Annotated in this window: 114 protein-coding genes, 4 tRNA genes, 2 pseudogenes and 1 riboswitch (1 of these 121 running past the window's edge); of the genes and pseudogenes, 29 read left to right on the top strand and 91 right to left on the bottom strand. The window is 69.4% G+C overall.

Annotated elements, in window-relative coordinates; genetic code table 11:
• The 29 genes and pseudogenes from MB828_RS02760 to rpsJ all read right to left on the bottom strand — a co-directional run.
• Positions 1-441: pseudogene (locus MB828_RS02760) on the bottom strand (DNA-directed RNA polymerase subunit alpha); the annotation flags it as partial.
• 143 nt (positions 442-584) lie between these two features.
• Complete coding sequence (rpsK, locus tag MB828_RS02765; RefSeq protein WP_003956432.1) at positions 585-989, bottom strand: 30S ribosomal protein S11; 405 nt, start codon at positions 987-989, stop codon at positions 585-587.
• 70 nt (positions 990-1,059) lie between these two features.
• The gene (gene rpsM / locus MB828_RS02770; RefSeq protein WP_020941684.1) at positions 1,060-1,440 is read right to left on the bottom strand and encodes a 30S ribosomal protein S13; all 381 of its coding nucleotides are present in this window, start codon (positions 1,438-1,440) and stop codon (positions 1,060-1,062) included.
• Between the two features lie 188 nt (positions 1,441-1,628).
• Positions 1,629-1,742, bottom strand: coding sequence for a 50S ribosomal protein L36 (gene rpmJ / locus MB828_RS02775; RefSeq protein ID WP_003998809.1), 114 nt, complete (start codon positions 1,740-1,742; stop codon positions 1,629-1,631).
• 58 nt (positions 1,743-1,800) lie between these two features.
• The gene (gene infA, locus MB828_RS02780) at positions 1,801-2,022 is read right to left on the bottom strand and encodes a translation initiation factor IF-1 (protein ID WP_003948620.1); all 222 of its coding nucleotides are present in this window, start codon (positions 2,020-2,022) and stop codon (positions 1,801-1,803) included.
• Between the two features lie 262 nt (positions 2,023-2,284).
• Complete coding sequence (gene map / locus MB828_RS02785; RefSeq protein WP_301646790.1) at positions 2,285-3,121, bottom strand: type I methionyl aminopeptidase; 837 nt, start codon at positions 3,119-3,121, stop codon at positions 2,285-2,287.
• A gap of 105 nt (positions 3,122-3,226) precedes the next feature.
• Positions 3,227-3,895 carry an adenylate kinase gene (locus tag MB828_RS02790; RefSeq protein ID WP_301646791.1) on the bottom strand — a complete coding sequence of 223 codons (669 nt, stop codon included), beginning with the start codon at positions 3,893-3,895 and terminating at the stop codon, positions 3,227-3,229.
• A complete protein-coding gene (secY, locus tag MB828_RS02795) occupies positions 3,895-5,208 on the bottom strand; it encodes a preprotein translocase subunit SecY (protein WP_132890194.1) in 1,314 nt (437 codons plus the stop codon). Before secY ends, MB828_RS02790 begins: the two co-directional genes overlap by 1 nt.
• 188 nt (positions 5,209-5,396) lie before the next feature.
• Positions 5,397-5,852 carry a 50S ribosomal protein L15 gene (rplO, locus tag MB828_RS02800; protein WP_030233862.1) on the bottom strand — a complete coding sequence of 152 codons (456 nt, stop codon included), beginning with the start codon at positions 5,850-5,852 and terminating at the stop codon, positions 5,397-5,399.
• 2 nt (positions 5,853-5,854) lie between these two features.
• Complete coding sequence (gene rpmD / locus MB828_RS02805) at positions 5,855-6,037, bottom strand: 50S ribosomal protein L30 (protein ID WP_003974250.1); 183 nt, start codon at positions 6,035-6,037, stop codon at positions 5,855-5,857.
• Between the two features lie 2 nt (positions 6,038-6,039).
• Complete coding sequence (gene rpsE, locus MB828_RS02810; RefSeq protein ID WP_004984517.1) at positions 6,040-6,645, bottom strand: 30S ribosomal protein S5; 606 nt, start codon at positions 6,643-6,645, stop codon at positions 6,040-6,042.
• A gap of 36 nt (positions 6,646-6,681) precedes the next feature.
• Positions 6,682-7,065 (bottom strand): 50S ribosomal protein L18, encoded by a 384-nt coding sequence (gene rplR, locus MB828_RS02815; protein WP_053661883.1) that lies wholly within the window; start codon positions 7,063-7,065, stop codon positions 6,682-6,684.
• A gap of 3 nt (positions 7,066-7,068) precedes the next feature.
• Positions 7,069-7,608: a 50S ribosomal protein L6 gene (gene rplF, locus MB828_RS02820; RefSeq protein WP_046732374.1), complete on the bottom strand. Its 540-nt coding sequence runs from the start codon at positions 7,606-7,608 to the stop codon at positions 7,069-7,071.
• Positions 7,609-7,632: 24 nt separating this feature from the next.
• The gene (rpsH, locus tag MB828_RS02825) at positions 7,633-8,031 is read right to left on the bottom strand and encodes a 30S ribosomal protein S8 (RefSeq protein WP_030420829.1); all 399 of its coding nucleotides are present in this window, start codon (positions 8,029-8,031) and stop codon (positions 7,633-7,635) included.
• Between the two features lie 214 nt (positions 8,032-8,245).
• Complete coding sequence (locus MB828_RS02830) at positions 8,246-8,431, bottom strand: type Z 30S ribosomal protein S14 (protein ID WP_003948630.1); 186 nt, start codon at positions 8,429-8,431, stop codon at positions 8,246-8,248.
• A 5-nt stretch (positions 8,432-8,436) separates the two neighbouring features.
• A complete protein-coding gene (rplE, locus tag MB828_RS02835) occupies positions 8,437-8,994 on the bottom strand; it encodes a 50S ribosomal protein L5 (RefSeq protein ID WP_020135807.1) in 558 nt (185 codons plus the stop codon).
• Positions 8,994-9,317 (bottom strand): 50S ribosomal protein L24, encoded by a 324-nt coding sequence (rplX, locus tag MB828_RS02840; protein ID WP_003992365.1) that lies wholly within the window; start codon positions 9,315-9,317, stop codon positions 8,994-8,996. The genes rplE and rplX overlap by 1 nt, the downstream gene beginning before the upstream one ends.
• 2 nt (positions 9,318-9,319) lie before the next feature.
• Positions 9,320-9,688 carry a 50S ribosomal protein L14 gene (gene rplN / locus MB828_RS02845; protein WP_003998823.1) on the bottom strand — a complete coding sequence of 123 codons (369 nt, stop codon included), beginning with the start codon at positions 9,686-9,688 and terminating at the stop codon, positions 9,320-9,322.
• Between the two features lie 102 nt (positions 9,689-9,790).
• Entirely contained in the window at positions 9,791-10,078 is a 288-nt protein-coding gene (gene rpsQ / locus MB828_RS02850) for a 30S ribosomal protein S17 (RefSeq protein ID WP_046732373.1), read from the bottom strand.
• Positions 10,078-10,302, bottom strand: coding sequence for a 50S ribosomal protein L29 (gene rpmC, locus MB828_RS02855; protein WP_018564811.1), 225 nt, complete (start codon positions 10,300-10,302; stop codon positions 10,078-10,080). The genes rpsQ and rpmC overlap by 1 nt, the downstream gene beginning before the upstream one ends.
• Positions 10,302-10,721 carry a 50S ribosomal protein L16 gene (rplP, locus tag MB828_RS02860; protein WP_046732372.1) on the bottom strand — a complete coding sequence of 140 codons (420 nt, stop codon included), beginning with the start codon at positions 10,719-10,721 and terminating at the stop codon, positions 10,302-10,304. The genes rpmC and rplP overlap by 1 nt, the downstream gene beginning before the upstream one ends.
• Before the next feature lie 5 nt (positions 10,722-10,726).
• On the bottom strand, positions 10,727-11,554 hold the full coding sequence (rpsC, locus tag MB828_RS02865) for a 30S ribosomal protein S3 (protein WP_046732371.1): 828 nt from the start codon (positions 11,552-11,554) through the stop codon (positions 10,727-10,729).
• The gene (gene rplV, locus MB828_RS02870) at positions 11,554-11,901 is read right to left on the bottom strand and encodes a 50S ribosomal protein L22 (RefSeq protein WP_003974262.1); all 348 of its coding nucleotides are present in this window, start codon (positions 11,899-11,901) and stop codon (positions 11,554-11,556) included. Before rplV ends, rpsC begins: the two co-directional genes overlap by 1 nt.
• Before the next feature lie 44 nt (positions 11,902-11,945).
• Positions 11,946-12,227: a 30S ribosomal protein S19 gene (gene rpsS, locus MB828_RS02875; protein WP_003992359.1), complete on the bottom strand. Its 282-nt coding sequence runs from the start codon at positions 12,225-12,227 to the stop codon at positions 11,946-11,948.
• A 12-nt stretch (positions 12,228-12,239) separates the two neighbouring features.
• A complete protein-coding gene (rplB, locus tag MB828_RS02880; RefSeq protein ID WP_041665436.1) occupies positions 12,240-13,076 on the bottom strand; it encodes a 50S ribosomal protein L2 in 837 nt (278 codons plus the stop codon).
• Positions 13,077-13,114: 38 nt separating this feature from the next.
• Positions 13,115-13,534 carry a 50S ribosomal protein L23 gene (gene rplW / locus MB828_RS02885; protein WP_133027397.1) on the bottom strand — a complete coding sequence of 140 codons (420 nt, stop codon included), beginning with the start codon at positions 13,532-13,534 and terminating at the stop codon, positions 13,115-13,117.
• Positions 13,534-14,190 carry a 50S ribosomal protein L4 gene (rplD, locus tag MB828_RS02890; protein WP_046732369.1) on the bottom strand — a complete coding sequence of 219 codons (657 nt, stop codon included), beginning with the start codon at positions 14,188-14,190 and terminating at the stop codon, positions 13,534-13,536. The genes rplW and rplD overlap by 1 nt, the downstream gene beginning before the upstream one ends.
• An 8-nt stretch (positions 14,191-14,198) precedes the next feature.
• Positions 14,199-14,843, bottom strand: coding sequence for a 50S ribosomal protein L3 (gene rplC / locus MB828_RS02895; protein WP_046732368.1), 645 nt, complete (start codon positions 14,841-14,843; stop codon positions 14,199-14,201).
• 17 nt (positions 14,844-14,860) lie between these two features.
• Positions 14,861-15,169 carry a 30S ribosomal protein S10 gene (gene rpsJ, locus MB828_RS02900; RefSeq protein WP_003948644.1) on the bottom strand — a complete coding sequence of 103 codons (309 nt, stop codon included), beginning with the start codon at positions 15,167-15,169 and terminating at the stop codon, positions 14,861-14,863.
• A gap of 545 nt (positions 15,170-15,714) precedes the next feature.
• Here rpsJ and MB828_RS02905 point away from each other — a divergent pair.
• Both MB828_RS02905 and MB828_RS02910 read left to right on the top strand, forming a co-directional pair.
• A complete protein-coding gene (locus tag MB828_RS02905; protein WP_301646792.1) occupies positions 15,715-17,367 on the top strand; it encodes an RNA ligase family protein in 1,653 nt (550 codons plus the stop codon).
• Between the two features lie 3 nt (positions 17,368-17,370).
• A complete protein-coding gene (locus MB828_RS02910) occupies positions 17,371-20,280 on the top strand; it encodes a poly(A) polymerase (protein WP_301646793.1) in 2,910 nt (969 codons plus the stop codon).
• A 23-nt stretch (positions 20,281-20,303) separates the two neighbouring features.
• Here MB828_RS02910 and MB828_RS02915 read toward each other — a convergent pair whose 3' ends face one another.
• The 7 genes from MB828_RS02915 to MB828_RS02945 form a co-directional block, all read right to left on the bottom strand.
• Positions 20,304-20,951, bottom strand: a complete 648-nt coding sequence (locus MB828_RS02915) for a hypothetical protein (RefSeq protein ID WP_301646794.1) — start codon at positions 20,949-20,951, stop codon at positions 20,304-20,306.
• A gap of 136 nt (positions 20,952-21,087) precedes the next feature.
• Positions 21,088-21,258, bottom strand: a complete 171-nt coding sequence (locus MB828_RS02920) for a hypothetical protein (RefSeq protein ID WP_301646795.1) — start codon at positions 21,256-21,258, stop codon at positions 21,088-21,090.
• Between the two features lie 487 nt (positions 21,259-21,745).
• Positions 21,746-22,291 carry an SMI1/KNR4 family protein gene (locus MB828_RS02925; RefSeq protein WP_301646796.1) on the bottom strand — a complete coding sequence of 182 codons (546 nt, stop codon included), beginning with the start codon at positions 22,289-22,291 and terminating at the stop codon, positions 21,746-21,748.
• Positions 22,288-26,904 (bottom strand): RHS repeat-associated core domain-containing protein, encoded by a 4,617-nt coding sequence (locus tag MB828_RS02930; protein ID WP_301646797.1) that lies wholly within the window; start codon positions 26,902-26,904, stop codon positions 22,288-22,290. Before MB828_RS02930 ends, MB828_RS02925 begins: the two co-directional genes overlap by 4 nt.
• A gap of 98 nt (positions 26,905-27,002) precedes the next feature.
• Complete coding sequence (locus MB828_RS02935) at positions 27,003-27,215, bottom strand: bacteriocin immunity protein (protein WP_301646798.1); 213 nt, start codon at positions 27,213-27,215, stop codon at positions 27,003-27,005.
• 30 nt (positions 27,216-27,245) lie between these two features.
• Complete coding sequence (locus MB828_RS02940; protein ID WP_301646799.1) at positions 27,246-27,704, bottom strand: hypothetical protein; 459 nt, start codon at positions 27,702-27,704, stop codon at positions 27,246-27,248.
• 12 nt (positions 27,705-27,716) lie between these two features.
• Entirely contained in the window at positions 27,717-28,364 is a 648-nt protein-coding gene (locus tag MB828_RS02945) for a hypothetical protein (protein ID WP_301646800.1), read from the bottom strand.
• A gap of 78 nt (positions 28,365-28,442) precedes the next feature.
• On the opposite strand from MB828_RS02945, the gene MB828_RS02950 reads away from it, so the two are divergent.
• Positions 28,443-28,793: a hypothetical protein gene (locus MB828_RS02950; RefSeq protein WP_301646801.1), complete on the top strand. Its 351-nt coding sequence runs from the start codon at positions 28,443-28,445 to the stop codon at positions 28,791-28,793.
• A gap of 126 nt (positions 28,794-28,919) precedes the next feature.
• Here the strand turns inward: MB828_RS02950 and MB828_RS02955 are convergent.
• Positions 28,920-29,060 (bottom strand): annotated as a pseudogene (locus MB828_RS02955) (Scr1 family TA system antitoxin-like transcriptional regulator); the annotation flags it as partial.
• Between MB828_RS02955 and MB828_RS02960 the strand changes: the two are divergent.
• On the top strand, positions 28,992-29,180 hold the full coding sequence (locus MB828_RS02960; protein ID WP_301646802.1) for a hypothetical protein: 189 nt from the start codon (positions 28,992-28,994) through the stop codon (positions 29,178-29,180). The pseudogene MB828_RS02955 and the gene MB828_RS02960 overlap by 69 nt on opposite strands.
• Positions 29,181-29,197: 17 nt before the next feature.
• On the opposite strand, the gene MB828_RS02965 is transcribed toward MB828_RS02960, so the two are convergent.
• Positions 29,198-29,710, bottom strand: coding sequence for a GNAT family N-acetyltransferase (locus tag MB828_RS02965; protein ID WP_301646803.1), 513 nt, complete (start codon positions 29,708-29,710; stop codon positions 29,198-29,200).
• A gap of 145 nt (positions 29,711-29,855) precedes the next feature.
• Between MB828_RS02965 and MB828_RS02970 the strand changes: the two genes are divergently transcribed.
• Positions 29,856-31,265 (top strand): S41 family peptidase, encoded by a 1,410-nt coding sequence (locus MB828_RS02970; RefSeq protein WP_301646804.1) that lies wholly within the window; start codon positions 29,856-29,858, stop codon positions 31,263-31,265.
• Here MB828_RS02970 and MB828_RS02975 read toward each other — a convergent pair.
• The 15 genes from MB828_RS02975 to MB828_RS03045 all read right to left on the bottom strand — a co-directional run bounded on the left by MB828_RS02975 (position 31,262) and on the right by MB828_RS03045 (position 52,830).
• Complete coding sequence (locus tag MB828_RS02975) at positions 31,262-34,297, bottom strand: glycosyl hydrolase 115 family protein (RefSeq protein WP_301646805.1); 3,036 nt, start codon at positions 34,295-34,297, stop codon at positions 31,262-31,264. The genes MB828_RS02970 and MB828_RS02975 overlap by 4 nt on opposite strands.
• A 180-nt stretch (positions 34,298-34,477) precedes the next feature.
• A complete protein-coding gene (gene tuf, locus MB828_RS02980; protein WP_133027411.1) occupies positions 34,478-35,671 on the bottom strand; it encodes an elongation factor Tu in 1,194 nt (397 codons plus the stop codon).
• 169 nt (positions 35,672-35,840) lie between these two features.
• The gene (gene fusA / locus MB828_RS02985; RefSeq protein ID WP_046731107.1) at positions 35,841-37,967 is read right to left on the bottom strand and encodes an elongation factor G; all 2,127 of its coding nucleotides are present in this window, start codon (positions 37,965-37,967) and stop codon (positions 35,841-35,843) included.
• 39 nt (positions 37,968-38,006) lie between these two features.
• Positions 38,007-38,477 carry a 30S ribosomal protein S7 gene (gene rpsG, locus MB828_RS02990; RefSeq protein ID WP_003992340.1) on the bottom strand — a complete coding sequence of 157 codons (471 nt, stop codon included), beginning with the start codon at positions 38,475-38,477 and terminating at the stop codon, positions 38,007-38,009.
• Positions 38,478-38,479: 2 nt separating this feature from the next.
• Positions 38,480-38,851 carry a 30S ribosomal protein S12 gene (rpsL, locus tag MB828_RS02995; RefSeq protein ID WP_003948652.1) on the bottom strand — a complete coding sequence of 124 codons (372 nt, stop codon included), beginning with the start codon at positions 38,849-38,851 and terminating at the stop codon, positions 38,480-38,482.
• Between the two features lie 447 nt (positions 38,852-39,298).
• The gene (locus tag MB828_RS03000; protein WP_133027412.1) at positions 39,299-43,198 is read right to left on the bottom strand and encodes a DNA-directed RNA polymerase subunit beta'; all 3,900 of its coding nucleotides are present in this window, start codon (positions 43,196-43,198) and stop codon (positions 39,299-39,301) included.
• Between the two features lie 96 nt (positions 43,199-43,294).
• Positions 43,295-46,780: a DNA-directed RNA polymerase subunit beta gene (rpoB, locus tag MB828_RS03005; RefSeq protein ID WP_133027413.1), complete on the bottom strand. Its 3,486-nt coding sequence runs from the start codon at positions 46,778-46,780 to the stop codon at positions 43,295-43,297.
• 555 nt (positions 46,781-47,335) lie between these two features.
• Positions 47,336-47,719 carry a 50S ribosomal protein L7/L12 gene (gene rplL / locus MB828_RS03010; RefSeq protein WP_107483391.1) on the bottom strand — a complete coding sequence of 128 codons (384 nt, stop codon included), beginning with the start codon at positions 47,717-47,719 and terminating at the stop codon, positions 47,336-47,338.
• A gap of 145 nt (positions 47,720-47,864) precedes the next feature.
• Positions 47,865-48,395: a 50S ribosomal protein L10 gene (rplJ, locus tag MB828_RS03015; RefSeq protein ID WP_046731104.1), complete on the bottom strand. Its 531-nt coding sequence runs from the start codon at positions 48,393-48,395 to the stop codon at positions 47,865-47,867.
• 322 nt (positions 48,396-48,717) lie between these two features.
• A complete protein-coding gene (locus MB828_RS03020) occupies positions 48,718-49,587 on the bottom strand; it encodes a hypothetical protein (protein ID WP_301646806.1) in 870 nt (289 codons plus the stop codon).
• Between the two features lie 401 nt (positions 49,588-49,988).
• Positions 49,989-50,714: a 50S ribosomal protein L1 gene (gene rplA, locus MB828_RS03025; RefSeq protein ID WP_046731102.1), complete on the bottom strand. Its 726-nt coding sequence runs from the start codon at positions 50,712-50,714 to the stop codon at positions 49,989-49,991.
• Between the two features lie 81 nt (positions 50,715-50,795).
• Complete coding sequence (gene rplK / locus MB828_RS03030; protein ID WP_055515278.1) at positions 50,796-51,230, bottom strand: 50S ribosomal protein L11; 435 nt, start codon at positions 51,228-51,230, stop codon at positions 50,796-50,798.
• Between the two features lie 177 nt (positions 51,231-51,407).
• On the bottom strand, positions 51,408-52,286 hold the full coding sequence (nusG, locus tag MB828_RS03035) for a transcription termination/antitermination protein NusG (protein ID WP_301646807.1): 879 nt from the start codon (positions 52,284-52,286) through the stop codon (positions 51,408-51,410).
• A gap of 80 nt (positions 52,287-52,366) precedes the next feature.
• Complete coding sequence (gene secE, locus MB828_RS03040) at positions 52,367-52,651, bottom strand: preprotein translocase subunit SecE (RefSeq protein WP_046731100.1); 285 nt, start codon at positions 52,649-52,651, stop codon at positions 52,367-52,369.
• 106 nt (positions 52,652-52,757) lie between these two features.
• Positions 52,758-52,830: transfer RNA gene (locus tag MB828_RS03045), tRNA-Trp, on the bottom strand.
• Positions 52,831-53,089: 259 nt separating this feature from the next.
• Here MB828_RS03045 and MB828_RS03050 point away from each other — a divergent pair.
• Complete coding sequence (locus MB828_RS03050) at positions 53,090-54,316, top strand: pyridoxal phosphate-dependent aminotransferase (RefSeq protein WP_301646808.1); 1,227 nt, start codon at positions 53,090-53,092, stop codon at positions 54,314-54,316.
• Between the two features lie 179 nt (positions 54,317-54,495).
• Positions 54,496-55,536, top strand: a complete 1,041-nt coding sequence (locus MB828_RS03055) for an adenosine deaminase (protein ID WP_301646809.1) — start codon at positions 54,496-54,498, stop codon at positions 55,534-55,536.
• Here the strand turns inward: MB828_RS03055 and MB828_RS03060 are convergent, their stop codons facing one another.
• Both MB828_RS03060 and MB828_RS03065 read right to left on the bottom strand, forming a co-directional pair.
• Entirely contained in the window at positions 55,537-56,202 is a 666-nt protein-coding gene (locus MB828_RS03060) for a hypothetical protein (protein ID WP_301646810.1), read from the bottom strand.
• 18 nt (positions 56,203-56,220) lie between these two features.
• A complete protein-coding gene (locus MB828_RS03065) occupies positions 56,221-56,844 on the bottom strand; it encodes a TetR/AcrR family transcriptional regulator (protein ID WP_133027419.1) in 624 nt (207 codons plus the stop codon).
• 151 nt (positions 56,845-56,995) lie between these two features.
• Here MB828_RS03065 and MB828_RS03070 point away from each other — a divergent pair, with 151 nt between their 5' ends.
• Positions 56,996-57,625 (top strand): NAD(P)-dependent oxidoreductase, encoded by a 630-nt coding sequence (locus MB828_RS03070; protein ID WP_301646811.1) that lies wholly within the window; start codon positions 56,996-56,998, stop codon positions 57,623-57,625.
• 31 nt (positions 57,626-57,656) lie between these two features.
• Here the strand turns inward: MB828_RS03070 and MB828_RS03075 are convergent, their stop codons facing one another.
• The 8 genes from MB828_RS03075 to MB828_RS03110 all read right to left on the bottom strand — a co-directional run bounded on the left by MB828_RS03075 (position 57,657) and on the right by MB828_RS03110 (position 62,765).
• Positions 57,657-58,724 (bottom strand): UDP-N-acetylmuramate dehydrogenase, encoded by a 1,068-nt coding sequence (locus tag MB828_RS03075; protein WP_301646812.1) that lies wholly within the window; start codon positions 58,722-58,724, stop codon positions 57,657-57,659.
• A 101-nt stretch (positions 58,725-58,825) separates the two neighbouring features.
• Positions 58,826-60,286 carry an MFS transporter gene (locus MB828_RS03080; protein WP_301646813.1) on the bottom strand — a complete coding sequence of 487 codons (1,461 nt, stop codon included), beginning with the start codon at positions 60,284-60,286 and terminating at the stop codon, positions 58,826-58,828.
• Between the two features lie 96 nt (positions 60,287-60,382).
• Positions 60,383-60,964, bottom strand: a complete 582-nt coding sequence (locus tag MB828_RS03085; RefSeq protein WP_133027423.1) for a TetR/AcrR family transcriptional regulator — start codon at positions 60,962-60,964, stop codon at positions 60,383-60,385.
• A 338-nt stretch (positions 60,965-61,302) separates the two neighbouring features.
• Entirely contained in the window at positions 61,303-61,731 is a 429-nt protein-coding gene (locus MB828_RS03090; protein ID WP_046731092.1) for a MaoC family dehydratase, read from the bottom strand.
• A 7-nt stretch (positions 61,732-61,738) separates the two neighbouring features.
• Positions 61,739-62,203, bottom strand: a complete 465-nt coding sequence (locus MB828_RS03095; RefSeq protein ID WP_133027424.1) for a MaoC family dehydratase N-terminal domain-containing protein — start codon at positions 62,201-62,203, stop codon at positions 61,739-61,741.
• Positions 62,204-62,320: 117 nt separating this feature from the next.
• On the bottom strand, positions 62,321-62,485 hold the full coding sequence (rpmG, locus tag MB828_RS03100; protein WP_003948671.1) for a 50S ribosomal protein L33: 165 nt from the start codon (positions 62,483-62,485) through the stop codon (positions 62,321-62,323).
• A 90-nt stretch (positions 62,486-62,575) separates the two neighbouring features.
• A tRNA-Met gene (locus tag MB828_RS03105) sits at positions 62,576-62,648 on the bottom strand.
• A 44-nt stretch (positions 62,649-62,692) separates the two neighbouring features.
• Positions 62,693-62,765: transfer RNA gene (locus MB828_RS03110), tRNA-Thr, on the bottom strand.
• 279 nt (positions 62,766-63,044) lie between these two features.
• On the opposite strand from MB828_RS03110, the gene MB828_RS03115 reads away from it, so the two are divergent.
• Positions 63,045-64,331 carry an amidohydrolase family protein gene (locus MB828_RS03115; RefSeq protein ID WP_301646814.1) on the top strand — a complete coding sequence of 429 codons (1,287 nt, stop codon included), beginning with the start codon at positions 63,045-63,047 and terminating at the stop codon, positions 64,329-64,331.
• A gap of 285 nt (positions 64,332-64,616) precedes the next feature.
• Positions 64,617-65,273: an SDR family oxidoreductase gene (locus MB828_RS03120; protein WP_301646815.1), complete on the top strand. Its 657-nt coding sequence runs from the start codon at positions 64,617-64,619 to the stop codon at positions 65,271-65,273.
• Positions 65,274-65,321: 48 nt separating this feature from the next.
• Here the strand turns inward: MB828_RS03120 and MB828_RS03125 are convergent, their stop codons facing one another.
• Positions 65,322-65,534: a hypothetical protein gene (locus tag MB828_RS03125; RefSeq protein ID WP_301646816.1), complete on the bottom strand. Its 213-nt coding sequence runs from the start codon at positions 65,532-65,534 to the stop codon at positions 65,322-65,324.
• Between the two features lie 695 nt (positions 65,535-66,229).
• Between MB828_RS03125 and MB828_RS03130 the strand changes: the two genes are divergently transcribed.
• Positions 66,230-67,006, top strand: a complete 777-nt coding sequence (locus MB828_RS03130; protein WP_301646817.1) for an AfsR/SARP family transcriptional regulator — start codon at positions 66,230-66,232, stop codon at positions 67,004-67,006.
• A gap of 131 nt (positions 67,007-67,137) precedes the next feature.
• Here MB828_RS03130 and MB828_RS03135 read toward each other — a convergent pair whose 3' ends face one another.
• The 4 genes from MB828_RS03135 to MB828_RS03150 form a co-directional block, all read right to left on the bottom strand.
• Entirely contained in the window at positions 67,138-68,160 is a 1,023-nt protein-coding gene (locus tag MB828_RS03135) for a hypothetical protein (RefSeq protein WP_301646818.1), read from the bottom strand.
• Positions 68,161-68,502: 342 nt separating this feature from the next.
• On the bottom strand, positions 68,503-69,036 hold the full coding sequence (locus tag MB828_RS03140) for a hypothetical protein (RefSeq protein WP_301646819.1): 534 nt from the start codon (positions 69,034-69,036) through the stop codon (positions 68,503-68,505).
• Positions 69,037-69,420: 384 nt separating this feature from the next.
• Positions 69,421-69,624, bottom strand: a complete 204-nt coding sequence (locus tag MB828_RS03145) for a transposase (protein WP_301646820.1) — start codon at positions 69,622-69,624, stop codon at positions 69,421-69,423.
• Positions 69,625-70,373: 749 nt separating this feature from the next.
• A tRNA-Tyr gene (locus tag MB828_RS03150) sits at positions 70,374-70,455 on the bottom strand.
• 223 nt (positions 70,456-70,678) lie between these two features.
• Here MB828_RS03150 and MB828_RS03155 point away from each other — a divergent pair.
• Positions 70,679-71,167: a YajQ family cyclic di-GMP-binding protein gene (locus MB828_RS03155; protein ID WP_046734180.1), complete on the top strand. Its 489-nt coding sequence runs from the start codon at positions 70,679-70,681 to the stop codon at positions 71,165-71,167.
• Between the two features lie 79 nt (positions 71,168-71,246).
• On the opposite strand, the gene MB828_RS03160 is transcribed toward MB828_RS03155, so the two are convergent.
• Positions 71,247-71,513, bottom strand: a complete 267-nt coding sequence (locus tag MB828_RS03160; protein ID WP_046734181.1) for a GlsB/YeaQ/YmgE family stress response membrane protein — start codon at positions 71,511-71,513, stop codon at positions 71,247-71,249.
• Between the two features lie 188 nt (positions 71,514-71,701).
• Between MB828_RS03160 and MB828_RS03165 the strand changes: the two genes are divergently transcribed.
• A complete protein-coding gene (locus MB828_RS03165; RefSeq protein WP_301646821.1) occupies positions 71,702-72,946 on the top strand; it encodes an APC family permease in 1,245 nt (414 codons plus the stop codon).
• Positions 72,947-73,024: 78 nt separating this feature from the next.
• On the opposite strand, the gene MB828_RS03170 is transcribed toward MB828_RS03165, so the two are convergent.
• The 13 genes from MB828_RS03170 to MB828_RS03230 all read right to left on the bottom strand — a co-directional run bounded on the left by MB828_RS03170 (position 73,025) and on the right by MB828_RS03230 (position 85,576).
• A complete protein-coding gene (locus MB828_RS03170) occupies positions 73,025-73,591 on the bottom strand; it encodes an SMI1/KNR4 family protein (RefSeq protein ID WP_301646822.1) in 567 nt (188 codons plus the stop codon).
• A gap of 111 nt (positions 73,592-73,702) precedes the next feature.
• Positions 73,703-74,095 (bottom strand): YccF domain-containing protein, encoded by a 393-nt coding sequence (locus MB828_RS03175; protein WP_301646823.1) that lies wholly within the window; start codon positions 74,093-74,095, stop codon positions 73,703-73,705.
• Entirely contained in the window at positions 74,092-74,955 is an 864-nt protein-coding gene (gene htpX / locus MB828_RS03180; protein ID WP_133027436.1) for a zinc metalloprotease HtpX, read from the bottom strand. The genes MB828_RS03175 and htpX overlap by 4 nt, the downstream gene beginning before the upstream one ends.
• A 225-nt stretch (positions 74,956-75,180) precedes the next feature.
• Entirely contained in the window at positions 75,181-76,704 is a 1,524-nt protein-coding gene (locus MB828_RS03185) for an NADH-quinone oxidoreductase subunit N (protein WP_301646824.1), read from the bottom strand.
• On the bottom strand, positions 76,701-78,275 hold the full coding sequence (locus tag MB828_RS03190) for a complex I subunit 4 family protein (RefSeq protein WP_301646825.1): 1,575 nt from the start codon (positions 78,273-78,275) through the stop codon (positions 76,701-76,703). Before MB828_RS03190 ends, MB828_RS03185 begins: the two co-directional genes overlap by 4 nt.
• A 6-nt stretch (positions 78,276-78,281) precedes the next feature.
• Positions 78,282-80,276: an NADH-quinone oxidoreductase subunit 5 family protein gene (locus tag MB828_RS03195; protein ID WP_301646826.1), complete on the bottom strand. Its 1,995-nt coding sequence runs from the start codon at positions 80,274-80,276 to the stop codon at positions 78,282-78,284.
• Positions 80,273-80,659 carry an NADH-quinone oxidoreductase subunit NuoK gene (gene nuoK / locus MB828_RS03200; protein WP_301646827.1) on the bottom strand — a complete coding sequence of 129 codons (387 nt, stop codon included), beginning with the start codon at positions 80,657-80,659 and terminating at the stop codon, positions 80,273-80,275. Before nuoK ends, MB828_RS03195 begins: the two co-directional genes overlap by 4 nt.
• A complete protein-coding gene (locus tag MB828_RS03205) occupies positions 80,659-81,291 on the bottom strand; it encodes an NADH-quinone oxidoreductase subunit J family protein (RefSeq protein WP_301646943.1) in 633 nt (210 codons plus the stop codon). The genes nuoK and MB828_RS03205 overlap by 1 nt, the downstream gene beginning before the upstream one ends.
• Positions 81,292-81,296: 5 nt before the next feature.
• On the bottom strand, positions 81,297-81,869 hold the full coding sequence (locus MB828_RS03210; RefSeq protein WP_301646828.1) for a NuoI/complex I 23 kDa subunit family protein: 573 nt from the start codon (positions 81,867-81,869) through the stop codon (positions 81,297-81,299).
• Positions 81,869-82,837, bottom strand: coding sequence for a complex I subunit 1/NuoH family protein (locus MB828_RS03215; RefSeq protein ID WP_301646829.1), 969 nt, complete (start codon positions 82,835-82,837; stop codon positions 81,869-81,871). The genes MB828_RS03210 and MB828_RS03215 overlap by 1 nt, the downstream gene beginning before the upstream one ends.
• Positions 82,834-84,504 carry an NADH-quinone oxidoreductase subunit C gene (locus MB828_RS03220; RefSeq protein ID WP_301646830.1) on the bottom strand — a complete coding sequence of 557 codons (1,671 nt, stop codon included), beginning with the start codon at positions 84,502-84,504 and terminating at the stop codon, positions 82,834-82,836. The genes MB828_RS03215 and MB828_RS03220 overlap by 4 nt, the downstream gene beginning before the upstream one ends.
• Positions 84,501-85,175 (bottom strand): NADH-quinone oxidoreductase subunit B, encoded by a 675-nt coding sequence (locus tag MB828_RS03225; RefSeq protein WP_301646831.1) that lies wholly within the window; start codon positions 85,173-85,175, stop codon positions 84,501-84,503. Before MB828_RS03225 ends, MB828_RS03220 begins: the two co-directional genes overlap by 4 nt.
• Positions 85,166-85,576, bottom strand: coding sequence for an NADH-quinone oxidoreductase subunit A (locus tag MB828_RS03230; RefSeq protein WP_046726411.1), 411 nt, complete (start codon positions 85,574-85,576; stop codon positions 85,166-85,168). The genes MB828_RS03225 and MB828_RS03230 overlap by 10 nt, the downstream gene beginning before the upstream one ends.
• 251 nt (positions 85,577-85,827) lie before the next feature.
• Between MB828_RS03230 and MB828_RS03235 the strand changes: the two genes are divergently transcribed.
• From MB828_RS03235 to MB828_RS03255, 5 genes are all read left to right on the top strand, one after another.
• On the top strand, positions 85,828-87,018 hold the full coding sequence (locus MB828_RS03235) for a sensor histidine kinase (RefSeq protein ID WP_301646832.1): 1,191 nt from the start codon (positions 85,828-85,830) through the stop codon (positions 87,016-87,018).
• Positions 87,019-87,171: 153 nt separating this feature from the next.
• Entirely contained in the window at positions 87,172-88,581 is a 1,410-nt protein-coding gene (locus MB828_RS03240; protein ID WP_301646944.1) for a sensor histidine kinase, read from the top strand.
• Positions 88,582-88,708: 127 nt separating this feature from the next.
• Positions 88,709-89,416: a LuxR C-terminal-related transcriptional regulator gene (locus MB828_RS03245; RefSeq protein ID WP_343236144.1), complete on the top strand. Its 708-nt coding sequence runs from the start codon at positions 88,709-88,711 to the stop codon at positions 89,414-89,416.
• Between the two features lie 199 nt (positions 89,417-89,615).
• Positions 89,616-91,556 (top strand): 2-oxoacid:acceptor oxidoreductase subunit alpha, encoded by a 1,941-nt coding sequence (locus MB828_RS03250; RefSeq protein ID WP_301646833.1) that lies wholly within the window; start codon positions 89,616-89,618, stop codon positions 91,554-91,556.
• Positions 91,549-92,619, top strand: a complete 1,071-nt coding sequence (locus MB828_RS03255) for a 2-oxoacid:ferredoxin oxidoreductase subunit beta (protein WP_301646834.1) — start codon at positions 91,549-91,551, stop codon at positions 92,617-92,619. The genes MB828_RS03250 and MB828_RS03255 overlap by 8 nt, the downstream gene beginning before the upstream one ends.
• A 142-nt stretch (positions 92,620-92,761) precedes the next feature.
• Here the strand turns inward: MB828_RS03255 and MB828_RS03260 are convergent, their stop codons facing one another.
• Positions 92,762-93,160, bottom strand: a complete 399-nt coding sequence (locus MB828_RS03260; RefSeq protein WP_301646835.1) for a winged helix-turn-helix transcriptional regulator — start codon at positions 93,158-93,160, stop codon at positions 92,762-92,764.
• A gap of 92 nt (positions 93,161-93,252) precedes the next feature.
• Here MB828_RS03260 and MB828_RS03265 point away from each other — a divergent pair, with 92 nt between their 5' ends.
• From MB828_RS03265 to MB828_RS03275, 3 genes are all read left to right on the top strand, one after another.
• Positions 93,253-94,107 carry an SDR family oxidoreductase gene (locus tag MB828_RS03265; RefSeq protein WP_301646836.1) on the top strand — a complete coding sequence of 285 codons (855 nt, stop codon included), beginning with the start codon at positions 93,253-93,255 and terminating at the stop codon, positions 94,105-94,107.
• A 224-nt stretch (positions 94,108-94,331) separates the two neighbouring features.
• Positions 94,332-95,237, top strand: coding sequence for an EamA family transporter RarD (gene rarD / locus MB828_RS03270; protein ID WP_133027612.1), 906 nt, complete (start codon positions 94,332-94,334; stop codon positions 95,235-95,237).
• 31 nt (positions 95,238-95,268) lie between these two features.
• Positions 95,269-95,733 (top strand): VOC family protein, encoded by a 465-nt coding sequence (locus tag MB828_RS03275; RefSeq protein ID WP_046726418.1) that lies wholly within the window; start codon positions 95,269-95,271, stop codon positions 95,731-95,733.
• A 181-nt stretch (positions 95,734-95,914) separates the two neighbouring features.
• Here the strand turns inward: MB828_RS03275 and MB828_RS03280 are convergent, their stop codons facing one another.
• The gene (locus tag MB828_RS03280) at positions 95,915-97,108 is read right to left on the bottom strand and encodes a tetratricopeptide repeat protein (protein ID WP_301646837.1); all 1,194 of its coding nucleotides are present in this window, start codon (positions 97,106-97,108) and stop codon (positions 95,915-95,917) included.
• Between the two features lie 284 nt (positions 97,109-97,392).
• On the opposite strand from MB828_RS03280, the gene MB828_RS03285 reads away from it, so the two are divergent.
• Positions 97,393-97,980 carry a flavodoxin family protein gene (locus MB828_RS03285; RefSeq protein WP_301646838.1) on the top strand — a complete coding sequence of 196 codons (588 nt, stop codon included), beginning with the start codon at positions 97,393-97,395 and terminating at the stop codon, positions 97,978-97,980.
• Positions 97,981-98,024: 44 nt separating this feature from the next.
• Here the strand turns inward: MB828_RS03285 and MB828_RS03290 are convergent, their stop codons facing one another.
• The 5 genes from MB828_RS03290 to MB828_RS03310 form a co-directional block, all read right to left on the bottom strand.
• Positions 98,025-98,927 (bottom strand): ABC transporter permease, encoded by a 903-nt coding sequence (locus MB828_RS03290; RefSeq protein WP_301646839.1) that lies wholly within the window; start codon positions 98,925-98,927, stop codon positions 98,025-98,027.
• The gene (locus MB828_RS03295; RefSeq protein ID WP_301646840.1) at positions 98,914-100,002 is read right to left on the bottom strand and encodes an ABC transporter ATP-binding protein; all 1,089 of its coding nucleotides are present in this window, start codon (positions 100,000-100,002) and stop codon (positions 98,914-98,916) included. Before MB828_RS03295 ends, MB828_RS03290 begins: the two co-directional genes overlap by 14 nt.
• A 64-nt stretch (positions 100,003-100,066) precedes the next feature.
• Positions 100,067-101,317 carry a LolA family protein gene (locus MB828_RS03300; protein WP_301646841.1) on the bottom strand — a complete coding sequence of 417 codons (1,251 nt, stop codon included), beginning with the start codon at positions 101,315-101,317 and terminating at the stop codon, positions 100,067-100,069.
• Positions 101,318-101,665: 348 nt separating this feature from the next.
• Positions 101,666-102,598 (bottom strand): CHRD domain-containing protein, encoded by a 933-nt coding sequence (locus tag MB828_RS03305; RefSeq protein WP_301646842.1) that lies wholly within the window; start codon positions 102,596-102,598, stop codon positions 101,666-101,668.
• Positions 102,599-102,750: 152 nt separating this feature from the next.
• Complete coding sequence (locus MB828_RS03310; protein ID WP_301646843.1) at positions 102,751-103,761, bottom strand: polyprenyl synthetase family protein; 1,011 nt, start codon at positions 103,759-103,761, stop codon at positions 102,751-102,753.
• Between the two features lie 988 nt (positions 103,762-104,749).
• Positions 104,750-104,948, top strand: a riboswitch (cyclic di-AMP (ydaO/yuaA leader).
• Positions 104,949-104,951: 3 nt separating this feature from the next.
• Between MB828_RS03310 and MB828_RS03315 the strand changes: the two genes are divergently transcribed.
• On the top strand, positions 104,952-105,434 hold the full coding sequence (locus MB828_RS03315; protein WP_046726425.1) for a transglycosylase SLT domain-containing protein: 483 nt from the start codon (positions 104,952-104,954) through the stop codon (positions 105,432-105,434).
• Positions 105,435-105,447: 13 nt separating this feature from the next.
• On the opposite strand, the gene MB828_RS03320 is transcribed toward MB828_RS03315, so the two are convergent.
• Entirely contained in the window at positions 105,448-106,254 is an 807-nt protein-coding gene (locus MB828_RS03320) for an HAD family hydrolase (protein ID WP_301646844.1), read from the bottom strand.
• A 203-nt stretch (positions 106,255-106,457) separates the two neighbouring features.
• Between MB828_RS03320 and MB828_RS03325 the strand changes: the two genes are divergently transcribed.
• Together MB828_RS03325 and MB828_RS03330 are read left to right on the top strand one after the other, a co-directional pair.
• The gene (locus MB828_RS03325) at positions 106,458-106,640 is read left to right on the top strand and encodes a hypothetical protein (RefSeq protein WP_301646845.1); all 183 of its coding nucleotides are present in this window, start codon (positions 106,458-106,460) and stop codon (positions 106,638-106,640) included.
• Positions 106,641-106,658: 18 nt separating this feature from the next.
• The gene (locus tag MB828_RS03330; RefSeq protein ID WP_301646846.1) at positions 106,659-106,808 is read left to right on the top strand and encodes a hypothetical protein; all 150 of its coding nucleotides are present in this window, start codon (positions 106,659-106,661) and stop codon (positions 106,806-106,808) included.
• A 135-nt stretch (positions 106,809-106,943) separates the two neighbouring features.
• Here the strand turns inward: MB828_RS03330 and MB828_RS03335 are convergent, their stop codons facing one another.
• Positions 106,944-108,188 carry an ATP-grasp domain-containing protein gene (locus MB828_RS03335; RefSeq protein ID WP_301646946.1) on the bottom strand — a complete coding sequence of 415 codons (1,245 nt, stop codon included), beginning with the start codon at positions 108,186-108,188 and terminating at the stop codon, positions 106,944-106,946.
• A 275-nt stretch (positions 108,189-108,463) separates the two neighbouring features.
• Here MB828_RS03335 and fahA point away from each other — a divergent pair, with 275 nt between their 5' ends.
• The 4 genes from fahA to MB828_RS03355 form a co-directional block, all read left to right on the top strand.
• Positions 108,464-109,675 (top strand): fumarylacetoacetase, encoded by a 1,212-nt coding sequence (gene fahA / locus MB828_RS03340; protein WP_301646947.1) that lies wholly within the window; start codon positions 108,464-108,466, stop codon positions 109,673-109,675.
• A 369-nt stretch (positions 109,676-110,044) separates the two neighbouring features.
• A complete protein-coding gene (locus tag MB828_RS03345; RefSeq protein ID WP_133027458.1) occupies positions 110,045-110,983 on the top strand; it encodes a M56 family metallopeptidase in 939 nt (312 codons plus the stop codon).
• 204 nt (positions 110,984-111,187) lie between these two features.
• The gene (locus tag MB828_RS03350; RefSeq protein WP_301646847.1) at positions 111,188-111,979 is read left to right on the top strand and encodes a GntR family transcriptional regulator; all 792 of its coding nucleotides are present in this window, start codon (positions 111,188-111,190) and stop codon (positions 111,977-111,979) included.
• 31 nt (positions 111,980-112,010) lie between these two features.
• Positions 112,011-112,217, top strand: the 5' portion of a protein-coding gene (locus MB828_RS03355) for a 4Fe-4S dicluster domain-containing protein (protein ID WP_010986276.1). It continues 21 nt past the right edge of the window; the window shows 207 of its 228 coding nt (coding positions 1-207); it begins with the start codon at positions 112,011-112,013; its stop codon lies beyond the right edge, outside the window.

Raw genomic sequence — 112,217 nt, forward strand, 5'->3', positions numbered from 1 at the left:
CTCCAGCTTGCCCTTGCCGTTCAGCGTGGCCAGGACCAGATCGGGGTTCTTGCCGTTCAGCGTGGCCAGGACCAGATCGGGGTTGTGCACCTCGACACCCGCCGGCGGCGCGATGTCGGCGGCGGTGACCAGACCCGGCCCCTGCTTGCGCAGGTACATCACGACCGGCTCGTCGTGCTCCGAGGAGACGACCAGCTGCTTGATGTTCAGGATCAGGTCGGTGACGTCGTCCTTGACGCCCGGCACGGTCGTGAACTCGTGCAGGACACCGTCGATCCGGATCGACGTGACAGCCGCCCCGGGAATCGAGGACAGCAGGGTACGGCGCAGGGAGTTGCCGAGGGTGTAGCCGAAGCCCGGCTCCAGCGGCTCGATCACGAACCGGGACCGGAACTCGTCGACGACCTCTTCGGTCAACGAGGGACGCTGAGCGATCAGCATGTGTGGATCAGATCCTTCTTTCGTGGACGCCCGCTATTTGACGCCCGACGGAGGCCGCACCCGTGAGAGTGCGGGTACTGCAAGGGTACGGGCGGTACGCCCCTTACGGAGCCGTACCGCCCGGGCGACCCTGCGAAGCGACGTCAGACGCGGCGGCGCTTCGGCGGACGGCAGCCGTTGTGCGGGGTCGGGGTGACGTCCTGGATGGAGCCGACCTCGAGGCCCGTGGCCTGCAGGGAACGGATCGCGGTCTCACGACCGGAACCCGGGCCCTTCACGAACACGTCGACCTTGCGCATGCCGTGCTCCTGAGCGCGGCGGGCAGCCGACTCGGCGGCCATCTGCGCGGCGAACGGCGTGGACTTCCGGGAGCCCTTGAAGCCGACGTGGCCGGCGGAGGCCCAGGAGATCACGTTGCCGGACGGGTCCGTGATGGAGACGATCGTGTTGTTGAACGTGCTCTTGATGTGCGCGTGGCCGTGAGCGACGTTCTTCTTTTCCTTGCGGCGCACCTTCTTGGCAGCGCCCTGACGACCCTTGGGGGGCATCTACAAACTCCTACGGGGAGGTGGTCGGTCCTACAGCGAAGACCGCTGATGAAGCGTTGTCCGCTGAGGACTACTTCTTGCCCGGCTTCTTCTTGCCGGCGATGGCGCGACGCGGGCCCTTGCGGGTGCGGGCGTTGGTGCTGGTGCGCTGACCGCGGACGGGCAGCCCACGGCGGTGACGCAGACCCTGGTAGCAGCCGATCTCGACCTTGCGGCGGATGTCGGCCTGGATCTCGCGACGGAGGTCACCCTCGGTCTTGATGTTGTTGTCGACGTACTCGCGGATGGCGACCAGCTGCTCTTCGGTCAGGTCGCGAACGCGGGTGTTGGGGTCGATGCCGGTCTCGGCCAGCGTCAGCTGGGAGAGTGTCCGGCCGATGCCGAACACGTAGGTGAGGGCGACCTCCACGCGCTTTTCGCGCGGGATGTCAACACCGGAAACGCGTGCCATTCAATGGCTCCTGGTGATCTTCGGAGGTCTTCCGCAGAACCGGCTCCCAGCCGCCGTACCAGGTACGAACTGGGTCCCCGGCCTCCGAGCCGGGGGTGTCAGACACCTTCGGTGCCTGGATTCTGCGTATGAACAAATTCAGCTTGCGTCGCGCGAATCTCTGCGGGTGCAGAGGGATCGGTCGTGCGTCAGCCCTGGCGCTGCTTGTGGCGCGGGTTCTCGCAGATGACCATGACCCGACCGTGACGGCGGATCACCCTGCACTTGTCGCAGATCTTCTTGACGCTCGGCTTGACCTTCATGGTGAGGTTCTCCGGGTCAGTGCCATCACCCCGCAAGGATCCGGGGTGCGGGCAAGATCTACTTGTAGCGGTAGACGATCCGGCCACGCGTCAGGTCGTACGGAGACAGCTCCACCACGACCCGGTCGTCAGGGAGGATGCGGATGTAGTGCATACGCATCTTGCCGCTGATGTGTGCCAGGACCTGGTGGCCGTTCTGGAGCTCGACCTTGAACATGGCGTTCGGAAGAGACTCGACGACAGTGCCCTCGATCTCGATGGCACCTTGCTTCTTGGCCACGCTTCGCCCTTCGAATCGACTACCTTGATCGACTCTCGCACTGTCCCTTACGGGCGCATGCGGACATGCGGGTGCACGAGAGCCGACGAGGCAGTCTACGTCAGCGCACCCGGAAAGACGAATCGAGAAATCCTGCCCAGGGGAGCAGATCATTAAGCGCCGGAATGTGAAGCGCCCCGTCAGGGGCGCGGGGAACTGCGCGACAAGCCATGACGCGCCCGCAGCCGCGAAACCGCAGATCGCGGCTGCCCAATAGGCGAACTCAGCCCAACGGATCCGGAGCGGCAACGATGCCGTGCTCCGCCAGCTTCGCCTTGCCGCCGTCGGGAGACGTGAGCACCAACGGCCCCTCTTCGGTCAGCGCAACACTGTGCTCCCAGTGCGACGACCACGTACCGTCCGTGGTGATCACGGTCCAGTCGTCCGACAGGACCTCCGTCCGCGGCGTCCCCAGCGACACCATCGGCTCGATGGCCAGGCAGAACCCGGGCACCAGCTTCGGCCCCTTGCCGCGCCGCCGGTCGACGTAGTTCAGCAGGTGCGGGTCCATGTGCATCTCGGTGCCGATGCCGTGGCCGCCGTAGTCCTCGATGATCCCGTACTTGCCGCCGCCCGGCTTCGGCTGCCGGCGGATGTACGTCTCGATGGCCCGGGACACGTCCACCAGGCGGTTGCCCTGCTTCATCGCCGCGATGCCGGCCCACATCGACTCCTCGGTCACCCGGGAGAGCTCGATCAGCTCCGGAGCGTGGCCGGATCCCACGAACGCCGTGTACGCGGCGTCGCCGTGCCAGCCGTCGACGATCGCGCCGCAGTCGATGGAGATGATGTCGCCGTCCTTGAGAACGACGTCCTCCGAAGGGATGCCGTGGACGACCACGTCGTTGACGGACGTGCAGATGGTGGCGGGGAAACCGCCGTACCCGAGGAAGTTCGACTTCGCGCCGTGCTCGGCGAGGACCTTGCGGGCCACCTCGTCCAGGTCCCGGGTGCTGGCGCCGGGGACCGCCGCCTCGCGGGTGGCCGCGTGGATGGCGGCGACGACCAGGCCCGCCGCCCGCATCTTGGCGATCTGCTCGGGGCTCTTGATCTGCACCATGGGTGGCCTGCGCTCTCCGTCACTCACGTCAACGTCAACCGAATACGTACACAACAGTACGGCCGCGGCACCCGAGGGGGCACCGCGGCCGGAACCGCCGTGGAACTACTTCTTCTCGTCGTCCTCGTCACGCTTGAGCGCGTGCAGCGCCCGCGTCGTGACCTCGTCCACCGGCCCCAGCGAGGAGATGGTGCGGACCAGCCCCTGCGCCTTGTAGTAGTCGATGATGGGCTCGGTCTGCGTGTGGTAGACCTCCAGCCGCGTGCGGACGGTGTCCTCGGAGTCGTCGTCGCGCTGGTAGAGCTCGCCGCCGCAGACGTCACACACGCCCTCGACCTTCGGCGGGGTGTACGTGACGTGGAAGACGTGGGACGAGTCGTTGCGGCAGATGCGGCGGCCCGCGATCCGCTTGACGACCTCGTCCTCCGAGACCTCCAGGTCCAGTACCGCGTCGAGCTTGATGCCCTCGTTCTTCAGCAGCTCGTCGAGCGCCTCGGCCTGCGACACGTTGCGCGGGAACCCGTCCAGCAGGAAACCGGGCTGGGCGTCCGGCTGCTCCATGCGGTCCTTGGCCATCGCGATGGTGACCTCGTCGGGGACGAGGTTGCCGGCGTCCATGTAGGACTTCGCGAGTTTCCCGAGCTCCGTCTGCTGGCTGATGTTGGCGCGGAACAGGTCGCCCGTGGAGATGTGCGGGATGTTCAGCTCCTTGGCAAGGCGAACGGCTTGCGTTCCCTTACCGGCGCCAGGCGGCCCGACGAGGACGATTCGCATCAGCGGAGGAACCCTTCGTAATTGCGCTGCTGGAGCTGGCTCTCGATCTGCTTCACCGTCTCGAGACCCACACCCACGATGATCAGGATGCTGGTGCCACCGAACGGGAAGTTCTGGCTTGCCCCAAAGCCAACCAACGCCATCGTCGGTACGAGAGCGATCAGGCCCAGATACAGCGAACCCGGCCAGGTGATCCGGTTGAGCACGTACGACAGGTACTCAGCGGTCGGTCGGCCAGCCCGGATGCCCGGGATGAAGCCACCATACTTCTTCATGTTGTCGGCTACTTCCTCGGGGTTGAAGGAGATAGCGACATAGAAGAACGCGAAGAAAACGATGAGCAAGAAGTACAGGGTGATGTAAATCGGGTGGTCACCCTTGGTCAGGTTCGTGGAGATCCACTGCTTCCAGCCCGAATTGCCACCGGCGAACTGCGCCACGAGAGCGGGAATGTACAGCAGCGACGAGGCGAAGATGACCGGGATCACACCGGCCTGGTTCACCTTGAGCGGGATGTACGTCGAGGTACCGCCGTAGGAGCGGCGGCCGATCATACGCTTCGCGTACTGGACCGGGATCCGGCGCTGGGCCTGCTCGACGAAGACCACCAGGGCGACCATGACCAGGCCGACCGCGATCACCGTGCCGAACTCGATCCAGCCGCCGGCCAGGGTGCCCTGCTTCTTGATGGCCCACAGCGCGGACGGGAAGGTGGCGGCGATCGAGATGAACATCAGGATCGACATGCCGTTGCCGATACCGCGGTCGGTGATCAGCTCGCCGAGCCACATGACGACGGCCGTACCGGCGGTCATGCAGATGACCATCGTGATGGTGGTGAAGATCGCCTGGTCCGGAACGATGCTGGAGGCGACCGTGCAGCCGTTGAAGAGGGCGCCGCTGCGGGCGGTGGCGACGAGGCCGGTGCCCTGCAGGATGGCGAGGGCCACCGTCAGGTAACGGGTGTACTGGGTGATCTTCGCCGTACCGGCCTGGCCCTCCTTCTTCAGGGCTTCCAGGCGCGGAATGACCACCGTCAGCAGCTGAAGGATGATGCTGGCCGTGATGTACGGCATGATGCCGAGCGCGAAGATCGTGATCTGGAGCAGCGCGCCGCCGCTGAACATGTTGACGAGACCGAACAGGCCCTGGTTGCCGGAGGCCTCGTTCACACACGTCTGGACGGCTTTGTAGTTGACGCCGGGGATCGGGATGTGGGTGCCGACCCGGTAGACCACGATGATGGCCAGCGTGAAGAGCAGCTTCTTGCGCAGGTCGGGCGTCCTGAACGCCCGGGCGAACGCGGTGAGCACGGTGCCTCCTGCGACCCCCGCGCAACTGCGTCAAGGGTGACGGTCTTGAGGTTCGACGAATGGGAAAAAGAACAGTGCTGGCCACCTTACCGGCCGCACTGCCCCCCTAGGAACGACCAACCGGGGATACCCCATTGTGAGGTATCCCCGGTCGGGTGTTGCTTACGTCATCGAGACGTCCGAAAAGCTCAGACGAGCTCGGTGACGGTGCCGCCGGCGGCGGTGATCTTCTCCTTGGCGGAGCCGGAGACGGCGTCGACCGTCACCTGCAGCGCCACGGAGACCTCACCCTGGCCGAGGACCTTGACGAGCGCGTTCTTGCGAACGGCACCCTTGGCCACCAGACCCTCGACGGTGACCTCGCCACCCTCGGGGTAGAGCGCGGCCAGCTTGTCGAGGTTCACGACCTGGTACTCGGTCTTGAACGGGTTCTTGAAGCCCTTCAGCTTCGGGAGACGCATGTGGAGGGGCATCTGGCCACCCTCGAAGCGCTCCGGAACCTGGTAACGGGCCTTCGTACCCTTGGTACCACGACCGGCCGTCTTACCCTTCGACGCCTCACCACGACCGACACGGGTCTTGGCGGTCTTGGCGCCCGGGGCGGGACGGAGGTTGTGGATCTTGAGCGGGTTCTGCTCCGCCATGATCAGTCGACCTCCTCGACCGTCACGAGGTGGCGGACGGTGTGCACCATGCCGCGGAACTCGGGGCGGTCCTCCTTGACGACCTGCGTGTTGATGCCCTTGAGACCAAGGGAACGCAGGGTGTCACGGTGGTTCTGCTTGCTGCCGATGTAGGACTTGACCTGCGTGATCTTGAGCTGCGCCATGATCACACACCCGCCCCGGCACGCGCACGGAGCAGAGCCGCGGGGGCGACGTCCTCGAGCGGCAGACCACGGCGGGCCGCGATCTCCTCGGGACGCTGCAGACCCTTCAGGGCCTCCACGGTCGCGTGCACGATGTTGATCGCGTTGTCGGAGCCGAGCGACTTCGACAGCACGTCGTGGATACCGGCGCACTCGAGCACGGCGCGCACCGGACCACCGGCGATAACACCGGTACCGGGGGACGCGGGCTTGAGCAGCACGACGCCGGCAGCCTTCTCACCCTGGATCGGGTGCGGGATGGTGCCCTGGATACGGGGGACCTTGAAGAAGTGCTTCTTGGCCTCCTCAACGCCCTTGGCGATGGCGGCCGGCACCTCCTTGGCCTTGCCGTAACCGACACCCACGGTGCCGTCACCGTCGCCCACCACGACCAGCGCGGTGAAGCTGAAGCGACGACCACCCTTCACAACCTTGGCGACGCGGTTGATCGCGACAACGCGCTCAACGTACGCGGTCTTCTCGGCGGCAGCAGCGCCGCCGTCACGGCCCTTCCGGTCCCGCCGCTCGCCGCCACCGGCACCGCCACCGCGGCGCTGGGGTCCAGCCATTGGATTACCTCTCTCTTTCCGCTAGCTACAAGCGGCTCAGAACTTGAGCCCGGCCTCGCGGGCGGCGTCCGCCAGAGCCGCGATGCGGCCGGCGTACTGGTTACCACCACGGTCGAACACCACGGCCTCGACACCGGCGGCCTTGGCACGCTCGGCGACCAGGGCGCCGACCTGCTTGGCCTGCGCGGACTTGTCGCCCTCGCCACCGCGGACCGACGCGTCCAGGGTGGACGCGGAAGCCAGGGTGTGGCCCTTCAGGTCGTCGATCACCTGCGCCACGATGTGGCGGTTGGAGCGGGTCACGACCAGACGGGGACGCTCCGCCGTACCGGAAAGGTTCTTGCGGATCCGGATGTGACGGCGCTTGATCGCGGCGCGCTTGTAGGCGTCGCCCTTGAGGATCTTCTGCCCGTATGCCATGGCTTACTTACCCGCCTTTCCGACCTTGCGGCGGATGACTTCGCCCTCGTACTTGACGCCCTTGGCCTTGTACGGGTCGGGCTTGCGCAGCTTGCGGATGTTGGCCGCGACCTCGCCGACCTTCTGCTTGTCGATGCCCTCGACCGAGAAACGGGTCGGAGCCTCGACCTTGAAGGTGATGCCCTCGGGGGCCTCGACCAGGATCGGGTGGCTGTAACCGAGCGCGAACTCGAGGTTCGAACCCTTGGCGGTCACGCGGTAACCGACACCGCTGATCTCGAGCTTCTTCACGTAACCCTGGGTCACGCCGGTGATCATGTTCGCCACCAGCGTGCGGGACAGGCCGTGCAGGGCCTTGCTCTGACGCTCGTCGTTGGGGCGGGTCACCGCGAGAGTGCCGTCCTCGCCCTTGGCGATGTCGATCGGTGCCACGACGGTGTGGGTCAGCTCGCCCTTGGGGCCCTTGACCTTCACCGTGCGGCCGTCGATGGTGACGTCCACGCCGGCGGGAACCGCGATGGGGAGCTTGCCGATACGCGACATAGCTGTTTCCTCCGTTCCCTTCTGCTACCAGACGTAGGCGAGGACTTCCCCACCCACGCCCTTCTTGCCGGCCTGCTTGTCGGTGAGGAGACCGTGCGACGTGGAGATGATCGCCACGCCCAGGCCGCCGAGCACCTTCGGCAGGTTGGTGGACTTCGCGTACACCCGGAGACCGGGCTTGGAGATGCGCTTGATGCCCGCGATGGAGCGCTCACGGTTGGGACCGAACTTCAGGTCCAGGACGAGGTTCTTGCCGACCTCGGCGTCCTCGACCTTCCAGCCCGTGATGAAGCCCTCCTGCTGGAGGATCTCCGCGATGTGAGACTTGATCTTGGACGCCGGCATCGTCACGGAGTCGTGGTATGCCGAGTTCGCGTTCCGCAGACGCGTAAGCATGTCTGCGATCGGATCAGTCATGGTCATGAATTGGCCTTCGGCCTCTCTCGCCGGGGTTTCCAGGTGCCCATCCCTCTCCTCGATCCGAGACGAGGCGGGTGCGGTGCGGTGGACCTACGGCGTAGTAAGTCGTAAAGGCGACCGTCAGGCGCCCAACCCTCCAAGCCTAAGCCATGAAGGGGCGGGCGCCTGACACGCCCATTGCTTACCGAGAGCTTCGGGAATCCCTGGAAAGCAGGGACTACCAGGAGCTCTTGGTCACGCCCGGCAGCTCGCCACGGTGAGCCATCTCACGAAGGCACACGCGGCAGAGGCCGAACTTGCGGTACACGGAGTGCGGACGGCCGCAGCGCTGGCAGCGCGTGTAGCCACGCACACCGAACTTGGGCTTGCGAGCAGCCTTGGCAATCAGAGCCTTCTTCGCCATCTCGCTCACGCCTCCTTGAACGGGAAGCCGAGGTGACGAAGGAGCGCGCGGCCCTCAGCGTCGTTGGTCGCCGTGGTCACCACGGTGATGTCCATACCCCGGGTACGGTCGATCTTGTCCTGGTCGATCTCGTGGAACATGACCTGCTCCGTGAGACCGAAGGTGTAGTTGCCACGGCCGTCGAACTGCTTGGGGGACAGACCACGGAAGTCGCGGATGCGCGGGAGCGCGAGCGACAGGGTGCGGTCCAGGAACTCCCACATGCGGTCGCCACGGAGCGTGACGTGGGCACCGATCGGCTGGCCCTCACGCAGCTTGAACTGCGCGATGGACTTGCGGGCCTTGGTGACGGCCGGCTTCTGCCCGGTGATGGTGGTCAGGTCGCGGATCGCGCCCTCGATCAGCTTCGAGTCACGGGCGGCGTCGCCGACACCCATGTTGACCACGATCTTGACGAGGCCGGGGATCTGCATGACGTTCTCGTACTTGAACTCGTCACGCAGCTTGCCCGCGATCTCCTCGCGGTACTTCGTCTTCAGACGCGGAGTGGTGGTGGTAGCCATCAGATGTCCTCACCCGTCCGCTTGGCAACGCGGATCTTGTTGCCTTCGTCGTCGAAGCGGTAACCGACACGCGTGACGACCTTGTTGCCGTCCTTCTCAACGACCAGCTGGACGTTGGAGACGTGGATCGGCGCCTCGGTCGTGACGATGCCGCCGGCCTGCGAACCGCGAGCGGTGGGGCCGGCCTTGGTGTGCTTCTTGACCCGGTTGACACCCTCGACCAGGACGCGGTCCTCGCGGGGGAAGGCCGCGATGACCTTGCCCTGCTTGCCCTTGTCCTTACCGGTGATGACCTGGACCAGGTCGCCCTTCTTGATCTTCATGCTTACAGCACCTCCGGCGCGAGCGAGATGATCTTCATGAACTTCTTCTCGCGCAGCTCACGGCCGACCGGGCCGAAGATACGGGTGCCGCGAGGGTCGCCGTCGTTCTTCAGAATGACGGCGGCGTTCTCGTCGAAGCGGATGTACGAGCCGTCCGGACGGCGGCGCTCCTTGACGGTGCGAACGATGACCGCCTTGACGACGTCACCCTTCTTCACGTTGCCACCGGGGATCGCGTCCTTGACGGTGGCGACGATGACGTCACCGATGCCCGCGTAGCGGCGACCGGAGCCACCGAGCACACGGATGCAAAGGATCTCCTTCGCACCAGTGTTGTCGGCGACGCGCAGTCGCGACTCCTGCTGGATCACGTCTATCTCCTGTTTGTCTGCCGGTTCCCGGGGCGGGCGAGTGAGTGCTCACCCGCCCCGAGCCTGGCGGAACTGTCCTGCGAGGAATGCCCCGCAGGAGACTTACTTGGCCTTCTCGAGGATCTCGACGACGCGCCAGCGCTTCGTCGCGGACAGCGGCCGGGTCTCCATGAGGAGGACACGGTCGCCGACGCCCGCGGCGTTCTGCTCGTCGTGCGCCTTGAGCTTGTTCGTACGGCGGATGACCTTGCCGTACAGCGCGTGCTTGACGCGGTCCTCGACGGCGACGACGACGGTCTTGTCCATCTTGTCGCTGACGACGAGACCCTCACGGGTCTTGCGGAAGCTGCCGCGCGTCTCGGTGTTCTCAGTCACGTTGCTCTCGCTCATCAGGCGTTCTCCACCGTTTCGATGCCCAGCTCACGCTCGCGCATCAGGGTGTAGATCCGCGCGATGTCCTTGCGGACCGCCTTCAGACGGCCGTGGTTCTCGAGCTGACCCGTCGCCGCCTGGAAGCGGAGGTTGAACAGCTCTTCCTTGGCCTCGCGGAGCTTGCCCAGAAGCTCCTCGTTGCCCAGCTCGCGCAGCTCGGACGCCTTGGTACCGGCCGACATCACGCTTCACCTGCCTCGCGCTTGACGATCCGGCACTTCATCGGCAGCTTGTGAGCCGCACGAGTGAGGGCCTCACGCGCAATCTTCTCGTTGGGGTACGACAGCTCGAACATCACGCGTCCGGGCTTGACGTTGGCGATCCACCACTCCGGCGAACCCTTACCGGAACCCATGCGGGTCTCGGCGGGCTTCTTGGTGAGGGGACGGTCCGGGTAGATGTTGATCCAGACCTTGCCACCACGCTTGATGTGACGCGTCATGGCGATACGAGCGGCCTCGATCTGACGGTTGGTCACGTACGCCGGGGTGAGCGCCTGGATGCCGTACTCGCCGAACGCAACCTGGGTACCGCCCTTGGCAGCGCCGTCGCGCTTCGGGTGGTGCTGCTTGCGGTGCTTGACCCTACGGGGGATCAGCATGTCGGTCAGGCCTCCGTTCCGGTGCTCTCAGCCGGAGCGGCGGCGGGGGCCTCGGCCTTGGGGGCCTCGGCGCCGGCAGCCTGCTGCGGCTTACGACCGCGCCGCTCGCCACCGCGGCCACCACGGGCCGGGCGGTCGGCAGCGCCGCCACCACGGGCCGGGCGGTTGCCGGCACGGGCTGCGGCGTTCTCGGCGCGGACCTCGGCGATGTTCTTGACGTCGCCCTTGTAGATCCAGACCTTCACACCGATGCGGCCGAAGGTCGTCTTGGCCTCGAAGAAGCCGTAGTCCACGTTCGCGCGGAGCGTGTGCAGGGGCACGCGGCCCTCGCGGTAGAACTCCGAGCGGGACATCTCGGCGCCGCCGAGGCGGCCACCGCACTGGATCTTGATGCCCTTGGCGCCGGCCTTCATGGCGGACTGCATGCTCTTGCGCATGGCCCGACGGAAGGAGACGCGGGAGGAGAGCTGCTCGGCGACGGCCTGGGCCACGAGCTGAGCGTCCGTCTCGGGGTTCTTGACCTCGAGGATGTTCAGCTGGACCTGCTTGCCCGTGAGCTTCTCGAGGTCGCCGCGGATGCGGTCGGCCTCGGCGCCACGGCGGCCGATGACGATGCCCGGACGAGCGGTGTGGATGTCCACACGCACGCGGTCACGGGTGCGCTCGATCTCCACCTTCGAGATGCCGGCGCGCTCCATGCCGGACGTCATCATCCGACGGATGGCGACGTCTTCCTTGACGTAGTCCTTGTACAGCTTGTCGGCGTACCACCGGGACTTGAAGTCCGTGGTGACACCGAGCCGGAACCCATGCGGGTTAACCTTCTGGCCCATTACCGGGTTCCTTCCTTGCTGCTGACGACCACGGTGATGTGGCTGGTCCGCTTGCGGATCCGGTAGGCACGGCCCTGGGCGCGCGGCCGGAACCGCTTCAGGGTCGGGCCCTCGTCGACGTACGCCTCGGAGATGAAGAGGCTGTCGGCGTCGGTGTGGTCGTAGTTGTGCGCGGCGTTGGCGATGGCGCTGTCGAGCACCTTGCCGACCGGCACGGAGGCTGCCTGCGGAGCGAATCGCAGAACAGCCTGAGCCTCCGTGGCATCCATGCCACGGATAAGGTCCACCACGCGGCGGGCCTTCATGGGCGTAACGCGGATGTACCGCGCCTGGGCCCTGGCTTCCATGGTTGTCCCTCTCAGTTACTTACGTGTCTGAATGCGATCCGCTACTAGCGGCGCTTCGACTTCCGGTCGTCCTTGACGTGGCCCCGGAAGGTGCGGGTCGGCGAGAACTCGCCGAGCTTGTGGCCGACCATCGACTCGGTGACGAACACCGGGATGTGGGTCTTGCCGTTGTGCACCGCCAGGGTGTGACCCAGCATGGCCGGGACGATCATCGAGCGGCGGGACCAGGTCTTGATGACGTTCTTGGTGCCGGCTTCGTTCTGGGCGTCCACCTTCTTGATCAGGTGGTCGTCGACGAAGGGCCCCTTCTTCAAGCTACGCGGCATCTCAACCCGTCCTTAGCGCTTCTTGTTCGTCTTGCGGCGGCGGACGATGTACTTGTTCGACGCCTTCTTGGGCGAACGAGTACGGCCTTCCTTCTTGCCCCACGGGGACACAGGGTGGCGACCACCGGAGGTCCGGCCCTCACCACCACCGTGCGGGTGGTCGACCGGGTTCATCACGACACCACGGACGGTCGGGCGGACGCCCAGCCACCGCTTACGGCCGGCCTTGCCCCAGTTGATGTTCGACTGCTCGGCGTTGCCGACCTCACCGACGGTGGCGCGGCAGCGCGCGTCCACCATGCGGATCTCGCCGGACGGCATACGGAGGGTCGCCATGGCGCCCTCACGGGCGAGCAGCTGCACCGAGGCACCCGCGGAGCGGGCGAACTTGGCGCCACCACCGGGACGGAGCTCGATCGCGTGGATCGTGGTACCGACCGGGATGTTGCGGAGGGCCAGGTTGTTGCCCGGCTTGATGTCGGCCCCGGGACCGTTCTCCACGGTGTCGCCCTGCTGCAGGTTGCGCGGGGCGAGGATGTAGCGCTTCTCGCCGTCGGCGTAGTGCAGCAGCGCGATGCGCGCGGTGCGGTTGGGGTCGTACTCGATGTGCGCGACCTTCGCCGGCACGCCGTCCTTGTCGTGACGACGGAAGTCGATCACTCGGTAGGCGCGCTTGTGTCCGCCACCCTGGTGGCGAACGGTCACACGACCGGCGTTGTTACGGCCGCCCTTGCTGTGCAGGGGGCGGACCAGCGACTTCTCCGGCGTGGACCGCGTGACCTCGACGAAGTCGGCGACGCTGGCGCCACGACGGCCCGGCGTAGTCGGCTTGTACTTGCGGATTCCCATTTCTCAGTCCTCGTCCGATATCGGACGATCCGACCCGCTTACGCGGTCGGACCGCCGAAGATGTCGATACGGTCGCCCTCGGCGAGGGTCACGATCGCGCGCTTCGAGCCCGCGCGCTGACCGAACCCGGTCTTGGTGCGCTTGCGCTTGCCCTGGCGGTTGAGGGTGTTGACCCCGGTGACCTTGACCGAGAAGACCGCCTGGACGGCCTGCTTGATCTGGGTCTTGTTGGCGTTCGGGTCGACGATGAACGTGTACTTGTTCTCGTCGAGGAGCGCGTAGCTCTTCTCCGAGACGACCGGCTTGAGCAGCACGTCACGGGGGTCCGTGTACGACTTGCTCAGCGGGGTCTCGACGGTGTTCTTGCCCTCGGTGGCGTGGCGCTTCGCCTTGGCGACGCGCGCGGCCTTGGCGGCCTTGGCGGCCTTCGAGGCGATAGAGGGGTGACGGATGGCCATCAGACCTCAGTCCCTTCGGTGTCGTTGGCCTTCGGGCCGGCGACGAAGGACTCGAGAGCGGCCTGGGTGAAGACCACGTCGTCCGAGACGATCACGTCGTACGTGTTCAGCTGGCCCGGCTCCAGGATGTGGACCTGGGGCAGGTTGCGGGCGGAGAGCCACGCGGCCTCGTCGGCGCGCTCGACGACCAGGAGCAGGTTCTTGCGCTCCGAGATCTTGCCGAACAGCGTCCGAGCGGCCTTGGTGCTGGGGTTCTCGCCCTCGATCACGCCGGTGACGACGTGGATGCGGTTGTGGCGGGCCCGGTCGGTGAGGGCGTGACGCAGCGCGGCAGCCTTCATCTTCTTCGGGGTCCGCTGCGAGTAGTCACGCGGCACGGGACCGTGCACGACGCCACCGCCGGCGAACTGCGGCGCGCGGGTCGAGCCCTGACGGGCGCGGCCGGTGCCCTTCTGGCGGTACGGCTTCTTGCCACCACCGCGGACTTCGCCACGGGTCTTGGTCTTGTGCGTGCCCTGACGGGCAGCCGCGTTCTGCGCGACGACGACCTGGTGGATCAGCGGGATGCTGACCTTCTCCACGCCGAAGATCTCCGCGGGGAGCTCGACGCTACCGGTCTTCTCGCCGGCAGGCGAAAGGATGTCAACAGTGCTCATCGGTTACCTCAGGCCCCCTTGGCCGCGGTGCGGACCAGGACGAGGCCGCCGTTCGGACCGGGAACCGCGCCCTTGATGAGCAGCAGACCCTTCTCCGCGTCAACGGCGTGGACGGTCAGGTTCTGGGTGGTGACACGCTCGTTGCCCATGCGACCCGCCATGCGGAGGCCCTTGAACACGCGGCCCGGGGTGGCGCAGCCACCGATGGAACCGGGCGAGCGGTGCTTGCGCTGGGTGCCGTGGCCGGCGCCGAGGCCCTTGAAGTTGTGACGCTTCATGACACCGGCGAAGCCCTTGCCCTTGCTCTTGCCGGTGACGTCGACCTTCACGCCGGCCTCGAAGACCTCGGCGGTGACTTCCTGACCGAGCGTGTACTCGGCGGCGTCGGCCGTCCGGATCTCGACGAGGTGGCGACGGGGGGTGACGTCGGCCTTCGCGAAGTGGCCCTTGAGGGGCTTGTTCACCTTGCGCGGGTCGATCTCGCCGAAGGCGATCTGGACCGACTCGTAGCCGTCGACGTCGTTGGTACGGACCTGGGTGACGACGTTGGGGCCGGCCTTGACGACGGTGACCGGAACAACACGGTTGTTCTCGTCCCACACCTGCGTCATGCCGAGCTTCTCGCCCAGGATGCCCTTGATCTGCTTAGCCATTCTCAGATCACCGGCCCTCAGAGCTTGATCTCGATGTCGACACCGGCCGGGAGGTCGAGTCGCATCAGAGAGTCAACGGTCTTGGGCGTCGGGTCGAGGATGTCGATCAGGCGCTTGTGCGTGCGCATCTCGAAGTGCTCGCGCGAGTCCTTGTACTTGTGCGGCGACTTGATGACGCAGTACACGTTCTTCTCAGTGGGCAGCGGCACCGGGCCCGCGACCGACGCACCAGTGCGGGTCACCGTCTCGACGATCTTCTTCGCCGAGGAGTCGATGACCTCGTGGTCGTAGGCCTTGAGCCGGATGCGGATCTTCTGTCCCGCCATGGCTACTCAGTAGTCCTGTCTCTGTTAAACGCTCTGGAACCCGGCGGTTCCGTGCTGCCTTCTCCTCCGACCCACGCGGTCGGGCGTGTCGCGCTCCCGCTGACACAGATGTCCCTTGTTCGAACATCCCTGCGGGGAATGCACACGGCCCTTCCGGAACCGCAAGCCGGGGGTGAAGACCCACCGGGTGCCTGGCCGGTGCCGCACCACACTTCCCGAAAGATTCCCGTACGTCCGCCCCAGTGCTGCCGTGGTGGCAGTTAGGACGACGAGTACTGTGGGACTCGCTTCCGGTCCTCCCGGCGGGAGGCGCGCAGCATCAACACTCGACCGAGCAACCCCGCTAGTCTGCCATACGGGGCGGGGGGCTGGCCAATCGGGCCGGGGAGCATACCCCCGGAGTGACGCAGGTCAAACCAGGACCCTCCCCAGCGGCGTTCCCGACGGCCCCGGCCGGTCCCGGCCGGCTCCGTAATCCGCTCGCCCGCCGCAACCCCCACCCCTACGCTGAGCAGGCACGACGGCTGTCACGGGGGACGTTCACCATGCGTACGCACTATCCACGGACCCGGCATCTGCCCTGGTCGCCCGGCGCCACCGCCGACGACCTCCGGGTCACCGACCTGTCCGGGCTGCGCGGCCGCAAGGTCGTCGTGACCGAGAAGCTCGACGGCGAGAACACCACTCTTTACGCCGACGGCCTGCACGCCCGTTCGCTGGACTCGGCCCATCATCCCTCCCGCACCTGGGTCAAGGCGCTCCAGGCTCGGATCGGCCACGCGATCCCGGCGGGGTGGCGGGTGTGCGGGGAGAACATGTTCGCCCGGCACTCGATCGCGTACGACGATCTGGAGAGCTACTTCTACGGGTTCTCGGTGTGGGACGGACAGGGCCGCTGCCTGGACTGGGACCGGACGGTGGTCTTCCTGCGCGGACTCGGCGTTCCCGTTCCCCGGGTGCTGTGGCGAGGCGTGTTCGACGAGCGGGCGCTGCGCGCGCTGCGCCTGGATCCCGGGCGGCAGGAGGGGTACGTCGTCCGGGTCGCGGACGGGTTCGGCGCGCAGGAGTTCGGGGAGCGCGTGGCCAAGTGGGTGCGGGCGGGACACGTGCGGACGGACACGCACTGGATGCACGCGGCCGTCGTCGAGAACGAGCTCGGGGCCGGGGCGGCCCTGTGGGCGGTGCGGTCGGGAGCGGCCGTCGACGCGCGGGCGCTGGCGGAGTCCGTGGGGCTGCCCGGCGAGGGGGACGCGCGGGCCGTCGACCGCTTCGATCCGGCGGGGCGGTCCGGGGACGACCTGCTGACCGGCGTCCTGGCCGCGCTGCTGCACGGAGTCCGGCGGGGGCGGCTGGCGGCGCGGCTCGCCACGGTGGCGGGCATACCGCTCGCCCGCCGGGTCGCCGACCTCGTGGGGCTGCACCCGGCACTGCACCGGCCGTATCCGGACGAGGACAGGCGGGCCGGTCTGGTGCGCCTGTCGTACGCCGCCGACCTGGGTCTGCTGCACGCGGTGGCGCGGGCCACCGCGGACACGGACGAGGCGCGGGAGCAGGTGGAGTGGTCGGCGCTGCACGCCGAGGACGTGCGGAGCCTCGGGCTGCGGGAGGCCTTCGCCGGGCTGCCGGCCGACACGGCCGCGCGGTGCCGGGCCGAGGCCCGGGAGGCTCACGCGCTGGGCCGGATCAACAGTGCCGACGAGGCCGTCGCCGCGACCTGGCGCCTGCGCTCCGGCACGTTCCCGAAGCTGATCCAGACGGTCGGCCCGGCCGGCAGCGGCAAGAGCACCTTCGCACGGGGACTCCCCGGCGTGGACGCGTACGTCTCCCTGGACGACCTGCGCGAGGCGCGCGGCTCACGCGCCGACCAGCGGGCCAACGGCGAGGTCCTCCGCGAGGGGCTCGGCCGGCTGGACCGGGCCCTGGCCGGCGGCGGGACCGCGGTGTGGGACGCCACGTCCCTCACCCAGCAGCAGCGCTCGCTGGTGCACGGGATCGCCCACCGCCGCGACGCCCTGACCACGCATGCCGTGCTGCTGGTCGACGAGGACGAGCTGGTGCGGCGCAACGCCCGCCGCGAGCACCCGGTGCCGCCCGACGTGCTCACCGGCCAGCTGCGCCGCTTCGCCCCGCCGTATCCCGGCGACGCCCATCGCACCTGGTACATCGGGGCGAGCGGAACCGTCGAGGAAGAGGTCTGAGGCGTGCGTACGAGCGAGGAGATCTACCACCGGGTGCGCTGGGACGCGCGTTTCGACCCTGCGCGCTTCGTGCTCGGCGTCCGCCGACGCGGCGCCGCGCCCAAACGGGTCCCGCTGCCCGTGTTCGTGCCCGGGGGTGAGATCCCCTGGCACCGGGTGCTGTTCATCGAGGCCGACGGCGAGGTGGTGTGGGACCGGGCCACGGGGGTGGACCGGATCGACGCGACGGAGGCGGGACGGGTGCGGGAGGCCCGGCTGCTCCGGGCACCGTTCTTCACGGCCCGCACGCCGTACGCATGGGACGGCGAGGACTGGTCGCCCGCGCCCTCACGGCGCGGGGACGCGTCCGGGGGTGTGCGGGCGTCCGGGGGTGTGCGGGCGTCCGGGGGTGTGCGGGCGTCCGGGGGTGTGCGGGCGTCCGGGGGTGTGCGGGTACTGACCTGGAACACCCTGTGGGACCGGTACGACGCCGACCGCATCGACAGTGCCCGGCGCAGGCCTCTGCTGTCGCGGGCCCTGCGCGACGCGGACGTGGACGTGATCGCGTTGCAGGAGGTCGAGGCGGAACTCCTCGCCCTGCTGCTGGGCGAGGAGTGGGTACGGGCGGGCTGGACGCTGGGCACGGACCCGCGAGGACGGGACGTCGACGCATGCGGTCTGCTGCTCCTGAGCCGGCTGCCCGTCATCGAGGCCGCGCACCACGAACTGGGCCCGCACAAGGCGGTGACCGCCCTCGTCGTGGACGCGGGCTCAAGGCCGGTCGTCATCGCGGCGACCCATCTGAGCAGCGACCACTCGGAGAACGGCGCCGGCCGGCGCACGGCGGAACTCACCCGCGTCGCCGAGGGCCTGGCGGCCGTGGACGCCGATCTGCTCCTGATGGGCGACTTCAACGACGGCGGCTCCACACCGCAGCTGACGCTGGGCCTGCGGGACGCGTGGAGCGAGGTGCACGGCGCCGACGACACCACCCCGACCTTCGACCCGGGCGGCAATCCGCTGGCCGCGATCTCGTCGCTGACGGGCCGGGCCTCACGGCTGGACCGGGTGCTGCTGCGCGGTGAGGGGCTGCGGGCACGGCGCGCCGACCTGTGCGGTGACGTGCCGTCGGCGGAGGGGACGTACATCTCCGATCACTACGGGGTCCTCGCCGAGCTCACGGTGGGCACCTTGGAGGCGGACGCCCCGCAGTCCCTCGCCGAAGGACCGACGCCCCGCACGGCGCTGGCGTGGCTGCCGCCCGAGGAGCTGTGGGCCCCGCTCCAGGAGATCCGCCGGGACCACGACCCGCAGGTCCGCCGCTGGCCCCCGCATGTGAACCTGCTCTTCGGATTCGTGCCGGAACACGCCTTCGAGCGGGCGGCGGCGGTGCTCGCGACGGCCGCCACCGCCCCCTTCGACGCCCGGCTGGAGGGGGTGCAGTGGTTCGGCCACCGGGACGACGCGACCGTCTGGCTCGACCCCGCGGCCGCGGGTGAGGAGCCCTGGACCGACCTGTACCGCACGCTCCTGCGCCACTTCCCGCGCTGCGGCGGCCGCCACCCGGGGTTCACGCCTCACCTCAGCCTGGGCCGCACCACCGACCCGAACGTCCTGGCCGACGCCTGCGCGGGCCGGCTCGCCCCGATGCCGGTCAGGGTCGGCGAGCTGGCCCTGCTCTCGCGGCGCGGAGACGAGCCCATGCGGGCGCGGGCCACGGTGACGCTGGGAACGGGCGAGGTGCGCTGGACGGAGGAGCCCGCGCCGGTCGAGGCGCAGGACCTGGCGCGGGCGGAGGCGCGGGACCTGGCGCGGGTGGAGGCGCGGGACCTGGCTCGGGATCTGGCGCGGGTCGCCGAGGAGACCACCCACCGCATCGAGAACGCGTTCCCCGACGGTGTCGTCCACGTCGTCGGCTCCCGGCGGACGGGCTGCGCGCTGCCCGGTGCGGACCTCGACCTGGTGGCGGTACTGCCCGGCACGATCGAACTGCCCGTCGTACGGACACGGTTGACCGCTGCTCTCCCCGAGGCGACGGACGTCCGCGAGGTGGTCGGAGCCCGCGTACCCGGTCTGCGGCTGCGGATCGACGGGCTGGACGTGGACCTGGTCGTGGTCACCACGGGTTCGACGGACCCCGCGGAGGCGGTGGCGCGCCGGACCGAGCTGGGCGAGGAGGCCGCGATCGCGCTCAGCTCGGTCAGCGACGCCGACGCGGTGCTGGCCTCGGTGGGCGGGCACAGGGCTGCCTTCGCCCGGCTGGCGACGCAGGTCAAGGCGTGGGCGAGGGCCCGGGGTCTGGACTCGGCACCGTTCGGAGGCCTGCCGGGCCTGGCCTGGTCCGTCCTGGCCGCCCGCACCACGGCCGAGGCCGGCGACCTCGCGCCCGGTGATCTCCTACGGCACTTCTTCGCGACGTGGGCGGCCTGGGACTGGCGGGAGCCGGTGGGCAGGACAGCCGACCGTACTCAGCCCCTCCTCCCCCTCACCGTCACGACACCTTCCGCCCCCATTCGCCCCTGCACCGACCAGGTGACGGCGGGCATGCGTGACCTGGTGGCCCAAGAACTCTTCCGCGCCTGGGAGTTGCTGGAGGAAACCACGGACCCCTACTCCCGGGCCGAACTCCTCGCCCCACCCCCGCTCCACCGCCGCCACGCGGCCTGGGCGGTCCTGACGGTGGGCCCGGACGCGGACGAGGGCCGGGTGCGGGGCAGAATGCGGGCCCTCGTCACCGACCTCTCGACACTGACCCCCGACTGCCACGCCTGGCCCCGCCCCTTCACCACGGCCCCGGTCCGCTACGCCATCGGCCTGGGCGCCGCCCCACCGACCGCCGCCCACCTCACGGCCCTCGCGGAACGCCGACTGCGCGGCCTGCCCGGAGTCACCCTGACGCGGGCCGAGGGAGGCGAGGTACCGACCCTGCGCTGACGCCCCGCGTGGCATCGTGCCGGTCAGCGCAGACTCTCCTCCACCAGGGGCAGAAGCTCGTCGAGCCCCAGCTCCCGGCTCTCGGACGCGTCCGGGAGCACCCATGTGCCGTTGTGGTCCCACTGCAGGCGCCGTACGTCACCGGCGTGGTTCTCGTACTCCACGAACCCGCCGGGAGCGTTCCTCAGTTCCGGGATCTCGGCCAGCAGGACCTCGGGCCTGGCCAGGGCCCGCCCCGGGTTGTTGCTGCCTCCCCCGGTACGCGGGTTGTCGAAGCGCATCTTCAGGAACGGCACGGGTCCACGGCCGATGTCCGCGGTGGGCAGCATCTTGTGATACCTGGCCTCCGCCTCCTCCAGCGTCTCCTGCCCGGAGAACTCGCACCGGTACGCGGGAAAGACGATGGTGGTCACGGGCGTGAGGTCCGGGTTCTGCACCCGGTGGTGACCGTGCACCTCGGGAACGGTGGCCGCGACGGAGTCGAAGGCGTACCCGGGCGCCTCGAAGCCGTCGACGAAGGTCAGGAAGCACCCCTCGGCGATCAGCTCCGACTCGTGCGCGCGGGCGAAGGCGAGCACCGCGGCCGCCAGCGCGTCGTCGAGCCGGCGGACCTGGTTCATCTGGAGAAGCCGGGTGCCGTCGCCGGTCAGCGCCCCCGCGGAGTTCAGCACCGGGTTCAGACGCCACGTCCAGGCGCGTTCCAGGCCGTCGATCGGCGTGGCCCGCGGGAACGCGGTGACGGTGGACTGCAGATCTATGGTTCCTTCCGGGGGTCCGGGGTCGGTTGCGGGCCGTCGGGCCCGGTCTTCAGCGGCAGGAGTAGTTGTCGCCCGTGTCCTGTCGGTATCGCGCGTCCATCAGCGCCCCGCCGCGCGAGTTCTTGCTCTTCTCCATCGCTTCCATCTCGCTGGCGTCGTAGTAGGAGTCGTTCCGGGTGGCGCGGCCGGTGTCGTAGCCGGTGGTGTTCCAGTGATCCACGACAGGCTGGACGAGCGCATAGGTGTCGCTGCGCTTGATCTATGAGACGGCCGCGGGAGTTCGGCCGCCGCTGCGTCGTACAGCTCTTCGATGCAAGGCACCCAGACGCCGTCACGCAGCCAGGTGTGCATCAACCACGCGCCGACCGGTCGCCGTACACACCAGCCGTCCAACGCCGCCGCCGATTGAAGGTTCCGCCTGTCGTTGCGAGACTCGCTCCGGGCAGGATCGCCGTTCCCTCTTGGAGGCCAGCGCGTGGACGCAGCGCACGACAACAGGTGGTCGGTGCTGGGCAGGGAGATCCTGCGCGGTGAGGTCGAGGTGACGGCCGCCCACTGCCCCGACTGCGACTCGCAAACCTTGACGTGCCGGGAAGTGGGGCGGCGCACCGACAGGACGGGATATGCGGAAGTCCGTTGCGGGGACTGCGGGCACGGCATCTTCGTCGTGCGCGCCTTCGGACAGGACGGTTACCCCGCCCCGCCTTTCATCGGCGGCGAAGGGCGCTCGGATCGGGGTCCGGAGTGAAGACGGGGTGCGGGTGCGGGAAATCACTGGGAAACACATCCATCCGAGTCGCCTTGGAGAGAATCGCCACCAGGAATTCCACAATGCCGCCTTCGAAGTGCGGCCACTTGGTGTTGCGCGCCCCATTCGCCGTCACGGTCCATGCGTTCGGATCGTCTTCTGGATCCGTAATCCAGTAGATCGTGTCGCCATTGTCGGTATTCCCGACGGCCAACAGCGATTCGATCTCGTACGGGACTTTCTTCTGCAGACTCTCCGGCATTTGCTCCAATAGTTCGGCGGCACGTTCGGCAGCATCGACGAGGCGCGTCGGATAAAACCGGGAACTCGGATGCAAGATGGTCATGAACTGATCGAAGGATCCTGACCCATATCGCTCCGCCAGCCATTTGTAATCGTCAGGCAGCGAGATATCCAGTTCATCTTCGACCCGCTCCCAGTCGATGTCCGCCACCACGTCCGCCGGGGGCGGCACCAGCTGCAGCAACTCTTCTCGTGCGGTCACAACAACTCCGTTTCTCCGAATCCAAACATACCCGCAGGGTTCTCCAGTTCTTCATCGAGAGTGAACCCCTTGTCCCCCCGGGCATGGAACGTAAGTTTATGAGGGGCCACGTCGCCCGGCTCAGGATAGTGGGCTCGAACCTCGTATCTGACGGTCTCCCCACCCGACACCGCGTCATAGATCTTCTGCTCGATCTGATCCCGCATGATCGGCGTGTTGGTCGGGTCCTGAGTCAAAGTCACCAGGTTCTCCTCCAGGTCGCCCCGCCCGCCCAGTCGATCCGCAAGCAGATGCCCGCGTCCCTCATTGAATTTCGTACCGTGCCCGCTCCATCCGGAGGGGTGAACATCCTGGGCCGCGGAAGTTCCGGTGTCGAGCATGTCCTTCGAGATGACCGCGTTGACGCCCGTCGCCCGCCCGTCGGCATCCAGCGGAAGGTAGTGGACGTTCCCGTTGTGCTCGATGACCCCGTTGCACGGTCCCAGACCGAGCGGATCCACCCATCGCCACGGGTTGTGGACATAGGCGACCGGATTGAAAGCGAACTCGATGCCGACGGGGTCCTGGGAGGCGTAGCGGCCGGTCTCCGGGTCGTAGTAACGGTGATAGTTGTAGTGGAGGCCCGTCTCCGGATCGTGGTACTGCCCGGGGAAGCGCAGCGGTGTGGACGCCGTGTTCTCCGCGGCCTGGGCCGTGACACCCCAGGTCGTCCTCCTCGACCGCCACGAGACCGCGCCGGTTTCGTCGACGAGTTCGGTGGGAGCGCCGACGAGATCGGTGACGATGGCGAAGAACCGGGAGTCGACGTCCTGCCGGGTCGCCGCATCCGTGATGCGTTCCGTCTGTGTGAGCGGGTGCAGGCCGTCGTGGTCCCAGGTCAGGGTGACGGGATGCGGCCGGCCGGCGGCTACCGTGGTCTGCTCGGCGAGGGTCGCGCCGTCCCAGACGAACCGCGTGACCTCGGTCGGCGTCACGCCGTCGGCCGCACACCGCGTCTTCGATATCCGGCGCCCCATGGGGTCGTAGGCGTAACGCCAGACCGTCCCGTCCGGTGTGGTGACGGACGTCAGCCGGTCCTCGGCATCCCACTCGTACGTCCAGACGTCCGGCTTGCGGGACAGGCGACGCTTACGCCTGGCGGTCACCCGGCCCGCCCCGTCGGACTCGTACCGCACCGAGCCCGCGCCCTGCTGCGGCCACGTCGCTTCGACCTGGTTGCCGGCCTGGTCGTAGGCGTAGGACTCGACCCAGTCATGCGCCCGCACCCCGGTGACACGCCCGGCAGCGTCGAGGTCGATCGAGACCGGGCCGGCAAGCGTGTCCTCCACACCCACGAGGTAGCCGTCCGGGCGGTACGTGTAGGCGCGCTGCTCCACGGTCTCACCTGCGGCGGACAGCCTCTGACCGAGCAGGCGCCCTGCCGGATCCCAGTCGTGTTCCAGCAGCAATGAGTCACCGATCGAGCGCGATGTCTCACGTCCTGCCGCGGTATGGGCGAAGTCGAGACGGTGGCCCGAGGTGGTCAGTGATGTGGTCCGGCCCGCCGCGTCGAGCGTGTACTCGGCGACCGCACCAGTCGGTGTGGTGCGTGCCGTGCGCCTTCCCCGGGCGTCGTAACGGAAGGAGAGCGTAAGACCGTTGGTCGTCTCGGCGACGACCCGTCCCGCGCCGTCCCTGTGCCGGATCACGTCGCAACCCGGGCCCAGGGCCCGGCTCAGCAGGCCGTCCGCGTCGTACTCGTACGAGGTGACCTCGCCGGCCACGTCCTTCGCGATGGTCCGCCCGACCGTGTCCAAGCTGTAGCGGACGGTCTGCCCAAGTGGGTTGGTGCGGGAGACCAGCCGGCCTGCGGCGTCCCTGCCGTAGTGGACCCGACGGTCGTCGAAGTCCTTCTCACCGATCAGCCGACCTGCCGCGTCATAGGTGTACTCCCAGGTCAGCCCTCTTGGGTCAGTGACCGTGGTCAGGTTCAGGGACGGCGAATAGGAGAACTCGTAACGAACTCCGTTCGGGTCGGTACGTGCACTCAGCAAGTCGAAGTGCGTGTACTCGTACGTCGTGACTCCGCCGCCCGCGTTCACGTGACGGGTGCAGTTGCCCTCTCCGTCGTACTCCCACGTCTCGGTCGACCCGTCCGGGCCGACTCTCCGCGCGAGCCTTCCCTCGGGTGTCCACCGGTAACTGGTCACCCGACCCTCCGGGTCCGTGACGCTGCTGACGCGGCCGAAAGCGTCGTACGCCTTCGTCACCTGGTGCCCCAGCGGGTCCACTATGCCGACGCACAGTCCGCTGCGGTTGTTCGTCAGCCGTGTCCTTGCGCCCAGCGCGTCGACGACACCGACCAGTGCGCCTGTCTCGTCGTACTCGTAATGCGTCGTGGCTCCGAGGGGGTCGGTGACGGCGATGCAGTTGCCCCTGCTGTCGTACTCCCTCGCAAGCGATGCTCCGCCGGGCAGGACTACGGCCGCGAGCTGGCCCCTGTCCGTGTAGGACCAGTGGGTCGTCGCTCCGTCCGGACGAGCGAGGGTGGTGAGACGTCCGCCGGGGCCGTGGGAGAAGCGCGTCGAATGCCCCAGGGCATCCGTCCACTTCACCAACTGCTGATCCTCTCCGTACTCGTTGACCGTCACGCCACCGCATGCGTCGATCTCTGCCTCGATCAGGTACCGCTCGTCGACGACGAAGCGGGTGACCGCACCCTCCGCACTCGTGTAGGTCGTGATGCGCTTTCCAGGCCATGCGCCGTCCGTGCCGTCGTAGTCGAGGACAGCGGCAAGGTGCCCGCTTTCGCCGCCCTGCGCGACACACCGGTCCCGCTCGTCGTACGCGTAGGTGTAGGTGCTCCCGTTGGTGTCCGTCCACGAGGTGACGCGCAGCCTGTCGTCATAGGAATAGCGCAGTGGCAGGCCGGAGGAGTTGAACACCTCCGTGAGATTGCCGTCCGTATAGCCGTACCGCATGACCACGGCATCAGCGCCGTCCTCCGCGGCGCCCGCCAGGTGGAGCGCCGTCACCCGTCGGCCGTCGGTCGTGATCCGCACGTGGTAGCCACTCGTGTGCCGGACGGCGACCGGTGCCCCGTCGGGGGCGTAGTCGAACCAGACCGCGTTGCCGTGCCGGTCCGATATCCGCAGCAGAGGGCAGAACCCTCCCGTGGGCCTGCCGAAATGGCGCGTCAGACCGGACGCGGGGTCCTGCACCCGGTAGCCACCGCCGTCGAGACGACGGAGGGGCCAGCGGGGCCCGGTCTCCGGCAACGCTGGCGTGTCCGGATCGGCGGGATGTGGATACGAAAGCAGTCGGCCGTCCTCGGTGACGAGGACGACGCCCTGCGCATCGATCTCCAGCCGCTGGTCCAGGGTGGAGGCCCAGGATGGCCCAAACCACCAGCCCGTCCGGTACCCGGACGCCACCTGTCGGGAAAGGCCGAGCGGCAGGGTACCCGGCAGATTCAGGTCGGACTGTGCGAGGAACATCCAGCCGGTGGCCATGTCGATCGGGTCGCCGCAGCCCCGGATGCGCGACTTGAGACGACCGAGCGCGTCCTTCCCGCCGGTGAGCGCGTCGTCGAGCATCCTGCGCCCGCTCTTGCCTAGGCCGCGGACGGCGAGGCTCATGGCTTTCATGCCGCCGCGGAGGTTCTTCATCTCCTTGAGGCCCTTGGCGAGTTTGCCGAGGCTGGTGATGCCCTTGCCGCCGGGTATGCAGTCCATGGCCGCGAACGCCACATCCCATAGGGATGCTTGGCCTTTGGAGTATTTGTAGAGCGTGTCCGCGAGGACGACGAGCGCGGCGATGAGGACGATCGCGCCGAGGATGGGCCCGCCGATGATCATCGCGATGATCCCGACGACCGCCACGACCACCTTGCAGACCGTGACGATGGTGTCCCAGTTGTCCTCGAACCAGTGGCCGACGTCCTGCCACCAGTGCCGGTTGGGTATCCCCGCGTCGGAGGCCTCGTCGATCTTCCGCTTCGCCTCACCCGCCGCGTCGTCACGCATCTTCCGCGCGTCCTCGGCCATCTTCTTCGCGGCGTCGAGGGCGCTCTGCGCGGAGGTGACGTCCGACTGGGCCTTGGTATGGGCGGATTTGGCGCTCTGCACATCTCGGGTGGCGGCCCGGACCTTGCCCTCGTCGGGCTTGTCGGCGTCGGACTTGCTGCCGGTGGGGTCGTCCTTGTACTTGTCGGCTTCCTTGGTGGCTCGGGTGACCCAGGAATCGGCCGATGACAGGCGGGACTTGGCGGAGGCCAGGTCCGACTGCGCCTCCTTCGCCTTGGCCAGGGCCTTGTCGGCCAGGGCCTGCGCCCGCTCCAGCTTGGGCCAGTAGTCCGCGAGGGCGTCGCCGCACATCTCGTAGGACTTCTTCAGCTTCTTCAGGTTCTTCGGAACGTCCTTGAACTGCTCCTTGAAGACGTCGGCCGATTTACCGGCCCACTGGAGCAGGGTGTCCTCGCCGGCCATGCCCTTGACCAGACGCAGGGCGTCGGAGACGTCGTCGGCGAAGGAGTGCAGCTGTGCGGCGAGAGTGCGGACGCGCTGCGGGTCGCCGGGGGTGGGGTCCCTGTCGAGATCGAGTGGATGCCAGTCCGCCGGTCGGTACCCCGCCATGTCCCCGCAACCCCCGTCGCGTACGCCCCGTCAACACACCTGTGCACACGCGAACTTACAAGGAACGGCCGTTCGAGGTGAAGCCCAGCGGGTCAGGCTCACAACGCGATCGGGCGGTAGGCCAGAGCCTGGTCCACCACTTCCTCGGCCGTGAGCTCCGGGTCCGAGTAGTAGATCAAGTCGCTTACCCGGGGATGCAGGACACTCTGCTTCAGCTCCTCCAGCAGCGCGTCATGTTCCCGCTCGGGGAGGCGCGCGTCCATGATCTGCTGAACCAGCAGAATGAGTTCGTCAGGGGTCTTCGAAGGCACGTAAGCATCCTCTCGGCTCAGCCGAAATATTCAGCGAAGGCGGCGTCCACGCAGGATCCGCCGGTTGTCCGCGACCGCGTCCGTGCACCGCAGCCACCGATGCTCCAACGTGCCCCGCACCGTCACGTAGACCCGTCGGCGTTTCAACCACGGTGGCAGGTCCCGGGACGGCACGAAGGTGAGTGTGTCGCCGATCGCGTCGTCGGCCGGGCCGCCCGGTCCCTCGGCGCGCAGTGCGGCAAAGAGCTCCGGGGTCAGCCGGCCGTTGCGGCGGGCCGCGGTGCCCGCCGCGGTGCAGGCGTAACCCCGCTGCTCCTGGTCCGGGAGTTTCATCGCCCTCACGATCCGCGGGGACGCCTCCTCCAACGGGCAGTTGAGAGCCAGCCCGATCACCGCCGTGCCGAGATGATCCTCGCCCCGCTCGAACGCGGCGTCCCACTCCGCCGGGTCGTCGAGACCCAGCAGGCCCTCGCCGCTCCCCCAGTCCACAACGGCCGTCGCTCAGTCCGCGAAGCGGAACGTCGACGTGATCGCGTCGAAGATGTCGAAGAAGGACTCGGCGAGGTCGAGGACCTGGCTGCTGCCCGCCACCAGGGCGACCTTGCCCTCCTGGCCCGGGACCGGGATGAACGTCTGCATCAGGACCGCGCGGATCGTGCGGCCCAGGCTGTCCTCGGGGATCGGGATGTCCTCGATGCCGTACGTCCGGGCAGCGGGGCCGACTCCGGGGATGTCGACGGTCGTCACCTTGCGCCAGGAGTCGCCCTCCCGGTGGGCCTCCTTGGGGGCGAGCTGGGCGGCGATGGCGGCCGGGTCGTTGGAGAGGGGCGCGCCCTCGCGGGTCCGGCCCCCGACCAGCGACACCGTGACCGAGCCGGTGATCGGGGTGTCGCCGCCGAAGCTCTCCGCCATGCAGCCGCAGTACATCGCGCCCGACTTCCACGCGTCCGCCGCGGACTTGCGCAGGAAGCCGACGTACGTGTCCCGGTACTGCGCCAGCTCCGGGTGCTGGGCGACGCGCTCGTTCACCATCCGCCGGATCGAGTCGTCCCGCGACTCCGGCCGCACGTCGAACTCCCACCACGACTCCGGCACCTTGATCCGGAAACCGCCGCGCTCGATGGTGAGCGTCTCCATATAGCGCGCCATGGTGTACGCAGCCCCCGTCCGATGATCTGATATACGGTGCGGCCCAGACTACGAGATGCGCGAACGGGGGACGGTCACGTGGGCAACGGCAAGAGCGACCTCGCGATACCGCTGAGCGAGCTGGAGGACTACGGCCGCAAGCTGCGCTCCATCAAGGAACGCCTGAACCACACCAAGAAGATGTTCGAGTCCTACCAGGACGACGTCGGCAGCAGCACGGTCTACAACGCCCTCGACGACTTCGAGTCCAACTGGCACGACGGCCGCGAGGACATCACCAAACAGATCGATTCGCTCGCCGACATGTCCGACACCGTGGTCCGCGAGTTCAAGAAACTGGACGACGACCTCGCGAAGAAGGCAAAGGACGCGGTACGGCCGGAGGGTCAGCAGCAACCGCAGGGTGGTGGCGGGAACAAGGCGGAGTAGCCGCGCTCCGGCGGCTCGCCGCCGAGCAGTTCCTCCAGCGTCCCGTCGTACGCCCGGAACCCCGCCTTGACCGGGTCGGTCGAAGACGGTCTTACGGGCCACGCGCGCGGCGATGAACCGCTCCACCTCGTCCCCGCTGTACGCCGGCCGACGCATCAGGAACAGCCCGCGCGCGTATTCGGCTGTCTGCAACAACCCGTGGATATTGAGCGGGTCGTAGAGCTGGAGCTCGACCGCCCTCGCCTCCAGCTGCGCCAGGTCACGCACCTTCGTAACCAAGCCCGTGACCGCATCACCTCCTGCGATGACCACGGCACCCTCACCACCTGGCTGACCCGCGCCGCCACGGCCACCACCACGGTCGAGCTCTTCGAGCAGCCCGAGTAAGAGCTCGCGCGGAGCGCTCAGCGCACCAGCTCGGCGGCCAGGAGGTCCATCAGGAGGCCGTCGTGCCAGGTGCCGTCCGGGCCGCGCTCGTACTGCCGCATGATGCCGACCGGCTTGAAGCCGACCTTGGTGTAACAGCGGATCGCCGCGATGTTGTCGGCTGCCGGGTCGATGATCAGACGGTGGTAGCCCTGGACGTCGACCAGATGGCGGGCCAGGGTCCGTACGGCGTCGGTGCCCAGGCCCCTGCCGTGCAACGAGGGATCGAGGAAGAGGTCGATGCCGGCGTGCCGGTAGTCCGGCTCTTCCTGGGCGTACCACTGGATCATGCCGATGATCCGCTGTCGGTGGTCGATGGTCAGGGACCGGGTGTCTGGGTCTTCGAGGTCGGCTGCGACGTCCGCCTCGAGATCGTCCCCGCCCCTCCATCGTGCACACACTTCAGGCGTGGCCCGAATGGCGGCCAGGGGACGGATGTCCTCGCGCACGGTGGGGCGGAGGGCCACGGAGGCGCCACGCAGCACAGTCATCCGAAAACCTTACGCAACCGGCCTCGGATGCGGCTCGCTCCGGAACGGACTCGGAGTCCCCCGTCTGCCGGATGGCCGGGACCCTCGCCGTCCGGCAACGTGAGGGGCGCAAGCCTCAGTCGCGTGTGGGTGGAAGGACGCCATCGTGCGAAACGTCGTGGGGACCGCAGCTCTTCTCCTGGCCCTCGCCCTCGCCGTCACGGCACCGGCAGCGCCCGGAACCGGCACGGGCCCGGACGGCGTGTGGCGCACCGACGGTTACGGGACGATCGTCACCGTCGACGCACGGGGGATGCAGGAGTACCAGACGACCGCCGTCAGCTGCCTCAAGGGGGACTTCTCACCGGCCGGGGCCGGACGAGGGACCTACGAGTCCGACGGTGCCGTCCTCACCCTGCGGCTCACCTCCGACGCCGGGCACGCCCTGCTCGACGACGACAGCGCGGTCGGGCACCGGCGGCTGACACGGATCGGCTCGCTCCCGGCCGCCTGCACCCGGCCGCCCTCGTCCGACCCCCGCGCGGCCTTCGACGTCTTCTGGCAGTCCTTCCAGGAGAACTACCCCTTCTTCGCGGCCAAGGGCATCGACTGGCAGGCCGTGCGCGACCGCTACCGGCCGCTCGTGCACGAGGACACCACCCGCGCCGCGCTCTTCGACGTCTTCAGCCGCATGACCGAACCGCTCCACGACGCGCACGTGCTCGTCCAGGACGGCGACCGCCACTACGGCGTGGGACGCCCCGGGACCACCCTGCCGGGCCCGGAGCTCGACGCCAGGGTGAAGAGGTTCGTCATCGCCCGCGACCTCAAGGGGGCCACCGGCCGGCAGGACTTCGCGGACGGCCTCATCACCTATGCGGATCTCCCCGGGGGAAACCTCGGATACCTGCGGATCGCCGACTTCGACGGATACAACCGGGACGACGACTCGTACGCCGCCGACCGCACCGAACTCGACCGGGTGCTGAACGCCGTCCTCACCCCGGCCCGCACCCGCTCCCTGCGCGGTCTGATCATCGACCTGCGGGTCAACGGCGGCGGCTCCGACGCCCTCGGCATCCGCATCGCCGAACGGCTGACGGACACCCCGTACGTCGCCTACTCCAAGCGCGTCCGCGACGACCCCGCCGACCCGGCCCGCCACACCCAGCCCGAACCGGTCCGCGTCACCCCTGCCCGCGGACCCCGCTACACCGGCCCGGTCGTCCTCCTCACCGGCGGTTCGACCGTCAGCGCCGGTGAGACCTTCACCCAGGCCCTGATCGACCGCCCGGGCCGCACGGTCCGCGTCGGACAGCCGACCCAGGGCGTCTTCTCGGACATCATGGTCCGCTACCTGCCCGACGGCATGGCGGCCTGGCTCCCGAACGAGGAGTTCCTGACCCGCACCGGACGCACCTTCGACGGCGCCGGCATCCCGCCGGACATCACCGAACCGATCTTCACCGCCGAGGAGTTCACGAAGAACCGCGACTCGGCGTTCGACCGGGCGGTGGCCCTGCTGCGGCCCGCCCCTGGCCTCCGAGCCCCCACCCCCCGCCGACGCCTCCCCTAGAGCCGCCGGCTCTCCAGCGGCCCCAGGTACGTCGGGGTCAGGCCGCCCGTGTCGATCAGCAGTCGCTGCACCACCACCGTGGGGTCCACCGACCAGAACTTCAGGCGGTGGGTCCCGGAGGTCAGGGTGTGCCGGGTCGCCGTCCGGTTCACGTTGTCGGACGTGTTCCTCGCCCACACCGTGTTCAGCAGACCGTCGTCCGCGCCCGCGGTGATGTCGACCACCTGGGGCTCGTCCTCGTCGAAGGAGAGCGCGTAGTGCAGGCCGGCGGCGGCCGTCGCCGGGTTGCGCGGTGACAGGTACGCCCACACCGTCACCTCCCCCGCCGACAGCAGGCTCACCTCGTACTCCAGTCGGGGCCAGGCGGCCGCGGACCCGCCCCAGCCCCCCGTCACCGGCCACGCCGTCATCCCGGCCCCGGTCCGCCCGATGCCCGGCAGCCGGCGCCACCGCCCCACCGCACGGTCGTGGTGCTCCGCGTCGATCGCGACGTACCCGCCCGCCTCGACGAAGCCCCGCAGCCCCCGCAGTCCCCGCAGTCCCCGTAGCCCCCGCAGTCCCCGCAGTCCCCGTGCCGACGGCTGCTCCGCCACGCACCGCACCGTCACCGACTCCCCCGCCCCGCTCACCGTCAGCTCCCCGGACGACCGTCCACCCGGCGCCCGGGACCAGTCCACCCGCACCTCCACCCGCACCTGCCGCTCCACCCGGCCCCGCGGCCGGTCCACCACCAGCCACGGCACCGAACTCTCCACCCGGTAGCCGAAGGGGGTACGGCCCCGGTTGAACACCTCGACGAACTGCTGCGGCCGGGTCTGATACGGACTGAACGGCGGCAGCGCCCCGGCTCCCGCGTCCTCCGCGCCGTCCACCCAGACGCCCAGCCCCGCCGCCTCGGGCACCTCGATGCGGCGTACCGCGGGGAAGAGCACGTCCGGAAGGGCCACGTTGTCCTTCTCCGGCTGCTGCCAGGGCGCGTTGGGGCCGTACCGGTCGACGTCCCCGTAGTCGATGTGCGGCTGTGTCTGGAAGCCCTGCCATTTGCCGCCCGCCACCTCGGAGTTGAAGCGGCCGGCCAGCGCGAAGTCCCGGAGCAGGGCCTGTTCCGCGTCCGCCGCGCGGTCGTTCGTCGCCGCTCTGCCCTGCCGGGCGTACAGCAGGTTGGTGAACTCGGCCTCCCGCAGCGCGTACAGGTTCGCGGTGGCCGCCACCTCGTACCCGACCAGCTCGAACCACGCGTCCCGGGTGGCCTCGGGCAGCCGGCGGGCGATCCGCGCCGCCCGCCTGTCCAGCTCCCGCCACTCCGCCGTGACCCGCTCCAGCTCCCGGTGGCCGAAGGAGAAGGGCGTCTGCCGGTCGTCATACACCACCTGGCCGGTGTCGGAGAGGGTGATCCGGCGGTTCAGCAGCTCGGGTTTGCGGCGGGCCTGCAACTGACCGTACGTGGCCAGGACCTCGGCCGCCTCGCCCGCCACCGCGGCGCCGAAGTTCTGCCGCGCGTACCTCCGTTCCCACTCGCCCAGCCGGTCGGCGTCCCAGCGCTCCGGGTTCCAGGCGTAGGTGAGGAAGAACTCCGTGGGCAGTTCGTTCCCCTTCAGGTCGCCCACGTTCGCGACCCACAGCCCGTGGTTGCCGTAGGCGTGCGCCTGGTGGAGCTGGTCCCAGACGTTGCGGAGGTTCGCGGTGTCGACCCACTTGTAGTTGCGGCCGGCGCCCACGTAGTCGAAGTGGTAGTAGAGGCCGTATCCGCCGCCGCGGGGTTCTCCGGGCGCCGGGTGCTTGCGGATGTTGCCCCAGTTGTCGTCGGTCAGGACGACGGTGACGTCGTCCGGTGCCCGCAGTCCCCGGTCCCAGTAGCGCTGGACCTCCTTGTACAGGGTCCACACCTGCGGGGTCTCGGCCGCCGGCCGGCCCGTCTCCTCCTCGATGATCCCCCGCTGCGCCGCGATGATCTCCCGCATCAGCTCGATGCCGTCGCCGTCGGGGAGCCCGGTGTCGCCGTTGCCGCGCATGCCGAGGGTGACCACGCCCTCGAAGCCCTCGTCCACCATCCGCCGGACACCCGCCCGCCAGTAGGCGCGGATCGCCTCCGCGTTGCGGAGGTACGACCACTCGCCCGTGCCCCCGTAGGGGTCCCTGCCGCCCGTGGCATGCCGGTTCCACTCCTCGATGCCGCGCATCATCGGCGCCTCGTGAGACGTGCCCATGACAACGCCGTAGTCGGCGGCCCGCCGGTGGTTCTCCGGGTCGTCCTCGGCGAACGCCCGCCCCCACACCGCCGGCCAGAGGTAGTTGCCCTTCAGCCGGAGCAGCACCTCGAAGATCCGGGCGTAGAAGTCCGCGTTGAAGCCGCCGGGGTAGCCGGGGGCCTTGCCCGGCCCGAAGTGGGCGGGGGCCCAGGTCCCGAGGGCCGGGTTCTCGTCGTTGATGAAGAAGCCCCGGTAGCGCACGGCCGGCGTGCCCTGGGTGAACCTGCCGGGCAGGACCCACACCCCGGTCCGGCGCACCGGGGGCACGTCGTCCCACCAGTGCCAGGGGGAGATCCCGATGCCGTACGAGACGTCGTAGACCCCGAAGATCGTGCCGCGCGGGTCGCTGCCCGCGATGACGAAGGCCTTCTCCACCCCGGGCAGCGGATGCTCGACCACCGTCTGGAGCGAGGTCTCCCAGCGGCCGCGGATCTCCGAGACGTCGAGCCGGCCGGCGGCCACCAGGCCGTCGATCAGCGGGCTGCGGCCGATCGTGCCGACCAGGACGGCGAGCGGGGCGATGGTCGCACCAGGCCGGATCCCCGTCACCCGTTCGAGGTCGGCGCGGAGGTCGGCCGCGACCCGGACCACCCCCGGGTGGTCGTCGGCGCTCACCACGACCGGGGCACCCACCAGGGCGAACGCCCCACCGGTGAAGGAGATGTACGCACCGGGGTCGGTGTTCCGGAGCGCGGACTCCGTGACGGTCCCGGCGATCCCCGACGACAGCACCGGTACGGCGGCGGCGCCCGCACCGAGCACCGTCCTGCGGCTCACAGACATGCCTCACCCCTCCGTCAGAATTTGCTCAGCGGCATGACAAATGGTGGGGCGGGCGCTTCCCGTGAGCCAGGGGTCGTACACGCCGAATAGTTTCGAACCCGGACGACGACAAAGGGGCCCGTACGACCGGAGTCGTACGGGCCCCTTCAGACCTGCCTGGTCAGCCCTCGCGGGCCGAGATCACTTGTTGATCTTGATGACCTGGCCGGCGCCGACCGTGCGGCCACCCTCACGGATGGCGAACTTCAGGCCCTCTTCCATGGCGATGGGCTGGATGAGCTCGACCTTCATCTCAGTGTTGTCGCCCGGCATGACCATCTCGGTGCCCTCGGGGAGGGTCACGACGCCGGTCACGTCCGTGGTACGGAAGTAGAACTGCGGACGGTAGTTGTTGAAGAACGGCGTGTGGCGGCCACCCTCGTCCTTGGAGAGGATGTAGGCCTGCGCCTCGAACTCGGTGTGCGGGGTGACCGAGCCCGGCTTGATGATGACCTGGCCGCGCTCGACGTCCTCGCGCTTGATGCCGCGGAGCAGCAGACCGACGTTCTCACCGGCCTGGCCCTCGTCGAGCAGCTTGCGGAACATCTCGATACCGGTGACCGTGGTGGTGGTCTTCTCGGTCTTGATGCCGATGATGTCGACGGTCTCGTTGACCTTGAGGACACCACGCTCGATACGGCCGGTGACGACCGTACCGCGACCGGTGATCGTGAAGACGTCCTCGATCGGCATCAGGAACGGCTTGTCGACGTCGCGCTCCGGCTCCGGGATCGCGGTGTCGACGGCGTTCATGAGGTCCAGGACCGACTGGGTCCACTCGGCGTCGCCCTCGAGCGCCTTGAGCGCCGAGACCTTGACGACCGGGACGTCGTCGCCCGGGAACTCGTACTCGGAGAGGAGCTCACGGACCTCGAGCTCGACGAGCTCCAGGATCTCCTCGTCGTCCACCATGTCGGCCTTGTTCAGGGCGACGACGATGTACGGAACGCCGACCTGACGGGCCAGGAGCACGTGCTCCTTGGTCTGCGGCATCGGGCCGTCGGTGGCGGCGACGACGAGGATCGCACCGTCCATCTGCGCGGCACCGGTGATCATGTTCTTGATGTAGTCCGCGTGACCCGGGCAGTCGACGTGGGCGTAGTGACGGGTCTCCGTCTGGTACTCGACGTGCGCGATGGAGATGGTGATACCGCGCTGACGCTCCTCGGGCGCCTTGTCGATGTTGTCGAACGCGGTCGCCTCGTTCAGGTCCGGGTACGCGTCGTGCAGCACCTTGGTAATGGCGGCCGTGAGGGTCGTCTTACCGTGGTCGATGTGACCGATGGTGCCGATGTTGACGTGCGGCTTAGTCCGCTCGAACTTCGCCTTCGCCACTGGGGTCCTCCTGTGGAGTGGTTCTGTACGCCTTGGTTCAATCGGCGCCAGGTGATCTTTGCTGTTGGGTCCCGGGCCCCGGGTCGCTCCGCCACGAATGCGGAGGAACGACCCGTGAGGCTCCGGGGTCAAGCCTACGGCGTGGTGCGCACTGCGGTGAACGCGGTGCTTACTCGCCCTTGGCCTTCGCGATGATCTCCTCGGCGACGTTCCGCGGAACCTCGGCGTAGGAGTCGAACTGCATGGAGTAGCTGGCCCGGCCGGACGTCTTGCTGCGCAGGTCGCCGACGTAACCGAACATCTCCGAGAGGGGCACGAGGCCCTTCACGACGCGGGCACCGGCCCGCTCCTCCATGGCCTGGATCTGGCCACGGCGGGAGTTGATGTCGCCGATGACCTCACCCATGTAGTCCTCGGGCGTGGTGACCTCGACGGCCATCATCGGCTCGAGGAGCACGGGCTTGGCCTTGCGCGCGGCCTCCTTGAAGGCCTGCGAACCGGCGATCTTGAAGGCGAGCTCGGAGGAGTCCACCTCGTGGTAGGCACCGTCGTGCAGGATCACGCGGACACCGGTCATCTCGTAACCGGCGAGGATGCCGAACTGCATGGCCTCCTGCGCACCGGCGTCGACCGAAGGGATGTACTCCTTCGGGATACGACCACCGGTCACCTTGTTCACGAACTCGTACGACGTGTCGCCACCCTCGAGCGGCTCGATGCCGATCTGCACCTTCGCGAACTGACCGGTACCACCGGTCTGCTTCTTGTGGGTGTAGTCGACGCGCTCGACGGCCTGACGGATCGTCTCGCGGTACGCCACCTGGGGCTTGCCGACGTTCGCCTCGACCTTGAACTCACGGCGCATACGGTCGACCAGCACCTCGAGGTGCAGCTCGCCCATACCACCGATGATGGTCTGGCCGGTCTCCTCGTCCGAGTGGACCTGGAAGGAGGGGTCCTCCTCCGCGAGACGCTGGATGGCGACACCCAGCTTCTCCTGGTCACCCTTGGACTTGGGCTCGATGGCGACCTGGATGACCGGCGCCGGGAAGTCCATGGACTCCAGGATCACCGGCTGCTTGTCGTCGCACAGCGTCTCACCGGTCGTGGTCTGCTTCAGACCCATGACGGCGATGATGTCGCCGGCGCCCACCGACTCGATCTCCTCACGCTTGTTCGCGTGCATGCGGTAGATCTTGCCGATGCGCTCCTTCTTGCCCTTGACGGAGTTCAGCACGGCGGTGCCGGACTCCAGGCGGCCCGAGTAGACCCGGACGAAGGTGAGCTTGCCGAGGTGCGGGTCGCTCATGATCTTGAACGCCAGCGCGGACAGCGGCTCGTCGTCGGACGGCTTGCGCTTGACCACGACCTCCGGGTCCTTCACGTCGTGGCCCTCGATGGCCTCGACGTCCAGGGGGGAGGGCAGGTAGCGCACGACCGCGTCGAGCAGGGGCTGGACGCCCTTGTTCTTGAACGCGGTACCGCAGAACACCGGGGTGACCGTGGTGTCCTTGGACTTGCCGGACGCGATGGTGATACGGCGGATCGCGGCGTACAGCTGCTCCTCCGAGGGCTCCTGGCCCTCCAGGAACAGCTCCATGATCTCGTCGTCGTTCTCGGCCACGGTCTCGACCAGCTTGCCGCGGTACTCCTCGGCAGCCTCGACGTGGGTGGCCGGGATGTCGACGACGTCGTACATCTCGCCCTTGGTGGCCTCGGCGGACCACACGAGCGCCTTCATGCGGACGAGGTCCACGACGCCCTGGAAGTCGGCCTCGGCACCGATCGGGAGCTGCATGACGATCGGCTGCGCGCCCAGGCGGTCGCTGATCATGTCGACGCAGCGGTGGAACTCGGCACCGGTCCGGTCGAGCTTGTTGACGAAGCAGATACGCGGAACGCCGTAGCGGTCCGCCTGACGCCACACCGTCTCGGACTGGGGCTCCACGCCGGCGACGCCGTCGAACACCGTCACGGCACCGTCGAGCACGCGCAGCGAACGCTCCACCTCGACGGTGAAGTCGACGTGGCCCGGGGTGTCGATGATGTTGATGGTGTGGTCGACGTCTTCCAGCGGCCAGTGACAGGTGGTGGCAGCAGAGGTGATCGTGATGCCACGCTCCTGCTCCTGCTCCATCCAGTCCATGGTGGCAGCGCCGTCGTGGACCTCACCGATCTTGTACGACACACCGGTGTAGAACAGGATCCGCTCGGTGGTGGTCGTCTTGCCCGCGTCGATGTGGGCCATGATCCCGATGTTGCGGACCTTGGCCAGGTCAAGTGAAGTGGTAGCCATAAGGCTTCGGTCTTCTCTCGGTCTCGATGTGGGTAGCGACTACCAGCGGTAGTGCGCGAAGGCCTTGTTGGACTCGGCCATCTTGTGCGTGTCCTCGCGCTTCTTGACGGCCGCACCGAGGCCGTTCGAAGCGTCGAGAAGCTCGTTGAGCAGACGCTCGGTCATGGTCTTCTCGCGACGGGCGCGGGAGTAACCGACGAGCCAGCGCAGCGCGAGGGTGTTGGCGCGACCGGGCTTGACCTCGATCGGCACCTGGTACGTCGCACCACCGACACGGCGGGACTTGACCTCGAGGGTCGGCTTGATGTTCTCCAGCGCGCGCTTCAGCGTGATGATCGGGTCGTTGCCCGTCTTCTCACGCAGACCCTCCATGGCGCCGTAGACGATGCGCTCGGCGGTGGAACGCTTGCCGTTCAGCAGCACCTTGTTGATCAGGGAGGTCACCAGAGGGGAGCCGTAAACCGGGTCGATGATGACCGGGCGCTTCGGGGCGGGGCCCTTACGAGGCATTCTTACTTCTCCTTCTTGGCGCCGTAGCGGCTGCGGGCCTGCTTGCGGTTCTTGACACCCTGGGTGTCGAGCGAGCCGCGGATGATCTTGTAGCGAACACCCGGCAGGTCCTTCACACGGCCGCCGCGCACGAGCACGATGGAGTGCTCCTGCAGGTTGTGTCCCTCACCCGGAATGTAAGCGGTGACCTCGATCCCGCTGGTCAGACGCACACGCGCGACCTTACGCAGGGCCGAGTTCGGCTTCTTCGGGGTGGTCGTGAACACACGCGTGCAGACGCCACGACGCTGAGGGGAACCCTCGAGTGCGGGCGTCTTGTTCTTCTCGACCTTGTCCTGCCGGCCCTTGCGGACCAGCTGCTGGATCGTAGGCACTACTTCTCCGGTTTCTGTGTGCCGAATGGTGAAGCTAACCTGGAACGTCGCCGACCCACGCGGTCGGGTGTGTCGGATTCCGCGGACTCCTGCCGGGCGGCAGAAGGGGGCGCGGATCGCGGTGGCCACTTCGTCACTCAGGTGCGGTTTGAAGGCACGCACGAGGATCAGGGCACACCCCAGGCACAAGGTCTGAGCGTACCTAGCGCAATCACTCCGGTCAAAACAGAAGGAGGAGCACCGGGGCCGAGGGCTGTGACCTGCGGTTTCAGGAGAGCCTCTGATGTACCACAAAAGCCGGCCGACACGCGAACGGGCGCAGGCGGGGGCTCCCGCGGCACTGGGATGCCGCCACAGACGGCCGGCACGGTCCCGGTGCGCGGCTGGTCCGGGCACGCCGAAGGGCGGCCACCCCTTGCCGGGGTGACCGCCCTTCAGAACCAACTACTACTGGTTGTACGGACCGTAGTCGTAGTCCTCCAGCGGCACGGCCTGGCCGGAGCCCGTGCCGAACGGCGAGTAGTCGATGTCGTCGTAGCCGACGGCCGAGTACATCGCGGCCTTGGCCTCCTCGGTCGGCTCCACCCGGATGTTGCGGTAGCGGGACAGACCCGTACCGGCCGGGATGAGCTTACCGATGATGACGTTCTCCTTGAGGCCGATGAGCGAGTCCGACTTGGCGTTGATCGCCGCGTCGGTGAGGACTCGCGTCGTCTCCTGGAAGGACGCCGCCGACAGCCAGGACTCCGTGGCCAGCGAGGCCTTGGTGATACCCATGAGCTGCGGACGACCGGAGGCCGGGTGACCGCCCTCCTGGACCACACGCCGGTTCTCGGTCTCGAACTTCGAGCGCTCGACCAGCTCACCGGGCAGCAGCTCGGCGTCGCCGGACTCGATGATCGTCACCCGGCGCAGCATCTGCCGGATGATGATCTCGATGTGCTTGTCGTGGATCGACACACCCTGCGAGTTGTAGACCTTCTGGACCTCGCCGACCAGGTGGACCTGGACGGCACGCTGACCCAGGATGCGCAGCACGTCGTGCGGGTTGGTGGCACCCACGGTGAGCTTCTGGCCCACCGAGACGTGCTCGCCCTCGCTGACGAGGAGTCGGGCGCGCTTCGAGATCGGGAACGCCGTCTCGTCGCTGCCGTCGTCCGGCGTGATGACGATCTTCTTGGTCTTCTCGGTCTCCTCGATGCGGACACGGCCGTCCGACTCGGAGATCGGGGCGACACCCTTCGGGGTACGGGCCTCGAAGAGCTCGACGACACGCGGCAGACCCTGGGTGATGTCGTCACCGGCCACACCACCGGTGTGGAAGGTACGCATCGTCAGCTGGGTACCGGGCTCACCGATGGACTGGGCGGCGATGATGCCGACCGCCTCACCGATGTCGACCAGCTTGCCGGTGGCCAGCGAACGGCCGTAGCACATGGCGCAGGTGCCGACGGCGGACTCACAGGTCAGGACCGAACGGGTCTTGACCTCCGAGACGCCACGGGCCACCAGCTCGTCGATGAGGACGTCACCGAGGTCGGTGTTGGCCGGGGCCAGCACCACGCCGTCGACGACGATGTCCTCGGCCAGCGCACGGGCGTACACGCTGGTCTCGACGTTGTCGGCCTTGCGCAGCACGCCGTCCGCGCCGACCTCCGCGATGTGCAGCTTGAGGCCGCGCTCGGTGCCGCAGTCCTCCTCGCGGATGATGACGTCCTGCGAGACGTCCACCAGACGACGGGTCAGGTAACCCGAGTCGGCGGTACGCAGGGCGGTGTCGGCGAGACCCTTACGGGCACCGTGCGTGGAGATGAAGTACTCGAGCACGGACAGGCCCTCACGGAACGAGGCCTTGATCGGACGCGGGATGGTCTCGTTCTTCGCGTTCGACACCAGACCACGCATACCGGCGATCTGCCGCATCTGCATCATGTTTCCTCGGGCACCCGAGTCAACCATCATGAAGATGGGGTTGGTCTTGGGGAAGTTCGCGTTCATCGCCTCGGCGACCTCGTTGGTCGCCTTGGTCCAGATCGCGATGAGCTCCTGCGTGCGCTCTTCCTTGGTGATCAGACCGCGCTCGTACTGCTTCTGGACCTTCTCGTCCTGCGCCTCGTAGCCGCGGACGATCTCCTTCTTCGCCTCGGGAACGACGACGTCGGAGATGGCCACGGTGACACCGGAACGGGTCGCCCAGTAGAAGCCGGCCGCCTTCAGGTTGTCGAGCGTCGCCGCCACGATGACCTTGGGGTAGCGCTCGGCCAGGTCGTTGACGATCTCGGAGAGCTGCTTCTTGCCCACCGAGTAGTCGACGAACGGGTAGTCCTCGGGCAGCAGCTCGTTGAAGAGCGCGCGGCCCAGGGTGGTGCGCAGCCGGAAGGTGTCACCGGTCTGGTACTCCGGCTCGCCCTCCTCGGCGACCGGCGGGGTCCAGCCGCGCGGCGGGATGGTGCCCACCGGGAAGCGGATGTCGATCGCCGACTGCAGCGCCAGCTCGCCGGCGTCGAACGCCATGATCGCCTCGGCCGTGGAGCCGAAGGACCGGCCCTCGCCCTTGGTGTCACGCAGTTCGCCGTCGGTGGTGAGGAAGAACAGACCGAGGACCATGTCCTGGGTCGGCATCGTCACCGGACGGCCGTCGGCGGGCTTGAGGATGTTGTTCGAGGACAGCATCAGGATGCGGGCCTCGGCCTGCGCCTCTGCGGACAGCGGCAGGTGCACGGCCATCTGGTCACCGTCGAAGTCCGCGTTGAACGCGGTGCAGACGAGCGGGTGGATCTGGATGGCCTTGCCCTCGACCAGCTGCGGCTCGAAGGCCTGGATGCCGAGGCGGTGCAGGGTGGGCGCACGGTTCAGCAGCACCGGGTGCTCGGCGATGACCTCTTCGAGGACGTCGTACACCACGGTGCGGCCGCGCTCGACCATCCGCTTGGCGCTCTTGATGTTCTGCGCGTGGTTCAGGTCGACCAGGCGCTTCATCACGAACGGCTTGAAGAGCTCCAGCGCCATGGCCTTCGGCAGACCGCACTGGTGCAGCTTCAGCTGCGGGCCGACGACGATCACGGAACGCGCCGAGTAGTCGACTCGCTTGCCGAGCAGGTTCTGACGGAAACGACCCTGCTTGCCCTTCAGCATGTCGCTGAGGGACTTCAGCGGGCGGTTGCCGGGACCGGTGACCGGGCGACCACGACGACCGTTGTCGAAGAGGGCGTCCACGGCCTCCTGGAGCATGCGCTTCTCGTTGTTCACGATGATCTCGGGGGCACCGAGGTCGAGAAGGCGCTTCAGACGGTTGTTCCGGTTGATCACACGGCGGTACAGGTCGTTCAGGTCGGAGGTCGCGAAGCGGCCACCGTCCAGCTGCACCATCGGGCGGAGGTCCGGCGGGATGACCGGCACGCAGTCAAGCACCATGCCCTTGGGGCTGTTGCTGGTCTGCAGGAACGCGGAGACGACCTTCAGGCGCTTGAGCGCACGGGTCTTCTTCTGGCCCTTGCCGGTGCGGATGATCTCGCGGAGCTTCTCGGCCTCCTCGTCGAGGTCGAAGGACTCCAGGCGCTTCTGCAGCGCCGCGGCACCCATCGAGCCGTCGAAGTACGTGCCGAAGCGGTCACGCAGCTCGCGGTAGAGGAGCTCGTCGCCCTCCAGGTCCTGGACCTTGAGGTTCTTGAAGCGGGTCCAGACCTCGTCGAGACGGTCGATCTCGCGCTGCGAACGGTCGCGCAGCTGCTTCATCTCGCGCTCGGCGCCTTCGCGCACCTTGCGGCGCACGTCGGCCTTGGCGCCCTCGGCCTCCAGCTCGGCCAGGTCGCTTTCCAGCTTCTTGGCGCGGGCCTCCAGGTCGGCGTCCCGGCGGTTCTCGACCTGCTGGCGCTCCACGGAGACGTGCGCCTCCAGGGAGGGCAGGTCGCGGGTACGGCGCTCCTCGTCGACGAACGTGATCATGTACGCCGCGAAGTAGATGACCTTCTCGAGGTCCTTCGGCGCCAGGTCCAGCAGGTAGCCCAGGCGGCTCGGGACACCCTTGAAGTACCAGATGTGCGTGACGGGCGCGGCCAGCTCGATGTGGCCCATCCGCTCACGGCGCACCTTGGCGCGGGTCACCTCGACGCCGCAGCGCTCACAGATGATGCCCTTGAAGCGGACGCGCTTGTACTTGCCGCAGTAGCACTCCCAGTCCCGGGTGGGACCGAAGATCTTCTCGCAGAAGAGCCCGTCCTTTTCCGGCTTGAGGGTGCGGTAGTTGATCGTCTCGGGCTTCTTGACCTCGCCGTGGCTCCACTGACGGATGTCGTCCGCGGTGGCCAGGCCGATCCGGAGCTCGTCGAAGAAGTTGACGTCGAGCACTATGCGTCAATCCCTCTCAGGGTTGTGAGTCTGTGGTCTGAAACGGGGGCCTGGGGGTCGGCGGGCCCTGATGGCTCAGGGCCCGCCGGACTCCCGTCAGACCTCTTCGACGCTGCTCGGCTCGCGCCGGGACAGGTCGATGCCGAGCTCCTCCGCAGCGCGGAAGACGTCCTCGTCGGTGTCACGCATCTCGATGGACATACCGTCGCTGGACAGCACCTCCACGTTCAGGCAGAGCGACTGCATCTCCTTGATGAGGACCTTGAAGGACTCGGGGATGCCGGGCTCGGGGATGTTCTCGCCCTTGACGATGGCCTCGTAGACCTTCACGCGGCCGGTGACGTCGTCGGACTTGATGGTCAGCAGCTCCTGGAGGGCGTACGCGGCGCCGTAGGCCTCGAGGGCCCACACCTCCATCTCGCCGAACCGCTGGCCACCGAACTGGGCCTTACCACCCAGCGGCTGCTGGGTGATCATCGAGTAGGGGCCGGTCGAACGGGCGTGCAGCTTGTCGTCGACCAGGTGGTGCAGCTTCAGGATGTACATGTAGCCGATGGAGATCGGGTCCGGGAACGGCTCACCGCTGCGGCCGTCGAACAGCCGCGCCTTGCCGGACGGCTGCACCAGGCGGTCGCCGTCGCGGTTCGGGATGGTGTGCTGCAGCAGACCTGCCAGCTCGTCCTCGCGGGCACCGTCGAAGACCGGGGTGGCGACGTTGGTGCGCGGGGCGACCTGGTCGGCACCGATGGCCTGGAGCCGCTGGGCCCAGTCCTCGGCGAGGCCGGAGACGTCCCAGCCGCGGCTGGCGAGCCAGCCGAGGTGGATCTCCAGGACCTGTCCCGGGTTCATTCGGGACGGCACACCGAGCGGGTTGAGGATGATGTCGACCGGGGTTCCGTCCTCGAGGAACGGCATGTCCTCGATGGGCAGGATCTTGGAGATGACACCCTTGTTGCCGTGCCGGCCGGCGAGCTTGTCACCGTCGGTGATCTTGCGCTTCTGCGCGACGTAGACGCGCACCAGCTGGTTCACACCGGGGGGAAGCTCGTCGCCCTCCTCGCGGTCGAAGACGCGCACACCGATGACCTTGCCGGTCTCGCCGTGCGGCACCTTCAGCGAGGTGTCACGGACCTCACGGGCCTTCTCACCGAAGATCGCGCGCAGCAGGCGCTCCTCGGGCGTCAGCTCGGTCTCACCCTTCGGGGTGACCTTGCCGACGAGGATGTCACCGGCGATGACCTCGGCGCCGATGCGGATGATGCCGCGCTCGTCGAGGTCGGCGAGGACCTCCTCGGAGACGTTCGGGATGTCCCGGGTGATCTCCTCGGGGCCGAGCTTGGTGTCACGGGCGTCGACCTCGTGCTCCTCGATGTGGATCGAGGAGAGGACGTCGTCCTGCACGAGGCGCTGCGACAGGATGATCGCGTCCTCGTAGTTGTGACCCTCCCACGGCATGAACGCCACGAGCAGGTTCTTGCCGAGGGCCATCTCGCCGTTCTGGGTGGCCGGACCGTCGGCCAGCACCTGGCCGGTGATGATGCGGTCGCCCTCGTTGACGATGACCTTCTGGTTGACCGAGGTGCCCTGGTTGGACCGGGAGAACTTGGCCAGGCGGTACGTGATGTACGTGCCGTCGTCGTTGGCGGTGGTGATGTAGTCCGCGGAGACCTCCTGGACCACACCGTCCTTCTCGGCCTTGACCACGTCACCGGCGTCGACGGCGGAGCGGTACTCCATGCCGGTGCCGACGAGCGGGGCCTCGCTCTTGATCAGCGGCACGGCCTGGCGCATCATGTTCGCGCCCATGAGGGCACGGTTGGCGTCGTCGTGCTCGAGGAACGGGATCATGGCGGTCGCGACCGACACCATCTGGCGCGGCGAGACGTCCATGTAGTCCACGTCGTCACCGGCGACGTAGTCGACCTCGCCGCCACGGCGGCGGACCAGGACGCGGGCCTCGGAGAAGCGCATGTCGTCGTTGAGGCCGGCGTTGGCCTGCGCGATGACGAAGCGGTCCTCCTCGTCGGCGGTCAGGTAGTCCACCTCGTCGGTGACCTGGCCGTCGACGACCTTGCGGTACGGGGTCTCGACGAAACCGAACGCGTTGACCCGGCCGTAGGAGGCGAGCGAGCCGATCAGACCGATGTTCGGGCCTTCGGGCGTCTCGATCGGGCACATGCGGCCGTAGTGCGACGGGTGCACGTCACGGACCTCGAAGCCGGCCCGCTCACGGGAGAGACCACCCGGGCCAAGAGCCGACAGACGGCGCTTGTGGGTGAGACCCGACAGCGGGTTGTTCTGGTCCATGAACTGGGACAGCTGGCTGGTGCCGAAGAACTCCTTGATGGAGGCGACGACCGGCCGGATGTTGATCAGGGTCTGGGGCGTGATCGCCTCGACGTCCTGGGTGGTCATGCGCTCGCGGACGACGCGCTCCATACGGGCCAGGCCGGTACGGACCTGGTTCTGGATGAGCTCGCCGACGCTGCGCAGACGACGGTTGCCGAAGTGGTCGATGTCGTCGGTCTCGACGACGATCGTGCCACCGCTGTCACCGGTCGTCTCGGTCTCGCCGGCGTGCAGCTTGACCAGGTACTTGATCGTCGAGATGACGTCCTCGACGGTCAGGATGCCGGCGTCCAGCGGGGCGTCCGCGCCCAGCTTCTTGTTGACCTTGTAGCGGCCGACCTTGGCGAGGTCGTAGCGCTTCGGGTTGAAGTACAGGTTCTCGAGCAGCGTCTGCGCGGCCTCACGCGTGGGGGGCTCGCCCGGACGCAGCTTGCGGTAGATGTCGAGCAGCGCGTCGTCCTGGCCCTGGGTGTGGTCCTTCTCCAGGGTGGCGCGCATGGACTCGTACTCGCCGAACTCCTCGAGGATCTGCTCGGTGGTCCAGCCGAGCGCCTTCAGGAGAACGGTCACGGACTGCTTGCGCTTGCGGTCGATACGGACACCGACCATGTCGCGCTTGTCGATCTCCATCTCCAGCCAGGCACCCCGGGACGGGATGATCTTGGCCGAGAAGATGTCCTTGTCGGACGTCTTGTCGATGGAGGAGTCGAAGTAGACACCGGGCGAACGGACCAGCTGCGACACCACGACACGCTCGGTGCCGTTGATGACGAAGGTGCCCTTGTTCGTCATGAGCGGGAAGTCGCCCATGAAGACCGTCTGGGACTTGATCTCCCCGGTCTCGTTGTTGGTGAACTCGGCCGTGACGAAGAGCGGGGCGGCGTACGTGAAGTCGCGCTCCTTGCACTCGTCGATGCTGTTCTTCGGCGGCTCGAAGCGGTGGTCGCGGAACGTCAGCGACATCGACCCGGAGAAGTCCTCGATCGGGGAGATCTCCTCGAAGATCTCCTCCAGACCGGACTTGGTGGGGACGTCCTGACCTGACTCCAGAGCCTCCTCGACCCGACTCTGCCAGGCGGTGTTGCCGAGCAGCCAGTCGAAGCTCTCGGTCTGCAGCGCGAGCAGGTTGGGAACCTCGAGAGGCTCCTTGATCTTTGCAAAGGAGATGCGCAGCGGGGCGGTGCTGGCGCCGTTGTTCATATTCGCGTTCGAGGCAGTGCGCGAGGCGGCCAAGAGGGGGTCCTTCCGAGGGCTCGGACTCACTACGCGCTCCCCGGTCCCTTCCCGGGACACAGAGACAGAAACCCCAGTTCAGAGGAGGTTCGTCGTCGGCGTTCGGGTGAGGGCAGACCCCTGGTGACGGGCAGGGGACAGCTAACAGGCAGCGCAAAGGGTCAGTGTAGCCACTTGGCACACTGATGTCCAGTCCCCATTTTCTGAGACCCTCTTCATCGTCAACGCCTGCGTCATGCCTGCCCTCAACGCACGTTGATACTGCCCTCTTCGTCGCCGATCCATGCCTCGGATTCGGACCGTTCTGGCGACGCGTCCTGAGAATTGCGCGCTGCGTGCGGTTCGTCAAGGCCCCGCTGCGCAAACCCGGCGCGCCGGAGACAACGACGAAGATCACCATACCCCCCGCCGTCACGGGTGCAAGGCAACCGTGGTCGGCCTCCCGGGAACGCCGAAGAGCGACCACCCGGATGGATGATCGCTCTTCGCGGTCTGCGCGTTACAGCCCCCGAGGGGGTGTTTCAGCACACAGAGGTCTTGGCGACCTCGGAGGTGTTACTTGACCTCGACGGAGGCGCCGGCGCCCTTGAGGGACTCGGCGGCCTTCTCCGCGGCCTCCTTGGCGACCTTCTCGAGGACGGGCTTCGGGGCGCCGTCCACGAGGTCCTTGGCCTCCTTCAGGCCGAGCGAGGTGAGCTCACGCACGACCTTGATGACCTGGATCTTCTTGTCGCCGGCGCCGGTGAGGATGACGTCGAACTCGTCCTGCTCCTCGGCGGCCTCGGCCGGGGCGGCCGGACCGGCCGGACCCGCGACGGCAACCGCGGCGGCGGCGGTGACGTCGAACTTCTCCTCGAACGCCTTCACGAACTCGGAGAGCTGGATGAGGGTCATGCCCTCGAACTCGGCGAGCAGTTCGTCCTGGGTGAGAGCCACGATGGCTTTCCTTTCAGTGATTCGGCTGGTGCCGTATGTACATGTCTGGCGGGCGTGCGCCTTGCGGCGTTACTGCGTAGACGTTCGGCCCGCTACGACCGCTTTCCTCGGCGCTGGGCCTCAGGCGGCGGTCATTTCGCGAGCCGAGTTACTCGGCACCGCCCTGCTCGTCCTGCTTGGCGCGAAGCGCGTCCACGGTGCGGACGAGCTTCGACGGGAGCGCCTGGAAGACCTGAGCAGCCTGCGTCTGCTTGCCCTTCAGGGCGCCCGCCAGCTTGGCGAGCAGAACCTCGCGGGACTCGAGGTCCGCGAGCTTCTTGATCTCGTCGGCGGACAGCGCCTTGCCGTCAAGGACACCGCCCTTGATGACGAGGTTCGGGTTGTCCTTGGCGAAGTCACGAAGACCCTTCGCCGACTCCACCGGGTCACCGGTGACGAAGGCGACCGCCGTCGGACCGTTGAACAGGTCGTCGAGCGTCGTGATCCCGGCCTCGTTGGCCGCAATCTTGGTCAGCGTGTTCTTCACCACGGCGTACTGGGCGTTCTCACCGAGCGAGCGGCGCAGCGTCTTGAGCTGCGCCACGGTGAGACCCCGGTACTCGGTCAGCACGGCGGCGCTCGAGCTGCGGAACTGCTCCGTCAGCTCGGCTACCGCGGCAGCCTTGTCGGGCCTTGCCATAGAGCGTCGGCCTCCTTCCGGGTGATGAGGACCGCTCGGAAGGGGCTGGGAAAACGAAACGCCCCGGCGCAGGCGCACGGGGCTCAGCTCGACCGGGCACACACGCGCGGGGCGCATGTTCCAGGAGCTCTTCCACAGTCACCTGCGCGGGTCGTCCGCGGTTCAGCGGATCCTTCGGCCACCGCACACTCTGACGAGCATCCGGCAACGACCAGCGGTCTTTGGCTTCACGAGGAGGGTACGGGACCGGCGCGCTGTCAAGCAAATCGGCTCCGTACGGCCGCTCCCACGGCCGCTCCCCCGTTCGCTCCCACGGCCTCTCTCACGACGCGGGCGCGCCGCTGCCGCCCTGTCTCCCCAGCAGCGTCCTGAAGTCCTCGGTGTCGCCGGCCGGCGGCTGCCGCGCGCTGACCTCCACGCCGTAGTCGCTGTAGTACGCGGTCTGGGTCATCGTGCCGCTCGCCGTGTCGGCCTTCTCGGTCTTCTTGGCCAGCAGGTTCTTGCCGTCGACCCAGATGTCGACGGTCTCCCCGGCCACCCCGGCCCCGCTGAGCTGCCGGTGCAGCTCGCCGTCGCCCGCCAGGTCGGAGAGGTGCACCGTGCCCCGGTAGTGGGCGGTGGGCACACCGGATATCTGCTCCTCGCCGACCTTGCGCACGTCCCCGGAGGCCAGCAGCAGCCGTACCGACTGGTTGGGGGTGGTGTTGCGCATCAGGTCCGTCATCATCGCGCCGGAGCCGCTGCCGAACGTGGCGAGGTAGGCGTACGGGTACCGGATCCAGTGCTTGCCGCCGAGCTGCCGGGCGAATCCGGCGCCGACCTTGGCGTAGTACGCGTCCGGGAGGTAGCGGGTCTCCATGGAGGTGGAGTCGAGCTTCCGCATCAGGTCGGCGGTGCTGCCGCCGGTGTAGGTGATGGTGAGGGTGCCGGTGAGGCCCTCCCGCCAGCCGAGGGTGCCCTCGGCCCTGGTGGACATCAGGGAGCCCAGGGTGGTGGTGGAGCGGACCCTGACCGACCGGGCCCGGTGCGTGGACCGCTCGGCGGAGCGCAGGGCCGCCAGGGAGCGGGCCCGGTGGGTGGCGGTCCCGCTTCCGGAGCCGTGGTCCGCCGAGGAGGTGCAGGCGGCCGGCCCGGTCAGCGCCATGGCCGCCGCGAGCGCCAGGGCCACCCGGCGCACACCCCTGTTCGTCATCCCGACCCACCCCCCGATACGAGTCCCGCACCCCCGACGCTAACCCAGGCCACCGACACCGTGCGGCAAGTCGGCGACGGCCGAAAAGCCGTCGTACCCGGGCCCCACCGACACCGCGCGGGAGGTCAGGGGCAGCCTGGGAGCCGTCGTACCCGGACGGGGACACCCGACGGGCCGTCCCGCCGCCGTGCGACACGACAGACCCCGCCGCCGGGAGACGCGGCAGGCTTGCCGCCGTGACATACGACAGCCCCGCCACCGTGAGACACGACAGCCCCGCCACCGTGAGACATGACGGGCCGCCGCCGGGAAACGCGACGGGCCCCGCAACCCTCTCGGATTGCGGGGCCCACCCTGGTGCTGGCGCGTCCCTGACGCGGCTACCGGACCGAGCGCGTGGCTCAGACGGCGGCCGGGTCCTCCTCGACGAGGAGGTTGCGGGTGCGGTTCGAGTCGACCGGGATGCCGGGGCCCATCGTGGTGCTGATGGCGGCCTTCTTGATGTAGCGACCCTTGGCGGCGGACGGCTTCAGACGGAGGATCTCCTCCAGCGCGGCGCCGTAGTTCTCCACCAGCTTGTCGTCCTCGAAGGACGTCTTGCCGATGATGAAGTGCAGGTTCGAGTGCTTGTCGACGCGGAACTCGATCTTGCCGCCCTTGATCTCGGTCACGGCCTTGGCGGTGTCCGGGGTCACGGTGCCGGTCTTCGGGTTCGGCATCAGACCACGCGGGCCGAGGACGCGGCCGAGGCGGCCGACCTTGCCCATGAGGTCCGGGGTGGCGACGACGGCGTCGAAGTCCAGACGGCCCTTCGCCACCTCGTCGATCAGTTCGTCGGCGCCGACGATGTCGGCGCCCGCGGCACGCGCGGCCTCGGCACGGTCACCGGTCGCGAAGACCAGGACCCGGGCGGTCTTGCCGGTGCCGTGCGGGAGGTTCACGGTGCCACGGACCATCTGGTCGGCCTTGCGCGGGTCGACACCCAGACGGAAGGCGACCTCGACGGTGCCGTCGAACTTGGTCGTGGAGGTCTCCTTGGCGAGACGGACGGCCTCGAGCGGGGCGTACAGCTTCTCCCGGTCGATCTTCTCGTCCGCAGCGCGAAGGGCCTTGCTGCGCTTGCTCACAACTTGCTCCTGTGTGTTCTGAAGGAGTCGTGGTGTACGGGCCGAGCAGGCCCTACCACGGTGGTTCTACGAAGGTGGGGTTCAGCCCTCGACCGTGATGCCCATGGAGCGGGCGGTGCCGGCGATGATCTTCGACGCGGCGTCCAGGTCGTTGGCGTTCAGGTCGGGGAGCTTGGTCTGCGCGATCTCGCGGACCTGCGCCTCGGTGATCTTGGCGACCTTGGTCTTGTGCGGCTCGCCGGAGCCCTTCTCGACACCAGCGGCCTTGAGGATCATCTTCGCGGCCGGCGGGGTCTTGGTGATGAAGGTGAACGAGCGGTCCTCGTAGACCGTGATCTCCACCGGGATGACCCAGCCACGCTGCGACTCGGTCGCGGCGTTGTAGGCCTTGCAGAACTCCATGATGTTGACGCCGTGCTGGCCGAGCGCAGGACCGACCGGCGGGGCCGGGTTCGCCGCACCGGCGTTGATCTGGAGCTTGATGAGCCCCGTGACCTTCTTCTTCTTGGGAGGCATAGCTCTCCGGGTCCTTTCATTTCGGGTCCTGCCCGCGTCCGGGGACCACCCGGTCGCAGGCATACCGCACAACGATAACGGGTATAGATGCGCGGCCAAAAACCGAGCAGGTCAGGCACGTGCCTGACCTGCTCGGAAGCTTTACGTCCCGCTGGTGGGCGTGACGTCCGGAAGAAGCTAGTTCTTCTGGATCTGGTCGAAGGACAGCTCCACCGGGGTCTCGCGACCGAAGATCTCCACCAGGCCCTTGACCTTCTTGGAGTCGGGGTTGATCTCGTTGATGGTGGCCTGGAGGGTGGCGAACGGACCGTCGGTGACGGTGACCGAGTCGCCCACCTCGAAGTCCAGCACCTGGACCTCGACCTTGCGCTGCGGCGCCGGCTTGCCCTCGGCCTCGGCGGCCTCGCGGGCCGCCTTCTCCTCGGCCTCCGGAGCGAGCATCTTGACGATCTCGTCCAGGGTCAGCGGGTAGGGGTCGTAGGCGTTGCCGACGAAGCCGGTGACACCGGGGGTGTTGCGGACGACGCCCCAGGACTCGTTGGTCAGGTCCATACGGACGAGGACGTAACCCGGCAGCTTGTTCTGCTTGATCGTCTTGCGGTCGCCGTTCTTGATCTGGACGACCTCTTCCTGCGGCACCTCGGCCTGGAAGATGTAGTCCTCGACGTTCAGCGAGACGGCGCGCTGCTCCAGGTTGGTCTTCACGCGGTTCTCGTAGCCGGCGTAGGTGTGGATGACGTACCACTCACCGGGGAGCGTGCGCAGTTCCTCGCGCAGCGCCTGGACGGGGTCGACCGGCTCGGCGGGCTCTTCTTCCTCGGCGGCCTCGTCCTCGAGGGCTGCTTCCTCGGCGGCCTCGTCCTCGTCGGTCTCTTCCGCCTCGGCCTCTTCCGCTTCCTCGTCCTCGACGTGGACCGCGGTCTCCTCGGCCGGCTCCCCCAGTGCGGCCTCGGCAGCCTCGAACTCGTCCTGCTCGTCCGCGCCCTCGACGATGTCCAGCTCGTCGTCGACGGTCTCGGCGGGCTCGACGGCGTCGTTCAGGTTCGGGTCAGACACGATGGCTGCTTCTTCCTGGATACATAGGGGTGGAACATGCGAAAACGGGCGCCGCTACCACGGCGCCCTTCGCTCTGTGCTCAGCCGAAGACGTACTTGGCAGCGTGGTTGAGTCCATAGTCAATCACGGTCACCAGAGCGATCATGATGGCGACGAAGAAGATCACCACGGTGGTGTACGACGTCAGCTGGTTGCGAGTCGGCCAGACGACCTTGCGGAGTTCCGCGATGATCTGGCGGTAGAAGGTGGCGAGGCGCTTCAGCGGGCCCTTCTTGGCACGCTTGCCGCCCTTGCGGGCCTTCTTCTGGGACTCGGGCACCTCATCGGCGTCAGGCGTGTCGATGGAGCCCACGGCGTCCGTCATTCGTCCTCACCTGATCCCGGGTCGGCCGTGCCGCGCCCGGTTCCAGAGCTGCACGGCGGTGCAATGCTTGTACGTACATGCGCACACATCCTGGCGGTGTGTGTAGCAGGGCCGGAGGGACTTGAACCCCCAACCGCCGGTTTTGGAGACCGGTGCTCTACCAATTGAGCTACGACCCTTTGGTGTCCCCCAACGTACCGCATCCGGACGGGTGCTCGGTGTGCACCGGCTCGACTACGGCTGCTGAAGGCCAACGAGGTGAGAGTGTACGTGCTCCGTGGCGCCGCGTCGAACAGAAAGCGGCAGTCCGGGGCGGCCGTACCGAAGATCGTCCTGGCCGGAGGCCGGATCCGTACGCTTGTTCACGGTTCGGCCCGTAGCTGTTCAGTCTGTGAAACCGGCGTGCCGGGCAGGTTTCCGGTCTGAAACGATGGGCCCATGAGCGCTGCAACCCCTCCCACCGAGCGCCGGGTCTCCGCCCGAGTCGGCGCGATCTCCGAGTCCGCCACCCTCGCCGTGGACGCCAAGGCCAAGGCCCTGAAGGCCGCCGGGCGCCCGGTGATCGGCTTCGGCGCCGGTGAGCCCGACTTCCCGACTCCGGACTACATCGTCGAGGCCGCCATCGAGGCCTGCAAGAACCCGAAGTACCACCGCTACACCCCGGCCGGCGGTCTGCCCGAGCTGAAGGCCGCGATCGCCGCCAAGACGCTGCGCGACTCCGGCTACGAGGTCGACGCCTCCCAGGTCCTCGTCACCAACGGCGGCAAGCAGGCCATCTACGAGGCCTTCGCCGCGATCCTCGACCCGGGTGACGAGGTCATCGTGCCCGCCCCGTACTGGACGACGTACCCGGAGTCCATCCGTCTCGCCGGCGGTGTCCCGGTGGAGGTCGTCGCCGACGAGACCACCGGCTACCGGGTCTCCGTCGAGCAGCTGGAGGCGGCGCGCACCGAGAAGACGAAGGTCGTGCTGTTCGTCTCGCCGTCGAACCCGACCGGCGCGGTCTACAGCGAGGCCGAGACCGAGGCGATCGGCCGCTGGGCCGTCGAGCACGGCCTGTGGGTCCTCACCGACGAGATCTACGAGCACCTCGTCTACGGCGACGCGAAGTTCACCTCGCTGCCGGCGATCCTGCCCGAGCTGGCCGACAAGTGCATCGTCGTCAACGGCGTCGCCAAGACGTACGCGATGACCGGCTGGCGGGTGGGCTGGGTCATCGGCCCCAAGGACGTCGTCAAGGCGGCCACCAACCTCCAGTCGCACGCCACCTCGAACGTCTCCAACGTGGCACAGGTCGCCGCCCTGGCCGCCGTCTCCGGCGACCTGGAGGCCGTCGCGAAGATGCGTGAGGCCTTCGACCGGCGCCGCAAGACCATCGTCCGCATGCTCAACGAGATCGACGGCGTCCTCTGCCCGGAGCCCGAGGGTGCCTTCTACGCCTACCCGTCGGTCAAGGCCCTGCTCGGCAAGGAGATCCGCGGCCGGCGCCCGGCCTCCTCGGTGGAGCTGGCCGAGCTGATCCTGGAGGAGGCCGAGGTCGCGGTCGTACCCGGCGAGGCCTTCGGCACGCCCGGCTACCTGCGGCTGTCGTACGCGCTCGGTGACGAGGACCTCGCCGAGGGCGTCAGCCGGATGCAGAAGCTGCTGGCCGAGGCGAAGGACTGACGTCCCGTCCCGCCCTCCACGCGCGCGTGCGGGCCGTCTCCCTGCGGGGAGGCGGCCCGCTCCCGTGTGCGCCACGGATGCGCTCCCGTGGACGCCACGGATGCGCTCCCGTGTGCGAGCAAGGCCACTAAAGGGGAATCGGCTACCGGTACGACAGGTGCGTACGGCAGGATCCTGGGATGGAGCACGTACGTGATGTCTCTGAGCTGCCGAAGGCTCATCTGCATCTGCACTTCACCGGTTCGATGCGGCCGGGAACCGTCCTGGAACTGGCCGACAAGTACGGCGTACGCCTCCCCGAGGCGCTGACCGACGCGCTGACCAGCGGGGAGCCGCCGAGACTGCGGGCCACCGACGAACGAGGCTGGTTCCGCTTCCAGCGGCTGTACGACGCCGCGCGCTCCTGCCTGAGAGAGCCCGAGGACATCCGGCGGCTGGTGCGGGAGGCCGCCGAGGAGGACGTCAGGGACGGCTCGGGCTGGCTGGAGATCCAGGTGGACCCGACGTCGTACGCCCCGCGTCTGGGCGGTCTGATCCCGGCCCTGGAGATCATCCTGGACGCGGTCGAGACGACCTCACGGGAGACCGGGCTCGGCATGCGCGTCCTGGTGGCCGCGAACCGCATGAAGCACCCTCTGGACGCCCGCACGCTCGCCCGGCTCGCGGTGCGGTACGCGGACCGGGGCGTGGTCGGCTTCGGTCTCTCGAACGACGAGCGGCGGGGCATGGCCCGGGACTTCGACCGGGCGTTCCACATCGCCCGCGAGGGCGGCCTGCTGGCGGCCCCGCACGGCGGCGAGCTGGCGGGTCCGGCGTCGGTTCGGGACTGCCTGGACGACCTGCACGCCTCCCGGATCGGGCACGGGGTGCGGGCCGCGGAGGACCCGCGGCTGCTCAAGCGCCTGGCGGACCGGGAGATCACCTGCGAGGTCTGCCCGGCCTCCAACGTGGCCCTGGGCGTCTACGAGAAGGCTGAGGACGTCCCCTTGCGGACGCTCTTCGAGGCGGGTGTCCCGATGGCCCTGGGCGCCGACGACCCACTGCTCTTCGGCTCCCGGCTGGCCGCCCAGTACGACATCGCGCGCCGCCACCACGCCTTCACGGACGCCGAACTGGCGGAGCTGGCCCGGCAGTCGGTACGGGGCTCGGCGGCGCCGGAGGACACCAAGGCGAAGCTCCTGGCGGGCATCGACGCCTGGCTCGTCGCCCCGCCGTCCTGATCAGGGTCTTCGGAAGTGGGCGTACGGCGGGTACGCCTGGAAGCACACCAGTACCTCGACCGGGTGCCCGCCGCCCGGCGGCTGTCCGAGCCCCCGCAGCCCCGACACGAGGGCCGCGTGACCGCTGGTCACGTTCTTCTGGCGCGGGCCCCAGCCGGCCGCGTAGGCCAGGGACATGGCGCTCTCGGCGAAGGCCTCCCGGTTGCCGAAGAGGAAGAAGGTGCGCGCGCGGGTCGTGTGCCGCAGCTCGTCGCGGCGGCCGGCGTGCCGCTGCCGCGCGCGCCAGAGGGCCGCGTCCCGCGCGGTGCGCGCCTCGTCGGTGCGGACGGTGAGCGGGGTGCCCTGCCGCAGCCGTTGGCGCAGTTCGGGCCACCGGGAGACACGCAGCCCGAGCGTCTCGTGGACCATGACGAGGTCGACGAGCGGCCCCTGGCCCTCGTCGGGCGGCACGACGTCGCGCAGCGGCACATGGACGATCGTGTGCCGCGAGTACGCGGCGAAGGAGAACATCCCGGCGAGCCGGTTGAGCCCGTCGTGGTCGCCCATGAGCGTGCCGATCGGCGCGGGCGCGCGCAGTGAGGTGTGGCGCAGCGGCTGCCAGGGCTGGACGACCCGGTGTTCGTGCGGTCCGGTGCGGGGCCGGTACTCGCGCAGTCTCAGCCGCATGCGGGATGCCTCATGGCATCAGGGTCCCGGGCGGACGGGGTCCTCGGCAACGGAGATTCCGCCCAGCAGGGTGCGGGCGATCCGGTTGGCGAACTCGTCCACCGGGGGGCGTTCGCCGGTCGGGGTCGCGTCGTAGCCGAAGACACGCTGGACGCAGGCGCCGAGCAGCAGGGACGCGGCCGCGGAGGTGTCGGCGTCGGGGCGGACCCGCCCGGCCGCCTGCTCGGCACGCAGGTAGGCGGCCAGGGCCAGCATCGGCAGGTGCGGTCCGGCGCCGATGGTGCGCAGCCGGTCGTCGAGTTTCCGTTTGAGCTGCTGCTCCGCGTACAGGGACGCGGCGATCGGGAAGCTCTCCTCGTAGAAGAGGGCGGCCTGGCGGGCGATCTGGGTGAGGTTGTCCTCCAGGGTGCCCCGGCCGGGTTCGACGGTGAGCTCGCCGAGCAGCGGCAGCAGCCGCGGCAGCCGCTCGCTCAGGACGTGCACGAACAGTTCTTCCTTGCTGGGGAAGTACTTGTACAGCGCCGCTTCGGAGCAGCCGGCCGCCCTGGCGATCTCCTTGGTGGTGGCACGGGCGAGTCCGACGGTGCGCATCAGCTCGTGTGCGGCGTCGAGGATGCGGACACGGGCCGGTTTCTGCTGCATGACGCCCAAGGATCACATGTCCCTTCGGTGGGTGCGACGGATGTGACGCGGAGACTTGACGGGTGAGTGAGTACTTACCCACCCTAGGAGACACCCATGGGTGAGTGAACACTCACCCACCACCAGTGGGACGAACACGACGGGAGCAGTCATGAACCTCACTGTCTTCGGCGCGACCGGTGGGATCGGCCGGGAGATCGTCGGTCAGGCACTGGCGTCCGGGCACCGGGTCACCGCGGTGGTCCGCGACCCGGCCCGGCTGACCGTGACCGGCCCCGGCCTGGAGGTGGTTCGCGCGGACCTCACCGACCCCGAGGCGGTCCGCCCGGCGGTCACCGGCCGAGACGCGGTCCTGTCCGGCCTGGGCCCGCGGAGCACGAAGGACGCTGGGGTCGCCGCCCGTCTGACCCGCACGGTCCTGGCCGCGATGGAGGCGGCCGAGGTGCGGCGGCTCGTGGTGGTCAGCGCGGCGCCGGTGGGCCCGGAACCGGACGACGGCCTCGTGGACCGCGCGGCCCGCGCGCTGGTCTCGAAGATCCTCAAGGCCGTCTACGACGACCTGCGCGAGATGGAGGCGGAGCTGTCCCGCAGTTCCACGGACTGGACGTCGGTACGCCCGCCCCGCCTCCAGGACAAGCCCCTCACCGGCACCTACCGCAGGGTGATCGGCGGCTTCCCGCCGAAGGGCCGCTTCATCGCGCGGGCGGACGTGGCCCACGCGATGCTGGCGACCATCGACGACGACGCCACCGTGAAGCAGGGGGTGGGGGTGGCCTACTGAACCGGCCTCCCCTGGGGACTCACGCCTACGGTCACCGGCTCCCCTGAAGACTCACGCCGACGGTCACCGGCTCGTTGACGAGAGTCACGCCGAACGCCTCGCGAACGCCCGCGACGACCTCCCGCGCCAGCTCCAGCAGATCCTCGGTCGTCGCCCCGCCCCGGTTCGTCAGCGCCAGCGTGTGCTTGGTGGAGATCCGGGCCGCCCCGTCGCCGTATCCCTTGCCGAACCCGGCCTTGTCGATCAGCCAGGCCGCCGAGGTCTTGGTGTGCCCCTCCCCCGCCGGGTAGGCGGGGGGCTCGGCCCCGTCGCCCAGCCGCTCGCGCACGCGCGCGCGGAAGTCGGCGAATTGCGCGTCCGTGAGGATCGGGTTGGTGAAGAAGGATCCCGCCGACCAGGTGTCGTGGTCCTCGGGGTCCAGCACCATGCCCTTCCCCGCCCGCAGCTTCAGCACGGTCTCACGGGCGTCGGCCAGCGGCACCCGGTCGCCGGGCTCCACGCCGAGCGCCCGCGCGGTCTCGGCGTACCGCAGCGGCGCCGACAGCCCGCCCGCGTCCTCCAGGGCGAAGCGGACCCGCAGCACGACGTACCGCGAGGGGTCGTCCTTGAACCGGCTGTGCCGGTACGAGAACGCGCACTCCTCGTTGGTGAGCGTCACGGCCGCACCGGCCCTGCGGTCGTACGCGACGACCTCGGTGATGGTCGAGGACACTTCCTGGCCGTAGGCCCCCACGTTCTGGATCGGGGTGGCGCCCGCCGAGCCCGGGATCCCGGCGAGGCACTCGACGCCGGCCAGTCCGGCCTCGACGGTACGGGCGACGGCGTCGGTCCACACTTCGCCGGCCGCCAGCTCCAGGGTCGTCCCGCGCAGTTCGAAGCCGGTGGTGGCGATGCGCAGGGCGGTGCCGTCGAAGCCCTTGTCACCGATGACCAGGTTCGATCCGCCGCCGATGACGAGCAGCGGGGTCCCGCTGTCGTCGGCGGCCCGAACCGCGGCGATCACCTCGGCGTCAGTGGTCGCGGTGACCAGCCGGGTGGCGGGTCCGCCGAGCCGGAAGGTGGTGAGGGGGGCGAGGGGGGCGTCGTGGAGTTCCTGCACGCGCCCAAGACTACGAGACGCCACCGGCGGCGCCGCCTGCCGAGCCGCACGCGCGCGTGGGGCCCCGTCCACCCGGAACGGGGCCCCACGCGCGCGTGCCGTCAGCTGCCGACGGTCACCGGCTCCGGCACGGGCTCCCCCTCGGAGGCGGCCAGCGCGACCCGGCGTCGCCCGGGGATCAGCAGCGCGGCCACCCCGGCGACGGCGACCGCCGCCGAACCGGTCACCAGGGCGGGCCGCAGCCCGTCCACGAAGTTCTGGGCACTCCCGTAGCCGCCCTGCGCGGAGAAGATCGACGACATGACCGCGACGCCGAGGGCTCCGCCGACCTCGCGGAGCGCGTTGTTGGCGCCGGAGGCGATGCCCTGTTCCTGCGGGCGTACGGCGGACATCACCAGGTTGGCGGCCGGGGCGAAGTACAGGGCCATGCCGACTCCGCTGATGACCAGACCGGGCAGCTGGGCACTGTAGGAGGCGTGCGCGGTGACCACGGAGGCCAGGTAGCCGAGCCCGGCGGCCTGCAGGAAGAGCCCGGCGGCGACGACCGGGCGGCCGCCGATCCGGTCGGAGAGGATGCCCGCGATCGGCGCGACGATCATCGGCATGCCGGTCCAGGGCAGCATCCGGAGACCCGCCTCGGTGGGCGAGTAGCCGAGCACGCCCTGCATGTACTGGCTGAGCAGGAAGATCGAGCCGAACATGCCGAGGAACATCAGCAGGCTGGCGGTGTTGATCCCGGAGAAGGCGCGGGAGCGGAAGAGCCGCATCGGCAGCATGGGGTTCTTGGCGATGCTGCCGTGCAGTACGAACCCGGCGAGCAGCGCGCTGCCGGCGAACAGCCCGGTGAGCACCATGGGGCTGGTCCAGCCGTCGGCGGGGCCGCGCACCAGGCCGTAGACGATCCCGAACAGACCACCGCTGGCGAGCAGTGTGCCGGGTATGTCGAGCGGGGCACCGGTGCCGTACGACTCGGCGAGCCGGAGGCGGGCGAGCGGCAGGACCGCGACACCGAGCGGGACGTTCAGCCAGAAGATCCAATGCCAGGACACGTGTTCGGTGAGGCTGCCGCCGATGAGCGGCCCTGAGGCGACCGCGAGCCCGTTGACGGCTCCCCAGATGCCGTAGGCCATCCCGCGCCGGGCCTCGGGCACGGCCGCCGTCAGCAGGGTGAGGGTGAGCGGCATCATGACGGCCGCGCCGACGCCCTGGACCGCGCGGGCGGCGATCAGGGAGTCGATGCCGGGCGCCAGGGCCGCGGCGGCGGACGCACCGGTGAAGACGGCGAGGCCGACGAGGAAGAGCCGGCGGCGGCCGAACCGGTCACCGAGGGCGGCGCCGAACATGAGCAGGACGGCGAACGTGAGCGTGTAGGCGCTCACGGTCCATTCGAGGTCGTCCAGGGCGCCACCGAGGTCCTTGCGGATGGACGGCAGGGCGGTGGTGACGACGAGGTTGTCGAGGGACGCCATGAACCCGGCGACCCCGGTGATGACGAGCGCCCATACGGCACCGCCGCGACGTATGGTCTCTCGTTCGGTCTGCGTTGCGGTCTCTTGTGACATCGCTCCCCCAGAGCGTGGTCTGCGAACGTTCATTAGTTATTGATCACTAATTTTCAGGGCCATGAGAAACCGGGTCCGGGACGGCGAACCGGCCCCTCACTCGTCACGGCACTTCTCCAGCCGCCCCGTGGTCCCGGCATCCGGGTACATCCCCTGCCAGACCCGGTGATCGGGCGGAAACCCCATGGCCGCGTAGGTGTTGATGAGCATCCCCTTGGCCAGGAAGGTCGTCGTGCGGTCGACGTCGGCGCCCGAGAGCAGATGCACGGTCTCCCAGAGGCGCGACCAGCCGGCCCGCACGATCTCACCGAACTCGTGCTCGCCCTCCGCCTCCGCCGCGGCGACGGCGATGTACGTCTGCATCTGCATCTGGAGCCGCTCCGGCCGCTCCTGGATGAGCCGCACGTACGCGTCACCCATGGCATGCAGGGCGTCCTCGCCCTCCAAGCCCTTGGCCGCGTCCTCGAAGACCTCGCGCATCTCGTCGATGCAGCGCTGCGAGGCGGCACCGAAGATCGCTTTCTTGCCCGGGAAGAGCCGGAAGAGGTACGGCTGCGAGACCCCGACCCGCTTGGCGATCGCGTCGGTGGAGGTGCCGTAGTAGCCCCTCTGCGAGAACTCGGCGATCGCCGCGCGAATGACGCTCTCACGCCGCTCCTCGGCACTCATCCTGACCATGCGAGAAAGTTAGTACTCAATCACTAACTAAGTCAAGGGACGCGCCTGCTCCCGGATCCGCCGCAGGGACCACAACGCAGGGACACAACGCGCAGGATCACAACGCGAGGGATCACAACGCGAGGGATCACAACGCGCAGGATCACAACCGCAAGGATCGCCTCGCGCAGGGGGTCACAGCACGCCAAGGTCACAACGGGCGATGGTCACAATGCGTAAGGGGCGCCTCCGAAAGGAGAACGCCCCTTACCGCCGACACGGCACCACGAAACGCGAGCGCCGCCGCGGCTCCGGCCTGCGTGCCCGCATACCTGCGGGCACGCGTGCCTGTGAAGGCCTCAGCCCAGTCGTACGACAGCCCGGGACATGCCGAGCACCTTCTGTCCGGCGCTGGTCGCCGTGAGGTCGACGCGCACCGTGTTGTCGTCGAGCTTGGCCGCGACCTTGCCGCTGACCTCGATCAGGGCACCCTGGTCGTCGTTCGGGACCACGACGGGCTTGGTGAACCGGACGCCGTAGTCGACGACGGCGCCCGGGTCGCCGGTCCAGTCGGTGACCACACGGATCGCCTCGGCCATGGTGAACATGCCGTGCGCGATGACGTCCGGCAGGCCGACCTCCTTGGCGAACTTCTCGTTCCAGTGGATGGGGTTGAAGTCCCCGGAGGCGCCCGCGTACCGCACCAGCGTGGCGCGGGTCACGGGGAAGGTCTGCGCCGGCAGTTCGGTGCCGACCTCGACGTCCTCGTACGCGATCTTCGACGTCATCGGATCCTCACGCCCCGCCTTCTGCTGCGTCCGCCGCGCGGGCCACCAGTTTGGTCAGCGCGCTCACCACGAGCTCGCCCGCCTCGTCGTGGACGTCTCCGCGGATGTCGATGATGTCGTTGCCCGCGAGCGACTTGACGGCCTCGATGGTCGAGGTCACGCTCAGCCGGTCACCGGCGCGCACCGGGCGCCGGTAGGCGAACTTCTGGTCGCCGTGCACGACCCGGCTGTAGTCCAGGCCGAGCTGCGGGTCCTCGACGACCTGTCCGGCAGCCCGGAAAGTGATCGAGAAGACAAACGTGGGCGGGGCGATCACATCGGAATAGCCGAGCGCCTTGGCGGCTTCCGGGTCCGTGTACACCGGATTGGTGTCGCCCACCGCCTCGGCGAACTCACGGATCTTCTCCCGGCCCACCTCGTAGGGCTCGGTGGGCGGGTAGGTCCGTCCCACGAAGGACTGGTCGAGCGCCATCGGCCCGGCACCTCCTGATGTCTGCTGTGCTGTCCCACAAACTAGCGGGAAAGCCTGCTCCCGAAACGCCGTGAGGCCGCCCCCGAACCGGGGACGGCCTCACGAACGAGCCTGTGATTATCGCGTTTCGCGGTGCGCAGTGTGCGCGTTGCAACGCGGGCAGTGCTTCTTCATCTCAAGACGGTCCGGGTTGTTACGCCGGTTCTTCTTGGTGATGTAGTTCCGCTCCTTGCACTCCACGCAGGCCAGCGTGATCTTCGGGCGGACGTCGGTGGCAGCCACGTGAGTGCTCCTAAGACGAACGGATGGACTGATTCAACGCAAGAAAGAGTAGCCGATCGAAGGACCGACCCCGCAATCGGCTACTGTCAGTAGCGGTGACCGGACTTGAACCGGTGACACAGCGATTATGAGCCGCTTGCTCTACCGACTGAGCTACACCGCTTTGATGAGATCAGCCCCGCCTCGCGACGGGACCTCTCACACCAGAGCCCCAATACGGAATCGAACCGTAGACCTTCTCCTTACCATGGAGACGCTCTGCCGACTGAGCTATTGGGGCGAGCGATGAAGACATTACACGCTCGGCAGCCGTTCACCCAAATCCGTTTCCCGGCGCCGTTCCCGGCCCGTTCCGCACGGCTCGCGGCCCCCCTCACAGCCGCCTCGCGGGCCCCTTCCGGCGCTCCCCCCGCGCGCGTGCCGGACACGTTCCTCGCAGGTCCGACGGCTCCGGTACGACTATTGCGCTCCTCCCCGCCCCACGCGGCTCGCCACCCTAGGCTCGACTCACTCTGTGTGATCTTGAGTCCCACGCCTGGACCGACCTTCCTGGAGCGCGATGCCCGACAGCCAGCCGCAGCCGCCCTCGTCGTCGTCCAACTCCTCGGGTTCCTCGGGCTCCTCAGGCTCCTCGGGCCAGCCCGACCCCGCCGCGCTCCTCCTGTGCGGCGCGCGGCTCACCGACGGCCGGACCGTGGACGTACGGCTGGGCGGCGGGCGCATCGAGGCGGTCGGTACGGCCGGCAGCCTCGCGTCCGGCCTCGCCCGCGCGGGCGGCACCCGCGTGGACCTCAGTGGCTATCTCCTGCTCCCGGCCCCGGCCGAACCGCACGCCCACGGCGACACCGCGCTCTCCGCCGAACCCGACGGCCCCGTCTCCTACGAGCCGGAGGACGTCCAGCGCCGCGTCACCGAGGCGGCCCTGCTACAGCTCGGGCACGGCGCGACGGCGGTGCGCGCGCACGTGCGCGTGGGCGACGTCCAGGGGCTGGGTGCACTGGCCGCGGTCCTCCAGGCCCGCCGCTCGCTGCGCGGGCTCGCGGAACTCACGACGGTCGCGATGCCGCGCGTGCTCACCGGGGTCGCGGGCGCCGACGGGCTGGCGATACTGCGGGACGCCGCGAAGATGGGCGCGTCCGTGGTGGGCGGCTGCCCCGACCTGGACCCCGATCCCACGGGCTATGTGGAGGCCGTGCTGGAGGTGGCGTCCGAGCACGGCTGTCCGGTCGACCTGCACACCGACGCGGCCGACCCGGCCCGGCTGGCCAGGCTCGCGGCGATGGCCGGGGGCATGCGCCCCGGCGTGCTCCTCGGCCCGTGCGCCGGCCTCGCACGCCTGCCCGCCGAGGCGGCGGCCCGGGTCGCGGACCAACTCGCCGCGGCGGGCGTCACGGTGGTGTGCCTCCCGCAGGGCGGCTGCGGCTCGGTCGACCGGCGCGGTACGGCTCCGGTACGGCTGCTGCGTGCGGCCGGGGTGCGGGTCGCCGCCGGCAGCGGCGCCCTGCGCGACCTCTCGAACCCCGTCGGCCGTGGCGATCCCCTGGAGGCGGCATACCTCCTGGCCTCCCGCCACGGCCTGCGCCCCGAGGACGCCTACGACACCGTGAGCGCCTCCGCCCGCGCGGCGCTCGGCCTGCCCGAGGTACGCGTGGAGGCCGGTTTCCCGGCCGAGCTCCTCGCCGTACGCGGCGACCATCTGGCGGGCGCCCTCTCCCTCGCCTACAGCCGGATCGTGGTGCACCGGGGGCGCGTGGTGGCGCGCACGAGCGCGGTCCGCGAGTACTGCAACTCGGCGGTGGCGGCGGAGCTGGGACTGCCGCGACAGGGACGGGGGAAGTTGTCCTGAGGAAACACACCTCCCGGGGCGGGCCGGGCGCGGGAGGACGCGGCGCACGGGTGTGAGTCCGGGCCGGGCGTGCGGGCGTGAGTCCGGGCAGACTCAGCGTGCGGGCGGGGTCCGGCGTGCGGGTGGGGGCCCGGCATGCGGGTGGGGTCGGGCCCAGCGGATCCGGGCCCAGCATGCGGGTCTGGGTCCGGGCCCGGCGTGCGGCGGTTCCCCGAGGCCACTCGTGCGTGTGGGGCGCGTGAAGTCGTGCGGCGGATGCGGGGCTTCGGGCGTACGGTCGGAAACATGCGCATTGTCATCGCTGGTGGTCATGGTCAGATCGCGTTGCGGTTGGAGCGACTGCTCACCGCGCGCGGGGACGAGGTCGCGGGAATCATCCGGAAGGCCGAACAGGGCGACGCTCTGCGGGAGGCCGGCGCCGAGCCGGTGCTGCTTGACCTGGAGTCGGCGTCGGTCGAGGGGGTCGCGGCGCACCTGGCGGGGGCGGATGCCGCGGTGTTCGCGGCGGGCGCGGGCCCGGGCAGTGGCACGGCCCGCAAGGAGACGGTGGACAAGGACGCGGCGGTGCTGTTCGCGGACGCGGCGGTGCGCTCGGGCGTACGCCGGTTCGTGGTCGTCTCGTCGATGGGCGCGGATCCGGCGCACTCGGGAGACGACGTCTTCGACGTGTATCTGCGGGCCAAGGGCGCGGCCGACGCGCATGTCACCAGGCAGGACGCCCTGGACTGGACGATCCTGCGCCCCGGCGCGCTGACGGACGAGCCCGGTACGGGTCTGGTCCGCCTGGAGGCGCACACGGGCCGTGGCGCGGTCACCCGCGACGATGTGGCGGCCGTGCTGGCGGAGTTGGTGGACACCCCGGCGACGGCGGGACTGACCCTGGAGCTGATCGGCGGGTCGACGCCGGTCACGGTGGCCGTGAAGTCGGTGGCCGGGAACTGAGGTCGTGGCCCGGCCGTTGCTGTCGGTGACGGCGGCTGGCCGGGGTTCTCAGAACAGCGGCAGCTGCCCCGGGAAGTCCGGCACGACGTATCCGTCCAACGTCGGCTGAGCCAGCCCGAGTTGGGCCTGCTGTCGCGAGCCGGTGCAGGAGACCAGGTCACCGGTCTCGCGCGCCCCGGGCGGGTCGTGCCGCGCGAAGCGACCCGCGACGACGGCGATTTCGCGGTGGCACACCGGACAGGTTCTGCGACGTGAGGACATGTGTTTCAGTGTGCCCCGAGGCGTGGCGCGCCTATCGACCTGGAGCCCGCTTCCCTGTTCCCTGCCTCATCCGCTAAGTCGCCGGGAGATTCGTGACCAAGGTGGGCGTCGGCGGATTGGCAGGCGTCGGAACTTGGATCAGAAAAGGAACGAACACCGTCTGCCCGTCCCTGAGCAGAGGTCTGTACGAAACCCGGTAGCACACAATCGTGCTCGGATCACGAGTGGTCTCGTAGCATTTCAGGACCGAACTCGCCAGCACTTGCCGAGAATGCCACGCAGACGCGCCTGCTTCACCCGCCGAGGCACCCCACATACCAACGAGCAAACACGATAGGGCTGCAACTGCGATACTACTGCTTCGCAGGAATGCCTCTCTCATATCCATCACCCGATGGTCGGCGTCGGACTCCCTGCGCGGCGATGCAGCAGGTGCAGCCGGGGGAATCGGAGTAGTGATTTTACTACGGGACAGCGGGATCAGCATTTTTTTACGTCCGGATGGGCACGCCCCCGCACCCCCAGGATGCTTTGCCACTCAACAGTCCCACTTTCACACATTCTCGGTGGACAACCCTCACCGGGCAGAGCAGCATGGACCCGTTGGGAGGTGTGGAGGTCGCTGACCTTCGGCAATGGTGGTGCTGCCAGTCTGCGGGCACCCGGGGCCACCGATTCCTAGCGATCACACAGCTATGAGCTCAGATTATCTCGTCTCATTTTCTGTGACCGCACAGAGTCGTCCATCCGTACACATAGCTCTTCTCGGCGGTTTCGACCTCGTCGTCGATGATGTCCCGGTGACAGTCCAGGTCGGCTCGAAACGGCTCTTGGCATTCATCGCGCTCAATTATCGCGTCTCCGTCCCCAGGGCTTTGATCGCCGGAAGTCTTTGGCCCGAAGCATCCGAGCAGAAAGCGCACACGAACCTTCGAGCGGCGCTGACCCGTCTGCACGACCTCGGCCGGAAAGCGTTGGAGGTCTCTCCCAGCGAGGTGCGTCTCGGGCAGGCGGTCACCGTCGACCTGTACCACGCCCGGTCGCTGGCCCAGGGCATACTCGACCCCCGCGTGCCGGCTGAGGACCTCGGCCTCAATCCGGCGACCGTCGACCACCTCTCCGCCGATCTGCTGCCCGGGTGGTACGACGAGTGGGTCATGCTGGAGGCGGAGAAATGGCGCGAGCTTCGCCTTCATGCCCTCGAAAGGCTGGCGGGAGAATTCATCGACGCCGAGCAGTTCGCCGGGGCGGTGACGGCCGCTCATACAGCCGTGCAGGCAGATCCACTGCGGGAGAGCAGTCAGGCCTCGCTGATCCGCGCGCACCTGGCGGAGGGCAACCTTGCCGAGGCGCTGGACCACTTCGAACGCTACTCGCGGCGCCTCCGCAACGAGTTGGGGCTCCGCCCCACAAAGCGGCTGCGCCAGCTGGTAGCCGGCCTGCAGCAGCCACCGCCTGGCGGGAGACGGTAGGGACCGAGACGGTAGGGGCCGCGAGGAGAGCCGGACCGGACCGCCGAAACCGCGACGCGCTCGGTCGCGAGCGACCGCGAACCCGCCACCACCGTGAGTGGCGGGTTCGCCGTACCACTTCACCGAAAGGGTCAAGCCTGGTTGTTCTGGTTAACCCCACTCGTACCCGAGGCCTGGTTGTTCTGATTGACCCCACTGGTGTCCGAGGCCTGGTTGTTCTGGTTAACCCCACTCGTACCCGAGGCCTGGTTGTTCTGGTTACCGCCACTCGTTCCCGAGGCCTGGTTGTTCTGGTTACCGCCACTGGTCCCCGAGGCCTGGTTGTTCTGGTTACCGCCACTCGTTCCCGACGCCTGGTTGTTCTGGTTAACCCCACTCGCACCGGACGCCTGGTTGTTCTGGTTACCGCCACTCGTCCCCGACGCCTGGTTGTTCTGGTTAACCCCACTCGCACCGGACGCCTGGTTGTTCTGGTTACCGCCACTGGTCCCCGACGCCTGGTTGTTCTGGTTAACCCCACTCGCACCGGACGCCTGGTTGTTCTGGTTACCGCCACTGGTCCCCGACGCCTGGTTGTTCTGGTTAACCCCACTCGCACCGGACGCCTGGTTGTTCTGGTTACCGCCACTCGTTCCCGACGCCTGGTTGTTCTGGTTAACCCCACTCGCACCGGACGCCTGGTTGTTCTGGTTACCGCCACTGGTCCCCGACGCCTGGTTGTTCTGGTTAACCCCACTCGCACCGGACGCCTGGTTGTTCTGGTTACCGCCACTGGTCCCCGACGCCTGGTTGTTCTGATTGCCGCCACTCGTCCCCGACGCCTGGTTGTTCTGGTTAACCCCACTCGCACCCGAGGCCTGGTTGTTCTGGTTACCGCCACGGCTACCTGAGGCCTGGTTGTTCTGGTTACCGCCACGGCTACCTGAGGCCTGGTTGTTCTGATTAACCCCACGGTTACCCGACGCCTGGTTGTTCTGATTACCGCCCGTGCAGGGCCTGGAATTACCACACGGCGCTGTGGGCGCGACCTGTGGCTTTGACACCTCGTGCTGTGCTGCCGCGGCAGTCCCCACGCCTGTCCCGAGAGCAAGCGTCGCGACCAGGCTGGACGCACCTATCAGGCGCGGTATGCGATGCCGGATATTCGTCATCATGGCGGCTTCCTTGCTGTGAGAGCGGGTTTGGGCTTGCCTTTGCCAGTTCATCGTGGAGCGCGGGGCATCACCGTCGCGTGACGCTGGCGTGACAGGACCCGCGGCCTTCACCGTCGAGCGTCTACTGCAGCCGGCTCTCGCTGTTCAGCCCCGGCGTCACCCAACATCAGCGGCATACTTGCCCTTAATGCACGCGTGCCGCTGCTGAAACAGGACCGCGGCCCATTCGCCTGACCCCTCTCCGAAACCGACGGAACCCGCCACACGATCGTGGCGGGTTCGCGTCGTAGAAGCTGATCGGCGGAGTCAGCGCCTTCAACTGCCCAGCGCGCTCGGCGTCCGCTACTGGTTCGTCTGCTGGATGGCCGGCGAGAACAGACCGATAGCGATCGTGGGCCCGCTCACCTGGTTGTTCTGGTTGGTACCACCAGAGGAACCGTTTGCCTGGTTGTTCTGGTTGGTTCCGCCGGCGATGCCGCTCGCCTGGTTGTTCTGGTTGATGCCACCAGAAGTGTTGCTTGCCGCCGGGGTGTTCTGGGTGGTGCCAGCGAGGACGTCGACCAGCTCGCCCGGCACCTCCAAGAGCCCGCCGAGCAGGCCGCCGACGCGGAGGATGCGCCCCGCCTGCGCGTCCGCCTCCCGTGCGGTCACCTGGTTGACACCCTTCGGCGTCGCCTTCTTCCGCACCTTCGTCTTCTTTTCCGCAGATTGCTGCCCGTGCGGCGTGGTACCGCCCAACACGCGGGAGGTCGGGAATGGCTTGGTTCCTCCATGGTGGGAGTCGCTGAAATCGGCGGCAGAGGCGCTTCCCGAGCCGAGAGCGACCAGACCACCGACCGTCAGAGCGGCGATCACGGCCTTCTTGAGCTTGCGCATGAAATCTTGCCCTCCGTGCGTTTGCGAGTACAGAGCCGCATCACTTATCGCAATGGGGTGATTACGTAACGTACACAGGTGCGGGATAGGTATTCCCCCAACGGCTCGTGTCGCGTGCCCTGATCACTCATTCACCCTCACCAAGGCCCCACGCCCCGTGACGTCTTTCTCGGTCCGGAAAGGGCATCGTCGGCCTCTGGGCCCGTCATGGTTGCCGTCCCCAGCCACACGGAGGAAGAACGGCTGGCCCGGAATGCCACCGGTCCCTAAACGCACGGTTGGAGACGCTGATGACTTGGGACGCTGTTCACTGGGCGGCGACTTCGGCTTCCAGCGCCGCCGCCCCCTTCGCGAGGCCGGAGACGGAGTGGTCGAACGGCGGCCCTACAGGCGGCCGGAGTCGGCTGCCCGGCACCAGTTCCGCAGCGTCGGCGCGTTGATCCTCAGGTCCGCGGCAACCTGCCCGATCGTCACTTCCGGCCGCGACACGTACAACGCGACCGCATCCGCCTTGAACTCGGCGGAGCCGTGCCGCATGACCACCACACGACCACTTGTCTGCCCGTCGACGCCGGGAGCGTCGCCCATCCACGTCGGGTACAGGCCCTGTTGGCGGCGGCACGCGAGCAGCGGCCGTACGGGCAGGACTTCGAAACCATCCTCGGGTGCCTGTACTACGCGGGACCACGCGCCCGGTGGAACCTCCCGCGCTCCACCCCGCTGAGTGCCACCCGCCGGACACGAAATGGGACTTGCTGACCTTGCATCAGGGAGTCGTACACGCCGGACGGAACCCGCCGGTTGACGGGACGGCCCACGAAACCCCCCGTCTCAAAGCTCGCGCCGTGAGGGACTCGCGCCCGGCGCCGAACCCGCCCACGTCGCTGCGAGTGCTCCAGCAGCACCTCGCAACGCACGGCACAGCACGGCACGGCACGGCACGCCACCCGACCGCGTCGGCCCGGCGTCTCTATGATCTTCCTCATGCCAGGGAGCCCTTCTGGCGCGCCCTGGAGTCGACGCGACGGAGCGCGCTCGTCGTCTCGACTACAGCATCGCGGTATTGCACAGGGTGTACGTGTAGGCCTTGGACCGGACCCGTGAGCAGGCGGCCGGCAGCCGGATCGACGCCACGTGTCGCGAGTGGAACGGGCTTGAGCAGTCGTACCTCCGCCAGGCGGCCCATGTGGGACACGCCCTGATCAGAGGCTGTATTCGGCAGGCACGGGGTGAGACACGCCACCCCGCGACCGGTGCTGAGATCGAACCGAGGCAGGGAACTGAAAAACCCCCTCCGATCTGCCATACAGGCTGATCGGAGGGGGTCTTCCCCAGTGTGGCGGCGCCAGGATTCGAACCTGGGAAGGCGAAGCCGGCAGATTTACAGTCTGCTCCCTTTGGCCGCTCGGGCACACCGCCGGGGTTTGCCGCCAAGTCGAACCGCTTTTCGGCGGTGTTCCCTGGCAACGACGTAAACAATACCCGATCCCGAGGGGTGCTCCGCCACCCGATTGATCGGCGCCCACGGGGCGTGGGGTGGCTAGGCTGGTGCGGATGCGACCCGGTCTCCACAAGGGGGCCGACGGCCGTCGCCACGCGCCGCAACGCATCCCGTTACCCCCGATACAAGGAGCCACAGGACATGGCCGACTCCAGTTTCGACATCGTCTCGAAGGTCGAGCGGCAGGAGGTCGACAACGCCCTCAACCAGGCCGCCAAGGAGGTCTCGCAGCGCTACGACTTCAAGGGCGTGGGCGCCTCCATCGCCTGGTCCGGCGAGAAGATCCTGATGGAGGCGAACTCCGAGGAGCGGGTCAAGGCGATCCTCGACGTCTTCCAGTCGAAGCTGATCAAGCGCGGCATCTCGCTGAAGGCGCTGGACGCGGGCGAGCCCCAGCTCTCCGGCAAGGAGTACAAGATCTTCGCGTCGATCGAGGAGGGCATCTCCCAGGAGAACGCGAAGAAGGTCGCGAAGGTCATCCGTGACGAGGGCCCCAAGGGCGTGAAGGCCCAGGTCCAGGGTGACGAGCTGCGCGTCAGCTCGAAGAGCCGCGACGACCTGCAGGCCGTGATCGCGCTCCTCAAGGGCCAGGACTTCGACTTCGCCCTCCAGTTCGTGAACTACCGGTAGTCACCGCCGGCCGAAGTACGCGAGAGGGTGGGCACCCGCGGGTGCCCACCCTCTCGTCTGCCGTCCGTCCTCAGGTCGCTCAGTCGCGCGAGTTCCCGAACAGGAGGCGGTAGGCGATGAGCAGCACCAGCGAGCCGCCGATCGCCGCCAGCCAGGTCGTGCCGTCGTAGAAGTTTTTGGTGAACGGGTGGTCCAGCCAGCGGGCCGATATCCAGCCGCCGAGAAACGCGCCCACGATGCCGATGAGGGTCGTCCCGATGAAACCGCCGGGGTCGCGGCCCGGCAGGAGGATTTTGGCGATGGCTCCGGCCAACAGTCCCAGGATGATCCAGCTGATGATGCCCATGCCCTGAACCTGCCCTTCCGCGCCGGGTTCGCACTGCTCCGGCCCTGTGATCTCGGCCGGGGCCGGTGGTGCCGGACAGACTGCCCGAGCCATCCGGATGTGTCCGTAGCGCGCATGTTCGTGCCCTGTCGATGACCAGGACGCTTCGGCGCTACCAGGCGGTTGCGGCGGTCAGTAGGGTGCGGCGCATGGCTTCCTCCCCCGCCGGCCTGCGGCGCACGCTGGGCGTACGCGACGCCGTGGTCGTCGGCCTCGGCTCGATGATCGGCGCTGGCGTGTTCTCGGCTCTGGGCCCGGCGGCCCGCGCGGCCGGGTCGGGGCTGCTGCCGGGGCTGGCCGTCGCCGCGCTGGTCGCCTACTGCAACGCGATGTCCTCGGCCCGGCTCGCCGCCCGCTACCCGCAGTCGGGCGGCACCTATGTCTACGGGCGGGAACGGCTCGGTGTCTTCTGGGGGTACCTCGCGGGCTGGGCGTTCGTCGTCGGGAAGACGGCGTCCTGCGCGGCGATGGCGCTGACCGTGGGTGTGTACGTCTGGCCGGGCCAGGCTCATGCGGTGGCCGTCGCGGCCGTGGTGGCACTGACCGCTGTGAACTACGGCGGCATCCAGAAGTCGGCCTGGCTGACACGGGTGATCGTGGCCGTGGTGCTGGCGGTCCTCGCTTCCGTGGTGGTCGTGTGCCTGACGTCCGGACGGGCGGAGGCCGGACGCCTTGACATCGGACTGCCGTCTGGCGTGGGCGGCCTTCTTCAGGCGGCCGGTCTGCTGTTCTTCGCGTTCGCCGGCTACGCACGCATCGCGACCCTCGGTGAGGAGGTGCGGGACCCGGCACGCACCATCCCGCGCGCGATTCCGCTGGCTCTGAGTGTGACCCTCGTGGTGTACGTCTGCGTGGCGGTGGCGGCGCTCTCGGTGCTGGGCGCGGACGGGCTCGGGCGTGCCGCCGCGCCACTGGCCGACGCGGTGCGGGCGGCCGGGGTGCCGGGGCTGGAGCCCGTCGTTCGGGTGGGGGCCGCGGTGGCCGCGCTCGGCTCGCTGCTCGCACTGGTCCTCGGTGTGTCGCGGACGACGCTCGCCATGGCCCGCGACGGCCATCTGCCCCGGGCGCTGGCCGCCGTGCATCCGCGCTTCCAGGTCCCGCACCGCGCGGAACTGGCCGTCGGCGCGGTGGTCGCCGTGGTGGCGGCGACGGCGGACGTCCGGGGTGCCATCGGTTTCTCCTCCTTCGGTGTGCTGGCGTACTACGCGGTGGCGAACGCCTCGGCGTGGACGCTCGATCCGGCCCCGCGTACCCGCGTGATCCCCGTGGTCGGACTGCTGGGCTGCGCGACCCTGGCGTTCGCACTGCCGGTGGTGTCGGTGGCGGCGGGGGCGGCCGTACTGGCGGTCGGTGCGGCGGCCTACGGGGTACGACGCCGGGTGGCGGCACGGTAGGCGGACGGCGCCGCTACGGTGACCGACCCCTTTCCAGCCGTCGGTAGCCGGCGGCCGCCCCCTCCGAGCTCCGGTGTCTCAGGACGTCAGGCCGGGGCCAGTGCGCGACCGGAACTCGGCCCAGGGCGCGAGATCCGTGCCCTCGTCGGTCTCCTCGTACCAGCCCGTGCCGTCCAGCCACACGTGCAGCCAGTCGGTGAGGGTGGGCGCGTCCACGAACCAGGCGCCGTCGGCGTCGTCGGCGTTCGGCTCGTACAGGAGGACGGTGGCCTGCGGAGTGCGGCAGTCCACGCACGCGTACATGCCACAGCCCCAGTGGGATATCGGCAGCACGCCCTCGGGCCAGGGCCACTCCGGATCCTTGCGGCCGTACGCGCGGTTGGCGAGGTACTGGGCGACGGCGGCGGGTTCGCCGGAGGGCGGGGCGTCGAGCAGGGGCAGCAGGCCGTACGACGGGCCGAAGCCGCCGTCCCCCACTCGTCGGTAGAGCGCGGCGAGCAGGGGCGGCAGCGGGAAGCCCAGGGCCTCCCGAGCCCGGTCGAGCGTGGCCGCGTCGACGGGCGCGGGCAGCGAAGGCCAGCCCCAGGGGCGGGAGTTGCGGGCCTGCGCGGTCACCCGTGTCAGCAATTGCTCGAACTCGGTCATGGCTTCATGATGCAGGCCGGCACTGCCAACGGGGCCGGGCTGTGGACAACGGCCCGTCGGTGCTCCGACCTGTGGACAACTCGGGTGTCAGGGTCGACGGGCGGGGTGCGGTCAGCGGGTCGCGAACGGCTCGTCGGTGGGCACGATCTCGCGGCCCAGCGGGAGCAGGGAGACCGGGATCAGCTTGAAGTTGGCGATACCGAACGGGATCCCGATGATCGTGACGCACATGGCGATACCGGTGACGATGTGGGCGAGGGCCAGCCACCAGCCCGCCAGCACCAGCCACAGCACGTTGCCGACGCAGGAGCCGGCGCCCGCGTCGCGCCGCTCGACGGTCGTGTACCCGAAGGGCCACAGGGCGTAGACGCCGATCCGGAACGCCGCTATGCCGAACGGGATGCCGATGATCGTGATGCAGAGGATCACGCCCGCGAGCAGGTACCCGAGGAACAGCCAGAAGCCGCTCAGGACGAGCCAAATGACGTTCAGGATGGTCTTCACTGGGGGCGACCTGCCATCTTCTCTAGCCGGGCGATCCGTTCCGCCATCGGCGGGTGCGTCGAGAACATCTTGGACAGTCCCTGGCCCGGACGGAAGGGGTTCGCGATCATCATGTGGCTCGCGGTCTCGATCCGGGGCTCCGGAGGAAGCGGAAGCTGCTTGGTGCCGGCCTCCAGCTTGCGCAACGCGCTGGCCAGGGCGAGCGGGTCGCCGGTGAGCTGGGCTCCGGAGGCATCCGCCTCGTACTCCCGGGAGCGGCTGATGGCGAGCTGGATGAGGGAGGCGGCGAGCGGGCCGAGGATCATGATCAGCAGCAGGCCGAGGAAGCCGGGGCCGTCGTCGTCGTCCGAACGGCCGACCGGGATCAGCCAGGCGAAGTTGACCAGGAACATGATCACGGAGGCGAGGGCGCCGGCCACCGACGAGATGAGGATGTCGCGGTTGTAGACGTGACTCAGTTCGTGGCCGATGACCCCGCGCAGTTCACGTTCGTCCAGGATGCGCATGATGCCCTCGGTGCAACACACGGCGGCGTTGCGTGGGTTGCGGCCGGTCGCGAAGGCGTTCGGCGCCTCCGTCGGGGAGATGTACAGGCGGGGCATGGGCTGCCGGGCCTGGGTGGAGAGTTCCCGGACCATCCGGTACAGGGCCGGGGCCTCGAACTCGCTCACCGGGCGCGCGCGCATCGCGCGTAGCGCGAGTTTGTCGCTGTTCCAGTACGCGTACGCGTTCGTGCCGAGGGCGACGAGGACCGCGACGATCAGACCCGTCCGGCCGAAGAAGCTGCCGATGACGATGATGAGTGCCGACAGTCCTCCGAGGAGAACTGCGGTCCTGAGCCCGTTGTGCCGGCGGTGCACGGTACGCCCTCCAAGTCGTGCGGCAGGGGAACCCTTTGCCTGCGCTGCTGCCTTCCGGTCTGCGATGCCACCGGTGCCGTGGTGTCACGTCCAGTGGACCCTCCCGCACTGGTCAACGCCAGGCGGCGGCCACTAGTTCCCTTGTGCCCGCTGTGCGCCACGTGAGCCGTCCGGGTGAAGGGCGGCCCGCCATGAGTGGGCACGCCCTGCACGCGCGCGTGGGCGTCAGAAAAGGCCGGTGCCGGCGAAGCGCAGCACCAGCTGCGGTGCTCCGGACAGTGCGATGCCCAGGGTGCCGGTGAGGGCGAGCGCGGCCGTGAGGGGGGCCGGGAGGACGTGCTGGGCCGGTTCGCCCTCGGGGGCGCGGAACAGCAGGGTCGTCCACTGGAGGTAGTAGTACAGGGCGATCACGACGTTGACCGCCATGACGACGGCCAGCCAGCCGAGGCCCGCGTCGACGGCCGTCGAGAAGACGGTGACCTTCGCGAACAGTCCGATGACGCCGGGCGGGAGTCCGGCCAGGCACAGCAGGAAGAAGGCCAGGAGCAGCGCGGTGAGCGGGTTGCTGCCGTACAGGCCGCGGTAGTCGGAGATGCGGTTCAGGTGCCGTGTACGCGCCACCAGGGCGGCCACCGCGAAGGCGCCGAGGTTGACGGCCGCGTACATGAGGGCGTAGGCGACGGTGGAGCCTACGGTCTTCCGTGCGTCCTCGGTGTATCCGGCGGCGGCGATCGGCACCAGCAGATAACCTGCCTGGCCCACCGACGACCAGGCGAGCAGTCGTACCGCGCTGTACGCGCGCGTGGCCTGCTGGCGCAGGGCCGCGACGTTGCCGACGGTCATGGTGAGCGCGGCCAGGGCGGCGAGCGCGGGTCCCCAGACGTCGGCGTACGACGGGAAGGCGACGACGGTGACCAGGATCAGGCCGGAGAAGCCGACGGCCTTGCCGACGACCGACAGGTAGGCGGCGATCGGGAGCGGGGCGCCGACGTAGGTGTCGGGCACCCAGAAGTGGAACGGCACGGCGGCTGTCTTGAAGGCGAAACCCACAAGGGTGAGGACGACACCCGTCTGGGCGAGGGTGTGCAGTTGTCCGTCGACGTGCTGGATACGGTCGGCGACCTGGGTGAGGTAGAGGCTGCCGGTGGTGGCGTACACGAAGCTGACGCCCATGAGGCTGACGGCGGTCGCGGTCACCGAGGACAGGAAAAACTTCAGGGCCGCTTCGGAGGAGCGTCTGTCGCCGTGCCGGATGCCGACGAGGGCGAAGGCGGGCAGGGAGGCGACCTCCAGGGCGACGATCAGGGTGGCGAGGTCGCGGGAGGCGGGCAGCAGGGCGGCGCCGGCCGCCGAGGAGAGCAGCAGGAACCAGAACTCGCCCTGGGGGTAGCGGCTCCTGCCGTCCTTGAGGGCGGTGAGGGAGAGCAGGGCGGTGAGCAGGGCGCCGCCGAGGACCAGGAACTGCACGACCAGGGTGAACCGGTCCGCGGTGTAGCTGCACGCGCGCGGGGCGCCGTTCAGGCAGAAGGTGCTGCGGTCGTGGTCCAGGAGCGGGAGCAACAGGGCGGCGGCCGCGGCGAGTCCGGCGACCGACACCCAGCCGAGGAGCGGCTTCCTGGCTTCGGGCACGAACAGGTCGGCGATCAGAACGGCGAGACCGACGACCGCGGCGAGCGTGGGCGGGGCGATGGCGAGCCAGTCGACGGACTGGACGAGGTTCGCGGCCAGGGGCTGGGCCAGGGCGCTCATCGGGTGCCTCCTGCGAGGAGCTGCTGCACGGCCGGGTCGGTCAGGCCGAGCAGGGCCCTGGGCCACAGTCCGGCGACGACGGTGAGGACGACGAGCGGGGTCCAGGCCGCGAACTCGTACGTGCGGACGTCGGCGAGCCGCGGCGCGTCCTGCGGTACGGCGCCCATGCAGACGCGGCGGACCACGGCCAGCATGTAGGCGGCGGTCAGCAGGGTGCCGAAGGCGGCGATCGCCATGAAGGTCAGGAAGGCCGGGCGGCTGAGGCCGGCGGCTGGCTCGAACGCACCGAACAGGGCCAGCATCTCGCCCCAGAACCCGGCGAGTCCGGGCAGTCCGAGCGAGGCGACGGCGGCGAACGCCAGCAGCCCGCCGAGGCGCGGTGCCTTGCCGTACAGGGCGGCGCCGGTGCTCTCGGAGAGGGTGTCGAGGTCGGTGGTTCCGGTGCGGTCCTTGATGCCGCCGACCAGGAAGAACAGCAGGCCGGTGATGAGCCCGTGGGCGATGTTGGCGAACAGGGCGCCGTTGACGCCGGTCGGGGTCATGGTGGCGACGCCGAGCAGGACGAAGCCCATGTGGCCGACGGAGGAGTACGCGATCAGCCGTTTGAGGTCGCCCCGCACTCCCTGTTTGGCCAGGTTCAGGCAGGCCAGGGACCCGTAGATGATCCCGACGACGGCGAGGGCGGCGAGGTAGGGCGCGAAGGTGCGGAAACCGTCCGGCGCGACCGGCAGCAGGATGCGGACGAACCCGTACGTTCCCATCTTCAGCAGGACACCGGCCAGCATCACCGAGCCGACGGTCGGCGCGGCGGTGTGGGCGTCCGGCAGCCAGCTGTGCAGGGGCCACATCGGGGTCTTCACCGCAAGCCCGATCCCGATCGCCAGAACAGCGATGACCTGCACGGATGCGGTCAGTGACCGGCCGTTGTCAGTGGCGAGTGCGACCATGTCGAACGTGCCCGCCTTGATTCCGATCAGGAGCAGGCCGAGCAGCATGACGACGGACCCGAGCAGCGTGAAGAGGATGAATCTCCAGGCGGCTCGGGTCCGTCCCTCGCCGCCCCAGCGGGCGATGAGGAAGTACATCGGGATGAGCACGGTCTCGAACGCGAGGAAGAAGAGCAGCAGGTCGAGGACGGCGAAGGTCGCGAGGGTGCCGGACTCCAGGACGAGCAGCAGTGCGACGAAGGCCTTCGGGGACGGGCCCGCGGGCATGTTGAAGTACGAGTACAGCGCGCAGAGGAAGGTCAGCAGCGCGGTCAGGACCACGAGGGGGAGGGAGATGCCGTCGATGCCGAGGTGGATGCGCACGTCGAGTGCGGGGATCCAGCTGATGTCGGTCGTGGCCTGCATCCTCGACGGATGGCCGTGGTCGAAGCCGAGTGCGAGGACGATCGCGGCGAGCAGGATCGCGCCGGTGACGGTCACGCCGTGCCGGAGCACGGCCTGCTCGGGTGACTTGCCCTTCAGTCCGGGCGGGGCGGGCAGCAGAGCGGCGACGGCGCCCAGGAGCGGGCCGACGACGATCAATGCCAGAAGGAACTGCATCACGGATTCGCTGATATCGATCACGCCTGCTCACGCTCCCGTGGCGACGAGGAGGACGGCGACCGCCAGGACGACGGTGCCGGCGAGCAGCGCGCTCACATAGGTCTGGACGTTGCCGGTCTGGGCCCGCCGGACGGCGGCGCCGAGCAGGCGTGGCAGGGCTCCCGCTCCGCGGACGTAGGTGTCGACGACCTCACGGTCGAGGAACCGGACGAGGCTCGCGGCGGCCAGGACCGGGCGGACGAACAGTGCGTCGTACAGGGCGTCCAGGTGGAAGCCCTCGGCCGCGTGCCGGTGCAGTGGGCCGAGCAGGGCCCGGCCGGGGTCGGCCGGGTCGGGTGCGTAGGCCACGTCGCCGAACGCCGGAGCGTGGGCGGCGATGGCCTCGGCCTCGACCAGTGCGGCATCGCCCTCCGGGTGGGCGGCGACGGCGCCCAGCGGGACCCGGGCCGCCGCCGTCCGGGTGCGCAGCCAGGCGCCGTAGGTGAGGAGTCCGCCGGCCAGCGCGAGGCCGGTGCCGAGGACCGAGGTGGTGAGGGTGGGGGTGAGGGCGCGGCCGTCGAACCAGCCGGGCAGCGAGCGGTAGGCGAAGCCGCCGAAGGCGAGGGACGGGACGGCCAGCACCCACAGCACCACCGTCATGGACAGCGGCTGCCTGCCGTGGTCCGGGGCTTCGGCTCCCTTGCCTCGGAAGGCCAGCAGCCACAGCCGGGTCGCGTACGCGGCGGTGAGCAGCGCGGTGACCAGGCCCGCGACGAGAACGACCCAGCCGGCGCTGCCGGGGACGTGCTCGGCGTGACCGGTCGTCGCGTGCTCGGCGGCGCCGAGGACGGACTCCTTGGAGAAGAAGCCGCTGAAGGGCGGAATCGCGGCGAGCGCGAGCAGGGCCACGGTCATCGTCCAGTAAGCGTCCGGGACGCGGTCGCGCAGGCCGGACGTGCGGGACATGACGGCGAGCGAGTTGGTGCCGGCGGCATGGATCACCACGCCGGCCGCGAGGAACAGCAGCGCCTTGAAGGCGCCGTGGGACAGGAGGTGGAACACGGCGGCACCGCGGTCGCCGACGGCGAGGGCGCCGGTCATGTAGCCGAGCTGCCCGATCGTCGAGTAGGCGAGGACGCGTTTGATGTCGTCCTGGGCGAGGGCGGCGAGACCAGAACCCACCATCGTGACGGCGCCCATCACCGCGAGGACGACCATCACGGCCGCGCTGGCCTCGAAGACCGGAAGGAGACGGGCCACGAAGTAGACACCGGCGGCGACCATCGTCGCGGCGTGGATCAGCGCGGAGACCGGGGTCGGGCCGGCCATCGCGTCGGGGAGCCAGGTGTGCAGCGGGAACTGCGCCGACTTGCCCGCCACACCGCACAGGAGAAGCAGGCCGACGAGGGTCGGGTGGTGCAGGCCGCCGTGCGCGACCGTGGAGAGGACCGTGGTGACGCGGAACGATCCGGCGTCGGTGGCCAGCGCGAACAGGCCGATCAGGAACGGCACGTCGCCGAGCTTGGTGACCAGGAAGGCCTTGATGGAGGCGGCGCGCGCTTCGGGGGTCTCCCAGTAGTGGCCGACGAGGAAGTAGGAGCAGATGCCCATGACTTCCCAGCCGACGAGCAGCACGATCAGGTCGCCGGAGTAGACGACCAGCAGCATCGCGGAGGTGAACAGGGAGACGAGGGCGGCGTACGAGGGGTAGCGCGGGTCGTCGCGGAGGTAGCCGGTCGAGTAGATCTGTACGCAGGTGGCGACGAAGGCGACCAGGACGGCGACCAGGGCGGCGAAGCCGTCGATGTACAGGGCGAGTTCGATGGGGACCGAACCGGTCGGGGTGAGTTCGGTGTGCGTCTCGACGGGCCGGCCGCCGCCCTGGTCGGCGGCGACCGTGCAGGCCAGGGCCAGTGCGGCGAGCGTCGGCAGGACCGCGAGCGGGCGGACGAAGCCGGGGGCCGTGCGCCCCAGGAGCAGGCCGGCCACGGCGCCGAGGAACGGCAGGAGGGGAATGAGAACGGCGAGGGTGGTCGTGGTCACGCGGTGGCCTCAGCCTTCTCGTCGGCCGCCCCGTCCGTGGGCGGGCCGGCCGTGCCGTCCTCGTGGCCTTCGGCGGTGTCACGGAGCCGGTCGATGTCGGCGGTGCCGCGGTTGCGGTGGACGGCGAGGACGATCGCCAGGCCGATGCCGATCTCGGCGGCGGCGATGGCGATGGTGAACAGGGTCAGGGCCTGGCCGGAGTGCAGGGTGTCCCGGGCGGCCCTGCTCAGCCAGACGTCGAAGGCGACGAGGTTGAGGTTGACGGCGTTGAGCATCAGCTCGACCGACATCAGGACCAGGATCGCGTTGCGGCGGGCCAGGACGCCGTACAGGCCGGTGCAGAAGAGGAGGGCGGAGAACACGGCGGGATAGGCGAGGTGCATCAGCGGGCGCCTTCCTGCTCGATCGGGTGAATCCCGGAATCCGTGACCGAGGGGGAACTCTGCGTGACCGGCCGGCCGTTCACAGGAGGCGGGGACGGATCCGCCTTCGCCTTCCGGGACAGGACGATCGCCCCGACCAGGGCCGCGAGGAGGAGGACGGAAAGGGCCTCGAAGGGCAGGACCCAGTTCTGGAAGAGGCTCGCACCGGTGACCTTCGTCGAACCGGCGGCGGCGCCGCCCAGGTCGATCCAGGTGGTGCGGAAGGCGTCGACGACCACCCAGACCAGAGTGGCCGCCGCGGACACGGCGACGGCCAGCGCGAACCAGCGGTTGCCGGAGTCGGCGTCCGGGGAGCGGCCGATCGGGGCCCTGGTGAGCATCAGACCGAAGAGAAGGAGGACGACGACGGAACCCACATAGATGAGCACCTGCACCCAGGCGATGAACTCGGCGGTGAGAAGCAGGTATTCGACGGCGAGCCCTCCGAGGGCGACCACCAGCCACAGGGCGGCGTGCACCAGCTGGCGCGTGGTCACCGTGACGAGCGCGGCGCCGAAGGTGACCAGGCCGACGAGGAGGAAGGCGACCTCCACGCCGGTCGGGGACAGGAAGCCGTGCGGCGCTTGGGCCATGGCGGTCACGACTCCCCCTCCCCCGGTTCGGCGCGGTCGGCGGACGGCTCCGTCTGCGCGGCGGCGAGCTTCTCGGCGGTCTTGCGGGCGGCCGCGATCTCCTTCGGTTCCTCCGCGCCGGGGTCGAGGGCGGGCGGTGCGGGGACCGTCCACATCCACTCACGGAGCTTGTCCCGCTCGTGGGTGAGCTCGTGGATGTCGGTCTCCGCGTACTCGAACTCGGGCGACCAGAACAGAGCGTCGAAAGGACAGACCTCGATGCAGATACCGCAGTACATGCACAGGGAGAAGTCGATGGCGAAGCGGTCCAGCACGTTGCGGCTGCGTTCCCGGCCGCCGGGGGCCGCCGCCGGGACGGTCTCCTTGTGGGAGTCGATGTAGATGCACCAGTCGGGGCACTCACGGGCGCAGAGCATGCAGACCGTGCAGTTCTCCTCGAACAGGCCGATCACACCCCGGGTACGGGGTGGCAGGTCGGGAAGCGCGTCCGGGTACTGCTCGGTGACCGACTTCCGGGTCATCGTGCGCAGGGTGACGGCCAGGCCCTTGGCGAGGCCGGAGCCAGGGATGGGGGCCACTAGGAGATCACCACCTTGACGATGCCGGTGAGGGCGATCTGAGCGAGAGAGAGGGGGACGAGAAGGGTCCAGGAGAACTTCTGCAGCTGGTCCTCGCGCAGGCGGGGGTAGGTGACGCGGAGCCAGATCACGACGAAGGCGAGGAGGGCCGCCTTCAGCAGGGTCCACAGCCAGCCGAGGCCGTCGGCGCACCACGGCCCGTGCCAGCCGCCCAGGAAGAGGACGGTGGTCAGACCGCACAGGACGACGATCCCGGCGTACTCGGCGAGCAGGAACAGGGCGAAGCGCAGACCGGTGTACTCGGTGTACGCGCCGAAGATGATCTCCGAGTCGGCGACGGGCATGTCGAACGGCGGCCGCTGGAGCTCAGCGAGACCGGCGATGAAGAACACCAGTCCGCCGGTGATCTGCCAGGGCAGCCACCACCAGTGGAAGGCACCGACGATGCCCGGCAGGGAGACCGTGCCGGCCGCCATCGCCACGGAGGCGGCGGCGAGCAGCATCGGCAGTTCGTAGGCGAGGAGCTGAGCGGCGGTGCGCAGGCCGCCGAGGAGGGAGAACTTGTTGGCGCTGGCCCAGCCGGCCATGAGCGAGCCGAGGACGCCGACGCCCATGACGGCCAGTACGAAGAACACGCCAGCGTCCACTGCCTGGCCGACGGCGCCCTCGCCGGGTCCGATGGGGATGGCCAGCAGCACGAGGAGATACGGGAGGAGGGCCACCGCAGGCGCCAGTTGGAAGACACGGCGGTCCGCACCCGCCGGGACCACGTCCTCCTTCTGCGCGAACTTCACGCCGTCGGCGATCAGCTGGGCCCAGCCGTGGAAGCCGCCGGCGTACATCGGGCCGAGGCGGCCCTGCATGTGAGCCATCACCTTGTGCTCCGTCTGACCGACGATCAGGGGAAAGGTGAGGAAGACGACGAACACGACGAGGAGTCGCAGGGCGACGTCCAGAGCGTCGTTCACTGCGAGCCTCCTGGGCGGTCGTCACGGGGCGGTCGTTCGGGATCGGCGTTGTCGGGGGCGGCCTGGTCATGGGTGGCCTGGTCTGGCGTGACCTTGTCGGGGGCGTCGGGGTCGGGAGGGGAGCCGGGTGCGGAGGCTTCGGGCGCCTCGGCTGCTTCGGAGGCTTCGGGGGTTTCGTGCGCTTCGGAGGCTTCGGAAGCTTCGGAGGCCGAGCGTTCAAGGGTTGGGCCCTCAGGAGCCGAGCCGTCCGAGACCGGAGACTTCTTGGTCACGGATCCGGCCCCCGGTTCGGGCCCGGTCGGCCCAGGCGACTCGTCCGGCTCGGTCGGCGCCGGGCGCCGCCGCTCGGCGGGTCCTGGCTCGTCGAAAGCGGGGCGAGCGTGGTGCCACGGCGCGTCCGCGCTGCGCGAGGGCCGCGGTGGGGTGGCCGTTCCCGGGGCCGCCGCCGTCTCCGCGGCGCGCTGCGAGGCGGAACCGCCCGAGGCGGTACGCGCCCGACGCGGTCCCCGGGGAGCCGACGGCGTCCCCGCCGCCCGGCCCTCCGCCGCCTGAGCGGTCTCGCCCGAGGCGGCCTCTCCCACGGCAGTCTGCTCGGCCGTGGTCTGTTCCGCCCCGGTCGGTTCTGCCCCGGTCGGCTCTGCCCCGGCCTCAGCCCGCTCCACCGCGGCCTGCCCGGCCTCGGTCTGCTCAGCCTCGGTCCGCCCGGTCCCTTCGGCCCCTCTCCCCTCGACCCCGGTCCGCCCGGCCCCAGTCCGTCCCTGAGCCGTTTCCCCCTCGGGGGCGTGGCGTTGGGAAGCGGATCCGGTGCTTGCCGTGCGTGTCCGTCGTGGAGACGCCGGCGGTTGCTCCGTGGAGGCCGCCCGCTGAGAGGCGGAGCCGGCGCTCGCGGTGCGGGAGCGGCGTGGGGTGGTCGTCGTCGGTCCGGGTTCGGGCTGCGCTGCCTCCGGGGCACGGGAGCCCGCGGCCTCGGGCGTCTCCGCCGCCTGGCTCGCCGAACCCTGGGCCGCGGTGCGTGCGCGTCGTACCGGCCGGTCGCCGGCAGTGGCGGGCGGGCGGGTGCCGGCGGTACGGGCCGGGCGGGCGGGGGCGGGCGGGAGCTGGCCCTTGAGGGGGCCCCACTCGTTGGGGTCGGGGACACCAGGAGGGAGCATCTGGCGGCGTTTGGGACCGCCGTGGTCGGACTCGCCCGGTTCCTTGGCGCCGGGCCATGCCTTGGCGACCCGGGCGGCCAGGACGAAGTCCTTGCGCAGGGGGTGGCCCTCGAAGGTTTCCGGGAGGAGGAGGTGGTCGAGTCCGGGGTGGCCGGTGAAGCGGACGCCGAACATCTCGTGGGTTTCGCGTTCGTGCCAGCGGGCGCCCGCGTAGACGTCGACGGCGGACGGGAGTTCGGGGGCGGTGTGCGGCACCGTCGTACGCAGCAGGAGGCGGCGTACCGGGGCGAGCGCGACGACGTGGGCGGAGACGCGGAAGCCGGTGCCGGGTTCGTCGACCGCGCTCAGCCAGTCGAAGTAGGTGCAGGCGAGGGTCCTACGGGCGACTTCCAGGGCGGCGAGCCAGGAGGACGGCGGGACGTCGACCGTCAGCACCCCGTACGACTCCTCCGCCGTCGCGTCCGGGCCGAAGAACTCCCCAACAGGGGCCGGCAGCCAGCCGGTGGGGGCGGTCATCGCGCGTCCCCCTCCTCCGCCGTCTCCGCGGTCTCCCCTTTCTCCGCCGTCGTCTCCGTCACGGGAGCCGGGGCCGGTGCCGAGGCCGGGGGGCGCACCAAGCCGCTCTGGAGGGCCGCGGCGGAGGGGCGCTGGGTGCCGTAGCGGTCGCGGAGGGACTCGGCCGCGATCTTCTCCTGGAGTTTCAGGATGCCCTGGAGGAGGGCCTCCGGGCGGGGCGGGCAGCCGGGGACGTAGACGTCGACGGGGATGATCTGGTCGACGCCCTTGGTGACGGAGTAGGAGTCCCAGTACGGGCCGCCGCAGTTCGAGCAGGCGCCGAAGGAGATGACGTACTTCGGTTCGGGCATCTGCTCGTACAGGCGCTTGACCGCCGGGGCCATCTTGTCCGTGACCGTGCCCGAGACCACCATCAGGTCGGCCTGGCGCGGGCCCGGCGCGAAGGGGATCACGCCGAGGCGGATGAAGTCGTGGCGGGCCATCGACGCGGCGATGAACTCGATCGCGCAGCAGGCGAGACCGAAGTTGAAGACCCAGAGCGAGTAGCGGCGGCCCCAGTTGAGGACGACCTTCATCGGCTCGGGGGCGAGGCGGGCGAGGGCGCCCAGCCTCTTCGGCTCCGGCAGCAGGACAGGTTCGGGCTGCGGGACGGGCTCCGGCATCACGTCCATGTCAGGACGCCCTTCTTGTATGCGTACAGCAGGCCGACGGTGAGGAAGCCGAGGAAGATGAACATCTCCACGAGCGTGGCCGCACCGTAGCCGGGGGCGGCGAAGACCGTCGCCCAGGGGAACAGGAAGATCGAGTCGACGGCGAAGATGACGTAGAGGAAGGCGTAGACGTAGTAGCGGACCTGGGTGTGGGCCCAGCCCTCGCCGACGGGGTCGACGCCGCACTCGTAGGTGAGGAGTTTCTCGGGGGTGGGGACCACCGGGCGCAGTAGCCGGCCGGCCCCGAAGGCCACGGCGACGAAGAGCACGCCGACAACGGTCAGCAGCCCCACGACCGAGTAGGACGCGAAGTAGCCCGCCGCGACGGCCACGGTCGGTTCGCCACCCACCGTCTCCCGCATCGTCCGTCCCTCACTCCCTCGACAGGCAGCGCGCCCGGCCCGGCCCGTCGTCCCGGCCTCGGTCCGTGACCTCGGTCGACTCCTGATTCGACGATCTGTACGCACGGGAGTCTAGGCCCTGATAAAGACACGGTAAGCAGGCCGTCACACGGTGGGACATGATGCGGGAGCCACTGGTGGGGTTTTCCCCAGGGTGACCCGGGCGGCGAACTCCATGGCGCGGCGTCACGGCACACGGCACGCTGGCGCATATGACCGCACCCGTACCCCGATCCCTCAGCTCCGTCGACGGCGGAGACGACCGTGAGCGGCTGCCGCCCGTGCGCTTCGCCTACGACGGTCACACCTGGAAGGAGATCGCGCACCTTCTGCTGAACCTGCCGATGTCGTTGTTCGGCTTCGTGTACGTGACGACGACGCTGTGGGTGAGCGGCATCCTGACGCTCACGGTGATCGGCATTCCGCTGCTCGCCGCCACCCTGCTGGGCGCCCGGCAGCTGGGGAAGCTGGAACGGGCACGCGCGCGCGGGCTGCTCGGGGTGCGGGTGGACGAGCCGACGCCGATGCCGTGGGGCAAGCGCGGTGGGGGCTCGCAGCGGCTCTGGATGACGCTGAAGGACCCGGTGGGCTGGCGGACGCTGCTGTACGACTTCATCCGGCTGCCCTGGGGTGTCCTCACCTTCTGCGTGACGCTGGTCTCGCTGTTCGTGCTGTGGCCGGTGCTGCCGTTCATCGCGCGCGGGCTCACGAACGTGGACCGGGCGATGGTCCGCGGTCTGCTGTCGCCGTCCGACGAGCTGGAGCGCCGGATCGCCGAACTGGAGTCCGACCGGGGCGTGGTCGTGGACACCGCCGCCGCCGATCTCCGGCGGATCGAGCGGGACCTGCACGACGGCGCGCAGGCCCGTCTCGTCAACCTGGCGATGGGGCTGGGCCTGGCGAAGGAGAAGCTGCTGGAGGATCCGGACGCGGCCGCCGTGATGGTCGAGGAGGCGCACGGCGAGGTGAAGCTGGCCCTCCAGGAGCTGCGGGATCTGGCCCGGGGCATCCATCCGGCGGTGCTGACCGACCGGGGCCTGGACGCGGCGCTGTCCTCGGTGGCCTCGCGGTGCACGGTGCCGGTGCAGGTGACCGCGGACCTGCCGGCCAGACCGGCGCCCGCGATCGAGGGCATCGCCTACTTCACCGTCTCCGAGCTGCTGCAGAACATCAGCAAGCACAGCGGGGCGCGCAGCGCCGCGGTCGACGTGTGGCGGACCGAGGACCGGCTGCTGATCCAGGTGTGGGACGACGGTCGCGGCGGGGCCAGCCTGGACCGCGGCACCGGGATGCGGGGGCTCGCGGACCGGCTGGGCGCGGTCGACGGCCTGTTCGTCGTGGACTCCCCGGAAGGCGGTCCGACGACGGTCACCGCCGAACTGCCCTGGCGCGACCGGTCCTAGGCCGGACGGGCGGGGCGGACGCGAGGGGTAGGGAAAACCCCCCGTCCGAGACGCCGACGGACTCCATGGTCCGCGCGTCCGCGGCACAGCAGGGTGGAGGTACGGCAGGACAGGGCCGATATGACTGGGACAGGACAGGACGGGACGGCGGCGATGGCCACGGAGTACGGGCAGGCACACGGGTACGACTACTCGCAGAACGAGTCGTACGGGTCGTACGGGTCCTACGGGTCGAACGGGTCGAACGGGTCGTACGGCGGGAACGAGCCCTACGGCGAGCGTCGGCGTCGGGTGCCCGCCGTGCTGCGGGCGCCGTTCGAGGCGCGCAGCTGGCGTGAGTTCGGCTATGTGCTGCTGGGCTTTCCGGTCGGTGTCGCGCTGTTCGTGTGGACCGTGACGATGCTGTCCCTGGGTGTGGGGCTGCTGGTGACCTTCGTCGGGATCCCGCTGCTGGCGGTGGCCCTCGCCGGGTGCCGGGGTTTCGGAGCGCTGGAGCGGGCACGCGCGCGCGGGCTGCTGAAACTGCGGGTGGCGGACCCGGAGCCGGTGCGGATGCGCAAGCCGGGGTTCTTCGCCTGGATGGGCGCGGTGCTGAAGAGCGGCACGTCCTGGCGTCATCTGCTGTACGCGGTCCTGCAGTTCCCGTGGTCGATGTTCTCGTTCGTCGTCGCGCTCAACTTCTGGGCGTACGGCTGGGCCCTGCTGACGTATCCGCTGTGGTTCTGGGTCTTCCCGGTGTACGCCGGACAGGACGGGATCCAGCTGTACGGCGACGCGCACCACAGCGTCTACCTCGACAACCCGTTCGAGATCACCGTGACGGCGCTGGTGGGGCTGCTGTTCACGCTGGCCACGCCGTGGATCGTACGGGCGCTGACGATGGTGGACCGGGTGATGGTGCACGGGCTGCTGGGGCCGTCGAGGCTGGCTTCGCGGGTGGTGGAGCTGGAGTCGGACCGCGGGGTGGTCGTGGACACGGCCGCCGCCGACCTGCGGCGGATCGAGCGGGACCTGCACGACGGGGCGCAGGCGCGGCTGGTGGCACTGGCCATGGATCTGGGGCTGGCGAAGGAGAAGCTGCGGGAGGATCCGCAGGTCGCGGCGCGCATGGTGGACGAGGCGCACGGTGAGGTGAAGACCGCGTTGCAGGAGCTGCGGGATCTGGCCCGGGGCATCCATCCGGCGGTGCTGACCGACCGGGGCCTGGACGCGGCGCTGTCCTCGGTGGCCTCGCGGTGCACGGTGCCGGTGCGGGTGGAGGTCGACCTGGTGGAGCGGCCGGCGGCGGCGATCGAGGGGATCGCGTACTTCACGGTGTCGGAGCTGCTGCAGAACGTCAGCAAGCACGCGCGTGCGCGCGAGGCGTCGGTGGACGTGTGGCGCAGCGAGGACCGGCTGATGTTGCAGGTCGTCGACGACGGGGTGGGGGGCGCGGACACGTCCGGCGGGTCGGGGCTGGCGGGGCTGGCCGAGCGGCTGGACGCGGTCGACGGGATCCTGGTGGTGGACTCGCCGGCCGGCGGACCCACCCGGGTGACGGCGGAGCTGCCCTGGCGGCGCTGAAGAACCCTGGGGGTCACGGCCGCCGCCCCCGCTCTCGAGTCGCGGCCTGTTTTGGCCCGCGGCCTCCCCTTACTCGCACGCACTGCGATCCGAATGCTGGAATGCTGGACTTTCGGACAGGGCAGGCATGTACGCCGGACGGGGTGTGGGGGGCCGGGAGATCGTGGAGGACAGGGTGCGGGTGGTCATCGCCGAGGATTCCGTGCTGCTCAGGGAGGGGCTGACCCGGCTGTTGACCGACCGGGGACATGACGTGGTCGCGGGCGTCGGTGACGCGGAGGCGCTGGTCAAGACCATCGCCGAGCTGGACGCGCAGGAGGCGCTGCCGGACGTCGTGGTGGCGGACGTACGGATGCCGCCGACCCACACCGACGAAGGGGTGCGGGCGGCCGTACGGCTGCGGAAGGCGCATCCGGGGCTCGGGGTGCTGGTGCTGTCGCAGTACGTCGAGGAGCGCTACGCCACCGAACTGCTGGCCGGTTCCAGCCGGGGCGTGGGGTACCTGCTGAAGGACCGGGTCGCCGACGTGCGGGAGTTCGTGGACGCGGTGGTGCGGGTCGCCGAAGGGGGTACGGCGCTCGATCCCGAGGTGGTGGCGCAGTTGCTCGGGCGCAGCCGCAAGCAGGACGTGCTGGCCGGCCTGACCCCGCGGGAGCGGGAGGTGCTGGGGCTGATGGCCGAGGGGCGGACGAACTCGGCGATCGCGCGGCAGCTGGTCGTGAGCGACGGCGCCGTCGAGAAGCACGTCAGCAACATCTTCCTCAAGCTGGGCCTCTCCCCGAGCGACGGTGACCACCGGCGCGTTCTGGCCGTTCTCACCTATCTGAACTCCTGACGGGCGGACACCGTGTCGGCACCGGAAGGCAGCCCGGGGGAGGGAAAATCGTGACAAGTCAGGGCGACAGGTCGTCTCGAAGAGCCGTCCAGCATGCGAGCGGGCACGGGAAGGCGACCCTAACCGACGTAGGGTTGAAGGTGGGATGGTCCGTGGGACGGCCAGGCCCGGACAGCCGCCTCGAAGGAGGTCCAGTTCAGTGACCAGCCAGGTCAGCAGGACAGCGGAACAGGCCGATGGAACCGCCGACGGAACCGTCGTCGGAGAGCAGCGCAGGCCGGGCGGCGTCAAGTCCGTCCGGCGCCTGGACCGGGTGATCATCCGGTTCGCGGGGGACTCCGGTGACGGTATGCAACTCACCGGGGACCGGTTCACGTCGGAGACCGCGTCCTTCGGAAACGACCTCTCGACCCTCCCGAACTTCCCGGCCGAGATCCGGGCCCCCGCAGGCACCCTGCCGGGGGTTTCGTCCTTCCAGCTGCACTTCGCCGACCACGACATCCTCACCCCCGGGGACGCGCCGAACGTGCTGGTCGCGATGAACCCGGCCGCGCTGAAGGCCAACATCGGCGACCTGCCACGCGGCGCGGAGATCATCGTCAACACGGACGAGTTCACCAAACGGGCGATGCAGAAGGTCGGCTACGACACCTCGCCCCTGGAGGACGGCTCACTCGACGGGTACAGCCTCCATCCGGTGCCGCTGACCACGCTGACCGTGGAGGCACTGAAGGAATTCGACCTCACCCGCAAAGAGGCCGAGCGCAGCAAGAACATGTTCGCGCTCGGCCTCTTGTCATGGATGTACCACCGGCCCACCGAGGGCACGGAGAAGTTCCTCGCGCAGAAGTTCGCCCGCAAGCCCGAGGTCATGAAAGCCAACCTTGCGGCCTTCCGCGCGGGCTGGAACTTCGGCGAGACGACCGAGGACTTCGCGGTCTCGTACGAGATCGCGCCGGCGACCACCGCGTTCCCGGTCGGCACCTACCGGAACATCTCGGGGAACCTGGCCCTGGCGTACGGCCTGGTCACGGCGGGCCGGCAGGCGGAGCTGCCGCTGTTCCTCGGGTCGTACCCGATCACCCCGGCCTCCGACATCCTGCACGAGCTGTCCAAGCACAAGAACTTCGGCGTGCGGACGTTCCAGGCGGAGGACGAGATCGCCGGTATCGGGGCGGCGCTGGGAGCGGCGTTCGGCGGTGCGCTCGCGGTGACGACGACGTCCGGCCCCGGGGTGGCCCTGAAGGCGGAGACGGTCGGGCTCGCGGTCTCCCTGGAGCTGCCGCTGCTGGTCGTCGACATCCAGCGTGGCGGGCCGTCCACCGGCCTGCCGACCAAGACCGAGCAGGCGGACCTGCTCCAGGCGATGTACGGCCGCAACGGCGAGGCGCCGGTCCCGGTGATCGCCCCGCGGACCCCCGCCGACTGCTTCGACGCGGCGCTGGAGGCGGCCAGGATCGCGCTGACCTACCGCACCCCCGTGATGCTCCTGTCCGACGGTTACCTGGCCAACGGCAGCGAGCCCTGGCGGATCCCGGAACTCACCGAGCTCCCCGACCTGCGGGTGCAGTTCGCCGACGGCCCCAACCACACCCTCGACGACGGCACCGAGGTCTTCTGGCCGTACAAACGCGACCCTCAGACCCTCGCCCGGCCCTGGGCGGTCCCCGGCACGCCCGGCCTCGAACACCGCATCGGCGGCATCGAGAAGCAGGACGGCACCGGCAACATCTCGTACGACCCCGCCAACCACGACTTCATGGTCCGCACCCGGCAGGCCAAGATCGACGGTATCGAGGTGCCCGACGTCGAGGTCGACGACCCGGACGGCGCGCGCACCCTGGTGCTGGGCTGGGGGTCCACATACGGACCGATCACGGCGGCGGTACGGCGGCTGCGCGCGGCCGGTGAGCCGATCGCGCAGGCGCACCTGCGTCACCTGAACCCGTTCCCGAAGAACCTCGCCGCCGTTCTCAAGAGCTACGACAAGGTGGTGATCCCCGAAATGAACCTCGGTCAGCTCGCCACCCTCATCCGTGCGAGGTACCTGGTGGACGCGCATTCGTACAACCAGGTCAACGGCATGCCGTTCAAGGCCGAGCAGCTCGCCGCGGCGCTCAAGGAGGCCATCCATGACTGACGTGACGGACGCCACCGAAGGGCTGCTCCAGCTCGTGCCCAAGGCCGAGGGCAGGCAGTCCATGAAGGACTTCAAGTCGGACCAGGAGGTGCGCTGGTGCCCGGGCTGCGGTGACTACGCGATCCTGGCGGCCGTGCAGGGCTTCATGCCGGAACTGGGGCTGGCGAAGGAGAACATCGTCTTCGTCTCCGGGATCGGCTGCTCGTCCCGTTTCCCGTACTACATGAACACCTACGGGATGCACTCCATCCACGGCCGGGCGCCGGCGATCGCGACCGGTCTGGCGACCAGTCGGCGGGATCTGTCGGTGTGGGTCGTCACGGGTGACGGTGACGCCCTGTCCATCGGCGGCAACCACCTCATCCACGCGCTGCGCCGCAACGTCAACCTGAAGATCCTCCTCTTCAACAACCGCATCTACGGGTTGACGAAAGGCCAGTACTCACCGACCTCGGAGGTCGGGAAAGTCACCAAGTCGACACCGATGGGTTCGCTGGACGCGCCGTTCAACCCGGTGTCGCTGGCGATCGGCGCCGAGGCCTCCTTCGTCGCGCGCACCATCGACTCCGACCGCAAGCACCTCACCGAGGTGCTGCGCGCGGCCGCCGCGCACCCGGGTACGGCCCTGATCGAGATCTACCAGAACTGCAACATCTTCAACGACGGGGCCTTCGACGCCCTCAAGGACAAGCAGTCGGCCGAGGAGGCGATGATCCGCCTGGAGCACGGGCAGCCGATCCGCTTCGGCGCGGACCGCGCGCGCGGGGTGGTACGGGACCGGCTCACCGGTGACCTGAGGGTGGTCGACGTGACGGCGGACAACGAGTCCGAGATCCTCGTCCACGACGCCCACTCCCCCTCCCCCACCACGGCCTTCGCGCTGTCCCGGCTGGCCGACCAGGACACCCTGCACAACACGCCCGTCGGTGTCTTCCGCGCGGTGGAACGGCCCGTCTACGACGTGCAGATGTCCGAGCAGCTGGACACCGCCGTCGCACAGCACGGCAAGGGCGACCTCGCGGGGCTGCTGGCCGGCGGCGACACCTGGACGGTCGTCGGCTGACCGCAGGCGGCTACGAGCGGGGCCCGGACGCGCCGTCCGGGCCCCGCGGGCGTCAGACCTTCTTCGGTCCCGCTCGCGCGTCAGACCTTCTTCGGCCCCGCTCGCGCGTCAGGCCTTCCTCGGCGCCGGCTCGGCTCCTGCGTCAGGCCTTCTTCGCCTCGTCGTAGGCCTCGCGCGCGCGTTCCACGTCCGCCATCCGCCGCTCGGTCCACAGGGCCAGGTCCCGTACCTGCTGGGCCGCCTCGCGGCCGAGGTCGGTGAGGGAGTAGTCGACGCGGGGCGGGATGACGGGTTTGGCGTCGCGGTGGACGAGGCCGTCCCGTTCCAGCGTCTGGAGCGTCTGGGTCAGCATCTTCTCGCTGACCCGGCCGATCGCGCGGCGCAGCTCGCTGAAGCGGTAGGGGCGGTCGAGGAGTTCGATGAGGACCAGCACGCCCCAGCGGCTGGTGACGTGCTCCAGGACGAGCCGGTACGGGCACATCGCCTCGCCGACGACGTACTTCCCGGCGCCGGGACCACTTTCGGGGATGCTTACGACCATGCCAGTACCTTACTTCAAAGTGGGTACTTTCTTTTGGTTAGCGCACCTCCTAGGGTTAGTGGCAACGGAACCCCACAAGGAGATCGCACACCATGAGCATCGTCGTCACCGGAGCCACCGGACACCTCGGCCGCCACGTCGTGAACCAGCTGCTGGAGAAGGTCCCGGCCGAGCAGATCACCGCAGTCGTGCGTGACGAGGCCAAGGCCGCCGACTTCGCGGCCAAGGGCGTGAAGATCGCTGTCGCGGACTACAACACCCCCGAGACCTTCGACGGCCTGTTCGCCGCCGGCGACAAGGTGCTGCTGATCTCCGGCAACGAGTTCGACAAGGGCCGTCCCGCGCAGCACCAGGTCGTCATCGACGCCGCCAAGGCGGCCGGTGTGGCCCTGCTCGCGTACACCAGTGCCCCGGGCAGCCTGAAGGCCTCGCTGGTGGACGACCACCGCACCACCGAGAAGGCGCTGCTCGCCTCCGGTCTGCCGTACACCCTGCTGCGCAACGGCTGGTACCACGAGAACTACACCGAGAACCTCGCTCCGGTCCTGGAGCACAACGCGGTCGTCGCGGCCGCCGGTGAGGGCCGGGTCTCCTCGGCGTCCCGCGCGGACTACGCGGCCGCCGCGGTCGCCGTGCTGACCGGCGAGGGCCACGAGAACCAGACGTACGAACTGGGCGGCGACACCGCCTGGAGCTTCGCCGAGTACGCGGCTCTGATCTCCGAGCAGACCGGCAAGGAGATCGCCTACAACTCCGTGCCCGCCGAGGTGCTCCAGGGCATCCTCACCGGCGCCGGCGTGCCCGAGTTCTTCGCGGGGATCCTGGCCGACGTCGACGCGTCGATCGCCAAGGGCGAGCTCGTCGTCGACTCCGGCGACCTCTCCCGGCTTGCCGGCCGCCCGACCTCCCCGATCTCGGAGGCGGTCGCCGCCGCGCTCAAGGGCTGACCTGCGCCGACGACCTCACCCCGGTCTGTCATGACCGTATACCGATACGGCCATGACAGACCGGGGCGCTCGGCGCTACCTTCGTCCAGATGCGATGAATCAGGGGACGAGGAGGGCCGGTGGCCGGGATATCGAAGGGTGCCGAGACATCCGAGGGTGGATCAAAGGGCGAATCGAAGGGTGAGCAGCGGACCGGGCTGCTGAACGGCATCGCCGCCTACGGGATGTGGGGGCTGGTCCCGCTCTTCTGGCCGCTGCTGAAGCCAGCCGGATCGGTGGAGATCCTCGCCCACCGCATGGTGTGGTCCTTGCTCTTCGTCGCCGTCGCCCTGGCCTTCGTACGGCGCTGGGCCTGGGCCGGCGAGCTGCTGCGCCAGCCGCGCCGGCTGGCGCTGGTGGCGGTAGCCGCCGCCGTGATCACCGTCAACTGGGGTGTCTACATCTGGGCCGTGAACGCCGGCCACGTGGTGGAGGCCTCCCTCGGCTACTTCATCAACCCGCTGGTCACCATCGCCATGGGGGTGCTGCTGCTGAAGGAGCGGCTGCGGCCCGCGCAGTGGGCGGCGGTGGGCATCGGCTTCGCCGCGGTCGTCGTCCTGACCGTCGGCTACGGGCAGCCGCCGTGGATCTCCCTCACCCTCGCCTTCTCCTTCGCCACCTACGGTCTCGTCAAGAAGAAGGTCAACCTCGGCGGCGTGGAGTCACTCGCGGCGGAGACCGCGATCCAGTTCCTGCCCGCGCTCGGCTATCTGCTGTGGCTGGCCGGCCACGGCGACTCCAGCTTCCTCGACGACGGCGCCGGGCACGCGGCCCTGCTCGCCTCCACCGGCATCGTCACCGCCGTCCCGCTGGTCTGCTTCGGCGCCGCCGCGATCCGCGTGCCGCTCTCCACGCTGGGCCTCCTCCAGTACCTCGCGCCGGTCTTCCAGTTCCTGCTCGGCATCGTCTACTTCCATGAGGCCATGCCCGTCGAACGCTGGGCAGGTTTCGCGCTCGTCTGGCTCGCCCTCTCCCTGCTCACCTGGGACGCGCTGCGCACCGCCCGCCGTGCCGCGCGGGCGCTCGCGGCGGCAGCGGCCCTACCACGGCCCGCGGCACCGGCGACGGAGAGTCCCGCGAGTCCGGTGTGAGGCCTGGCGCCGTCGGCTATAAGTGGGCGGCATGACGCAGACGCCCGCACCCCTGCACTGGAAGCTCGTCGTCGACGCCCGTGACCCGCACGGGCAGGCCGACTTCTGGGCCGCCGCGCTGCACTACGTGGCCGAGGACAACAGCGCGCTCGTCGAGCACCTGCTGGAGTCGGGCGCGCTGCCCGGTGCCGCCACCGTCGAGTACCACGGGCGCGCCGCCTTCCGGGATCTCGTCGCCGTACGGCACCCGGACGACCCGTACGACGAGGAGCGCGGGACGGGGCTGGGGCGGCGGCTGCTGTTCCAGCGGGTGCCGGAGGCGAAGGCCGGCAAGAACCGGCTCCACATCGACCTGCACGCCGGGGACGGGACGCGGTCGGAGGAGGTGGCACGGCTTGAAGCGCTGGGCGCGACGGTGCTGCGGCACGTCTCCGAGCCGGCCGGCGCGTGGACGGTGATGGCCGACCCGGAGGGCAACGAGTTCTGCGTGCAGTAGCGGCCGTACGGGCGGGCTGTGCGGTACGGGGTGTGGTGCCGGGGCACGCCATCCCGGAGTGTGCCGGGCGTGGCGTTCCGGGGCGTGCCGTGCCGGGGCGTGTCGTGCCCGGGTGTGTCGTGCCGGAGCGCGTCGTGCCGTACCCGGGTCGGGGTCGTGTTCGGCGGCCCTCCGAGGCCGCTCAGGCGTTCTCCGCCGCACGGCGGGCGCGTTCCGTCAGGCGGGTCATCCGGGCGCGGGCCGAGTCCAGTTCCTCCACGTCGTCGGCCGCCGGGCCCTCCTCGGTGGTGAGCCCGCTCCACAGGTCGATCAGGTCACGCCCGAGACGGAGTCCGTACTCCGGATCGCGTACCGCGCGCCACGCGGTGGCCGCGCTGCGCACGTTGCCGTAGGCGCCCTCGCCGTCGCCCGCCTGCCGGTGCTGCCGGGCCAGCTCCAGGGAGAGGTGGAAGGCGCGCTCCGGGTCGCCCGCCAGGTAGGCGATGTACGCGGTCAGTCCGCGCAGGTGCAGTACTTCGGTGTGGCCCTCGCCGAACGCGGCGGCGGCCTCGGCGACCGTCTGCTCCGCGAGTTCGGCGGCCCTCTCGATGCGGCCCGTCCGGACGGCCTCGTTGATGCGCGCCACCGATTCGGTGAGCAGCGCGGCCCCCTCGACGGTCACGGTCACCGGCTCGTCCCCGAGCACCTCCTCGGCGACCGCGTCGAACCCGCGGGCCGGGGTGTGCCTGGGGTCGGGGTCGAGGGCGCGAACGGCTTCGGGAGAGATGAGGGGTTCGGGGCGGGGCTCGGGACGCGCCTCGGGGCCGGACACCGACTGGGGCCCGCTGACGGCCTGGGCCGGTACGGCCGCCGGAGCGAACGTCCCGCCCATGGCGGGCGGCGGCCCGAACACCCCGGTCGGCGGCCGTACCGTGCCGAGGGCCACCGGGTCCGGCAGCGCATGCGGCGGGAACGCCGACGGTGCCTGGGCGATCGCCGGCTCCTCGACGACCCGCAGCCCAGCGGACGGCCGGTCCTCCTGGGGCCGTCGCTCCGGCGCCTCGGGCCGGACCGGCACGGCCGCGTTCGGTTCCGCGGGTACGGCCATCCGCACCGGGTCACCGGTGAAGCTGCTGGAGCCGTCCAGGTTCACCCGGAGGCTGACGACGAAGCCGATACGGGTGTCATGGACGGTGGCGAGGACGGGACGGCCGCCGGCGCGGGCGAGCCGCTGGAGGTGGTTGAGCACCGTCTGCTGCGGTTCCTCGCCGGGTGCCGGGAACAGCGGTACGCCGTCCACGGTGGCGGCGCCGCCCGTCACACGGACCTCGACCGGTTCCGCCGGCTCGGCGTCCTGCTGAGCTTCCCGCTTCGTCTCGCGGCTGAGTCGGGACATCGGCCCTCATTCCCCCGGCGTCACCGTCCGGTCGTACCCGTGCGTACCGTCCAGTCTGGCCGCTCGCTCCGGCTCACGCGTCACCACGACGTCACAGCCTCGCATCAGGAAGGGGCCGCCGTGCGGTGGTGACCACCGGCCTCCCCCGGACTCCTGGACCCCTGACCCCCTGGCCCCTTCTACGCTTTCGCCCCCTGTACCCCCTGGCCCCTGGCCCAATTCGATGCATGCACATAAGATGCAGACGCCTCTATTCACCGTGCGCCGTTCACCTGGGGGATCTCATGACGCGCCGTTTCCTGTTCGTGCTGGGCAGCGCCCGCTCGGACGGCAACACCGAACTCCTGGCCCGCCGAGCCGCCGAACAACTGCCCGCCGACGTCGGGCAGCAGTGGATCAGCCTCGCCGAGCATCCGCTGCCGGACTTCGTGGACCTGCGACGCGACAGCGACCATGTGCGCGCGCCCTCGGACACCGCCGCCGGCCTGCTGCTCGACGCCACGCTCGCGGCGACGGACATCGTGATCGCCTCGCCGGTGTACTGGTACTCGGTGTCTGGCCTCACCAAGCGCTACCTGGACTACTGGTCGGGCTGGCTGCGCACGCCCGGCGTCGACTTCAAGCAGACCATGGCGGGACGCACCCTGTGGGGAGTCGCCGCGCTGGCGGACCACGAGCCGTCGGTCGCGGACCCGTACGTCGGCCTGCTCAACAACTCGGCCGCCTATCTGGGCATGCGCTTCGGCGGTGTGTTGCTCGGCAACGGCAGCGCGCGCGGTGACGTGCTCCGGGACGCCGCGGCGCTGGCCCGGGCCAAGGAGTTCTTCGCCGGGGAGGCGCCCCCGGCCCGGTTCGCCCACGCGTCGGCCTGACCGCGGCCGCCGGCGCCCCGTGGCGCCGTGCGGCGGCGGCCGGACTACGCGGTGATGTCCTTCGTCGTGAAGCGCGCCCAGGCCGCCGAACCGAACACCGCCACGTATAGGGCCTGCAGTTCCAGGTTCCTGATCAGGTCGTGCCAGTAGACGGGATCGCGCACGAGATCGGCGAAGGACAGCCAGTAGTGCGAGAAGAAGTACGGCTGGAGCGCGTGCAGCTGGGGTATCTGGTCGAGGATCTGGACGGTGATGAGCAGGCCGACGGTCGTCGCCATCGCCGCGATACCGCTGTTGGTGAGCGTGGACACGAACAGGCCGAGCGCGGCGATGCCGGTCAGAGAGGCGGCGACCAGCAGCGCGATCAGCAGGGCGCGGCCGAGTCCCTCGGTGAAGGAGATCTGCGTGCCCGAGATGGTCGTCAGATCGCCGAGGGGGAACAGCAGCGCACCCACGGCGAGGGCGGAGGCCGCCACCACCAGGGTGGCGAGCAGGCAGAAGGCCATCGCCGTCGCGTACTTGACGAGCAGCAGACGGGTGCGGCCGGCGGGGGCGACCAGCAGATAGCGCAGGGTGCCCGCGTTGGCCTCGCCCGCGATCGCGTCGCCGGCCACCACTCCGACCGCCATCGGCAGGAAGAACGGCAGGGTCGCGGCCAGCGCCGTGAACACCAGGAACAGCCCGTTGTTGGTGACCTGCGAGATGAAGGCGGGGCCCGCACCGCTGTCCCGGCCGGCCGGCCCGTCGCCGCTCGTCTCGATCTTCACGGAGATGCCGACCAGGATCGGCACCGCGGCCAGCACGCCCAGCAGCGCGAGGGTGCGCCACCGCCGCAGGGTGGTGACCAGTTCGCTGCGCAGCAGCCCGAGGGTCCACAGCGGGTTCGGCCGTACGACCGGATCCGGTGCGGCCGGTTGCGGTACGGCCGTCACGTCAGCCTGCGACATCGAAGCCCTCTCCGGTCAGCGCCACGAACGCGTCCTCCAGCGAGGCCCGTTCGACCGTGAAGCCGCGGACCCTGACGCCCGCCGCGACGAGCGCCGCGTTCACCTCGGCCAGGTCGCGCTCGGGCGGTTCGCCGGTCACCCGGTCCTCGGTCACGACCACGTCGGCGACGCCCAGTTCCTTGAGCACGCGGGCCGCCTCCCCTGGGTCCGGGGTGGTCACCGCGAGCCGGCCGCGTGCCCCGGCAGCCAGGTCGGCGACCGCGCCCTGGGTGATCAGCCGGCCCTGCGCCATCACCGCAGCGTGGGTGCAGACCTGCTCGATCTCGTCGAGGAGGTGGGAGGAGAGGAACACGGTCGTACCGTCTCCGGCGAGTTCCCGCACCAGGGAGCGGATCTCCCGCATGCCCTGCGGGTCGAGACCGTTGGTCGGTTCGTCCAGGACCAGCAGCTTCCGGGGCTGGAGCAGCGCGGCGGCCAGCCCCAGACGCTGCTTCATGCCCAGGGAGTAGGCTCGCGCCTTCTTCGCCGCGGCGGCCGTCAGACCCACCCGGTCCAGCGCCGCCCCGACCCGCGCCCGCCGAGTGCGCGGGTCGGCGGTCGGGTCCGCGGCGTCGTACCGGAGCAGGTTGTCCCGGCCGGAGAGGAAGCCGTACAGCGCGGGGCCCTCGATGAGGGCGCCGACCTGGGGCAGGACGGCGCGGGAGGCGCGCGGCATGGGGCGGCCCAGGACCCGGGCGGTGCCCGAGGTCGGCGTGATCAGGCCCATCAGCATGCGGATGGTGGTGGTCTTGCCGGAGCCGTTCGGACCGAGGAAGCCGAAGACGCTGCCCGCCGGGACGGTCAGGTCGAGACCGTCCACGGCGAGCTGTCCGCCGCCGTAGCGCTTGGTGAGGCCGCGGGTGGCGATGACGCTCCCGCCCGCTGAGGCGTCGTCCCCCGACGCGTCGTCCTCGGAGGCGGCACCCTCCGGGACGGCTCCCTCCGGGGTGGCTCCCTCCGGGGTGGCATCCCCCAGGACGTCGTCGCCCGGGCCCGGGTCCTCCGGGTGCCGCTCCGTGGCGGACGGTCGGTCCATCGGCTCCCTCGATTCGTCCTGGCCTGCGGCACAGGGTACGGACGTACCCTGTGCCGGCCCCTCGCTAGCCCGCGTTCGCCGCCTTCACCAGGGCCGCCTTGTCCACGGCGCCGACGTACACCTTGCCGTCGTCCGTGATCAGCGCGTTGATCAGCCGGGTGGAGAAGACGGTGCCCTTGCCGAACTTTCCGGAGACCGGGTCGCCGAGCGAGCCGAGGAAGCCGCTCAGGTCGCCTGCCTTGCCGGAGGCGGAGCCCGTGGGCAGGCCGCCCTTGCTGCCGGAGTCGAGGACGGCTATGGAGTTCCAGCCCTTGCCGAGGACGTCGAAGCCGTCCTTCTTCAGGTCCTTGGGGGCGCCGTTGCCGGGCGTCCCGCTGCCCTTGCCGCTCTCGCCGCTGTCGCCGTGCCGGTCGGACCCGCCCGTCCGGTCGGCCTTGTCGCCCTCGGTGACCTTGGCGCCCTTGGGCGGGGTGAAGGCGAAGGTGGACGCGGCCGGCTTGGCGAAGCTGACCTGGGTGTAGCCGGCGTCCACGACGGCCGCGCCGCCGCTCGACGGGGTGAGCGTGAACTTCAGGGGCGTACCGGTCTTGGCGTCCACCGCGATGCTGATCGCGCCCACCGTCGTACCGGACTGCTTGGGCTTGATGACCAGGCGGTAGGCGTCTCGGCCGGCCACCTGCGCGGTGCCGTCGACCTTCACCGAGGTGGTGTCGTCGACCGACTTGAGGACCTCGTCGGCGAAGTCCTTGGGCGTGGCCGGGGTTTCGTGCTGCTCCTTGCCGGAGTCGGCGGCGGTGGAGTGGTAGACCTCGTTGGACTTGCTGTCGTAGCCCCAGACGTCCGTGCCGTTGTGGATGAGGCTGTACTCGGCGCCGCTCTCCAGGAGCGAGACCTTCTGCTTCTCGGGACCGTCAGCGGCCACACGCAGGGTGTGCGTGCCGGAGGCGAGCTCGGTGAGTTTGGCGGTCGGGTCGGCGGACGAGTCGCCCCCGCCGCCCTGGGCGGCGCCGGACATCAGGCTGCTCTCCAGGCCGCCGAGGTCGGGCAGCCCGAGGTCCGTGCTGATCTTCACGGTGCCGGACAGCTGCTGCACGTCCGACTTGGCGATCTTGTCGATGAGTTCCTGCGCGGTGATCTTCGGCAGGTCGGGGTCACCGGAGTCGGCGAGTGCCGGGACCAGGCCGATCGTGGCCGCGGCCACGCCCATCACCGCGACCGGCACGACGTACCGCGCGGCCTTGCGGCGCCGTTCGGCGCGCCGTTCGTCGTCGGCCTGCACGGTCTCCGTGCTGTCGTCGGATTCGTACGGTGCCATGTGTGCCTTACCTCCGTCGTCGGCGGCGGCCGTCCTCGCACGTGTCCCACCCTGAGCCGCCATTCTCACCCGAATCGGTGAGTGGTGGTGATTTCCGTGGTTTCCATCTCACCAAATCGGAGGCCGGTAAGCGTCAGACCGGGGAGCCAACTCCGCGTACGACTGCGGTATGACACGAGGGTGGAGACGCCTCCCCCGACCCGTAGGGGTCGTACGGGAAGGCGCCTCCGGCGGGCCGGGCCAGAGGGCCCGGCGTCGCTGCTCAGACCACCGTGCGGCGCCTGCCCGGGCTCGCAGGGCCCTGCTTGCCGGGGCCCTGCTTAACGGGGCCCTGCTTAACAGGCCCGTTCAGCGGTGCTGCACGAACACGTAGTCAGCGCGGTACGGGACGCCGACGACGGCGCCCGGGGTGCAGGCGCCCGTCGGCGCGACGCCGCCGACGGTGTTCAGGCGGAGGATCTCGCCGGTGTGCGCGAGCAGCCCGTGCTTCTTGCCGGACGGGGTGGCCCTGAGGTCCAGTTCGGGGATGTTCCCGGTGCCGTTGGGTGTCTTGCTCAGGACCGCTCCGGTGACCGCGCTGCCGTCGGGCGCGACCCACTGCGGGGTGCCGGAGTTCGGCGCGACGAAGGAGTGGCGGATGCCGCCGCCGAGTTTGGCGCTGACGTCACGCTGGGCGAAGGCGTAGCCGCCGTTGCCGGCAGCCTTGCACTCGTAGATCTGCCGGCCGGTGACCACGGAGGCCTGGAAACCGCCGCCCTTCAGGTCGGAGACAGTCGTGACGGCGTGCAGTTGGCCTCGGACGGCTCCGCCGGGGAACTCGGCGGTGTGCAGGTTGGCGTAGAAGGCGCCCGGATCGGCGGTGAGGCGCCCGAGCAGGGCCTGGTCGGTGACCTTGACGCTGCCGGTGGCGGTGTGGCCCTTGATCTTCTTCAGCACCTTTCCGAAGTCGATCACGACACCGCCGTTGGTGCCCTTGGCGCCCTGGTGGATGTGCAGATCGGTGGGCCTGCCGGTGCCGCGCCAGGTCACGGCGACGGTCACCTTGTCCCCCTTGACCTGGATGAACTCCAGTGCGGCGCCGTCCTTGTCCCCGACGGCGGGTTTGCCGGCGACGGGCACCTCGTCGGCGCCGCGCAGACTGGCGGCGAGGACGACGGAGCCGGTGGAACGGTCGGAACGGTGGCTGGTGGCGGCTGCCGCCGGGACGACGGCAGCGCCGAGTGCGGTCACGGTGACGGCGGCGACGACGAGACTCGTGCGACGCGTGGCGTTGACGACCATGATTCCGTTTTCTCCCCCTGTGTCAGCCGACGCCCCCTGCGTCAGCTTCTGGGAAGAGGTACGGAACGAGTCGCAGATTGGACTCAGTCCAGGCATGTGACGTAGGTCACTGTCGACTGGTCACTCACGGGCTCACTCGAAGACCCGCGGACCTAGCCGGCCCGGTGCACCACCGCGTCGCACAGCTCCACCAGCGCGGCCTTCGGGTCGCACTCAGGCAGCGGCGCCAGCGCGGCCCGCGCCTCCTCCGCGTACCGGACGGCGTCCCGCCTTGCCTCCTCCAGCGCCGGATTCGCCCGCAGACCGGCCAGCGCCTGCGCGTGCCGGGCGTCGTCGGTCAGGTCGGCGTCCAGCAGCTCGCACAGGGCGATGTCCTCGGCCAGCCCCAGCCGGGCCGCCCGCTCCCGCAGCCGCAGCACGGGCAGCGTGGGGACGCCCTCCCGCAGGTCCGTGCCGGGGGTCTTCCCGGACGCGTGCGAGTCGGAGGCGATGTCCAGGACGTCGTCGGCGAGCTGGAAGGCGACGCCGAGCCGTTCGCCGTACTGGGTGAGGACGTCCACGACCGTCTCGTCGGCGCCGGACATCATCGCGCCGAAGCGGCAGGAGACAGCCACCAGGGAGCCCGTCTTGCCGCCGAGGACGTCGAGGTAGTGGTCGACCGGGTCGCGCCCGTCCGACGGGCCCGCGGTCTCCAGGATCTGGCCGGTCACCAGCCGCTCGAACGCGAGGGCCTGGACCCGGACCGCCTCGGGCCCGAGGTCGGCGAGGATCTGCGAGGCACGGGCGAACAGGAAGTCACCGGTGAGGACGGCGACGGAGTTGCCCCAGCGGGTGTTGGCGCTGTCGACACCGCGCCGCACGGAGGCCTCGTCCATGACGTCGTCGTGGTACAGGGTGGCGAGGTGGGTCAGCTCGACGACGACGGCCGACGGCACGACACCGGGCGCGTAGGGGTCACCGAACTGTGCCGCGAGCATCACCAGCAGCGGCCGGAACCGCTTCCCACCGGCCCGCACGAGGTGCTGTGCGGCCTCCGTGATGAACGGGACCTCGCTCTTGGTGGCCTCTAGCAAGCCTTCCTCGACAGCCGTCAATCCGGCCTGGACATCGGCTTCCAGAGCCTGGTCCCGCACGCTCAGCCCGAACGGCCCGACGACGGTCACGAGGGATCTCCTGTCTGCTGGTGTCTACTGGCGATTACACGGTTTGTCGATAGGTCGCTGCCCTCACTCAAGTCAGCGTATCCGGTCAGGTTTCGATCACCGATAGCGCCCACGGTTACACCCCGGGCGCTATCGGATCACGACCGGTATGTTTTTGATCAGCTGATACGACCCGATATCCACTGACTTAACAGGAACCATGGGCGCTTGTCCCGGATCACGGCTTACGTCGTGTCCCGCCCACGTCCCCCTCAGCCGATGTCACCCGCCCGGGCGCACCCCCTTCGCCGCACACCGAAGCCGTCGGGACACCCGTGCCCGAACGGGGGCACCTCACACCTACCCCCTCGCCCTCGCGCGGGCGCGCGCGGGGCGACCCCATTCCCCTCCCGTCGAGGCGGTGGGCCGAGACACCTGCGGCGACGCCCCGTCCCCCGTCCGGGTGACCAGGATCACGCGCGACCTCGCACCGCAACTCCCAGCCTGTTCCATGACCTTGGCGCGCGCATCCGTCAACACATCAGTCAGGCACGGCCGATGACACACGCACACGTCCGAAGCCCTCGAGGCGGCGAAAGGGGCGGCGCAAACGAGCCTGGAACGGTCGAATCGCTCCCGAGAATCCCAATCCAAATCGAATACGACAATTTGGACAATCCCTGGAAATCCAGTGCACCGCGGACCACTTCACAAGCCGCAACGAGATACCGCGGACGCATTCCATCAATCCCTCATGTCCGTTTTACCGCAATTGCGGTTTCGTGAAGTAGGTCACTCGGGGCCATATGCCGCAAGCGCGCCGAGGTGACCCTTCCTTTCCTTTCCCTGTGCGCCAGTTGGAGCTTGGCGACCGCAAAGGATCAAGTGCCCCATACGCCTCAGACCAAGGTCAATCGGTGTGTTGTGTGAATCCACCCCTTGTTCCGGACATGTGCTCTCGCATACGTTCCCGCTCGCCGGGCGGACGCCGAATCCTGCCGCCGCCCGTCTTAACCCATCGACGAGTTCATTCGTACGGCAGGAGCGGGGGACCCAGGTAAGTCGCCGGACCGGGCGGCCGACGTCATCGACCGACGTCGTTTCCGGAACGGCTAGGGGTGAAGTCGCATCGCCTTCGGGCGGCGCGGCCGGGCACTCCCCGAGCCCGAACCCGACAGCTCACCTCGCAGGCGACGGAGAGGAAACACGCCATGCCTGCTGCCGCCCAGCTCCGCCGCACCCGCATCGCCCGCACGCTCGCCGCCGTCGGTACCGGCGCCGCGGTGCTCGCCCTTCCGCTCATCGGCGCGACCGCCGCCTCGGCCGCCACTCCCGCCACCACGCCGACGGTCTCGACGACGCCCGCCGGGTACCCGAACAACCTCGACGGCTGGATCCGCGAATCGCTCGCGATCATGCGCGAGAAGAGCATCCCGGGCTCCTACAACGGCATCTACCGGAACGTGATCCGCGAGTCCTCCGGCAACCCGAGGGCCATCAACCTCTGGGACTCCAACGCCGCCGCCGGCATCCCCTCCAAGGGCCTGCTCCAGGTGATCGACCCGACGTTCAACGCCTACCACGTGGCCGGCACGTCGTTCGACATCTACGACCCGGTCGCGAACATCACCGCCGCGTGCAACTACGCCGCCGCGCGGTACGGCTCCATCGACAACGTCTACGGCGCGTACTGACCGACGCCCCGTATCAAGCGAAGAGTCTTTCGAGGACGACGGCGATGCCGTCGTCCTCGTTCGACGTGGTGATCTCGTCGGCCCTCGCCCTGAGTTCGGGGTGCGCGTTGGCCATCGCCACCCCGTGGGCGGCCCAGTCGAACATCGGGATGTCGTTGGGCATGTCACCGAAGGCGATGGCCCCGTCTGGGCTCAGCCCCAGATGATCGGCGGCCAGCGCGAGACCGGTCGCCTTGGTCACCCCGCACGGCTGGAGTTCCACGGTCCCCGGACCCGACATGGTGACCGTCGCCAGCGAACCCACCACCGCGCGCGCGGTCGCCGCCAGTTCGTCGTCGGACAGGGCCTGGTGGCGCAGCAGCACCTTGCTGATGGGCGCGCACCACAGGTCGTCACGCCGGTCGACGCGCAGCGCGGGCAGCGTGGGGTGGGGCATCAGGTAGCCCGGTTCGATGAGCGTGAGCCCGTCCACGCCGTCCTGGTCGACCGCCGCGTACACCTGGCCGACCTCCGCCTCGATCTTGCCGAGCGCGGTCTCCGCCAGCTCCCGGTCCAGGGTGACCGACCACAGCAGACGGTGCGTGCCGGCGTCGTACACCTGCGCGCCCTGGCCGCAGACCGCGAGTCCCGTGCAGCCGAGGTCGTCGAGGAGCGGGCGCACTCTCGGCGCGGGGCGGCCGGTCACCACGAGGTGCGTGGCGCCAGCCAGGCCGGCCCGCGCGAGCGCGGCGAGCGACCGGTCCGAGAGGGTGTCGTCGGCGCGCAGCAGCGTGCCGTCCAGGTCGGTGGCGATCAGTGAGTACGGGGAGGGTGCGACCATGATCAGAGAATACGGACAGCACGCCCCAGGGACTCACTGTGCGTTTCGGCCTCAAGTGGCGCCCGCCGCCTCGGTGATGGGGCGTTGTCAGGGTGGCCGGTCACGTTCGCGGTGATCTGGTGGCACCGAGCCGACGGGGGCGGTCGTGGTGACGGGCGGGACGGGAGGTCCGCGGGCGTATCTCCGGGAGACGTCGACCGGGGGTGCTGCAGTGGTTCCCGGTGGAGCTGCGGACCGAGATCTGCGCGCTGTCGTTCCATATCTGGCGTGTCGAGAACGACAAACGCAGGCCGTATGTGGCGATCGGTCACGACATCAAGCGCCAGTACGAGGCCGAAAGACGTCTGGCGGATCCGGGCGAGGCGCGCTGGTACTCCGCGTGCTGACCTCTCGACGGCTTCGAGATGCTGGGCAACTGCCCGGAGGACCCGGCCGGGGGCGCGTTGTACGTCGAGGAGGTGCGGCGGCTCGGACTCTGGTTCGACGGGGGCGCCGAGGACGCCGAACTGGACGCGAAGCACGACCTGTTGGGGCTGCACTTCGCGGACGCGTGAACTGGCGCCCGGTCTCGTGGCCGGGCTGCCTCGTGGTCGGGCTGCCTCGTGGTCGGGCTGCCACGTGGCCGGGCTGCCTCGTGGTCGTGCTGCCTCGTGGTCGTGCTGCCTCGTGGTGGGCTACCTCGTGGTGGGCTACCGCGTGGTCGTGCCGGAGCCTCGGCGGTTGGTGCGCCACAGCTGGTAGAGGTGCTTCGCGCCCGGTCGCACGAAGCGCGCGAGCATCGTGACGAACGGCATCGGGTCGTCACCCGCGAACCAAGCCAGTTCGGTCCCGCTCGGCCGCCCTGGCGCGTGCGGTGTCGTGTAGCCGCTGCGGCGGTAGGCCAGGAGGGCGGGCAGGTCGATGTTCTCCACGACGTACCGGTGGCCGGCGCGCTGTTCCCCCTCCGGAACGCGGCGCCCGGTCAGGTCCAGGTGCATGGCGCGGACCACGTCCACACCCGACTCGCTCTCGAAGAGCCGGAACTGGGCGCCCATGCGCGGGTTGAAGTCGAGCAGCTTGTACCGCCCGTCACGCCGGTCGAAGCGCAGGTCCAGGTCGACGACGCCGGCGAAGCCGATCTGCTTGATGAAACGCGCGGCGAGGTCGGCGAGTTCCGGGTTGTCGACGACGTACGCGTTCGCGGTCATGCCCGCGTGCGGCGGCCAGGAGCGGACCTTCACCCCGGTGAACAGGGCGCGCGGGGTGGAATCGGCATCGAAGTAGGCGTGCACGATCCAGTCCTCCGCCTCCTCTCGCGGCAGGTACTCCTGGAGGATGACACCCGGTGGAGTGCCCCAGTCGCGGGCGAGGGTGAGCAGACCCTCCCGGGTGGCGATCCGCGTCGTTCCGTTGACGGCGGGCCGTTCGCGCCGGACGAACGCCTCTCGGTTCTTGGCCACGATCGGGAAGCGCGCCTTCTCCGCGAAGCCGACGATCTCCTCGTACGACTGCGGGAACGCGGCCTCCGGACTGGGGATGCCGTGTTCCACGCACAGTTCGTGCAGCCCCTGCTTGCTGGCCAGCCGGCGCGGCAGCCCGGGCTCCACGCGCGGGAAGAGGAAACGCTCGCCGAGCGCGTCCTGATGCTCGGCGATCAGGACGGCGGCCTCCTCGTCGGTGGGGATCAGCACGGTCGGCCGGCCGATACGGCGTCCGACGCGCAGCAGTCCCTCGACGAGACGGGCCGGTTCCTCGGCACCTGTCGTCGGCCACACGAACGCCCGTTCCAGATAACGGGACGAGGCCGCCGGTGTGTACGCGTCCTCCGTGATCGCGTACATGGGCACGCCGAGGCGCCCCAGACTGCGAATCGCGCCGACCCCGCCGTGGTGCAGCGGATAGTCGCCGAACTTGACGATCAGGCCCGGCACGTCGCGGTCCGCCTCGAACGGCACGCCGACGGCATTCCTGGCCACGGGTCCCCCCACGTGTCCCCCCTACAGACCGGACCCACCCCGTCCGTGTCCCCCAAAGGACGCTAAGCCGGAATTGCACCCTCCGACAAGGCCTATTCGGACATTGCGAACTCTTTAGACACTGCCACGACAGCCAACTCACCCGTAACGTGTGGCGCGACCACATGGAATGCCGCGCAACGCCCTGGCCGTGTCCCCACATGGCAGATCCCACGCGGCACGGATGAGAGCGAGGCAGCCACCCCATGCCCCCCTTGCCCCCCTTCGAGGTCCCCGAGGGTGACCCCTTCGGCCCGCACAACCTTCCGTATGGCGTGTTCTCGACCTCTGGGAGCACGGACCGGAGGGTCGGCGTCCGGCTCGGTGACCACGTCCTCGACGCCGGCGCCGCGGCCCTGGCCCTCGGCTCCCCGTACGCCTCCCTGCTCGCCCGCCCGACCCTGAACCCGCTGCTGGCGGCGGGCCGCACCACCTGGTCGGACGTACGGCGCGCACTGACCGCGTGGGTGAGCGTCCCCGCGCACCGTGCGACGCTCGAACCCCTCTTCCACTCGCTGTCCGAGGTGACTCTCCACCTGCCCTTCGAGGTCGCCGACTACGTCGACTTCTACGCCTCCGAGAACCACGCCCGGAACGCCGGCCGCATCTTCCGCCCCGACGCCGCCGAGCCGCTCACCCCCAACTGGAAGCACCTGCCGATCGGTTACCACGGCCGCGCGGGCACGGTCGTGGTGTCGGGGACGGACGTCGTACGGCCGTCGGGACAGCGGAAGGCGCCGTCGGACCCGGCACCGGTGTTCGGACCGTCGGTACGGCTGGACATCGAGGCCGAGGTCGGCTTCGTCGTCGGCGCGCCGTCGCGGCACGGCGAACCCGTCGCGCTGGGCGACTTCCGGGACCACGTGTTCGGACTCACGCTCCTGAACGACTGGTCGGCACGCGACATCCAAGCCTGGGAGTACGTCCCGCTCGGGCCGTTCCTCGGCAAGTCGTTCGCCACCTCGATCTCGGCGTGGATCACCCCGCTGGAGGCACTGGAGGAGGCACGGGTGGCCCCGCCCCGGCGGACGCATCCGCTGCTGCCGTACCTCGACGACGCCACCGAGGAGCCCGCCGGTTACGACCTGCGGATCTCGATCGCGATCAACGGGCAGACGGTGTCCGAGCCGCCGTTCTCCACCATGTACTGGACCGCCGCCCAGCAACTCGCCCACCTGACCGTCAACGGCGCCTCGCTGCGCACCGGCGACCTGTACGGCTCCGGCACGGTGAGCGGCACGGGGCCCGGGGAACGCGGCTCGCTGCTGGAGCTGACCTGGAACGGACAGGACCCGCTCGACCTCGCCGACGGGAAGCGGACCTACCTGGAGGACGGTGACGTGGTGACCCTGTCGGCGTGGGCTCCGGGGCCGGGCGGGAGCCGGGTCGGGCTCGGGGACGTCAGCGGGCGGATCGTGGCGGGGTGACGGGCGGCCGGCGCACCTGATCCGGGGGGGCGGGGGCCGGGGGGGCGATGGCACGGGGCCGGGAGAGGGGCATCGAGGACGGGTGCGTACGGCGGGCGTGGCGAGACCGGGGACGTGAGCTTCCCGGACGGAGCGAGAGCGCGGATCCTAGAGCGCGGATCCTCGTCGACACCTGACTCCAGGCGCCTCTCACCGTCATACTGGCGTAACACGCACCATGCGACGCGCTCGTACGCGCACGGTGCGAGGCGGCGGCGCGCGGGCCACGAAACGCACCCGCGTACGCAGCCTGTCGCACAACGGCCTGTCCCCCCGCACCACCCGCCCAGCCTTCCGTGCACCTCTCCGATCAGGAAACGGAGCCCCGGCATGACCGTCTGCCTGCTCCTGCTGACCACCGTCGCTCTGACGGCCGCGGTTCCGGTGCCGCGTGCACTGGTGCGGGCCCTGTGGCCGGATCGCGAACCGGTGGTCGCGCTGTGGGTGTGGCAGTGCCTGGTCGCCACGGTGCTGATGTGCTGCCTGGCCGCGCTGGTCCTGGGTGCCGCGGCGGTCTTCCACACCGTGCGCGACCGGGTGTTCGCGCCGGCGCCACCGGCGGTCACCGCGGCGTACGACCTCTCCGTGGCGCCCCTGTGGGCGGTCGTCCTGACGGTGCTGCTGGCGTGCGGGGCGGCATGGACGACGGCGATGCTCGCGCGCGAGCTCGTCGAGGCCCGCCGTGGCCGCGACCGTACCCGCGCCCACCTGCGCGAGCGGGCGCCGGAACTGCCCGCGGGCCTGCCTGCGGCACGTGGGCCGATGCTGGTGCTGGAGGACGAGTACCCGGACGCCTGGTGGATGCCCGGGCACCCGCCGCAGCTGGTCGTCACGACAGGAGCGCTGCACCGCCTCACCGACCACCAGTTGGACGCGGTCCTCACCCACGAACGGGGACACGCCCGCGCCCACCACGACTGGCTGCTCCACCTGTCCAGCGCTCTCGCCACGGGCTTCCCGCGGGTGCCGCTCTTCTCCCACTTCTGCGACCAGACCCACCGGCTGGTCGAACTGGCCGCCGACGACACCGCGTCCCGCCGCTGCGGCCACCTCACGACCGCGCTGGCCCTGATCGAACTGAATCAGCACCGCGGAGTCCTCTCCTGCGCGTCGAGCCGCCGGCTGCTGGGCGAGCGGGTCGACCGCCTCCTGGAGCCACCTCCACGGCTGCTGCGCCGTCAACGGGCCCTGACGACGACGATGGCCGCCCTGATCCCCCTGCTGCCCCTCCTGATCACGTTCGCACCGGGGCTGACGGCACTCGGCTAGAGCCCGCCTGCCCGTCGTCCCCCGGATGCGCCGGACGGACCAAACGGCCTCCTGGGACACGTTCCCGCGCACACCGGCGACCCGGTGGCAGATCTTCCTCACGCCGCAGCGAAACCGCAGCTCAGTGGCGTGTTCGATGGGTCCTCAGGTGGCGCAACATTTCCGCAACACCCCGTTCCCTACCGCGTCGGTATGGTTCCAGCCATGCCATCCACCGACCGCATCCGAGACCACGCCGGTCAGGGCGCCGCGACCACGGTCGCCGCCCACCGGGCGCGTCGCCGGCTGCGTGCGGACCAGGCCAGGCAACTCGCCGACCTGCTGCGTCACCAGATCCTCACCGGCGCCTGCCCGGACAGCACCCTCCCCCACGAGACCACCCTCGCCACCGACTACCGCGCTTCCCGCAACACCGTCCGCCAGGCTCTGGACCTGCTCCGGGCGGAGGGTCTGGTGGACCGGCTCCCCGGTGTGGGCACCGTGGTCGTCGCCCAGAAGTACCCGCACGGGCTCGACCGCCTGATGGGCCTCGCGGAAACCCTCCACGAACACGGCCAGGTCACCAACGAGGTCCGCACTGTGGGCCCCGCCCCGGCACCCGCGCCCGTCGCCGGACGCCTCGGGGTTCCGGCGGGCGCCGACGTCCTCTACATCGAACGTCTGCGCCACCTGAACGGTCTCCCCCTCTCCCTCGACCTCACCTACATCCCCCTGGACATCGGCACCGCGCTCCTCGGCGCCGACCTGGAGAACAACGACGTCTTCAGGCTCCTGGAATCGATCACCGGTCAGCCCCTGGGCCATGCCGAGATCACCCTGGAAGCGGTGAACGCGGACGCTCACTCCGCCGCCGTGCTCCAGGCCCCGCGCGGCGCGGCCGTCCTGATGCTGGAACGGCTCACGCACCTCGCCGACGGCCGCCCCGTCGACCTCGAGTTCATCCGCTTCCGCGGCGACCGCATCACCATGAGCGGCCTCCTGCGCCGCTCCCTCTGACCCCTCGCTGACCCGTTTCCTGGAGACAGCCATGCCTCTGGCGCCCCAGCGGGCCGATGTGCCCGTGACCATCGACGAGTCCAAGTGCATCGACGGCTGCACGCTCTGCGTGGACATGTGCCCGCTGGACTCCCTCGCCATCGACGAGAGCAACGGCAAGGCCTACATGCACGTCGACGAGTGCTGGTACTGCGGCCCGTGCGCCGCCCGCTGTCCCACCGGAGCCGTGACGGTCAAC

The sequence above is a fragment of the Streptomyces arenae genome, from assembly GCF_022343545.1.
Taxonomy (GTDB): Bacteria; Actinomycetota; Actinomycetes; order Streptomycetales; family Streptomycetaceae; genus Streptomyces; species Streptomyces humi.

Excerpts from the sequence above, each read along its gene's own strand:
- rpsK (WP_003956432.1), bottom strand. The coding sequence starts at position 989 with ATGCCCCCCAAGGGTCGTCAGGGCGCTGCCAAGAAGGTGCGCCGCAAG.
- rpsM (WP_020941684.1), bottom strand. The coding sequence starts at position 1,440 with ATGGCACGCGTTTCCGGTGTTGACATCCCGCGCGAAAAGCGCGTGGAG.
- rpmJ (WP_003998809.1), bottom strand. The coding sequence starts at position 1,742 with ATGAAGGTCAAGCCGAGCGTCAAGAAGATCTGCGACAAGTGCAGGGTG.
- map (WP_301646790.1), bottom strand. The coding sequence starts at position 3,121 with ATGGTGCAGATCAAGAGCCCCGAGCAGATCGCCAAGATGCGGGCGGCG.
- MB828_RS02790 (WP_301646791.1), bottom strand. The coding sequence starts at position 3,895 with ATGCGAATCGTCCTCGTCGGGCCGCCTGGCGCCGGTAAGGGAACGCAA.
- rplO (WP_030233862.1), bottom strand. The coding sequence starts at position 5,852 with ATGGCGGAGCAGAACCCGCTCAAGATCCACAACCTCCGTCCCGCCCCG.
- rpmD (WP_003974250.1), bottom strand. The coding sequence starts at position 6,037 with ATGGCGCAGCTCAAGATCACGCAGGTCAAGTCCTACATCGGCAGCAAG.
- rpsE (WP_004984517.1), bottom strand. The coding sequence starts at position 6,645 with ATGGCTGGACCCCAGCGCCGCGGTGGCGGTGCCGGTGGCGGCGAGCGG.
- rplR (WP_053661883.1), bottom strand. The coding sequence starts at position 7,065 with ATGGCATACGGGCAGAAGATCCTCAAGGGCGACGCCTACAAGCGCGCC.
- rplF (WP_046732374.1), bottom strand. The coding sequence starts at position 7,608 with ATGTCGCGTATCGGCAAGCTCCCCATCGCGGTTCCCGCCGGCGTGGAC.
- rpsH (WP_030420829.1), bottom strand. The coding sequence starts at position 8,031 with ATGACCATGACTGATCCGATCGCAGACATGCTTACGCGTCTGCGGAAC.
- MB828_RS02830 (WP_003948630.1), bottom strand. The coding sequence starts at position 8,431 with ATGGCGAAGAAGGCTCTGATTGCCAAGGCTGCTCGCAAGCCCAAGTTC.
- rplE (WP_020135807.1), bottom strand. The coding sequence starts at position 8,994 with ATGGCTACCACCACCACTCCGCGTCTGAAGACGAAGTACCGCGAGGAG.
- rplX (WP_003992365.1), bottom strand. The coding sequence starts at position 9,317 with ATGAAGATCAAGAAGGGCGACCTGGTCCAGGTCATCACCGGTAAGGAC.
- rpsQ (WP_046732373.1), bottom strand. The coding sequence starts at position 10,078 with ATGAGCGAGAGCAACGTGACTGAGAACACCGAGACGCGCGGCAGCTTC.
- rpmC (WP_018564811.1), bottom strand. The coding sequence starts at position 10,302 with ATGTCGGCCGGTACCAAGGCGTCCGAGCTGCGCGAGCTGGGCAACGAG.
- rplP (WP_046732372.1), bottom strand. The coding sequence starts at position 10,721 with ATGCTGATCCCCCGTAGGGTCAAGCACCGCAAGCAGCACCACCCGAAG.
- rpsC (WP_046732371.1), bottom strand. The coding sequence starts at position 11,554 with ATGGGCCAGAAGGTTAACCCGCATGGGTTCCGGCTCGGTGTCACCACG.
- rplV (WP_003974262.1), bottom strand. The coding sequence starts at position 11,901 with ATGGAAGCCAGGGCCCAGGCGCGGTACATCCGCGTTACGCCCATGAAG.
- rpsS (WP_003992359.1), bottom strand. The coding sequence starts at position 12,227 with ATGCCGCGTAGCTTGAAGAAGGGGCCCTTCGTCGACGACCACCTGATC.
- rplB (WP_041665436.1), bottom strand. The coding sequence starts at position 13,076 with ATGGGAATCCGCAAGTACAAGCCGACTACGCCGGGCCGTCGTGGCGCC.
- rplW (WP_133027397.1), bottom strand. The coding sequence starts at position 13,534 with ATGGCCATCCGTCACCCCTCTATCGCCTCGAAGGCCGCCAAGGCCGCC.
- rplD (WP_046732369.1), bottom strand. The coding sequence starts at position 14,190 with ATGAGCACTGTTGACATCCTTTCGCCTGCCGGCGAGAAGACCGGTAGC.
- rplC (WP_046732368.1), bottom strand. The coding sequence starts at position 14,843 with ATGGCTAAGCAGATCAAGGGCATCCTGGGCGAGAAGCTCGGCATGACG.
- rpsJ (WP_003948644.1), bottom strand. The coding sequence starts at position 15,169 with ATGGCGGGACAGAAGATCCGCATCCGGCTCAAGGCCTACGACCACGAG.
- MB828_RS02905 (WP_301646792.1), top strand. The coding sequence starts at position 15,715 with ATGCGTACGCACTATCCACGGACCCGGCATCTGCCCTGGTCGCCCGGC.
- MB828_RS02930 (WP_301646797.1), bottom strand. The coding sequence starts at position 26,904 with ATGGCGGGGTACCGACCGGCGGACTGGCATCCACTCGATCTCGACAGG.
- MB828_RS02945 (WP_301646800.1), bottom strand. The coding sequence starts at position 28,364 with ATGGCGCGCTATATGGAGACGCTCACCATCGAGCGCGGCGGTTTCCGG.
- MB828_RS02965 (WP_301646803.1), bottom strand. The coding sequence starts at position 29,710 with ATGACTGTGCTGCGTGGCGCCTCCGTGGCCCTCCGCCCCACCGTGCGC.
- MB828_RS02975 (WP_301646805.1), bottom strand. The coding sequence starts at position 34,297 with ATGTCTGTGAGCCGCAGGACGGTGCTCGGTGCGGGCGCCGCCGCCGTA.
- fusA (WP_046731107.1), bottom strand. The coding sequence starts at position 37,967 with ATGGCTACCACTTCACTTGACCTGGCCAAGGTCCGCAACATCGGGATC.
- rpsG (WP_003992340.1), bottom strand. The coding sequence starts at position 38,477 with ATGCCTCGTAAGGGCCCCGCCCCGAAGCGCCCGGTCATCATCGACCCG.
- rplJ (WP_046731104.1), bottom strand. The coding sequence starts at position 48,395 with ATGGCAAGGCCCGACAAGGCTGCCGCGGTAGCCGAGCTGACGGAGCAG.
- MB828_RS03020 (WP_301646806.1), bottom strand. The coding sequence starts at position 49,587 with ATGACGAACAGGGGTGTGCGCCGGGTGGCCCTGGCGCTCGCGGCGGCC.
- rplK (WP_055515278.1), bottom strand. The coding sequence starts at position 51,230 with ATGCCTCCCAAGAAGAAGAAGGTCACGGGGCTCATCAAGCTCCAGATC.
- secE (WP_046731100.1), bottom strand. The coding sequence starts at position 52,651 with ATGACGGACGCCGTGGGCTCCATCGACACGCCTGACGCCGATGAGGTG.
- MB828_RS03050 (WP_301646808.1), top strand. The coding sequence starts at position 53,090 with ATGAGCGCTGCAACCCCTCCCACCGAGCGCCGGGTCTCCGCCCGAGTC.
- MB828_RS03055 (WP_301646809.1), top strand. The coding sequence starts at position 54,496 with ATGGAGCACGTACGTGATGTCTCTGAGCTGCCGAAGGCTCATCTGCAT.
- MB828_RS03060 (WP_301646810.1), bottom strand. The coding sequence starts at position 56,202 with ATGCGGCTGAGACTGCGCGAGTACCGGCCCCGCACCGGACCGCACGAA.
- MB828_RS03065 (WP_133027419.1), bottom strand. The coding sequence starts at position 56,844 with ATGCAGCAGAAACCGGCCCGTGTCCGCATCCTCGACGCCGCACACGAG.
- MB828_RS03070 (WP_301646811.1), top strand. The coding sequence starts at position 56,996 with ATGAACCTCACTGTCTTCGGCGCGACCGGTGGGATCGGCCGGGAGATC.
- MB828_RS03080 (WP_301646813.1), bottom strand. The coding sequence starts at position 60,286 with ATGTCACAAGAGACCGCAACGCAGACCGAACGAGAGACCATACGTCGC.
- MB828_RS03085 (WP_133027423.1), bottom strand. The coding sequence starts at position 60,964 with ATGGTCAGGATGAGTGCCGAGGAGCGGCGTGAGAGCGTCATTCGCGCG.
- MB828_RS03090 (WP_046731092.1), bottom strand. The coding sequence starts at position 61,731 with ATGACGTCGAAGATCGCGTACGAGGACGTCGAGGTCGGCACCGAACTG.
- MB828_RS03095 (WP_133027424.1), bottom strand. The coding sequence starts at position 62,203 with ATGGCGCTCGACCAGTCCTTCGTGGGACGGACCTACCCGCCCACCGAG.
- MB828_RS03115 (WP_301646814.1), top strand. The coding sequence starts at position 63,045 with ATGCCCGACAGCCAGCCGCAGCCGCCCTCGTCGTCGTCCAACTCCTCG.
- MB828_RS03120 (WP_301646815.1), top strand. The coding sequence starts at position 64,617 with ATGCGCATTGTCATCGCTGGTGGTCATGGTCAGATCGCGTTGCGGTTG.
- MB828_RS03125 (WP_301646816.1), bottom strand. The coding sequence starts at position 65,534 with ATGTCCTCACGTCGCAGAACCTGTCCGGTGTGCCACCGCGAAATCGCC.
- MB828_RS03130 (WP_301646817.1), top strand. The coding sequence starts at position 66,230 with ATGAGCTCAGATTATCTCGTCTCATTTTCTGTGACCGCACAGAGTCGT.
- MB828_RS03135 (WP_301646818.1), bottom strand. The coding sequence starts at position 68,160 with ATGATGACGAATATCCGGCATCGCATACCGCGCCTGATAGGTGCGTCC.
- MB828_RS03140 (WP_301646819.1), bottom strand. The coding sequence starts at position 69,036 with ATGCGCAAGCTCAAGAAGGCCGTGATCGCCGCTCTGACGGTCGGTGGT.
- MB828_RS03145 (WP_301646820.1), bottom strand. The coding sequence starts at position 69,624 with ATGGGCGACGCTCCCGGCGTCGACGGGCAGACAAGTGGTCGTGTGGTG.
- MB828_RS03155 (WP_046734180.1), top strand. The coding sequence starts at position 70,679 with ATGGCCGACTCCAGTTTCGACATCGTCTCGAAGGTCGAGCGGCAGGAG.
- MB828_RS03160 (WP_046734181.1), bottom strand. The coding sequence starts at position 71,513 with ATGGGCATCATCAGCTGGATCATCCTGGGACTGTTGGCCGGAGCCATC.
- MB828_RS03165 (WP_301646821.1), top strand. The coding sequence starts at position 71,702 with ATGGCTTCCTCCCCCGCCGGCCTGCGGCGCACGCTGGGCGTACGCGAC.
- MB828_RS03170 (WP_301646822.1), bottom strand. The coding sequence starts at position 73,591 with ATGACCGAGTTCGAGCAATTGCTGACACGGGTGACCGCGCAGGCCCGC.
- MB828_RS03185 (WP_301646824.1), bottom strand. The coding sequence starts at position 76,704 with ATGAGCGCCCTGGCCCAGCCCCTGGCCGCGAACCTCGTCCAGTCCGTC.
- nuoK (WP_301646827.1), bottom strand. The coding sequence starts at position 80,659 with ATGCACCTCGCCTATCCCGCCGTGTTCTCCGCCCTCCTCTTCTGCACC.
- MB828_RS03205 (WP_301646943.1), bottom strand. The coding sequence starts at position 81,291 with ATGGCCCAAGCGCCGCACGGCTTCCTGTCCCCGACCGGCGTGGAGGTC.
- MB828_RS03220 (WP_301646830.1), bottom strand. The coding sequence starts at position 84,504 with ATGACCGCCCCCACCGGCTGGCTGCCGGCCCCTGTTGGGGAGTTCTTC.
- MB828_RS03225 (WP_301646831.1), bottom strand. The coding sequence starts at position 85,175 with ATGGACGTGATGCCGGAGCCCGTCCCGCAGCCCGAACCTGTCCTGCTG.
- MB828_RS03230 (WP_046726411.1), bottom strand. The coding sequence starts at position 85,576 with ATGCGGGAGACGGTGGGTGGCGAACCGACCGTGGCCGTCGCGGCGGGC.
- MB828_RS03235 (WP_301646832.1), top strand. The coding sequence starts at position 85,828 with ATGACCGCACCCGTACCCCGATCCCTCAGCTCCGTCGACGGCGGAGAC.
- MB828_RS03240 (WP_301646944.1), top strand. The coding sequence starts at position 87,172 with ATGGCCACGGAGTACGGGCAGGCACACGGGTACGACTACTCGCAGAAC.
- MB828_RS03245 (WP_343236144.1), top strand. The coding sequence starts at position 88,709 with ATGTACGCCGGACGGGGTGTGGGGGGCCGGGAGATCGTGGAGGACAGG.
- MB828_RS03255 (WP_301646834.1), top strand. The coding sequence starts at position 91,549 with ATGACTGACGTGACGGACGCCACCGAAGGGCTGCTCCAGCTCGTGCCC.
- MB828_RS03260 (WP_301646835.1), bottom strand. The coding sequence starts at position 93,160 with ATGGTCGTAAGCATCCCCGAAAGTGGTCCCGGCGCCGGGAAGTACGTC.
- MB828_RS03265 (WP_301646836.1), top strand. The coding sequence starts at position 93,253 with ATGAGCATCGTCGTCACCGGAGCCACCGGACACCTCGGCCGCCACGTC.
- rarD (WP_133027612.1), top strand. The coding sequence starts at position 94,332 with ATGTGGGGGCTGGTCCCGCTCTTCTGGCCGCTGCTGAAGCCAGCCGGA.
- MB828_RS03275 (WP_046726418.1), top strand. The coding sequence starts at position 95,269 with ATGACGCAGACGCCCGCACCCCTGCACTGGAAGCTCGTCGTCGACGCC.
- MB828_RS03280 (WP_301646837.1), bottom strand. The coding sequence starts at position 97,108 with ATGTCCCGACTCAGCCGCGAGACGAAGCGGGAAGCTCAGCAGGACGCC.
- MB828_RS03285 (WP_301646838.1), top strand. The coding sequence starts at position 97,393 with ATGACGCGCCGTTTCCTGTTCGTGCTGGGCAGCGCCCGCTCGGACGGC.
- MB828_RS03290 (WP_301646839.1), bottom strand. The coding sequence starts at position 98,927 with ATGTCGCAGGCTGACGTGACGGCCGTACCGCAACCGGCCGCACCGGAT.
- MB828_RS03295 (WP_301646840.1), bottom strand. The coding sequence starts at position 100,002 with ATGGACCGACCGTCCGCCACGGAGCGGCACCCGGAGGACCCGGGCCCG.
- MB828_RS03300 (WP_301646841.1), bottom strand. The coding sequence starts at position 101,317 with ATGGCACCGTACGAATCCGACGACAGCACGGAGACCGTGCAGGCCGAC.
- MB828_RS03305 (WP_301646842.1), bottom strand. The coding sequence starts at position 102,598 with ATGGTCGTCAACGCCACGCGTCGCACGAGTCTCGTCGTCGCCGCCGTC.
- MB828_RS03315 (WP_046726425.1), top strand. The coding sequence starts at position 104,952 with ATGCCTGCTGCCGCCCAGCTCCGCCGCACCCGCATCGCCCGCACGCTC.
- MB828_RS03320 (WP_301646844.1), bottom strand. The coding sequence starts at position 106,254 with ATGGTCGCACCCTCCCCGTACTCACTGATCGCCACCGACCTGGACGGC.
- MB828_RS03330 (WP_301646846.1), top strand. The coding sequence starts at position 106,659 with ATGCTGGGCAACTGCCCGGAGGACCCGGCCGGGGGCGCGTTGTACGTC.
- MB828_RS03345 (WP_133027458.1), top strand. The coding sequence starts at position 110,045 with ATGACCGTCTGCCTGCTCCTGCTGACCACCGTCGCTCTGACGGCCGCG.
- MB828_RS03350 (WP_301646847.1), top strand. The coding sequence starts at position 111,188 with ATGCCATCCACCGACCGCATCCGAGACCACGCCGGTCAGGGCGCCGCG.